Source organism: Vibrio sp. 10N.222.51.C5 (assembly GCF_041474575.1).
GTDB lineage: Bacteria > Pseudomonadota > Gammaproteobacteria > Enterobacterales > Vibrionaceae > Vibrio > Vibrio crassostreae_C.
This window is the reverse complement of record NZ_JBFRUJ010000022.1, coordinates 1-115,343: the sequence shown is the minus strand read 5'-3', so window position 1 is coordinate 115,343 and position 115,343 is coordinate 1. Positions and strand designations below refer to the sequence as shown.

Here is a 115,343-nt window from a genome sequence, read left to right as displayed (position 1 = left end):
AACAAGGGTAACGTCTTATGTCTAAATCACACGAGCATGCGATGACCCACGAAGAGATGGTTACCATTGCAAAACAAGACCTTAAAACTGGCGTCGGTAAAAGCGTTAAACACGACAGTGCAGCCAAGCAAGTCACGGGCGAAGCGGTATACATTGATGACCGCCTAGAGTTCCCAAATCAACTGCATGTCTACGCTCGCCTGAGCACGCAAGCACACGCCAACATCACCAAAATAGACCTGTCACCATGTTACGAATTCGAAGGTGTGGCAATTGCCATTCAAGCCAAAGACGTACCGGGTGAGCTGGATATCGGTGCGATTCTTCCGGGTGACCCACTGCTTGCCGATGGCAAAGTTGAATACTACGGCCAACCCGTGATTGCTGTGGCAGCCAACGATTTAGAAACGGCACGCAAAGCCGCACATGCAGCCATTATTGAATACGAAGAGCTACCTGCGATTCTTGATGTGAAAGAAGCGCTAGACAAAGAGCACTTCGTAACAGAAAGCCACACTCAACAACGTGGCGACTCTAAAGCTGCACTGGCAAAAGCAAAACACGTGATCTCTGGCGACCTAGAGATCGGCGGACAAGAACACTTCTACCTAGAAACTCAAATCAGTAGCGTGATGCCAACCGAAGACGGCGGCATGATCGTTTACACCTCGACACAAAACCCGACCGAAGTTCAAAAACTGGTTGCGGAAGTGATTGGCGTACCGATGCACAAAGTCGTGATTGATATGCGTCGTATGGGTGGTGGTTTCGGTGGTAAAGAGACCCAAGCGGCCTCTCCAGCATGTATGGCTGCGGTTATTGCTCACCTTACAGGTCGACCTACAAAAATGCGTTTGCTGCGCAATGAAGACATGCAGCAAACTGGTAAACGCCACCCGTTCTACAATCAATATACGGTCGGTTTTGACGACAATGGTGTGATTCAAGGTGCCGATATTACCGTTGCAGGTAACTGTGGCTACTCGCCAGACTTATCAAGTTCTATTGTCGACCGCGCGATGTTCCACTCAGACAACGCCTATTATCTAGGTGATGCAACTGTGGTCGGTCATCGATGCAAAACCAATACAGCATCGAACACCGCTTACCGTGGCTTTGGTGGTCCGCAAGGCATGATGACCATTGAACACATTATGGACGAGATTGCGCGTTACCTGAAAAAAGATCCTTTGGAAGTACGTAAGGCGAACTACTACGGCGAAGAAGGCCGTAACGTGACCCATTACTACCAAACCGTTGAAGACAACTTTTTACCTGAGATAACCGAACAGCTTGAGCGCAGCAGTGACTATCACGCACGTCGTAAAGACATCGCTGAGTTCAACAAGCAGAGCCCTATCTTAAAGAAAGGCCTTGCGATCACACCAGTGAAATTCGGCATCTCGTTTACTGCGACTTTCTTGAACCAAGCAGGTGCGCTCATCCATATCTACACCGATGGCAGTATTCATTTGAATCACGGTGGTACGGAAATGGGGCAAGGCTTGAACATCAAAGTGGCACAAATCGTTGCACAGGAGTTCCAAGTCGATGTCGAACGTATCCAGATCACCGCTACAAACACAGACAAAGTTCCGAACACATCACCAACCGCAGCCTCATCGGGCGCCGACCTCAACGGTAAGGCCGCGCAAAACGCAGCAATAACCATTAAGCAGCGCCTGATCGACTTCGCTTCTTCGCACTTCAAAGTGTGGCCTGAAGAAGTGGTGTTTAAGAACGGCATGGTGCAGATCCGCGACGAAATCATGACCTTCAACTCATTTGTTGAACTGGCTTGGTTTAACCAAATCTCGCTATCGAGCACTGGTTTCTACCGCACTCCGAAGATCTACTACGATCACGAGAAAGCACGCGGTCGCCCGTTCTACTACTACGCGTATGGCGCATCTTGTTCAGAGGTTATCGTCGATACTCTAACCGGTGAAAACAAGATTCTACGTGTTGATATTTTGCATGACGTGGGCGCTTCATTGAACCCAGCGATTGATATCGGCCAAGTCGAAGGTGGCTTTGTGCAAGGTGTCGGTTGGTTAACCACAGAAGAGTTGGTATGGAACCAACAAGGTCGCTTAATGACTAATGGCCCTGCGAGTTACAAAATCCCTGCGATTGCTGATATGCCGATTGATTTCAGAACGCACCTTTTGGAAAACCGCAGCAACCCAGAAGACACAGTCTTCAACTCGAAAGCCGTGGGTGAGCCACCTTTCATGTTGGGTATGTCGGTATGGAGCGCACTGAAAGATGCGATTAGCTATGTCGCTGTCGATGGCGCGATTCCAAAGCTCAACACGCCTGCAACGCCAGAGCGCATTCTGATGGCGATTCAGGAAGTCTCTGAAACGGCTCCGACTTCGGTCGATGCTCAATCAGAAACGGCTTAGGGCTCATATCGATCGTTTAGCTTGGGAAGCATAAAAAGGGATTTAGGAGGACATATGTTTAAGGATAATTGGATTCACGAACTGGCAAAACTGGAAGAGAACTACGAGCCATGTGTGATGGTGACAGTGCTTGAAGACAGAGGCTCAGTGCCGCGTGATGCGGGTACCAAGATGCTTGTCACTCGTGACCGAATCATCGCTACGATTGGTGGTGGTCACCTTGAACATGTGGCCACTAAAATGGCTCGAGAGATGCTGATTGCCAGTGAAAAGTCGCTCAAAGTGGAACGTTTTAACCTAGGCGCTCGTTTGGGCCAGTGTTGTGGCGGAATGGCAACATTAAGCTTTGAACCGATTGGCACTCAGCAGAATCACCTTGTGCTGTTTGGCGCTGGGCACGTTGCCAAAGCGCTGCTGCACATTGTCGCGACTCTGCCCTTCCGTGTGACCTGGATTGATGAACGTGAAGAAGTGTTCCCTGAAACGCTGCCACACGGTGTTAAAAAGCTTGTCTCAGACGACCCAGTCGGTGAAGTGAAACACATGCAACCAAACAGTTATTACCTTGTGATGACCCACAACCACCAGCTCGATTTTGACCTAACCAAAGCCATTATTGACCGTGAAGACAGCCGTTACTTTGGCATGATCGGCTCGCTTACCAAGCGTAAGAAATTCGACTTCCGCTTAGAGCAGCGCGGCTACAGCCAAGAACAAATCGAAACCATGCTTTGCCCGATTGGCATTAGCGCCGTGAATGGCAAACATCCTGCCGAAATTGCGGTATCGGTTGCGGGTGAACTGATCGCACACTATCAAGGCCAAGCGCTTGAACAAAAGCGCCCAACCAAACAATATCGAAATCAGGGTTTGACCGATCAACACAGTCAACCAAGCGACGTAGGCGAACCACCATTGGAAGAGAAGATCGCCTAACACAAGTCGCAAAGCTTCAGTGGCCATAACGTCGCTGAAGTCATTAAAAGGAAGTAAACATGACAACGCAACGCAAAGCTTATCGCGCCAGTATTTTACACAGCGTCGCCGACCCAAAAGACGTCGGCATCGATGAGTCTTACGACTATTTTGAAGACGGTGTTTTAGTGGTTGAGAACGGCCATGTCGTCGACTTGGGCCATGTCGACGAGGTATTGGCTCGCCAACCTAAAACACTCGAAGTCAAAGAATACAAAGACAAGCTGATCACCTCTGGCTTTATTGATACGCACATCCACTACCCTCAAACAGGGATGATCGCGTCTTACGGTGAGCAACTTCTTGATTGGTTAGAGAACTACACCTTCCCAGAAGAAAAGCGCTTCAAAAACCCAGTCTACGCACACAAAGTGGCGAAGCTATTCCTAGACGAACTAGCAAGCAACGGCACAACCACGGCACTCGTGTTCGGCACGGTACACAAAGAGTCGGTTAACGTTTTCTTTGAAGAAGCTGAGAAGCGCAACCTACGTATGATTGCGGGTAAGGTTTTGATGGATCGCAATGCGCCTGATTACCTCACCGACACGCCAGAATCTGGCTACGCCGACTCCAAAGAACTGATTGAGAAATGGCACAACCGCAGCCGTTTGCTTTATGCCGTGACACCTCGTTTCGCGCCAACCAGCACATCAGAACAATTGGCTACCGTTGGTAAACTTCTTGAAGAATACCCTGACGTATACATGCACACACACCTTTCTGAAAACGAGAAAGAGATTGAATGGGTAAAAGAACTGTTCCCTGAACGCGACAGCTATTTGGATGTATATGACCACTATGGTCTACTGCACAAACGCTCCGTATTCGCCCATGGTATTCACCTGTCTGACTGCGAATGTAAGCGTCTAGCGGATACCGAATCTGCCATCGCTTTCTGTCCGACCTCTAACCTGTTCTTAGGCTCAGGTTTATTCCGATTACCAGAGATGGAAGAGCACGGCATTCGTGTTGGTATGGGTACCGATGTAGGCGCAGGCACTAGCTTCTCGATTCTGCAAACGATGAGTGAAGCCTACAAGATCATGCAACTACAACATAAGAAGCTTCACCCAGCTAAATCCCTGTTCTTAGCAACACTAGGCGGCGCACGTTCTCTGCATTTAGAAGACAAGATCGGTAACTTGGAAGTAGGAAAAGAAGCGGATTTCGTAGTGCTCGACTTGCACGCCACACAATTGATGCGCTTTAGAATGGAACAAGCGACCAAGCTTGAAGAGAAGCTATTTGTACTAATGAGTTTGGGTGACGACAGAACCGTCAGCGAGACTTACATCTACGGTGAGAAAGCCTACGACGTGAATTTCAAAGACTACAAAAAGCTCGTTAGCTAGACTGAAAACCGAGTAACAATCGCTAGACAGCGGCAGCCGTCGTAATTAAAAATCCGTCCAGATTTATCTAGCCTTGAAAGGCCAGTTGCTGATGCCACTGGTCTTTTTTGTGCTTCATTCAAAGAAATATAAATTAACCGCTCACAGACAACGATCTTCGGTGACGCCAAGTCATTATATTGATAGGTTAATGTTTATACATTTCGACTTCATACTTCACTTTAGCATCTCTCTCAAACATTCGTTTCTCAGCTAAATGGAAGCACCTAATCTAGAAAGGAATTCTATGTTCGAACAGGTCGTCAGCATTCTGTTTCCCGTTTTTGCTCTAGCCAGTGCTGGCTTTGCTGTCGGTCGTTGGCTCAAACCCGATTTCAAACCGATCAATCGCATCAACATGGATGTTTGTATCCCTGCTTTGGTGTTTGCCTCGCTGACCACCATGCCTCTCGACACTGAACAACTGCCACTCATCTCTGCGTCTTTAGTTGCGGTGTTAGTGCCAGCTTTATTAATGATTCCGATCTGTAAGATCTTTAAGCTCAACTTCAAAGCTTGGGCTCCGCCACACATGTTTCGCAATAGCGGCAACCTTGCGATCCCCCTATTCACGTATACCTTTGGCGAAAGTGCATTAGCCCCAGCGGTACTGCTGTTTGTGGTGTCGGCGTGTGTTCATATCAGTGTCGGTTTGGCGCTACTAAGCGAAGGTAACCCGATCAAACAGATCCTCAAGATGCCTATATTCTTAGCCGCCGCATTAGCGATGACGTTGAACCTATCTGGTATTGCAGTGTGGGATCCAATCTATGAAGCCACTTCGCTACTCGGCCAAGCAGCCGTACCTATCATGCTGTTATCGCTAGGTTCGCAAATGGTGAACTTGAAGCTAAGCGGACTCAAAGTTGGCTTGCTGTGTACGGCTCAATCGCTGTTTACTGGTGCCATCGCCTTTGCCATCATCTACTTCTTTATTCCGCTGCCTACGTTGCACCTACAGATGATGGTGCTGTTCACCATGCTGCCACCCGCCGTGATGAACTACCTGTTCGCAGAAAGGTTCAATGTCGAGCCTCCCAAGGTCGCGTCTATGGTGTTGTTCGGTAACTTCCTGAGTGTGGTGACTTTACCTATCTTGCTGTCATTCGCGCTGTCTATGTCGTCTTAAAGAACCACTAACCTTCAGTTTTACGACCTTTAAAATTAAGCCAATCAATAAAAAGGGAGCGCAACTTAGCAAAGTTGACGCTCCCTTTTCAGAATAAATTATCTATTTGTCTCGAACTGTGTCTCTCTCGGCAAGCACTTCTTTAAATGCGAACATGCCATTTAATGCCGAAGGGAATCCCGCATACACCGACATCTGCAGTATCACTTCTTTAATCTCTTCCTCGCTGCATCCAACATTGAGTGCCGCATTCAAATGCACCTTAAGCTGAGGGGCACAATTACCGAGTGCGGTAAGGGCAGCGACGGTCGCGATCTCTCGCGATCTCAAATCCAAGCCGGGGCGTGAATAGATGTCACCAAAGGGATACTCGATAGTATATTTGGCAAGATCAGGGCAGATGTCTTGCAGGCTTTCAATAACCTGTTGCCCTGCTTCTCCGTCGATATGATTCAGTCTTTCTATGCCAGTTTCAAAACGTGATTGATTCATGAGTTTGTTCCTGTATTTATAGTTCACAGGAACACCTTACAAGTTAGAGTCGACTCTAAGTCAACGGACTTTTCCATCTCGATACAAACTAATTTTTTGCTCTAGCGCAGCCAGATGCTTTTGCTGCTCTTCGATATGGGACCTCAAATTCTGTTGATGTTGTTCGAGCAACACTTGGCGCTGCGAAGTCGATTCTGGCCCTAATTCCCTTAGCTTTGCGTATTCTAAAATCTCATCCAGTGGCATTGCGGTGTCTTTTAAGCGCTTCACGAACTCAATCCAGGTAACGTCTTTCGATGTATAGACTCGATGCCCGCTGCTGTTTCGCTGAACATTTTTCAACAAACCGATTTTTTCATAGTAGCGAAGCGTGTGGGCTGACAAACCCACCAACCGAGAAAACTCACTCACATTCATTACTTCACCTTTTCTATCTGGGTATAGGAACTCAAACTATGCGCACTTCTCTAATTTGAGCTCTGCGGTCACTTTCGTCAAACGCAACGCAATAGCGAAACAGACTAAGTAAGGACTCACATACCAGAAGAGGCTTTCTAATGGCTGCTTCACCTGCGCTTCTCTGGTTTTTATGTATTGGTTTTTCTGCTTCTCATACTGACTCAACATACCATCCACCCACACGGCATCGCTTTCAACCAGCGACACGCTCGGCGCAGGAACCGTAAAATCCGATGCGTTGGGTAACAAGGTGAAATCGACATCTTTGAACGTGATCGCCGTATTCAAATACCACAAACACGCTTCATGGTGCTGAGCGTGATTATCTAAAGACGGCTGACCGGTGCAGGTATCACTTCGCAGCTTATCCAAAGAAAACTGCTGAACCGACTCTAAAATCGCCACCGCTCTGGTTTGTTCTGTTTCAACCCAATCACCCGCTACTTTCGCACGAATCTCAGACACAGCGCCCAGCATCCCGATACCCGCTAGAAACGGCCATAAATAATCCATGAGCTTCCACTTGCGTCGGCTCAAATTGAACCCACACCAAATCGGAAGATGAAAAAGGAGCGTTAGCCCAAGCGATAGAAAAACGAAATTCAAAGAGCTAGAGAGCATGAGTTCGCTATCAAAGAAGTTCTTCATAATGAGAGACTTGCCTGTATAACAAAGAGAAATTTGATACTAAATTCGATATTTGAAAAGAGTGTAAGAGGAAAGTAAAAACAGCACAAAAAGTTAGGATTTGGATGAATAATATCCAATCGAAACTTGTTGTTATTTCAAAGCCAACACATGCTCGATAAAAGCCGACTTCTTTTCGCGGTATTCATCTTGTGGCCAACCTTCACAAGACATTTTGAGGGTGTTGTATTGCTCCACTAATGCCGGATTCGCACGTAGCTTGTCACGAAACCTTAGAAAACATTCGAACTCAGAACCATTGGCAACTACTTGCAAGGCCACGTCATGTCCTGATGTAGACTCCAACATGCACAGCTCCGGCGTTCTTAAGGTATCGAGTTTCTCATTGAAGCCGAGTGTTGTGAGTTGTTCAATGGCGTACTCAAGTTCACTCGATTCAATACCGACGAATATATCCAAGTCGCCTTTAGATACTGCAGATGGAATAGAAGATGCACCTACGTGCTCAACTCTCGCGTTAGGGATTAGCTTTTTGATGTCACGTTCGTATCGGATAAACAGCTCGTTGCAAGCTGCTTGGTATTGTTCCGCGGGGTAAAATTTCATATATCCTTACTCCGAATCACAAACTATTGAACACACCAATTGCTAACAGAAGCAACACGATGCTAATAGCTCCGATATAAGAGATTCTGGTTCGCTCTTTTTCAGTTGGAATCAATGGGGGGAAGCGCCCCAATGTGAATACTTTACAAACTATCCAGCCAGCTCCGTAACCAATGAACTCAATCAATATCGACTGAAACAGATACCTAAAGAATGAGCTCAATGCCCTAAAATACGCGACTATCAAGTCTTCCATTTTTTGTCCTAACTAAAGTCAATTTGGACTAAAAGTGCCATGGGTAGGTATTCACATCAAGTGCTAAATATAGAACTAAATTCATATGCTTGAATAACGCAAAAGCAATATTCGCTAGATAATCGAGAAAGAAATTAACTTAAAATGCCTGAGTTGGTCAGTGTCACGAGTCCAAACTCACGGCTTCACCAATAATAGTAAGCATTGCAAAGCAAACTACACATTTAAAATACATCTCAAAAAAGGCTTCTCAAGCTTGTAGCTTAGTTAACACTTTAATCGCAGACTCACCAAACGATCCATCTGGATGCTGCTTAGTATTCAAAAAAAAGTGACGCAATACGACATAATAAGTCTCTCTAACTGCAAAGATTAGATCCTTAATCTCATCCGGACTCAATGAATTATCCCTTAGTACAGATCTGTCATCATACCTCATATCTGTATGAGCAATAATTTTACTCCGAATATCTAGTACTTTCTGTACTGAAGTAGAATACGAGTGGAGACTTTGAGAGATTATATCTACTATTCTAGTGTGCCCATTAGCTGTTAAATTATCTTTTAAGCTTCGAATACTTGAAGATCTACTGTCGTTATCGAAAATTCGTCCCAAAGCCAATAGCATAGCCAAACTATGTGCTTCGTATGACGCATGTAGATAATAATTATACTCCTCTGACTCGAACTCCTTTTTAAATTTTGTCCTATTTTCAGAAACACCTAGTTCCCACCATATTTCTCTGTGCCTCGCAGCTTCATCAATAGACAGTTTCAAATCATTTAGTATTTTTTCAGTTTCTTTGTTCATAATTCCCTAATTACAGCTGGACGTACTCAACAAATGAAGTGTTACACAGAATTCCTAAAGTTTAAAACAACTCTTTTAAATCAAAAATAACAGAAGCTTACAGAGCGTTCTTACTGAAAAATCCATCTATAATCGGACTAAATGATGTACCTACTTTTATCTGTCCAAAAACAAAAAGCCCCGGTTATAGGAACCGGGGAAACAGGGTGGGATGAGTTTGGCGCGTGCCCGAAACCAAACTCTCCCCAAGCCTCACCTAAGACTCATGCTCTTAGGTAAAGGATTCACATCATTATTGAAGCGTAGCGCCTTGCTCTACCCAAGTACCGATCAGTGCGCGTTCTTCGTCGGTCATTTGAGTCATGTTGCCGAGCGGCATCACCTTGGTTGTTACGGTTTGAGCAACAATCCTTGGGACGTTGGCTTTAATCTCTTCTGGGGTATCAAACATCACACCGGCTGGCGCAGCAGCAAAAGCAGCGTGGCTCGGGGTTGATGAGTGACACACCGAACAGCGCTCTTGAATGACTTTGTTGATGGTTTCAAAGCTTACACCTGCGCTAGCCGTTTGCATTGCGTGGTCTGCAGGAACAGCTTGAGAACTGGCCGTCGTTGAAGCGGTGGCGTTCGAAGCAGCCTCTTCTGTCGCTGATTCAGTCGCGCTTACTTGCACTTCTTGAACCACTGGAGCTTGTACAACTGGAGTCATCTGTTTTTTCGCGTAAGGTGAAGTAACAAACGCAAGCGTGATCATACCCAATGCCGCGACTGGCACTGTCCATGCAAACTTCTGACTACCGTGACGGGTATTGAAGTAGTGGCGCACCAAGATACTGAAAATCGCTAGCCCAGCAAGGATCAGCCAGTTGTATTCCGAGCCATAAGTGCTTGGGAAGTGGTTACTGATCATGATGAACAGCACTGGCAGGGTCATGTAGTTGTTGTGACGAGAACGCAGTAGACCTTTCGCTGGCAATGCCGGATCCGGTTCGCGCTTCTCTTCAATCGCTTTCACCAAGTTACGTTGTGCAGGCATGATAACGCGGAATACGTTACCCACCATGATGGTACCAATGATTGCACCCACATGAATGTAAGCACCACGGCCACTGAACACTTGAGTTAGGCCGTACGTCGCAGCGACGAGCAGCAAAAACAGCACAACGCCAAGCAACACGGGGGTTTTACCTAATGGCGAGTCACACAGTAAGTCGTAGATAAACCAACCGGCAACGAATGAACCAATACCAATCGCGATTGCCGTTGTTGAATCAAGGCCAGAGCCTGGTGCAATCAGGTAGATTTCAGCGTTAAGGTAGTAAACCACACCCAGTAAACACACACCGGTGATCCACGTGAAGTAGGCTTCCCATTTGAACCAGTGCAGGTGCTCTGGCATCTCTGGGGGCGCAAGTTTGTACTTCTCTAGGTGATAAATACCACCGCCGTGAATTGCCCATAAGTCGCCTGAAAGGCCCGTTTTAGGGTTAACTCGGTTAAGGTTGTTCTCTAACCAAACAAAGTAAAATGATGCGCCTATCCATGCAACACCAACAATCATGTGAGCCCAGCGTATTGCTAAATTCAACCATTCTGTAATATGCGGATCCATAATAAACTCCTGTATCACAACGCTTTAGCTAAGCGTTGCTCTTCCTTATTGTCGTCCGTTGGCAGATCGTCCAAATGCAACGCCACTCGGTCGCTGTCGAAATAAACTTCGTCACAGTTGTGTCCTTCGCCGCCTCTATCGACGATCAAGAACTGGTCTTGATCGGTGAGGGCGAGAACTGGGTGATGCCACACCCCTTTGTGATAGTTCACTCCTTGACGGCCGTTGCTCAAGAAAGCTCGGCTATTGGCTAATGTTGGATCGTCGCCTTTTGGCGCAACAACAATTAAATAGGGTTGACCAAGTAATGGAATGAATGCCTGAGAGCCAAGTGGATGACGCTCTAACATTTTGATGGTCAGTGGGTAGCTCAGCGGTGTGGCTTGGAAGATGCTGATGATGGCTTCTCCGTCTTGGTCTTGCACATCCGTTGTCGCTAGCTTGTGGTAGCGACGTGTTGATCCACTGTTGATCATGAAGAAATCACTATTATCGGACTCGATAACATCGCCAAACTCTGCAAAAGCCTGCTTGGTTAACGGTTCGATGGATAAACGACGTATTCCATTACTCATACTCATTTCCTTACCTATTTCGCTTTCGTACCAAACAGACGCAAACGGCTGATACCACCATCTGGGAATATGTTTGCACGTACGTGGGTAATCGCACCAAGGTCGTTTACCTCAGAAATGAATTCGTGAATCTCGTGCGCTTGCAGCTTTTGTGCAGGCAACAGTTCACGCCAGAATAGGCTTTGTGTTTCTACTTGGTCGTCGGTACCGCCTTTCACGTAAGCCGCTTGGATTGAGCAGCTGTCTGGGTAGTTACCTTTGAAGTGTGCCGTATCCACAACGATACGTTCGATATTACCTGGGTGGCCTAATGCCACGATAACCCAGTCGTTACCCGGTGTGCGACGACGTGCTGTTTCCCAGCCATCACCCATGTTTTCACCACGGCCTGGGCCTAAGATGTTGGCTTTGTTACCGTAGTGCTCATCGCTACATGCGAGTGCTCGGCCACCGTGTTCAACGGCTGCTAGGTCAACTTGTTGCTGAGAATCTATTGCGTCCCAATCCACGCTTGGTCGGCCATAAACACGTAGACGTGCGACACCGCCGTCTGGGTAGATGTTCAAACGTAGGTGCGTAAATACTTGGTCACTTTCGATTTCTTCAAGATGATGATGATCACCTTGTAGTGCCATTGAAGGCAGAATTTCTTGCCACTCTGTTGAGTCTGTTGGCTCACCTTGTGGTGAATAACACGCGTCAATTGATGCCGAGGGTGGGAAGTTACCTGTGAAGAATGAGGTATCAATATCAACGCCAGCAATGGTGCCAGCTAGACCAAGGCGAACGACACAGTAGTCGTAACCTTCGCCGCGTTTGCGTCTGCTTTCCCAGCCGTCCATCCACTTGCCGTTGTCGTCATATAAGTCGTCTTTCCACTCTGGCGCTGCGTGGCTGAGTAGACGGCTTTTATCTGCGAAAAAATCGTCGGTTGCGAAGATAGCTTCTGCGCCGAGTTTTTCGTCTGCAAGGTTTATGTACTGTTCAAATTTATGGGTCATGTCCGTGTAATCCTATGAAATTAATCAAGTAATAATAAAATGAGAACTTAGTGGCTTATGTTTTTACAAATCAAACCTTTAACGCACTAAGACTGGGCTGAGATAGCTGTTAACTCCGTTAACTTACATATCCCAGAGACGAAACATCGCGATCTTGTTGATCTCTTGAATCGCCGTAGCAAACTCAGTTTCACTATCATTTCCTAATCGCATCTCGAACGACTCAAGAATTTGGTAACGATTGGCTCCCTTCACCGCCATGATAAAAGGGAAATTGAAGCGACTTTTGTAGCTGTTGTTGTAAGAAGTGAATTTTTCAAATTCTTCGGCGTTGCACTGGTCGATGCCCGCCCCCGCTTGTTCTTTGGTCGACGACTCGGTGAGTTCGCCGTTTACTGCTGCTCGACCGGCTAAATCCGGGTGAGCGTTGATCAAAGCCAACTGTTTGCCTTGGTCTGCACCTAACAAGGTCGATGCCATTTTCAGATGAAGATTCTCGATATGGTCGTCTTCGGCATTCAAACCTTGGTCATACACCACTTCTGCAACCCACGGGCTGTGTTCGTAAACATCAGCAAAGTGAGCGACAAAGGTATCGCGTTCCATGGTTGTTGGTTGGCATGATCGAAATTCAGTCACGTATAGCCTCCTTGCTTCTCGCTTCGTTATTTTTTCTGTTGATAATTAGCTTGTTGTTGGTACGGGTGATGTTGGTGCCAGTGGTTGGCGATATCGATTCGACGACATAGCCACACGCTGTCATGCTGTTTTACGTAATCTAAGAAACGTCTTAATGCAGCAATACGACCGGGACGACCAATAAGACGACAATGCAGCCCAACCGACATCATTTTCGGTGCGGTTTCGCCTTCCATATAAAGGGTGTCAAACGTGTCTTTCAGATATTGGAAGAATTGCTCACCAGAGTTAAAACCTTGCGCCGTTGAAAAACGCATGTCGTTTACATCGAGTGTGTAAGGGATCACCAATTGCGGATGACCAGTTTCGGTGTGCCAATAAGGCAGGTCATCATCGTAGGCATCTGAGTCGTAAAGGAAGCCGCCCTCTTCTGCTATCAAGCGACGCGTATTTGGCCCCGTTCGACCGGTATACCAACCTTGTGGTCGTTGACCCGTCACTTGTTGGATAATCTCAATCGCCTTGGTCATATGATCACGCTCTTCTGACTCATCAATGTATTGATAGTCTATCCAGCGATAACCGTGACTACAGATTTCGTGGCCCGCTTCGACCATGGCTTTGGCAACATCTGGGTGACGCTCAATCGCCATTGCGACCGCAAAGACGGTCAGTGGGATTTCATATTCATCGAACAAGCGAAGAACACGCCATACACCCGCACGGCTACCATATTCATAGATGGATTCCATGCTCATGTGACGTTCGCCTTTGATCGGCTGTGCTGACGGGATCTCTGAGAGAAAGGCTTCAGACTCGTCGTCTCCATGTAACAAACAACGCTCACCACCCTCTTCATAGTTCAATACAAAAGAAACCGCGACGCGCGCATTACCTGGCCATTGAGGGTTTGGAGGGTTAGCTCCGTAACCGATCAAATTTCTTGAATAATCCTTATTCATCCAAGTACTCCTAACATAAGTGGTTGGCTTAGCCGCTCTTTCACTGGTTCATCAAAATGAATCAGTGAATGGATTTTCCAAAAACCGAGCAACCTTACCCCTGTACATTTATTGTATACAATTATTTATCTCAATGTAAAGATTTTGTTATTCAAGTTAAATTTTGTTACTTTTGTAATTTAAAAACAATAACTTAACAAACCACAACCTCACCAAAAAACGATAATCAGGATCTATAAAGCCAGAAAAAAAGACACAATAGTTAACATTTTTCCAACAATTCGCTTTACTAATTGTGTACAGTTCGTACATAGTTAGTGATAACAAAGTGACCAGTTGCACTCTTTTGCAAGGTCGAAATGGATACATAAACCACGGAACAGAGGAGCGCCAAAAGCGCTATTAAAGGACTATGGGAAGATTAACAACACACGTATTAGACACAACTCACGGCTTACCGGGTGCAGAGATCAAGGTAGAGCTTTATAAGGTCAATGAAGACTCAACAGAAAAGTTGGCGACGGTAATCACTAACTCCGATGGCCGAACCGATGCGCCGATTCTGGCTGGGAATGAATTCCGACCGGGAAAATATCAATTGGTATTCTATGTAGCCGACTACTACAAAAACAAAGGTGTGGAATTGGATGGCGTGCCTTTCCTAGACGATGTGGTTATTCGCTTCGGCTTGGATGATCCCGATGCGCACTACCACGTTCCGCTTTTAGTCTCACCATACAGTTTCTCGACTTATCGGGGCAGTTAGTCCCGATGCTTAGAATCCCGATCTAGGCTCTATCACCCAATAATAAACAGATTCATGCGTGCATCTAAAAAGATGCGCGCTCAGTAGGGTCTGTTGACCTTTCGAGCTGATTTTTGCAGCGCTTTGTGGAAAATTTCTACAAGGCAGAGGCTTTGATGTGTAGCTAGCCTACATGAGAAGCCGATAACGCAGTAGAAATGAACCACAAAGGCTGCCCGAAGGGTTCGGCTAGAATCGTTTTATGCTTTGTTAAGAAGTATTTACTTAGAGTGACTAGGCTACATACTCCTTGCCGCGCCTAAAACGATTCTATCTCGAACAAAATTTAACCGCGAAAGGTCAACAGACCCTCAACACGCTCACATAAAAATACTAACAACGTTAACAGTTAAAAAATGAGCCACGAAAAGCTTATTCATAACGAGTTAGAGCTAGGAAAAACCTTAAAACTTAATATTGAAATCTCGCTGTATTCAATAAATGGATCACAACATAAAAGGACTTGCAGACATGAGTGAGAGTAAAACAGAAATACTCAACCAAAATGCGAACAACGGAATTTTAGAGAAACTCTTTAAGATTAAGGCACACGGAAGCAGCGTAAAAAATGAGTTAGTCGGCGGTGTCACCACCTTCGCAACCATGGCTTATATCATCTTCGTTAACCCACAAATCATGGCCGCTTCAGGTATGGATGCAGGGGCTGTATTTGTCGCTACCTGTATTGGTGCCGCGATTGGTTGTTTGTTAATGGGCTTATTCGCGAACTGGCCTGTCGGCCTTGCACCGGGCATGGGCTTGAACGCCTTCTTCTCTTTCACGGTTGTGAGCGAAATGGGTTACAGCTGGGAGGTGGCACTGGGTGCGGTGTTTATCTCCGGTATCTTGTTTGTCGGGATGAGTTTTTACAAAGTCCGCCAATGGATCATCGAGAGTATTCCAGAGAGCTTGCGCTATTCAATGACTGCAGGTGTTGGTTTGTTCTTAGGTCTAATTGGCTTAAAAACAGCGGGTATCGTCGTCGAAAACCCAGCAACTTTGGTTTCATTGGGTGACTTCACGAAACCAGAAGCTCTGCTTGCTGCGATTGCATTCTTGATCATTGCGGTTCTGAGTGAGCGTAAAGTGTTTGGCGCGGTGCTTATCGGTATTTTGAGTGTAACGCTAGTCGGCATGATGCTTGGCCTAGTTCACTACGATGGCTTCTTCGCTGCACCACCAAGCTTAGCGCCTACCTTTATGGCAATGGATATCGCCGGTGCACTAAACGTATCGATGATCAGCGTTATCTTGGCTTTCCTTTTTGTAAACATGTTCGATACAGCTGGTACCTTGATGGGCGTAGCTGAGCGTGCAAACCTGACCAACCCTGAAACGGGCAAGATTGAAGGCCTAAGCAAAGCACTGAAAGCCGACAGTATTTCAAGCGTGGCAGGTGCGTGTGTAGGCTGTCCGCCAGTAACCAGTTATGTAGAGAGTGCAGCCGGTGTTGCAGCAGGCGCACGTACAGGCCTATCTGCGATTGTGGTTGGTGTGTTGTTCTTAGCGGCAATTTTCCTATCTCCACTTGCTGGCATGATCCCCGCTTACGCAACCTCTGGCGCGTTAATTTACGTAGCGTTCGTGATGATGAGCAGCATGCAGCACGTTGATTGGAAAGACTTCACCAACGGTGCTCCCGCAGCCATTACAGCGTTAATGATGCCTCTGACCTTCTCTATCGCGAATGGTATCGCACTGGGTTTCATTACCTACACAGTGCTGAAACTGGCGACAGGCAAAACAAAAGACGTCTCGATTTCGATGTACTTCTTAGCGGCTATTTTTGTCGCGAAGCTCGTGTTCATCGGTTAATCACCCAACGTAACTATCGCTTGGCTTGTTCGCAGGCCGAGCTATCAAGTCACATGCTAGAACAACATTTTTAAGAAAAAGCTAATTGTGCTAATCAGCGGAACACACAAATATCCGCTCGGTTAGTGCACCTTTTTTATGACCCTACGCAGTTTGTAGAAGTCATTATTTGACCGCCAATCGCCTGTAAACGGAAACACAGGCAGAGGAATATCAAATGAAACTTCTGTACACCCTAAATGAAAGACCGCCTCACGGCTTAACCTTCCTACTCGCATTACAGCACATGCTCGCCTCAATTGGTGGCATCGTCGCTGTTCCCCTTATTGTCGGCGCGTCAATTGGCTTGCCTAACACCGAGATCGTTTCGCTGATCAATGCTGCGCTGCTGGCGTCAGGTATTGTAACCGTCGCTCAATGTCTCGGTTTTGGCCCTGTTGGCATTCGACTGCCTGTGGTGATGGGTTCGAGCTTTGCCTTTTTGGGCGTCGCCATTTCAATCGGCAACGAAGGCGGTGTCGCCGCGATCATGGGCTCGGCACTTATCGGCTCATTCGTGGTAATTGGTGCCAGCTTCTATATGGACAAGGTTCGAAAACTGTTCCCGACCGTGGTAAGTGGTGTGGTGGTTACCTTAATCGGCTTAACCATTTTACCGGTTGCCATGAACTGGGTTGGCGACTCTCCTGCCAACACGGAACAATTCGCCACTCTACCTAAACTGTTTCTCGCACTGGTCTCTTTGGGGATAGTGATTGGCGTGTCGGTTTACTGTAAAGGCGCGGTTGCTGCTTCCGCTATCGTGATTGGTTTAGCGGGGGGTTACATTGTGGCGCTATCGCTTGGCATGGTCGACCTTGAGCAAATCAGTTCTGCCGCTTGGGTTGGTGGCCCTGAACCTTTCAAATATGGCTTCACCTTTTCTGCGAGTGCCATCATCAGCATGAGCTTGGTGTACATCGTGGTTATCGCTGAAGCAACGGGTGATTTCATGGCACTCGGTAACAACTGTCAAACCCAAGTATCCGGTAAAGATTTAAAACGTGGCCTTCTAGGCGATGGCCTTGGCAGTACCTTATCTTCAATTTTAACGGCAATGCCACTGGCGTCATTCAGCCAAAACGTCGGTATTGTGGGTATCACAGGTGTAGCAAGTCGCTATGTAGTAGCTGCAACCGGTGGTTTGTTAATTTTAGGTGGTTTATTCCCGAAATTAGCCGCTATTGCCGTCACGATTCCGAAACCTGTTTTGGGTGGTGTGGGCTTTGTGATGTTCGGGATGATTGCTTACGCGGGTATCCGCATGTTGATCAAGGCCGCAGACACCAAGCGAAATGCCTTAGTAATCTGTGTAGGTTTAGCGTCTGGCTTAGCCGTCACCTTCGAACCAAGACTGCTACAACACTTGCCACATGATTTGGCGACCTTCCTTCACTCGGGCATTACCACAGGCACCATCATGACGGTTGTTCTTAACCTTGTATTGCCTAAATCTTCACGCGCAGAAGAACAAGAAGCCTTAGCCGAAAGCCAAGCGCAAGTAGAGCTAGAAATGAAAGAACAAGCAGAAGAAGAGCTACACTCAAACGAACAGCTAGAGATTCAACAAGCAACAACAGAAACTGACGTTCAAACGGCATCAGATAACCCTGAGCCAAAAACGAACTAACTGATTCTCGAACTAGCGTAAAACCGATTTCCGTAGAATCACGGGCGTAATGAGAACACTGAATGTTTCATCGCCCTTGATTCGAATTTATCTTTTAACAACAAATACCAAATAAAGACCCTCTTCCCTGAAAAGGCTGAGATGGCTAAGGACTACTATGAATGGAAACCATCTGGATTAAGAATCCTCTCGCAATCTACACTGGCTCACTGGCTGATGCAGAAGGCGGCATTGTCATTAAAGGTAATAAAATCATTGAACTGGTTGGCAAACACAAAGAGCCGACCTCCCCCGTAGATTACAGCGTCGACGCCTCTCGTCATGTTGTGACTCCTGGGCTTATCAATGCGCACCACCACTTCTATCAAACCCTAACGCGAGCCTACCCTGGCGCACTCAATAAAGAACTCTTCCATTGGCTGCAAAGCCTCTACCCGGTTTGGGCCAACCTCGATTCTGAGATGATGAGCCTTGCTACAGAGCTGGCGCTGGTCGAGTTAATGATGTCGGGCTGTACTACAGCGTCGGACCATCATTACTTGCTGCCAAACGGGCTTGAACACGCCATTGATTTACAAGTCGAGGCGGCAGAGAAGTTGGGCGTAAGGGCGATATTCACTCGCGGTTCCATGAGCCTTGGGGAAGATGAAGGTGGACTACCTCCACGACACACCATTCAAACCGAACAAACCATCATTGATGACAGCCAACGCTTGATTCGTGATTACCACCAGCGTGATGAAGGGGCGATGATTCAAATCGCACTCGCGCCTTGTTCGCCATTCTCGGTCACCACAGATCTGATGAAAGAGACCGCCAAGATCAGTGAGCGTGAGAACGTAATGATGCACACCCACCTGTGCGAAACCTTAGACGAAGAAGACTTCTGTATTGAGAAGTTTGGCCTGCGCCCTGTCGATTACCTAGAAGATGCCGGCTGGCTCAATGAACGCACTTGGCTTGCTCATGGTATTCACTTCAACCCAGAAGAGATTAAGCGTTTGGGTAAAGCAGGAATAGGTATCAGCCACTGCCCAACTTCCAACATGATGTTGGCTTCCGGTATTTGTAAGAATAATGACCTCGAGGCCGCGGGTGTAAAGGTCGGGCTGGGTGTGGACGGTTCTGCTTCAAACGACGGCTCCAATATGATTGCCGAAGTTCGCATGGCGATGTATCTACAGCGCCTGCAATATGGCTCTGCAAATGTTTCACACTTTGATGCATTGCGCTGGGCAACATCCGGCTCTGCAGCAGCAATGGGCAGAACCGACATTGGTACGCTAGAGGTCGGCAAACAAGCCGACATCGCGATGTTCAAACTTGATGACATTCGCTTCTCTGGCAGCCACGATCCACTTGCAGCACTACTACTCTGCGGCGCTCAACAAGCAGATAAAGTGATGGTTGCAGGTAAGTGGCGAGTGAACGATGGCGCTGTGATTGGCGTAGACATGGAACAACTAATGCACCGCCACCATGCAGCTGCAATGAAGCTAGGTAAACTGGCGATGAATAACTAGGTACACGCCAACTAGAAAAGCGAAAACAAAAAGGCCGACATGATGTCGGCCTTTCTTGTGTCACTAGAGAAATTGAGTGATAACAACTGGATGCTTTCGACTAGACAAATTTCGACTTAGTTGTACGCTCGAGCAAGTATTCCCTGTCCCTGATATTCATACATTCCAGCATCGTTACTGATGAACACTGACTCACCTGAACTCAGCATTAACTTGTGCTCTTTAGTTGAAACCGTTACCTCACCACCGATACAAAATAAAATCTCTGCGCTCCGTAGATACTGTTGGCAGACCTCTTCGTTCACTGACAAGATGTCGAAGCCGAAATCATCAACAGGTATAGGGAAACTCAACTTGTCTTCTTTCTCGATAGGTTTCAGTTTGATGCCTTCGATATCCGTCGTTTCAAAACACGTATTATCAATCAATTCAGGTACATCGATAAACTTAGGAGTGAGACCTGCACGTAACACATTATCTGAGTTCGCCATAATCTCTAGCCCAGTACCTTCGATATAAGCATGCGGGGTTTCGGCATGCAAAAACATTGCCTCACCCGGTGCAAGCTCGATTGTGTTCAACATGAGTGGCGAAAATAAACCAATATCATCGACATAATGCTGTTCAAAGCCTTTGCTGTACTGTAATGCTTCTCGCCCCATAGCAGTCTTCGCTCTACGTTCATAAGCCGAATACAGCTGCTCTAGCGCTAACTTTTTTCGCTCACCTTCAAGTGTCATCACCGAGGTAAAAAACACTTTCAAGCCTTCGCTGTTGGGACTAATTGCTAGTGCAGAGATCTCAATATCCAGTGCGCTAATTTCGGCTTCTTTAAACAGCTCTATAATTTGCGGAATAGGCCTAAAACCATTCATAGCTTTGTAGAAAGTCAGCGCATAAACCAGTTCAGGTTTATGGTTAGGATCTTTGTAGTTTCGATTCGATGCATCCAAACTAATGCCTAGCTTATTCTCTCGTTCAAAACCAAGCTGGGCCTTTTTCTTACTTGGGTGTACTTGTATCGATAGAGGGGTTTCTGCTGCGAGAACTTTAAACAAATAAGGTAGTTCGCCGAACCTTGCTTCCGTGTATTCCCCAAACATTCCCTTGCTATCTTGGCTTAAAACCTCCGATAGCAGCTGGCCTGTATCAGCAACTCTTGAGCAGCCTCTAGGGTGAGCCCCCATCCAAATTTCAGCTTGAGGTTCGGAATTAGGATTTTGAATATCAAACAGCTCAGAAATAGACTGTTTACTTCCCCACGGATAATGCTGAATAACATTATCTAATTTAAATAAAGACATAGATATTTCTTTGTATCACTTGCAAGTAATCAAACTTAGTCAGCTACTTAACATTAATCATTGACGCACCCAACTTGAGGGTAGCAGCGATATTTCGAGATGTTTGAGTCACGTTCATGCTCGCCTCTTGAAGCACTTGTTCAAGGCTCTGTGGTGAGCGAACAGTGGCAAAAGCACTGTCGATTGTGGCGTATAAATCATCGATTTCAGAACCTAAAGAACCTGCAATTCCAATCACTGGAATCGACTTCGCCTTAGCTCGCTTAGCAATGCCAAATGGCGTTTTACCTTGCAGGGTTTGGTTATCCATTTGGCCTTCGCCCGTAATCACCAGATCAGCCTGTTCTAGAACTTTATCAGCGTCTAACGCATCTAAAATCATCTCAATCCCAGGCTTAATTTGAACATCAAATAACAAGGAGACACCCAAAGGGGTGCCACCCGCAGCTCCAAACCCAGCGCTAGAACAACGGTCGACACCAGTTATTGAGAAAGCAACCTTGGCAAAGTTAGATAAACAACGCTCTAATTCAGCAATCAAACTTGGAGACGCTCCTTTTTGAGGACCAAACACCTCACTAGCTCCATTACCCCCAACAAGTGGGTTCGCAACATCGCATGCCACTATGAATTCCACTTGCTTACAACGGGGGTGAACACCAGACAAATCGATGCGGGCAAGATTAGAAAGCGCAGCACCGCCTTTTGGTAATTCGTTTCCTTCTCGATCCAGTAGCTTTCCACCTAAAGCCTGTACGATACCAGCCCCACCATCGTTGGTTGCACTACCACCGAGGCCAAGCATTATTTTGCTCACACCTAGACCTAATGCTTCACATATGAGCTCGCCAGTACCATAGGTAGTGGTCACTGCAGGGTTACGTTGAGAAACATCGAGCAGATCTAAGCCTGATGCCGCCGCCACTTCAATTAAGGCAGTACTGCCGTTATCAAGTAGCGCCCATTGAGCCGTCACACCACAGTCGAGTGAATCTAACTTTAGCGGCCCGGTCACTGGCGAAAGTCTTATCTCGCCCTCTAAACCTTGCATCAACACATCAACCGTTCCCTCACCACCGTCCGCGAGAGGAAGGTGTACGTATTCAGCTTGTGGAAATACTTGAACAAAACCTTGTTCAATGCATTCACAGACCTGCTTAGCTGTCAGCGACTCTTTAAATGAGTCTGGAGCAATCACTATTTTCATCGAAGATATTCACTCTAGAGCAGTAAGAACAAAAACGCTGAAATGACCAGGCCAATACCTAAAACCACCGGGTAGGCTATTTGACTAATGTCCTTCGCCATTTCAGGCTCTTCTTGCTTCTGAGATTCAGAGTCTGACTTTGCTTCACTGTGAGTATTGCTCGCGTCTTGAGAACAGTCGTCCTCTGAACCGAGCAACTTCATAATCTGTTGAGTCGAATTCGCGGCCAATAACTCATCACGGAATTCATCGTCTACAAGAGAAGACGTCAATGTCGTTAACACTTCCATGTGCGTAGATCCAGCTTCTGCTGGCGGGATCGCAATCAAGAAGATCATATTGACGGGCTCATCACCATCAATACCCTGCCACATCAATTCATCTTTAACGAAAGCACAGGCAAACACAGGCTCAATAACCGCCGGAGATTTACCGTGAGGGACCGCTAAGTACTCACCCAGAGCTGTTGGCCCCTCTTCTTCACGATGCAATACAGCATCTAAAAACTGCTGTTTATTTGTTAATTTTCCAGCTTGGTCGATCTTGTCAGTCAATGCGTTAATAGCTGCAAATCGGTCATCGAACACCGCATCTAACAGAATTAAGCTTTCGGACGTTAGGTTAGATAATTTCATGCGCTATTCCTTATGACTCTTCAGCCAAACAAATTGAAACGGTTTCAATGTAAAGACATTTGCTAACTGCTCACGACTAATCAAGTCATAACCACTTGCATCAAGGCAAATCTCTTGCGGCGCCTCACTTAAGTTCAGAGCAAAGCGAATAGATTCATCTCCTTCGCCGCGCTGCAATGCAAACACCTTTTCACCTAGGTCTAGAACTTTTTGGCTCATAAGTGGAGAAAATGCAGGCTGAGTTTTACGCAGCTTCACCAACTCAACCATCTGGCTATAAACTTGTTGGCGCAATGAGCCTGCTTCGGCTAGCTCCGCCTCTAACTCGTCTAAACCGAACTTCTCACGATTGATTCTGCGGTTAATACCCGATTCAACCATCCCGTTAATATCATTCTCACTGCCCAGTAAACTGTGATAGTAAATCGCAGGCACACCAATAAATGAAAGCAAGATAGATTGAGCCGCCAAGAATTTTCTCGCTTTCTCATCATCACTATCGGAAGCTTCAGTTAATGCACTTAAGTAATTGATATTCAACTCATAAGGAGACTGAGACCCATCACTGTTGTTTTTATAGTTTACGCGACCACCTTTACGCTCAACCTGTTCACACATTAACAAACGATCTTCATTGGTCAGGATCCCTTCCGTTGGACGAACACCGACACCATCATGGCTCGCAAGGAAGTTAAAGTAAGTTGTCTTATTCCCTTGCTGCAGTGAAGCCATTGCTTCTTCGGTTAGGCCTTTCGCCCATTCGGTCAATACAGAACTGTTTTGACTCATGAATGCATGCAGAGTCAAAGGCGGAAGCGGGAACTGATACACCATGTGTGCTTCATTTCCTTGTCCGAAATACGAAATATTTTCCTTGTGTGGCACATTTGTTTCAGTGATTAGTAACGCGCCAGGAACCGTCTCATCAAAGATGATTCGCCATAGCTGGATAATCTGATGTGCTTCCGGCAAGTGAATACACGTTGTATTTAATACTTTCCAGATAAAACCGATGGCATCTAGGCGTATTGAACGGCCGCCGTTTACTGCATACATCAATAAAATATCGATACTTTCTAGCAACACTTTCGAGCTTCGGAAGTTGATATCAATTTGGTCTTCAGAGAAAGTAGTCCACACATGAGATGTCTCCCCCGAAGCCTTACTAAATGGTGTAAGGAGCGGTAAAGCGCGGGGGCGCGTAACACTCGAGTAGTCTAGGCTTGGGTCAGACTCAACAAAGTAATCTTGGTATTGCGTATCACCTGCTAAGTAACCTTGAAACCAATCACTGCTTTTTGAGATGTGATTGATCACACAGTCGTACATCAAATCAAAGTTCTCAGACAAAGCATTGAGGTGTTCCCAGTCACCCAACTTCTCATCGACCTTTCGGTAATCGACCACACTAAAGCCATCATCAGAGGTGTACGGAAACATAGGTAGAATATGGATATTGCTGATTGAGTCTTTTAGGTACTTATCAGCAAAACTTTTCATACTGCTCAATGTTTTTTCGTCGTTACGAGCAAAGCTGTCACCGTAAGTAATCAGGTAAGATGTATTCTCATCAACCCACGGTGTGTATTGTGGAGCACTTGGCTTCCATTTCTCAATTAAGGCTAAGATCTCTTGCGTTACCGAGTGTGCTTCTTCTTCACCATAAATATCGGCGACTTTGTTGAAGAGTATTTTTTCAATCATATCTTTGTCCTTATTGAGCAACGGCAAACGTTACGCGTAAATCGATGCTGTTGTTTGGTTGAACAACGGCTTTAGGAATACTCTCAACGCTTGTTGAGTCTGCGTACGTTTTTGGCTGTTCTCGGTAATCCACCAGCTCAACTTGCTGAAACTGTTCAAACGCATTTAGTTCTAGTTCAACGACTGAAGGCGTAGGGTTAAACAATCGAATGATCACCGCATCTTGTTTATAGAACGAGTGCCCGATACTTGATAGTTCAAGCGGCTGTTTGAGTGAAAGCAGGTTAAATGAAGCCAAACGCTCACGTGAATCAAATCGAACTTGGAAGCGCTCTAATCGATTCTCAAAACTGTTCAACATTTGCTTTTGATAGCTAAATGGTGCGTCAAGGTATTCGCGCTCTAACCGACGAATTGTGTTGTGCTGAGCATCTTTCGTTAATGCCAAAGCAAAACTAAATTGCATGGATTTTTGTAGTTGTGCATCAGGAGTGTGTACTACGGTATTATTGATGCCAGAAGCACGACCTGGTCGCCACGCTAAGTCATCTTTACCAAGTACACCAGTACCCTTGAAGAGGGTGAGTGCGATTTTGTCTGAGCGTTGCCCCTTGATGATTTGAAACTCTTTAAGCCCACTACCATTAATCACAACGGCTTTATTTGGCTCAGCTAACGCCACAGCACCTTCAGTGGTTTCGATATCAATAGGGCATTCTCGGAACTTATCCTTCCAACCTTCAATTGACGGCGCAATTGAACGCTCCATCAATGCAAATGGCTGGGTGCTAATCGAGGTGTTGGATTGAACGTCAGAATTAACTAACACACGCACTCGGTGATCTTTCGCCTGGTTGATCGTTGTGATGTTGACTATTAGCTGCTCGCTGCCATGGCTAAGCGTTAAGCTAATTTCAAACGTCGCCTGATGATCGTTCTGATTCGCAGTTCGGGCGCTAAGATCAAATGGAATATCGAGTGTCGCGCGCACTAACATCACTTGCTCAGTTTCACCTACCCGCGTTTCGATAAGCTCAATAGCGTGGTTATATAACGGTGTATCTCCTCGCAACGGTGAGAAATCATAGGAGTCGCCATCATCAGCTTGTTCTTCAAATGTAAGAAGTCGAGGAATAACGCGATTAGCCTTTTTATCGACTAACTGAAGCTGGCTTCCCTCACACGTCAGCATCATTACTTCATTTTCAATCGATATTTGCTTACGTACTTCCACTTGACGATTGATCACGTCACATGCCTGTACTTCAAATACTTGGTATCCCATCGCTGGTAAGTCATTAACTGAGATATTCAACTCGAAACGATAGTAAGGAGGAACCGCAACTTCTTTTTCACCGTCTTTGGTAACTTCAATAACCTTGCCACCATCTAACGTCTCTCGCTTAATCACTTCGATAGCACATTGTTCGTTGCCATCTGAGATTGCGATGCTTTCATGCGAACTAAATACCACGGCCTTAACAAGCCCTGTGTATGGTTTAATTTGGCCGTTGAACAACATCAACTCATTATCATGGCAGCTACTAGCAATCTCTTTGATAACAAGGTTATACAAACCGTGGCAAATTTCTTGAGCCTGCTTTAAGCGATGCATAATATCGGCATTGGTCGCATCACTATTGCAGCCACCAATACTATCGTGCGCATGACACTCAAGAATCTTCTTCCAAGCGATATCTATCAGCTCTGTATGGACAGTAATACCTTGTGCTTTCGCAATTGCGATGACAACTTCAAGCTTCTTAATCAAAAACTGCTCTATATCGAAATTTAGCTTTTTAATGTCATATCTAACTGAGCCGATCGTCTTATGAATTCGAGCGTAACGCGGGGCTTTAAATTCACCTTTATAAGTCTCAAAGCTATCGCTGTTATCGCGTAAAACATCAACAAATGCTTCCATAGAAGAGATCGCATATACGTCTTGCTCCGGTGAGCGATGCGAGGCAGCTTGTAACGTTTTAGGGAGCTCAGGATCAATATTCACCTGATCGCCACCAGATGGAATAAGCACTTCACTCAAGCCAGAGAGAGATTTGATTTTCTCGACCATTGGGAAGATTTTCTTGTCTAGATGATCAGGGGTCGCCACCATGTTTTTAGCTGCGCCATAACCATGGACAAGGTTATAAGCATAAATCACATCCCCGCCCGCAGAACGCCAATTAAAATTAGAACGCTCTACCTGTTGGTCATAATCAATTCCGCGCCAGAAAATAATATTATCGATTCCCATGCCTTTAAACAAAGTCGGCATTTGTGCGTTATGCCCAAACGTATCAGGTAGGTAACCCACCTTCATGCTATGCCCTAAACTTTCCGCAATATGCATACCGTATTTAAGATTACGAATGATCGACTCACCCGCCACATTATAGGTATCGGTCTGTGTATACCAAGGTCCTATAAATAGCTTCTTATCAGAAACGAGTTGTGCCAAGCGATCACGCATGTGCGGCAGGACTTTAAGATAATCCTCAACGATAGATGATTGACCATCTAAGTGATAACAACTGTACTCAGGCTGAGTTTCCAACGTTTCGATAACTTTAGTGAAGTTATACGTAGCCAAAACGTCACTGTCTTGCTGAGTAAAATACCACTCACGATCCCAGTGCGTATGTGGAATTACATGAATTTTAGCCATTGATTTATCTCGACTTATCTAAATTTTCAATTGAGGGGAAGCGGTCACTTCCCCCATTAAATTTCAAATGATGAGGACGCTTAATTAAGCATTACTCGGCTGAGGTTTGGTGCATAACAGCAATGCGACGGCAATAAACCCTGAACCAACGAACACGGATAAGGTGTAGCTAATTGGGTCTGATGATAGGAACCACCCCCAAACAGCTGGTAGCGGTAAGCTTTGGAAAACATTGAGGACAACCGCAAGTTGAGTACCTATGATTGAGCCAAGGATCATAATTGGGATCATCTTAGGGTTCTTAAGAATGAAGGGAATCGCACCTTCTGAAATACCAATCATGCCAAGCATTAGAGACGTCTTACCGACCGTTTGCTCTTCTGGGGTAAATACACGTTTACGGAATTTACCGTCTAGCATCGCAGCCAAGCCAACGCCAATCGGTGGGATAACAATTCCCAGCTCACGGGCAATTAGGTCGAAGCCTTCGCCCATCCCGTTAAGACCAAGCGCTACTGAACCTGCGGCTTTGTTGATCGGACCGCCTAAATCAAAAGCAGTACCTGCAGCAATCACCATCGAGTAAATACCCCGGCCTGCGTCGCCGGCTTCAGTGAACACGTTAATCATTGCAAGGTTTAGAGCACCAAAGAACGGATTAATCACGTACTCCATGGTTAACACCATCACCACGCCAGTTACCGCAGGTACTAACAGCATGGTTTTTAGAGTCGTAAGATCAGTTCTTACTCGAATAACATCGTTAAGGTAACGGACCAAATAGCCCACAAGGAAACCAATAGCAATGGCGCCGAAGAAGCCTGATGGCGCCCACCCTTCCAGGTCGAAAAATCGTTTGTAAGGCTCATCGGTCATCAAACCGCCAATAAAGGCTGGAATAAGTGCAGGTTTACCCGCAATCGAATAAGCAAGGTATCCGGCAAAGATTGGATACATAAACTTAATTGTCATGAAACCAAGCTTATCGAGCGTTTGAATTGGTGTTCCCGAAATATCAATGAACTCGCCAGTGATTTTCGCCACAGCCATCAATAACCCACCAAGTACAACCACAGGCAACATGTAGCTTATACCTGTCATAATATGACCAATGGCCACCTGGTAAGCGGAACGTTTTTCGTCATGCACTTCGACGTTAGCGTCAGACTTTTCTTTACCACGCAGGAAAACTGTCGGCAGTAAATCGTCAACACGTTTAATCAGCTCTTGGGTACGAACTTGTAGCGGGTTCGCGTTATCAAATCGTTCCATGTCCATAATTGGCACATCAACGGCTAATACCACACCGTCCGCAGTAGCGATATCATGAGCTGTCAGCTTGTTTTTAACACCATCACTACCTTGAGTTTCGACTTTAACTTCATAGCCTTGCTTTTCAGCCCAGCTCTGAATTTTTTTAGCTGCCATGAAGGTGTGCGCTATCCCTGTAGGACAAGCGGTCACTGCAACCAGTTTTTTCTTAGCCATGGTTTAATACCTTGTTCTTATCAACTGCGGCCAGTATATGAAGCGTGAATGTGTACCGACACTGTTTCATCGTACAACCGAAGTATCACGATACATCTGTGATTGAAGTCATGGTAATTTGCCTCATTTTCGCGCGTAATATTGATAGTTTCTTAAATAATAGCTGAGAGCAATGAACACATTTCAAGGTATAGAACGTGCGATTTACGAGTATTTGATCGGCCACGCCAGTGAGCTCCATGAGATTTCGGCTAAGACCATTGCAAATAAGGCTTTAACAACAACTACATCGGTAAATCGAGTTTGCAAAAAGATGGGCTACGCGAGTTACACTGAACTCAGGTATAAACTCTCTAATGAGCTCAAGCAAAATGTGACAACACCTTCAAGTCACATGAATCAGCAACAAATTGCGGGGGTTGCCAATACATTGAAGTTATCCCCTGTGGTGTATCTGTATTCACGCGGTGCATCCATCGTTAGCGTAAATTACCTGTCTCGATTTCTATCCTTAGCTAACGTACCTCACTTGGTAATCACAGATATTCACCAGCTCACCCGTGCCGAACTCGGTACTCTGCTATTGATCAGCAAGTCTGGTGAAACCAACGCTGTAATAGAAATGGCGCAAAATGCTAAGCGTAAGGGATTGAAGGTGGTAGGAATAAGCCATCAAGGCTCAACACTCGACCAGGTTTGCCACCAAAACGTAGCACTAGAAGAGCAAGTGGATGGCATCTCTTTATATGGTAGGGAGTCTCAGATTCATTCATTGCAAATCGTAGACCAAATTGGTAAAGAACTGCTGACCTTTTAATCTCACCCTTTTCCTGTTCTCCAAATACAAAAAGAGCAGCGCTTAAGGCTGCTCTTTGTTTTCTACGATATTATGGACAAGGAATGCTCTGTATATTCATCAAATTACAAGTTCATGACAAACCCTAAACGTACTGCATAATCGTTTTCTCGATTGCCGTTAGAGTCCACATAGGTTTCATCGACAGACACTAGCTCCATGTATGGCGTCCAAGTTTCATTAACCTTATAGTTAACCATAACAGTATGTTCCCAATAATCATCTCGACCAGTGCCTTGGTCAACACCGTCTTGATAACGGTATCTCGGGTTATACATTAGCCCCACATCACCAAAGCTTTTAGATAGCCAGATATCAAACTGATTCGAAGCACCACGAGTTGTGCCACTGCCATCCAAGTAATCTTTCCCGTTTGCATCGTTGGACCAGTTATAACGATAACGACCAGTTAGAGAAACTCCGTTTTCGAAGCTTGTACCCAACTTCAAGTATGGACGGTATTCAGTCCAATTTGGTGCTGTCACTGTGACAAGACCCGGAGCCCAATACCACTGCTCATTGATTTCGAACTTGTATGTCGCCTCAAATTCTTGCGCAGCAGCCTTTAGACCATTAGTGTCTTCATCATTTGAATCGTTACCAGCAAAGTAACCGTCGTTATGAATCTGGGCGGCCTCCGCACTGAAGTAAAAACCAGTATCGAAGGTGTGCATGAATTTTACTCGGCTGTCGCGAATATCAGACGCAGTGTTATGACCAAAACGCACGTCTAACTTAGTTTCACCAGCAAAAGTGGGCATAGAAGAAAGGGCAATAAGAGTAGAACAAAGTAGAACTTGGCTTTTCATTTTTTACCTTTATAGTTTTATTAGGATACGAGCTTTCGCTTTCGCCGCCACTATAAAACTCAGGAATTAAACAAGTACAAAGTATCGTGATACATTCGCTGTATCACCGTTCGACTTGAATATTGGTCACATTGGAAACATGAGCCAAGTCTACTTTTTGGATATTTGGGGAGAGGCTTTTTTAGAAAAAATAAGGCGTTTTACATTAAGGTGGCTAGCTCCATTTCCTTATAATGTCAGAGCTAACCATCGTGTTAAAAATACCTAGTGTAAGCAGTTTAGAGCTTCATTATTTGATCACTAATCCATCAAGCTCTTAGACTTAATCGCTTTCTTAGAAAGCTCTTTCGCGAACTCAGTGATGTCTGCTTCGAACTCATCGACGCTTTGGCGGATGTCATCCAGTTGAACCGTCTGCATCACGCGGTTTTCCATTACGATTTGGCCGTTAACAATCGTGGTGTCGATGTTGCTTGGGTTCGCTTGATAAACCAAAGTCGCGTATGGGTCGTAACTTGGCATCATGTTCGCCGATTGTGTCTCGACAATCACGATATCCGCTTTTTTACCGGCTTCAAGAGAACCGATTTGGTCTTCCATGTGTAGGGCTTTTGCGCCACCTAATGTCGCCATCTCAATCACTTGTTCAGGAATCATAATAGTGCGGTCAGAATGCTTTAAGCGCTGCATGTTAGCTGCGTAACTTAATGTGCGCATGATATCGACTTGGTTTGAGCTCATTGGGCCGTCGGTTCCTAAGCCAATGCGCATGTCGGCACGATACATCTCCCAAGCAGGCGCAATGCCTGTCGCCCCTTTGGCGTTCGCCATTGGGTTGTATGAGATACCTGCATCTGCTTGTTTCAATAGCTTTTGGTCATTTTCTGAAAGGTGGATGCCGTGAGCAATCACTACACGCTCATCAAGCACACCGATTTCATCCATGTATTCAACTGGCGATGTCGCTTTGGTTTCGTCTTTGATGCGCTTTTCTTCATTCGGGAATTCAGCAACGTGAATCAACACGGGTACATCGTATTGAGCCGACAGTTTATTAATTTCTTGCAGCTTATCTTTACTCACGGTGTACACCGCGTGTGGTGCATAAGCAGGTGTGATTAACTCGTCGCTTTTGTATTGCTCAATAAAGCCTTTGGCATACTCAATCCCACCGTAAGGTTCTTTAGCATCGACCACCGGGAACTTAATCACGGTTTCGCCGAGCACGGCGCGTAATCCAACTTCTTTGGTCGCTTTTGCCATTTCATCCATGTGGTAATACATATCGGCATAAGTGGTTACACCGCTCTGTGCCAATTCGATAGAACCAAGCTTGGTTGCGTTGTAAATCAGTTCACGGCTTAGCTTTTCGGCTTCTAGAGGGAAGAAGTAAGCGAACAAGCGGTTCGAGATGCCCTCTTCCCCTAAGCCACGAAACGCGATCATCGGTAAATGGTTGTGTGCATTCACCATACCCGGCATAACAATCCCGTCTTGGGCGTCAATCACCTTTTCAGCGCGATATTGAGTGATCAAATCCTCGGTACCGACTGCGATGATCTGGTCGTTTTTCACTACAACAACACCATCTTCAATCACATCCATTTCTGAATTGATGGTGAGAACCTGTCCGTTGGTGATGATCAGATCAGCGTTGTATGTTTGCGTCGCGACCGTTGAACCGCAACCTGCAAGCAGAACTGCGCTGATGGTGCATGCCAAGCTTTCAAGCGTCATTGCTAAACCTTAATGTTGTGCGTGTAATATTGTTAGCGGCTTCATCTATAAGTTTCCAGCTTTTCGCTTTTCAGAAGAGTAAGTGCCGCCAATTTTCGCGATACTATAACCTGTCATTTAAATAAAATGGCATACCTAATCGAACCGAATTCAAGATAAATGAGTTATTGCACAACAGGTCACAAAAGAGGTTCTGCGCTTATAGTCACTCACACACCTAGATAAACGTTCAAACAACATTAGCTTTTCACACCACAGCCTTTAATCACTAACTGTGTGATGAACTGAGCGGCATCGGCATAGTCTTTATCATCGAGTTGGTCCTTCTGCATCACGCTGCAAATCTGCCAGCCAAAATCGGCGTAGGTTTGAGTTGCCGCCCAGATGGTAAACATCAGGTGATGAGCGGGAACATCGTCCATTAGGCCCTGCGCCGACCATGTCGAGAACTTATCAAGAATCATCTGGGATTGCTTATACAGCTCGTCACCAATCTCTTTCGGCAATACTTTAGCGCCAGACATCACTTCATTGGCAAATACCTTAGAGGCATGTGGATGATCGCGAGAAATGATCAGCTTGGTTTGAATATATTGAGACAAGGCTTCAACAGGATCGCTGAGCTCTTCAATCGGACGAGACGCTTCTAGTAAAGGCTGAGTGACGGTTTCAAGCACAGCGTTGTAGAGCTTATCTTTTGAGCTGAAATAATAGAATACGTTAGGCTTGGGAATGTCGGCCGCTTTCGCGATATCGGCCATTTTTGTTGCAGCATAACCATGAGTGGCGAATTGTTCACACGCGACTTCGATGATTAAATCTTGATTCTTTTGTCTGATCCTAGACATATTGCATCCTTTACAGCTCGTTACTAAAATCATAGTAATCAACGTGCTTCATTAGTCCAGAAGATAATCTCAGAACTCAAGGTCACCGCATTGATAACAATAAAATGGCCGCTCTATTTGTTAAGAAGCGACCATTCCATACCGTGTTTTTGAACTGTTCAAGTTAAAGAATCAATATCGCGCGGAAGTCATTCACATTGGTCAGAGTTGGCCCCGTGGTAAGAAGTACATCGACTTGCTTGAAAAAGTCGTAGCTATTGTTGGCATCGAGGTAGTCTTGCGCCTTAAGCGACAGGCTCGAACCTTGTTGCCATGTTTGTGGGGTAATCCACGCGCCCGCATTGTCTTCCACACCATCAATCCCGTCGGTATCAGCAGCCAATGCAAATATGTTGTCTTGGCCTTTAAGCTCGTTATATAGGCTCAACAAGAACTCACAGTTACGCCCACCGCGACCATTGCCTTTAACGGTTACTGTGGTTTCGCCACCGGAAAGTATCACGCAAGGCGTCTCAAATGGGTGCTTGTGATTGGCCACTTGCTTAGCCAACGCAGCGTGCACCTTCGCAACATCTCGCGCTTCTCCCTCTATGCAATCACTCAACATATAAGCCGGAATGCCTAAGCCTTCAGCTTCTGCTGCAGCGGATTCCAATGCCGACATCGGGGTGGCGATAATATGGTGCTCTGCATTTTTCCAACATACGTCATCTGGCTTAACGGTTTCTGACTCTGGATTATTTAACCATTCAAATGCCGAGCGTGGTGTTTCTATTTGATAACGTTCTAAAATTGCCATCGCATCAAAACGCGTGGTGGTGTCTGGTACGGTTGGGCCAGAGGCAATCACACTAATGTCATCACCCGGTACATCAGAAATCGCCAGTGACACTACCCTTGCAGGATACGCCGCTTTGGCGAGTCGACCGCCTTTTATCGAAGATAGATGTTTACGAACACAATTCATCTCATCAATGGCGGCGCCTGATTTGAGCAGCGCTTTATTGATTTGTTGCTTCTCTGCCAAGCTGATGTCGCCACCGGGCAGACTTAGCAAAGCAGAACCGCCACCCGACAGTAGGCAAATAACCGTGTCGTCGGCACTCAAGCCACTCACTAATTGCAGCATACGTTGGCTCACTTCTAAGCCCATCGCATCTGGCACGGGGTGCGCTGCTTCAATCACCTCAATGTGTTCGCAAGGTGCGGTGTGTTCGTAGCGGGTCACGACTAAGCCTTCAAGATCACGCAGTGCGAGATCTTGTTGTTTCTTTGCCTGCCAAACCGCTTCAAGCTCTGCGGCCATCGACGCGGCTGCTTTTCCTGCTCCTATCACCACAGTACGCCCAGCTTGATTAGCAGAGCGATAAAAAATGTCTTGAGGAAGAAAAGGTTCGATGTGATTTTTAGGTAGCGCCTGATTAACAGCACTTGAGAAAAGGGTTTGCAGAAACTGCTTAGCATCAATGTCCATCAGCCACTCCTTAGTTGACGGAGAAAAAAAGAACCCCGATACAAGGCCAAAGGGTGCCTGCTAAGATCAAGTTGGAAAGGAACAACTTCAACCTCTGCCTCGTATCAGGAACGCGTATAAAAGGAGACGAAACTACGCGATTTATAAACAAACTGTTGGGCTACGAATCGATAGCAGCCCTAATTAATTAACGGATAATCGGTTGATTGATTAACCACTAAACGGACAAACCGTTAACTAGATTAACGAATCGAGTGATCAGAACGTTTCTCAATCGCTTGAATAAGCGCAGAGTGGTCCCAACCTTCACCGCCCATTTCGGCACACTCGCCAAATAGCTCTTGAGCGTTAGCCGTATTCGGTAGTGCGACACCTAATTCTTGTGCGCCCGTTAGCGCCAGATTCAAGTCTTTCTGGTGAAGTGAGATTCTAAAGCCGGGGTCAAAGGTGCCTTCGACCATACGCTCACCGTGCACTTCCAATATCTTAGAGTTAGCAAAGCCACCTAATAGAGCCTGACGTACGCGCGCTGGATCAGCACCAGCTTTCGAAGCAAATACGAGCGCCTCAGACACGGCTTCGATATTCAACGCCACGATGATTTGGTTTGCGACCTTACAGGTTTGGCCTGCACCGTTATCACCCACCAGCGTAATATTCTTACCCATGATTTCGAACAAAGGTCGTGCTTTATCAAAGGCGTCTTGCTCACCGCCCACCATGATAGTCAGCGCCGCATTAATCGCGCCCACTTCACCACCTGATACCGGTGCATCGAGGTATGAAGCACCACCTTCGTTGATTCGAGCTGCAATCGCTTTGGTTGCGATTGGTGAGATTGAACTCATATCGATAACCAGTTTTCCAGCAGCGCCACCGGCGGTAAGGCCTTGCTCGACGCCATTGTCACCAAACAGGACGTCTTCTACTTGAGGGGTATTCGGCACCATTAAGATAATGATATCTGCTGCTTCAGCCGCTTCCGCGGGTGAATGACAGACCGTTGCACCCGCTGCCACAAGATTGGCAGGTGCTGCATTAAAGTGATCCGACAGAATCAAATCGTGACCTGCTTTTTGAAGGTTACTCGCCATAGGTTTACCCATGATGCCAGTTCCGATAAATGCAATTTTAGACATGTTGTTCTCCTTAACGTTTGAGGGTTACCAGACGCAATTAACGGTACTGGTGCAGCCAACCAAGGCCTTCTGTCGTCGTTGTTTTTGGTTTGTATTCGCAGCCAACCCAGCCTTGATAGCCAAGCTCATCAAGATAATTGAGCACGAATGGGTAGTTGATTTCTCCGGTACCCGGTTCGTGTCGGCCTGGATTATCCGCCAGTTGCACGTGTCCGATTTGACCAATGCTCTGTTGCATAGTCGGCGTAAGATCGCCTTCCATAATTTGCATGTGATAAATATCGTATTGGATAGAAAGGTTATCGCTCCCTACCTCTTTGATGATCGCTTTAGCTTGCTCTGTGGTGTTTAAGAAGAAGCCCGGAATATCGCGTGTATTGATCGCTTCTATCACTAAGCTGATGCCTTCTGCTGCTAGCGCGTTCGCCGCGTAATGCAGGTTAATCACAAACGCCGATTGCGCGTCTTGTTGGGTCACACCTTGCGGAACAATCCCCGCCAAGCAATTCACTTGAGTACAACCGAGTGCTTTTGCGTAAGCGATTGCTTTAGGTACACCCGCTTGAAATTCTTCAACTCGTGCTGGGTCGACCGCGATACCACGATCGCCAGCATCCCAATCACCCGCAGGCAGGTTGAATAGCACTTGCTCTAAGTTGTTAGCATCGAGCTTTGCTTTGATTGCCTGAGCATCAAAGGCGTAAGGGAAAAGGTATTCCACACCTTGAAAGCCCGCTTCTGCGGCAGCTTCAAAGCGGTCCATAAAATCAACTTCCGTGAATAACATTGACAAGTTTGCTGCAAATTTTGCCATGACTCTGTCCTTATTCTTTATTTTTGAAAATCTGGTTATTTGTAGTAGAGCCTCGCTCTATTGGAGGCTTTTCCGTAGAGCTAAGCCTCAGCTCTACGGATACACATGACTTAATGATTACTTGTACGCCAGCGCCGTTGGGGCATCGCCGCGGCTTTCGGCAAGTGGCTCAAATTCATTAATAGCATTGATCTCAACGCCCATCGCAATGTTGGTTACTCGCTCAAGAATCAGCTCAACAACAACCGGTACTTTGTGCTTGTTCATCAGCTCTTTTGCTTGCTCAAACGCAGCGGCAATTTGCTCTGGTTCACGAACTCGAATTGCCTTACAACCTAAACCTTCAACAACCGCGACATGGTCAACACCGTAGCCTTCAAGCTCTGGCGCATTCTGGTTATCAAACGCCAGTTGTACACAATAATCGATATCAAATTGGCGCTGCGCTTGGCGAATCAATCCTAGGTATGAGTTGTTCACCAACACATGAATGTATGGCAGGTTGAATTGAGCACCGACCGCCAGTTCTTCGATCATAAATTGGAAATCGTAATCTCCAGAGATAGCAACGATATCGCGATTTGGATCAGCAGCTCGTACGCCTAATGCGGCTGGCGTTGTCCAACCCAATGGGCCAGCTTGACCACAGTTGATCCAGTTACGAGGCTTATAAACATGCAGGAACTGAGCGGCAGCAATTTGCGACAAACCAATGGTGCTCACATAGCAAGTGTCACGGCCAAATGCCTTATTCATCTCTTCATAAACACGCATAGGCTTCATTGGCGCTTCATCGAAATTGGTTTTACGCAGCATGGTCGACTTGCGTTCCTGACACTCGCTTGCCCAAGCATTTCGGTTCGGCAGTTTGCCAGCATCACGCCACTCTTGCGCCACCTCTACCATTAGCTCTAGTGCTGCTTTCGCATCAGAGACAATACCTAAATCTGGACAGAACACGCGACCGATTTGGGTCGGTTCAATATCAACGTGAACAAACTTACGACCTTCGGTGTAAACATCCACAGAGCCAGTGTGACGGTTTGCCCAGCGGTTACCGACACCAAACACAAAATCAGAGTTCAGCATGGTTTCGTTACCGTAACGGTGAGACGTTTGTAGCCCTACCATGCCTGCCATTAATTCATGATCATCTGGGATCGAGCCCCAGCCCATCAAGGTTGGAATCACAGGAACTCCAGTGATCTCGGCAAACTGTTGCAACAATTCAGACGCGCCAGCATTAATCACGCCACCGCCCGATACAATCAGCGGTTTCTCCGATTGAGACATCATGGTTAATGCTTTCTCAACCTGCGCGCGGGTTGCTTGCGGTTTGTAAGGTTCTAGCGGTTCATAGGTATCGATATCAAATTCAATCTCAGCCAGCTGAACATCAATCGGTAGATCAATCAGGATTGGCCCCGGACGACCCGAACGCATTAAATGAAAGGCTTTTTGGAATGCGCGTGGCACTTGTGCAGGTTCCAGCACCGTAGTCGCCCACTTAGTCACTGGTTTAGCGATAGATTCAATGTCGACCGCTTGGAAATCTTCTTTATGAAGACGAGCACGTGGCGCTTGGCCTGTGATGCATAGAATTGGAATCGAATCAGCAGACGCAGAATAAAGACCCGTGATCATGTCCGTTCCCGCAGGACCAGAAGTACCAATACACACACCTATATTGCCTTGATTAGTACGCGTGTACCCTTCAGCCATATGGGATGCACCCTCTACGTGACGAGCTAAGACGTGGTCGATTCCTCCGAGCTTTTTCATAGCCGCATACATAGGGTTTATTGCTGCGCCGGGAACACCAAATGCGATGTCTACACCTTCACGTTTAAGCACCTCTACCGCTGCTTCAATCGCTTTCATAATTGCCATTCGAACCTCCAGTTCAGATTGTATACAATTAAACTAACTTTTGTGTACTATGAACCATCCTCGCTATTTATCAACCCCAGAACGAAACAATTTCGTTACATCAACCCATCGCATTAAGTACGCACTCATCCTGAAAAGCTTACAATTCATTGCTTTACATAAAATATCTTTACGTAAAAATAAATTACAAAAAGATCAAATGATAAATAAATGTTAAATACCGTTTGCTTGTTTACAATTTATACAATATAAATATCCTTAAAAAGAGCATTTTGTATACAAAGTGGCATCGTATTGTTTAAAGGAGACAACAATGATGAATGACGTGAAAGAGAGAAAAGATGTGCTGTGTATGCAGGTACTTGGGAAGATGGACAACTCCGAGTACAAAGAGATCTTGTCTAAAGATGCATTAAAGTTCTTAGAAGCCCTTGTTAATAAGTTTGGAGATCGCCGTCATACCCTGCTAAATGACCGTGACATAAAACAAGCTCAATATGACAACGGTGAGTTACCTAATTTCAGAAAGGACACCATATCCATTCGTCAGAATAAAGAATGGAAAGTGGCAACACCGCCGCCAGAGTTACTGGATCGACGCGTAGAGATCACCGGACCTATCGAAAGAAAAATGGTGATCAACGCGCTAAACTCAGGCGCGAAAGTCTTCATGTGTTGTTTTGAAGATGCGTCTTCCCCGACTTGGGCCAATATGGTCGAAGGGCAAATCAACCTAAGAGACGCCAACCTTGGCACCATTAGCTACTTCGATGAGAAGAAGCAGAAGCGTTACCAATTAAACGACGATCCTGCACTGCTGATCGCACGCCCACGTGGTATTCATTTACCTGAGCAATCCATCCAATTCAACAATCAGCCTATCGGCGGTTGCTTGATGGACTTCGCCTTGTACTTTTTCCATAACTATCAATCACGAGCACAACAAGGTTTAGGGGTTTACTACTACATTCCCAAGCTTGAGAGCATGGAAGAAGCACAGTGGTGGGACGATATTTTCAGCTTCACCGAAAACTATTTCCACGTACCCAAAGGCACCATTCGTGCGACGGTTTTGATTGAGACGCTTCCAGCCGTATTCCAAATGGAAGAGATCTTGTACGCAATGCGTGATCATATCGTGGCAATGAACTGTGGCCGTTGGGATTACATCTTCAGCTACATCAAAACGCTGAAAAACCATAAAGACCGCATCCTGCCTGACCGCCACGGGATCGGCATGGATCAAGAGTTTCTAAATGCCTATAGCCAACTGTTGGTGCGTACTTGTCATGCTCGCGGCGCACTGGCGATGGGTGGTATGTCGGCCTTTATTCCAGCGAAAGATCCGCAAGAAATGGCGCGTGTAACCGCCAAGGTTATCGAAGATAAGCAAAGAGAATCTCAGAACGGACACGACGGCACATGGGTCGCGCACCCTGCACTGGTTGATTTGGCAATGTCGATCTTTGATAAGCACTTAGATGGCAAAGTAAACCAAATGGATTTTCAAAGCCCGGAGCATGTGATCAATGCAGACTCGTTGCTAAAACCTTGTGAAGGCAGCCGCGACGAAGCCGGCGTGCGCAAGAATATCCGTATTGCGCTGTATTACATCGAAGCTTGGATTCAAGGCTACGGCTGTGTACCTATCTACGGCCTTATGGAAGATGCCGCCACCGCAGAGATCTCAAGAGCCAATATTTGGCAATGGATCCACCACGGCGTCACGCTTGATGACGGCCAAACCTTTACCAAATCACTATTCCACTCTTGGCTTTACCAAGAGCTAGACACGATAAAACATGAAGTCGGAGACTCGCGCTATACAGCAGGTCGATTTGAAGAGACAGCTGATCTTTTCTATCAACTTTCTACAGCCAAAGAGTTCGCTGCCTTCCTAACTTTACCCAGCTATGGGCTATTACAAGAGTCCAGTTAGGACTCTTGTACCGAGCTGAATCAGTCGATGATATTCACAACAAGCGTAATGATTGGCTGACTTAGCTTGGTACACGGCCCCTTGAAAAACTAGGAGATAACATGGGAAGTTTGACTCTACAACAAGCGTTAACCATCATTGATGGCACCTTAAAAGCAGGAAACAAGATCCACACAGAACCTTTGACGGTCGCCGTCTTAGACAGCGGTGGCAAGCTGATTTCTCTGCAACGTCAAGACGGCTCTAGCATGATGCGACCAGACATCGCGATTGCTAAAGCGTGGGGAGCACTCGCACTGGGTTGTTCCTCTAGAAAACTCGCCCAAGATGCTGATAATCGACCAGCATTTATCTCCGCCGTAAACGTACTCGCACACGGAAACATGGTGCCAGTGCCAGGGGGCCTACTGATTCGAGATAAGGATAAAACGGTACTTGGTGCGATTGGGGTCAGCGGTGACATCTCAGACATCGACGAAAGTTGCGCCATCAACGGCATTGGTTGTGCAGAACTGTTCAGTGACGAGATGCTGCAAGCTTAACTCGCCAATTCGCTGTACTTGAAATTCTTAAACAAGCACAAAAAAACCGAAGCGATTAAGCTTCGGTTTTTTATTGAATCTAAAGGAAGATCAGAAAAACTACTCGTACGCGCTCAACCATGTTTTCAGAAGTTGGTTGGTGTTCTTCTTCTGACTCGCAGACAATGATTTAACCAGTTTTTTCTGCATTTCGACATGTTCAGTCATCATTTGGTCAATCAGAATAAGACCATCTTTAGTTAACTGGACACTCACGCTGCGTCTGTCTTCTTTGCTGTGTTCACGACTGATCAGCCCTTTGGCTTCTAGCTTATCAAGGCGATTGGTCATCGCGCCAGATGTCAGCATCATGGATCCAATCAGTTCAGATGGCGTCAGTCGGTAAGGCTTCCCAGAACGTCGCAACGTCGCCAGCACATCAAACTCACCCAGCTTCATGTCGTATTTTTTATGAAGCTCGGCAACTTGCGTCTCCATATACTTGGCAATACGCATAATCCGACCCATCATTGCCATAGGCTCAGTTTCTAGTTCGGGCTTTTCCTTTGCCCATTGCTCTACTACGCGGTCGATAGCATCCATTTGCAATCTCGCTCCGTTGTTAGTCTGATTACTTCAAACTAGTTTAACATAAAGATACTTTACAACCACTAGTTCTCAGTATACAGTTCACACAATAGTTATCTTAACGTAAAGATATTTTAAATGAACATATTATTAGCAATGATCCCCGCGTTCTTTTGGGGAACAACCTATGCAGTGACGCAATTTACGCTACAGGAGTGGCCACCATTATTATTGGGTGCTTTGCGTGCGTTACCTGCTGGTTTGTTATTGCTAGCAGTAAAACCAACACTGCCTAAAAAAGGCGAGTGGCAAATCATTTTCACACTGGGCCTTATCAATATCGCGACCTTCTTTGGCTTGATCTTCGTGATGGCGCTAACGCTGCCTTCGGCAATCTCTGGCGTGGGTATGATCTCTGTGCCAGTGTTCGCGATGATCTTCCACTGGGTAGTGAAAAAACAGCGCCCGCATCTGATTCAGGCCCTTTCGGGTATTGGCTTGATCACCTTAGCGTGGATACTGTTTAACCCAAGCCAAATTGCTCTGAACCCAATCGGTTTAGGCGCAATGTTCGCCGCAATAATGTGTATTGTCATCGGCAGCAGCATTACCAAGTCACTGGGTAACCGCATGCACTGGTGGAAGGTATTAACGTGGCAGTTGATTCTGGGTGGTACGATTTTGTCTGTCGCGTCTGGCGTTCATGCATTCATCGACCCGCAGCCTTATGTTAATGCCGTGACTCATTTCGATACTCGTAATGCTATGGGACTCGTGTGGGTGATTGGCCTAAACACAGCGCTGGGTTACGGCATGTATGTGTGGTTGCTACAACGTATGTCGGTGGTTGATTTCACCTTCGGTGGAATCGCAAACCCAGTGGCTGGCATCGTGACAGGCATGGTGTTAATGGGTGAATCATTCACTGCAGTACAATACTCACTAATGACCGGCATGATAGTGATGTCACTGCTACCACAACTTATCCTTGCGGTAAGACAACCCAAACAAGTTAAGCCTGTTACGCAGTAGACGCAGCCTCTTAAACGTATTGCTCAAAAACGCGCCTCATTAAGGGCGCGTTTTTTGTTGCTACGCTAACAGCAATAACCCAACAGCCATACTCGTTGAGTTGACCATTCCTTAAGTTAAATTAAACCTCACAAAGAACAATGACTTTACTTTAACTATCTAAAGCGAATTTATTTTCTATAAAATAATCATACTAGAGATTTAATTTCCACAAAAAACTCAAATTAGAGATAAAAAGACAAAACTTTTCTCCGACTACCTTTCTATACTGTGCCACGTCATTAAGGCGCCACAAGCTTATGATTTAAAATAATTATTAATGAGTAGTCACCATGAATTCGAAGTCTCTAACTATCTTGCTTTTTGTCTCTGTTTGCTTAATTTGGGGAACCACTTGGTTCGCTATGGAAGTAGCATTGCATTCTATCCCACCTATTTTTGCTACTGCGTTACGCTTTTTACTTGCAGCACCTCTGCTTGCGGTATTAGCGAAAGTCTTCAACCAACCACTGCTGTTCCCTAAAGGTAAGCGCCAATGGCTGCTTATTGTTGCGCTGATGTATTTCGCGATTCCGTTTACGTTGATGATCTATGGCGAGCAATACATCTCTTCAGGTTTAGCGTCGATCATCTTCGCCAACATGCCTGTGGTTGTGATGCTGATGTCTGGCTTATTCTTAGGTCTACGACTGGCGAAGCACCAGATATTCGGGTTGATTACTGCTGTTGTGAGCCTATGTCTAATCCTTGGTAATGAAATGCAGATGGGTGGCGATGACTACCTAATTGGCACGGTTTGCTTAGGCCTTGCTGTTGCGATTCACGCAGTGATGTATGTGCTGGTTCAAAAGCACTGCAAAGGCATTGAAGTACTAACCTACAACGCCGTACCGAGCCTAATTGCAGCTCTATTCTTGTTCGCTGTTTCAGCTATAGGTGAAAACGTGAATATTGAATCTTTCACTTGGGATTCAATCTCTGCTGTGGTTTACCTAGGCTTTGTGGCGAGTGTTGGCGGCATTGTTGCTTACTTTAAATTAGGTCAGGTTTCGACACCTTTCCAAGCATCTATCTGCTTCCTAATCTTCCCAGTGGTTGCGCTGCTGATCTCTTGCTACATCAATGGTGAGGTTCTATCTGAACAGTCACTTGTAATGATGATTCCTCTACTTTGCGGCATCTTACTGACCAAAGCACCAAAGGGAATCTTCAAGCTGCGTACCGAATTAAAAACCGTAAGAAACTGATCCGCGTGAAACCTATTTTGCGGATTAGATATACATATCCCACATAAACAAAAAGCTCCAATATCACTATTGGAGCTTTTTGCTTATTTCATAATATCGAGACCAACATTAGCGCCAGCTAAACATTCGCACTTCGTTGCCCTCTTCAGGTTTCTTCGGAATGTTTAAAGATAGCGCTAGAGAAACCACGGCCATCACTGCACCAATATAGAAAACCGTTGCAGGAGAAGACAACCAAATCACACCAAACACCACTGGAATAACGACCGCTGCAATATGATTGATGGTGAAAGAGACACCAGCGGTTGATGCCATGTCAGCCGGATCTGCAATTTTCTGAAAGTAAGTTTTGATCGCTAGTGCCAATGCAAAGAACAAATGATCGACCACGTAAAGTGCTGCCGCCCACTCTGCGTTTTGCACTAAGCCATAACCGACAAATACACCAATCAAACCGACATACTCGAAAATCAGCGCCTTACGCTCACCCACCACACCAATAAATCGACCAATACGTTTTGCGAACAAGAAGTTAAATAGGTAGTTGATTAAGAACAATAGCGTTATGTCAGCTGCCGAGTAACCGAATTTCTCTACCATCAGAAAGCCTGCAAACACGGTGAAGATTTGTCTTCTTGCACCACTCATAAACGTTAGTGCGTAGTAGAGCCAGTAACGCTTTCTCAATACCAGTTTCTTATTTTGTTGGGTCTTAGTCTGAAATTCAGGGAAACCAAAGGTCATCACCAAAACTAAAACAAAACCAATTCCGCCAGTGATGCCATACACCCAAGCAAAGTCGAGTTTGAGTTGCTCTAACATCACCCAAATAGAGCCATAAGTGATTAAAGATGCCAACGCGCCAACGGAGATCATCTTACCTAGCATCTCTGGCGCTTCTTCTTTACTCAACCATTGCAGTGACAAAGACTGCTTCAGCGTTTCAAAATAGTGAAAGCCCGTCGACATTAAAATGGTAGTCAGCAACAATCCAGTGAGTGAGGGGAACAGACCCGTAATCGCGGTGCCTACAGTGAGCATCGCCAGCGATATCAACATGAAGCGTTGCTCACGAATGAATGCCAACACAAACACTACGGTAAACGCTAAGAAACCCGGGATCTCACGCACACTTTGCAGCAAGCCAATATCCGCACCATCAAAGTTCGCCTTCTCAATCACGAAGTTATTAAGTAAAGCCATCCAGCTCGAAAACGCGATCGGTACAACAATCGAAATCAGTAATAAAAAGTTTTGCGGCGTTTTCCAGCTCGCGGTTCTATCGAACATTGACGGACTCCTGTTCGTCTAATTGAGTGAGCACTCGTAAGGTCAACTGCTCAGTATAAGGGTTAATCTTCCAATGCTCTGGGCTCCAGCCTTTTACGAAACGTTGGAAATCGGCCCACGCCACGTAAAACATTGGTCGCCATGCTGCTTCTACCTCATCAAATGAAAGGTGTGGCTGATAGTACGCCAATGCCTCTTTCAAGTAGTGGAAGTAAGCATCTAGTACTTCTGATTCAAGCTCTGCGCAATCTTGTGGCCTAATCGCGCTGCTCATGAACAAGGCGACGTCTTTCATCGCACAGCCGTAACCCACATATTGGAAATCGACCGCAGCTGCTCGCTCGCTTTCAGAATCAAAACAAAAATTGGCGAGCTTGGCATCGCCATGTACCAAGGTTTGATATGGACATTCTTTTAGTAAACGGTCGATGTGCTTGGCTTGGTTCTTCAATGGTAAATCAGCCAAGGCATTGAGCTCATCAGGACGTGTATCTAGATGCCAATAAGTACCGACTTGCCACAATGATGACAACTGCTCTTGATTGATATTGATGTGCTTTACGTGAAAGTTAGCGAGCCATTTAAGGCAAGCATTACGTTGTTTTTTCTCTTCTCGTGTGTAACTAGGTGCCTGATAGTCAGAAGCTGCAAGTACATCAAACTGAGAGGTTAACGGAAAACCTATATCCGCTAAGTCTTGCATCACTATCAGCCACTCATTCTCTTCTAGTTCACATTGCAGCCCAACAGGCACAGGGCAACGCTCATCCCATTGCTGAGTGAACGACTGATACCAAGCCGTCTCAACTTGGTAAGAGTGCACCTTTCGCTGATGAGATAATTTGGTGTTCCAACCTTTGGGGTGTTCGGCTTTATCTGGCAGTGCGACATGTTTAACAATCACACTCTTGAGTTCCGCACTGCTTTCTTGAGAAAAGACTAAGCGAACTAACTCGCCATATCCACCCCATAGGCGTTGAATCACTTGGACATCAAACCCTTCATGACAACCCAGCGAGGTCGCTATTTTTTGATAAAGCTCATTTTGATAAAACTCTTGTTGATAAAGCTCTGGCTGATTTTGACTTGAACCCGCTTCAGGTTGAGCTCGATTATTCGACGATATTGATTGAGACATATTACTCGTTGTTATGCTTTATCGGATAGAAGGTGTGACCACTGTGGCTGCCTATTCATGTAGTGAACCACATAGCTACAAACCGGCACAATTTTGAAGCCCGCTTGTTCAATTTCAGGCAATACCGACTCCATCATCACCTTCCCAAAGCCCTTGCCTTGCAGTTCATCAGGAATGCGTGTCGACGTGATATGTAGTACATCTCCGTCCTTTTGATACTTAACGACCGCGAACTGGTTGGGTTCTAACTCTACCGTGATCTGGTTCACTTCTTGATCCCATTTTACTGCCTGCATTCTCAACTCCTGCAAATAATTGATACGACAAACAATAAAAGTTTGAAGTATGAGTTCCTTGTAATAGACTAGCGCAAGTGCATATAAATAAAACTAAGTACTTACAATCAAAGAAAATATTATTATAGCGTGTGGTTATAAATAAAATTCAAACCAATTAAAAGCACTCTATAAATTGCGTTAGTACACCTACTAAATCTAGCACGTAATAACCCCTTATTAGCAAGTTACCAGTATAACTAACAGACGCATGTTGGCGCATGGAGAACATATAATGAACGCACCCCTGAAGAAGCCTTTGGAGCATAATCAGGCACTTCAAGACCCTCGTAATCGCACCGTTTCCACTATCAATAGCACTGATGCACTGGCCATGATTGAGCACGGCAGTGAGCTGACATTAAATGTCTCGACTCCCGTTGGCACGAAGTTTCTCGCCACCACCAAGTTTATCGGAACGCACAGTGATAACTGTATTGTGGTTGAGGTTCCCGAGGTATCCAATGAAGATCTGAACTTTTTCTTTCAAGAAGGTTTTTGGATGACCGCTCGTGCGTATTCTCTACGAGGTGAAGGCGCGCTTATCCACTTTAGAAGCCAAATTCACCATAAGATTGGTGAACCCTTCCCTATTCTAGTGCTGTCTACACCAAGCACGATGCAAGTGACACAGCTACGTAAAGAAACACGCTATGAAGTGAATCTGGCTTCAAGAATCATCTTCAACGACCAGCGAGCAAACTGTGAGATAAGAGACTTATCGAAAAGTGGTTGTCGTTTCGTTACCTCACCAACCTCTCGTGCGATTCAGATTGCCGATCGCGTGTCTATTGAGATAACCCCTGAGAACTACAACGGACCACTGATTCCGCCATTGCGAGGCATCGTCTGCAATCTGCAAAAATCGACGCACTACGCTCGATACGGTGTCGAATTTGATGATATTGGCCGAGCCAACGCTAAGCACTTGTTGGCAAAATTAAAGTTCGATGGCACCAAGCTCTGCTTACGAAACGGTTAACGCCTTTTAAGACGCTACTTTCTCCGAATACCGTAAGCTAACCAAAAACAAATGGCTCCTAGCGAGCCAAACCTCAACCAATAAAAAAGCCATCGACTCTAAACGATGGCTTTTGCGTTTTGGCTGCTATTTATTTGTTTAGCTATTAAACTTTGTATTTAGCTATTTACGCAGTGCGTTCAGTTTCGCTTGAGCGATACCAAAAATAGTATCAATTGGGTAGCTACCCTCATCACTTGCCTCACCTGCAGCTTTGCCTGTGAACAGCTCAATCGCTTCTGTTACATGGTCAATCGCCCAGATATTAAACTCGCCCTTTTCAACCGCTTTCACGATATCACTGCGTAGCATCAGGTTATGAACATTCGAACGTGGGATTATCACCCCTTGTTCGTTTGAACGTCCTTTGATTTCACACACATCAAAGAAGCCTTCAATTTTCTCGTTCACACCACCTATTGGCTGAGACTCACCGAACTGATTCATCGAGCCGGTAATCGCAATATCTTGGCGGTTTGGCTGCTTAGAAAATGCAGACACCACCGCACAGAACTCAGCCATACTGGCACTGTCACCATCGACGCCACCATAAGATTGTTCGAAGGTAATATTGGTGGTGAGCGGTACTTTCGCTGTCTTACCAAATACCGAAGAAAGATAAGCCGACAAGATCATCACGCCTTTCGAGTGAATACTGCCGCCTAGGTCTACGTTTCTTTCAATATCAATCACTTCACCATCACCGTAAGCGGTGGTTGCCGTGATTCGGTTCGGCGCACCAAACATATGATCCGTCGTGCTAAGTACAGAAAGCGCATTCACTTGCCCAACCGCCTGACCATCGACATGAATCAGCGTTGTGCCATTAGTAAAGGTTTCCATCACACTGTCTTGCAGTCGTCCAACACGCATCTGTTGGTTAGATAACGCTTGGTCGACGTGCGTTGCACGAATCAGGTTCGATTTTGAGCCTCTCGCCACGTAGTTTGACTCACGAAGCAGATTGGCAATGTGTGCCGAGTGCAGAGACAATTTACCTTGGTCACCCGCCTGACGAGAACTGTGCTCAATGATGCGAGCAATCGCTTTGCGGTCACAATGCAACATGTTGTTGTCATGTACGATGCTCGAAATAAAGCGCGCGTAATGCATTTCAGAATCGGGAGTGCGCTTCATCTCATCTTCAAAATCGGCTGTCACACGGAACAGTTCACCAAACTCCGCATCGTAATGTTGCAGCAGTTGGTAAGTTCGGTAATCACCAAACAGAATGATCTTAACGTCCAATGGAATCGGTTCAGGATCAAGCGATACCGCCCCAGTTAAGGTCACCTCTTTTTCTAATGAAGTGAAACTCAATTGACGTGAACGCAGCGCTCGCTTCAAGCCTTCCCAAACGTACGGCTGCTCAAGCACCTTGACCGCATCCATCAACAATACGCCGCCGTTTGCTCTGTGCAAGCTACCTGCGCGAATCAAGGAGAAATCGGTAAATACGGTACCTTTAAAAGTCGCTGTTTCCACATGGCCAAACAGAGAGTGGTAATTTGGGTTTTCCTCTACCACGATCGGCATCGCCTCCTCCTTCTGGCTAACAATCACATTAACCTTGTAGCGACGCGGCATTTTCTTATCCAAAGAGGCCGTTGCAACTTCTGCTTGCTCTGTGCTCTCTTCTAGAAAAATATCTGCGTTATCAACGATATCCTTACGCAATGCTGTGAGGTATTTCTTGATCTCTGGATATTGACTATAATCCTGCTTCAACTGCTTGATAAAGTGAGTAATCACATCTCGTGCTGTGTCATCATTCAGCTTTTGAATTTTCTCAGTGTACGTCTCTTCAAGTTCCGTTAATTCACGAGAAATGGTTCGCAGCCCGACTTCCAACCCATCAATGGTTTTATCAAATTGATCTTGTTCTTCCGGCGAAAGCAGATCAAAGCTCTCTTCGGTATGAAGATCATCGCCATTCATTGCCACAAATTGGTAATCACCCTGAGTGGTGATCGTCAGGTTAATGCCCTTGTCTTTCGCTTCTTGGCTAATGCTTTCTAACGCGGCTTGCTGCTTAGCTGCTAATTGGTTTTTAAGCCTGTCAGCACGGCTAAAGTACATCTCGTTATCAAATGCTAGAGGCATACCTTTCAGCAATTTACGCATCAGCTTTTCAATGTCTTGCTTTAAGCTGCTGCCAACGCCACGAGGCAATTTCAGTACCTTAGGTGTACGAATATCTTCAAAGTTCGCGATATAACACCAATCAAAAAGCTCCTGAACCTCTTGAGGGTGTCGGTTTAGATAGCGCAAGATCATGGTGCGTTTACCCAGACCATTTCGCCCTATCGCATAAATGTTGTAACCCTTTTCCTTGATTGACATCGCGAACTCAACGGCCTTTTGAGCACGTTCTTGCCCGACGATCTCGTCAATTGGAGCCAGTTCTTTGGTCGACTTACATGGTAACTTCTCGAGTTCTGCTACCTGATACAGCTGTTCTGTATTGAGTCTTTGCATCGCCATCGCCGCCTCCTTAGTCCTTCATTACTTAGGTGTAGATAAAATCAGTGTAGATGTAATTTCCTACAAATTTAGTGACTTACGCTACACAGCTGTTCAACTGAACAAATAACACACAATTTAAGCCATTTTTAGGAATAGCCCGTCATTTAATTCATCAACTTAACATGTGAATGATTTTAATTTGCAATTGATAATAAATATCATTAACATTTTCAGATATTATGAATTGAGGATGTGGATATGGAAATTGAACGATGTTGGATGCACTACCTAAAAGCTGAACAGTTAATGGAACAAGGTCACTGGCCTGAAGCACAGCGCCTGTATGGTGATGTTCTAACATCACTTCCTCATCACATACAAGATGCAGCATACCAAAGCGATATCAAGCCTTGCCAATTTGCCTGCCTGCTTGCCGGGTTGAGAGATGCGAGTGTTGCTCAATCTGAGATTCTCAACCGTTTAGGGCAGCACCAACAAGCCTTCGATACCTTGAATCAATCTTACGCTCTGATGCAATTTATCTCTCTGGAGAACACTGAGCTGATTCAACGTACCTTGGGGTTATTGGAAAAGCAGAGCGAAGGTTTGCTCAATCACCTGATCGCTTTTTGCAGCGCTCAGCGCAGTTCGCATTGGATGCTCGAACTAGAACAAATTCAACGTGCTCATCACCATTTTGGGCAACTTAAAACAACGTCAGAAGTTCAATCTTCACCTAATGTCTTAAATTGATAAGGATATATCATGTCGGACCGGGCTCTTCTTAAAGTCAATAACCTCTCCGTTAGCTTCAAAACCAACGATGGAATCGTTGATGCGGTGAAAAAGGTTAACTTTACCCTTAAATCCAGCGAAACCTTGGCCATTGTTGGTGAATCAGGTTCTGGTAAATCTGTCTCTTCCAACGCACTCATGCGTTTGCTCCCTGATAACGCCATCATTGATGCTCAATCTGAAATAGAATTTGAGGGGCAATCAATACTTGGCAAGACTGAACGAGAAATGCAGTCGATTCGTGGCGACAGAATCGGCATGATCTTCCAGGAACCGATGACCTCTCTCAACCCATACCTGCGCGTAGGCACACAAGTGGCTGAAGCCATTATGTGTCACCGCAATGTATCGAAATCAAAAGCAAAACAGCGTGTGCTAGAGCTCTTCAATCTTGTGCATTTACCAATGCCAGAGCAGGCTTACAACAAGTATCCGCATGAGTTTTCAGGTGGTCAATTACAGCGCATCATGATTGCGATGGCTTTGATCAACGAGCCCGATATTTTGATTGCCGACGAACCTACCACCGCATTGGATGTGACCGTACAAGCGGAAGTGCTTTCTCTTATCAAAGAAATCCAAAACAAAATGGGCATGGCAATTTTGTTCATCACCCATGACCTTGGCGTAGTAAAACACTTTGCCGACCGTGTTCTGGTGATGTGCAAAGGTGAGCTAGTTGAAGAAGGGATGACTCAAGCCTTATTCGAGAATCCAAGACACGATTACACACGCATGCTAATTAACTCGATTCCTAAAGGCGCTAAGGTTCCTGTTGAGGCGTCAGCCCCAGAGCTATTGTGTGCTGACGACATCCGAGTTCAGTTCTTGGTGAAATCACACTTTATCAAGAGTAAAAGCCAGTACTTCGAAGCCGTAAAAGGCATTTCGTTGAATCTTAAGCAAGGCGAAACGCTAGGCATTGTTGGTGAATCTGGTTCAGGTAAATCAACCCTTGGACGTGCATTAATCGGCTTGCTGCCGAGTACCGGACGTATTGTTTACAAAGGCCAAGACGTTAGCTTATTAAATGATAAAGAGCGTCACAAGCTCAAGAAAGATGTCCAAATGGTGTTCCAAGATCCTTATGGTTCTTTATCACCACGCATGACAGTTGGGGAAATCATCACCGAAGGCTTAACGGTGCATCAACCTCATCTATCCAAGCAAGAACGTTTAGAAAGAGCGCGCAAAGCATTGATTGAAGTTCGCTTAGAGCCGAATTCAATAAACCGTTATCCACATGAGTTCTCTGGCGGGCAAAGACAACGTATCGCGATTGCTCGCGCACTGATTCTAGAGCCCTCTTTCATTTTGCTGGATGAACCGACTTCAGCACTCGATCGCTCAGTACAACTGACCGTGATTGACCTGCTGAAAGACATTCAAGCCAAGCACAATATCGGCTTCCTGTTCATCAGCCACGATCTCTCGGTAGTGAAAGCACTGTCGGATCGCGTACTGGTGATGCAGAAGGGCGAAGTAATGGAAGAAGGGTCTGCAGAAGAGATTTTCAATGCGCCGAAAAACAACTACACCAAGAAATTAATCGCTGCGTCATTCGACTTAGAAGATAAATCGAAAAAAAATGCCGCATAAAGGGAACTAATCAACATTAACAGCGTCTTATAATTACATTCTGAATAATCTCCTAATGGATTGAAATCTAGAATGGATATAGCAAAACTGGTTTGGCCGCCAAAAGAGAAATGTCGCATGGATGCGACATTTTTCGTTTCTGAAGGGAAATAATGTGTCTTTGACTGTAACTCCCTATGATTCAATCATTTCACAACTAACGATACAGAGACTTGGTCGACTCTCTGACGATTAAATCTATCGGTGGTAGTCGTGCTTCATGCCTCTCACCTGAAAGTAAGTTCAAAATCGACTGAGCACACACCTCTCCAATCTCTTCAATTGGCTGCCTTAATGTTGTTAACGCAGGTGTGAAATACTTAGACGTTGGCAAGTCATCAAACCCAATCACTGACACATCTTCTGGCACTTTGTAGCCGTGATCATGGAGCGCCTTAATCGCGCCGTAAGCCGTTTGATCATTGGCAGCAAACAGGGCTGAGAAGTGAATCTTAGATTCAATTAATTCCACGGTTTTCTCATAGCCAGTTTCACTACTGAAATCCCCTTGCTTGACGAGCTTTGGCATCACCTTAATGCCCGCCTCTTGCAGCGCTTTCTTATAGCCTTCAAAACGATTACCCGCATCTGGTTGACTCGAAAGCCCTTTGATATGGGCGATGTTCACATGCCCTTGTTGTAATAAGTGAAGCGTCGCCATGTAACCGCCTAGCACATTATCGATATTGATTGAACGAACGTTGTCTTCAGCGAAATCATAACCGACCGCGACAATCGGGATGTCTTGCGCGTACTTGGCAATATCCTCTTTGGTGATGCTGCCTGTTACGATGATCATTCCATCGACATTGCTCTTAGCCAGATACTCTAAGGCGTGTATCTCGAGCTTTTTTTGCCAATGCCCGGTTGCTATCACTAACGAATAGCCTTGAGCTATCAGGGTTTTCTCCATGTCGTTGAGGATACGACTGGTATAAGGGCTGTCAGGGTGTTGCACCAACACACCAATGGTGAGTGAACGTCGGTTGGTGTTTTCTTGCATTTGGAAGTTAGGTTTGTAGCCCGTGTCTTTAATGGCTTGCTCAATATTTTGGCTTTTATCGTCAGACACATAAGTGGTTCGATTAAGGAAGCGAGACACGGTGCTGGGAGAAACACCAGCCAGTCTTGCTACATCGTATACTGTTGTTTTTTTTGTTTTAGTGCGCATCTCGAATCCCTAATCAAATGACATTCGGGGAGCTTTAAGCTCCCCATCAGTTTCAACCTGCATACCACTGCTTTAGCTGAAAATCGTGTCATTAAGTTAATACAAGTAGGCGAAGATCATCCCCGGTCTAAAGTAACGACCAGCCGTATATTTCAAGCCAGTACTCAGTAACCATTTGTGTAAGCCTGCCAGCTTTTCTAACGGAATTTCACCGCTCACCATTTTAACAAAGTTATCAGTATCTTTCGTCAATGTTGGATTGATCCGACCGTCAGACAGCACACAGTTTTGACATTTAAGTACACTTAGCCAGTTTTTCGCATCATTTTGCGTCAATTTAAAGGCTTCTATAAGATATTTCTCATTGACAGACACAGAGCAATTGAACCCTTCTGGCGCTGCAAATGGAATTTTTGAATAGTCATAGAGTGCGGTATACACGGTATCCATCAATGTTTCTGCTTGCTGGTTTTTACCTGCCAGACTCAACGCCGTTGCGACACTAAACTGCACACCAATCCACACATCTTGAGCCTGAAATGCCTCATGCGGCGAACCATCGGCCAACGTCATATTCGCAACCCCAAGCTTAGGGCTGTTAATTTCGAAGTTATGCTTATAAACATAGTCTAGTGCGCGTTGGATGTTCTCTTGCGGGAAAATACCTTCTAAACCGATGAGCTTTAGGTAGCTGTCAGCCAATAAAGCATCGCCAAAGCTGTTGTCTGAATCAGGTACTAAATCTAAGTAGTCTTGTGTAAAGGCTTGAGGCGCGGTCTCGCTCAATAAGCGCTTCTTAGATACTCTTTGAGACACCTTGCTGATGCTGATTGAAGTATCTGTTTCATTGAGATAGGTATTGAGCGTGTTCTTATCGGCAATCGCATCGCCCGTCAAAGTTAGGCCTAAGGTTTCCAGAGCTTGGTAGCCTTCACCCGTTAGATGCTTGGCTTGAACTGGCGTCACGAAGAAGTGGTAGTAACCCTCTTTGTCATCCCACAAGCTTTGCTCAACCGTGGCTAACGCCTTTTTAGAACGCGTTAAGTAACCGCTAGCTCGCTCGCTTTCACCCATCAATTGTGCAAGTTCGCTCGCGGCTTGCAGGCCAGCAACCCACAGGCTCGCACAATAAATAGAGATGCCGTGAGAAGCTAGGTTATCAAAGGTATCGTCTGTGCCTCGGGTTAGTGGTAAATCGTCACCCTCAGCGATCAAATTCGATAAGAAATCGATGCATTCAGTTACCGCTTGCCAGCACTCATTAACCACAGAGAGATCTTGGGTGTTTTGATAATGGCGGTACACCATCAGAATGTATTTCGGCGCTAAGTCCTTCCACTCTTTCACATTGTGCCAACTGTAAGCATCGGGCTGAATGTCGAATGGGCTGCCTAAGTCGTGGATTACCGCACCTCGAATAGCACGTACACCTTGGTACTTTTCATCAATCAATTCGGCATTAGGCGTCGCTTCGTATTCCCAGTAGCGGCGCTGAGTGAAGTCTTCCGCCAAAATGGCCTTCGAGAACGCTTTCATCACGCAGCCATCAAGCTCCGGCAACAAATAAAGAAGCGAAAATGAGCCGTAGAAATACACATCCAGAGAGTTAAAGAATGGGTAGTCGACACACTCTTTAACCAAGAATTTATCTTCTTTATCCCATACCGTTGATTCGGCTAGGAAGGACAATGAGTTCATTGCCATCGTCGCATAACGCAATGCCGATTCTGGCTTCGATATCTTGCTTTGAGCTTGCTTTAGGAAAGCCGTTTGTTGCTCGACGATCTGTTGCTCAATCGCTTCTAGCTCTGGTAATACATCTTCTAACATCGGCAGAGCTGGCTTCGCTTGCGGGTAAAACTGCGTGTAAGCCTTATCTGAATGCCAGCCATTAAGCATGACTTTGCTGTGAGCCATCACCTGTGCAAAACGCAGGTCAACAGACTCGCCAGGTTCCAATTCAACCTGAACCACCACCAATGCGCTCAATGCTTCACGCCCCGTGTAAATTCCTGTTTGGAATTCCGCGTTGGTACGGCCTGTTTTCAGTGCGAACTCTGTTTGCTGAGCTGTCTTAGAGGTATAAAGCGTTGGTTTGACAGAAATCGAAACCTTACCAGATTCAGTCAAATGGTTATCTGCTTGAACACCAAACACCACTTCGCCTTCAATATCACTTTGATAAGGCGATTGGCTAGACAATTGAACACCCGTAAAGCTGCCGCTTTCACCCTTTAAGTTAACCACTTCATGCTGCTGAGCAATCGGATTTTGAGACAAGGTACATGCCGAATCCTGAATGCCATCACGGCCTTTTTGGTAGGTAGAGCCAATCAAGTTTTGTAGCGGCTGAGCAAGCGTAATCACGCGTGGTTGCGATGAGTTATTGGTTAATTCGAAGTGATTCCAGTGCATCGGTAAAGAACATAGGCGTTTGTTCTCTTTAACGATCGGAGAGACTACCTTACGCTTTATATTAATATCTTCGAAGCTACTGTATTTATATTCAGCCAGTGGATATAAAGCTTGGTATTCTATATCCCTGCCATTAACACTATCTATATCACTGCCACTGATACTATCCATATCATTATTATAACCTGCAGTGAGTGATAATAATCTCGTTGTATCATTTATTAATAAACCATTAAAGAAATCTAAGGCGACATATAATTGACAAATAGTTGAACCTGAATCTTCTGCAATCAACAATTGAGTCTTATTTGAAAATTCAACGTTCCATTTTGTAAAGTTAGTTTTATTTTCTTGGTAGAATCGACCATTTTTTAATGCTGTTTGAATGAGACTAATCGCATTCGACATTTCTCTACTTTCAATCTTTTTTCCATCAAACAAAGCAGGATAGAAGTTCAGGTGAACACCTAGCTCTTGTTCATTAAGAACTTGCAGCGTGTCGATGGTTGGCACATTCATCACTGACGCATAAAAATCATTAAAATTAACAACTTGCTCTGAACAATCGACAAATATTCCCGGAATAAAGCTGAAGTTCGGCGTGTTGCCGTTTGGTGTGAGTGTAAATGTGTTACCAATTCCGCCGACTGCCATACCGGTATTTTCTGGCGTGGTCGAAATTGGCGTGTACCAAGGTTGAATAAATTCAACTGCATCACCTTTTTTACACAAGTGCTCTGAATTTCCTGAGTAGCTCGTATATGGAATTTTATTATTCATTTTAAAACCGCCATTGAATATTTTTTTCTTCTTGTTAATATCTTTTAAAAATGGAGACATCAACATGTTTAAAATTATAAATGAAAAATTTGGAAATATTGACTCTGTCACATTAATAAACCACCAACATGGTATAGAACTTCAAATAATCAATGGATTTGGTGCTGTTATTAATAAATATATCGTAAATAACAGTCCATTCTCTTTTATTTGTGGTTATCAGAATTATGATGAACTGATCAACCAACATCCGTTCTTTTCCCGCAGTGCTAAATTATTCCCTTTTCCAAACCGTTTAAACTTAGGTCGTTACAGTTTCGATAACCAAAACCATCAACTCCCAGCTAACTTTCCTTGGTCTGATCACGCCGTACACGGCCTGCTCTACAACCAACCTTTTTCAATCACAAACAGCGTAGCCACTGAAGAATCCGCCAGTGTGACGTTGCAGTATCAAACGTCGTCATTGCACCCTGCTTTCCCGTTTGCGTTCAACCTTGAAGTGACCTTCACTATCGACATCACGGGTAGACTCTCTTCCTCAACGACCGTCTATAATCTGGGTGATTCAGCCTTCCCATTCGGTGATGCTTGGCACCCTTACTTTTCACTCGGCACTGAGCTAGCACAATGTGGACTCGCTATGTCGCCTTGCTCTGAGGTCATACACGAAAACGACCTACCCAATGGTGAAAAGCACGCTTTTGACCGTTTGTCTTTGGACGATTCACTCACCAATCAAAGCTTAAATCACTGCTTTGAATTTGATTCCAAGGCAACCAACCAACTTGCGTTTACACGCTCAGATTCGTCTGCCGCTATTCGCTATCAACAAGATGAAAGCTACCCATTCGTTCAGCTGTACACGCCAACTAGCGAGCAAAGTATTGCAATAGAACCAATGACTTGCCCAGCTGATGCGTTCAATAACCAGATCGGCTTATTGACACTTAGCCCGAACCAATCTCAGACCTTTACTTGGCAATGCCAAGCCAACTATCAACCCAACTAAGGCAAGCAAAGTAAGACAGCCGCTGAATGCGAAATCAGCCCCCAGAGAACGCATTGCTAACGAAACAACGCAACGAAAGAACCAAACTAAAGAAGCAATAAAGGGCGCATAAAGCGCCCTTCTCTTTGTTAACCTAAAATCACCTCGATGGTGTGCTCACCAGAGGTAAACACTGGCGCTTTATTACCTGAAATTAGGTCACCGTTGACCTTCATCTCTGCCACTCCCTTACACACGTTATTTGGGTTGGTAACATGGATATTGTAGGTCGCGCCACGGAACTGACGACGCACTTTGAATTCAGGCCACTCAGCAGGAATACATGGGTCCACCAGCAAGCCATCCACTTCAGGACGAACACCCAGAATCCACTGCGTACCCGCAACGTATGTCCAAGATGAAGTACCAGAAAGCCACGCATTTCGGCCTAAACCAAATTGCTTATGTTCATCACCCAAAATGTTTTGTGGGTAGCAGTAAGGCTCAGATTCAAAGGTATCAATGTCGTCGTTCTTAGAAGCAGGATTAATCTGACGGTAGTACTCGTAAGCACGTTCGCCGTTACCCATTTTCGCTTCTGCGATCATCACCCAAGGGTTGGAATGCAGGAATATACCGCCGTTCTCTTTTGCACCTGGTGGGTAAGTTGAAACACCACCTAGCTGCGGATCAAAGCCGTTGTAACCAGGAGTTGAAAGCTTGATGCCATTGGTGGTGTTTAGTTTGTTGTAAACCGAATCTAGCGCTTGCGTTGCACGCTCTTGAGTCGCAAAACCAGAGATTACAGGCCAGCTTTGACCGTTGGTGTAGATCTGACCTTGCTCGTTTTTATGAGAACCGATCGGCAAGCCTTGCTCATCAAAGTAGCGAACAAACCATTCGCCATCCCAGCCGCATTCATTGACTGTGCTCTGCATCTGTTGGTACTGATCTTTAAACTTAGCCGTCAGTTGCGCTTCACCACGCAGCTCACACAAGTCCAACATGTCGAGCAGTGCTTTGCCGTACATGTTCGCCACCATCATCGATTCAGCACCCGTTGGCAGGTTCACCGTGTCATTCCAGTCAGCAAAACCTAGCAGTGGTAGGCCGTGCTCACCAGTATTGCAGTAAGTAAATTCAATCGCGCGGCACAGGTGATTCCACACGGTTCCCGTTTCGACTGGGTTGCCCGCTTTGTCTTTTTGATAGAACGGGATCTCTTTATTCAAGAAGTCTGCATTGCCCGTTTCTTTCACATATTGCGTCACCGCGTAGATGATCCACAGGTGATCATCGCCATAATAGTCAGGGCGATCTTCTTCTTCACGTGAATCACCCGCGTTCGCTTCCATCGTTGAAGGGAAGAACTGATGCATCGCAGAACCGTTGGTGTTTTGCACAGATAACAGACGCTCAATGAACTCACGCGCTTCTTCTGGCATGTGAGTAATTACGCCTAACGTATCTTGCGAAGAATCACGGAAACCAATGCCACGTGCGCCATAGCCAAGCTGGTACAGAGACAGGTAACGAGACCAGTTTTTGGTGGTGTGACACTGACGTGGGTTATGTACGTTCAACATCGAGTTCATTGCCGGATCTGGCGTTTCAACCTGAACCGCTTGCAGGTAACCATCCCAATGTTCAGCCAGTTCAGCGAAAGCCGAATCGACCACTTGATGGTCACGATATTTAGCCAGCAGAGGCAATGCTGCTTCTAGGCTCTGCTCTTGCGCGATTTGTACAATCGTACGTTCGGTCTGCTCTGGAGATAACCAACCTAGACGCAGGTTCAGTGCGCCAATGTTGTCGCCACGCAAACACTCGGTGTTGCCTAATTCATCATTGTTTAGTGCTTCTGGTGCTGCCCATGTGCCGTAGCCAAAATTCCCTAGGAACGATTGGCGATCACCATCAAAAGACGTCGCAGGGCGATCCGCTGTCATCAGGTTCACCGCGTAGTCACGCTTCATGAAGGCATACTGCTCAAGCACGGTATGACCCGACTCTTGCTGGTGTGCTTTTAGCGTCATGGTTTGTGGAACCCAGTCCGCATTGAGTAGCTGTTTAAGTGCATCGAAGTGTGTGAATTCATACACAGGTACCACATCAACGTGCAGTGCTTTACCTGAAATGTTGGTGACTTTGATGTCTTGTAGCAGTACTTGGTCAGCTTTTGGTACGAAGAAAGTCGCTTCACAACGCACACCAAATGCTTCTGCAATGATGGTTGTGTATGATAAACCGGTGTGGTTTTCAAACTTATCTAGCGGCTTCAAGGTTGGCGTGTAGAAAGGTGAGAACACCTCTACGTTGCCAGGTTCGTCACGCACCTTGAGGTATAGGGTCGAGCCTTTGAAATCTGAGTTTGGCAATTGAGCAATGTACTTAGTGATGCGGTTGAGTGCAGGATCGCCCTTACACAACAACACGCCGCCGTTGCTATCGACAATGCCACCGAAATCTAATGTGCCAACATAGTTACACCATTTGATCGGTGTGCACGGTGTGGTTGCTACGTATTCTTTGTTTTTATCGTCAAAATATCCGAATTTCATCATCACTATCCCTAGCCCCTCCCAAATCAGGAGGAGCCAAAACAATTTGTCGTAAGTTGGTTGGTGTCAGCTCAATGACTGATTTAAATTGACTGACTAGCTCGCTAGCGAGTTCTCACTCAGAGCATCGAACAAGTGGAAAGCATCCAAATCCAAGTAAAGCGTCAGATCTTTTACATCCACTTCAGCGGCTTGGGTTTCAACCATCAACGGCTGACCGCCAATTTCTGTTTTCAGAAGAATGCTTGCGCCCAGTAATTCCTTGTCTTTGATTTTCACAGGGAATGGCAGCACGCGGTCGTGGTCAACTTGCTCGGCACGTAGATGAATGTCTGTTGGACGAACACCAAAATGCAGCGCTAGGTTCTTAGACGCCAGAGACTTAAAGCGCTCAGGCAGTGGGATATGAACATCGCCGATTTCAACGAAGTACTCGCCTTCTTTTTCAATCAGTTTTGCTTCCAACATGTTCATTGACGGGTTACCAATGAATTGCGCGACAAACTTGTTTGCCGGACGCTGGAACACCTCGGTTGGTGTACCAACTTGAGCAACATATCCGTCTTTCAGGATCACGATGCGATCCGCCAATGTCATCGCTTCGATCTGATCGTGGGTTACGTAGATCGTGGTGGTTTTTAGTTCACGGTGTAGATGTTTGATCTCTTCACGCATCACGCCACGAAGTTTTGCATCTAGGTTAGACAGCGGCTCATCAAACAAGAAAACCTTAGGCGTACGAACCATCGCACGGCCCATTGCCACACGCTGACGTTGACCACCAGAAAGCTCTTTCGGCTTACGGTTGAGTAGTGGGTCAAGCTCTAGCATTTTCGCCGCTTTTAACACTTCTACGTCGATTTCTGCTTTCGGCATGCCCTTCAGTTTTAGCGCAAACGCGATGTTCTCGTACACCGTCATGTGCGGGTACAGAGCGTAGCTTTGGAATACCATCGCTAAGTCACGGTCTTTAGCGTCGACTTTATTCATCAACTTGCCACCAACCACGATGTCACCAGAACTGATACTTTCAAGGCCAGCAAGCATGCGTAGCGTTGTCGATTTACCACAGCCAGATGGGCCAAGGAAAACCACGAACTCACCGTCTTCAACCGTAAAATCAAACTCTTTGACGACTTCAACATCACCGAATGATTTTTTGATGTTCTTAAATTCTACTTTAGCCATTATCTGTTCTCCTCAGCGCGCTCTAGCAGCATATTTCGGTACGCAATTGCGCTCTGTTTCAATGTTCTTTCTTGGGTGGTGTAGTCAACATGGACAATGCCAAAACGCTGGCAGTAGCCGAATGCCCACTCAAAGTTATCCATCAGACTCCAAGCGAAGTAACCGTCGACTTTCACACCCGCTTCAACCGCGTTGTGAACCGCTTCGATGTGACCTTGGAAATAACGAACGCGTTGGTCGTCCATCACTTGTCCGTTTACACGTTCATCGTTGCCCGCTGCGCCATTTTCTGTGATGTAGATAGGTGGCATATTTTCGTAGCGAGCATCCAGTCTTAGCAATAAGTCGGTTAAACCTTGTGGGTTAATTTCCCAGCCAATGTAAGTGTGTTCAGCATCTTTTTGCTTCACCGATTCAATATCGCCGTTCTCATTGAAGCGAGCGACATTGCGTGTGTAGTAGTTGATACCGATGTAATCGACCGGTGCGCTGATGATGTCTAAATCACCTTCAAGGATCATAGGCATGTTCATCGCTTGGCGTTCAACCACCAATTGTGGGTACTCGCCTTTTAATACTGGGTCGATGAACCAGTGGTAGTTCTCGGCTTCGCAGTAGTCTGCTGCCGCTTGGTCTTGTGGCGTCAGCGGGTAAGCTGGCGTCGCGTTGAATACCACACCATGCTTAGCGTGAGGTGCATTCTTACGAAGGATCGGCATTGCCAAACCGTGTGCCAGCATTAGGTGGTGAGACGCTAGGTAGCCCTCTTTTTCGCCCTTGATACCTGGCGCATGTTCGCCCCAGCGGTAACCTAGGAATGCAGACACAAACGGTTCATTCAGCGTTGTGTACACATCGATGTTGTCACCAAAGTATTTACTCACCACTTCTGCGTATTCTGCGAATTTGTAAGACGTTTCTCGGTTTAGCCACCCGCCCTTGTCTTCAAGGTATTGCGGAAGATCCCAGTGATACAGCGTCACATACACTTTCATACCGCGAGCATGACACTCGTCGATGATCTGACCGTAAAACTCTAGACCTTGCTGGTTGACGACACCGTCTTGTGGCAGGATGCGCGGCCATGCAATAGAGAGACGGTAAGCATCAACGCCTAAGCCTTGAATCATCTCGATATCTTGTTTCCATAAGTGGTAGTGGTCACACGCCACATCACCATTGTCGCCATTATCGACCTTGCCCGGCTTCTTGCAGAAAGTGTCCCAGATAGACGCTGTACGACCGCCTTCTTCAACGCCGCCTTCAATTTGGTATGAAGATGTCGCGACACCGAATACAAATTCCTTACTGCGTAACTTTGAATCACTTGGAAGTTGAAATTTATTCATTGTTATAACCCTTAAACCTAACCTTTAACTGCGCCGGACGTTAAACCACTGATCATCTGTTTCGATGCGAACAGGTAAGTAATCACGAGTGGTAAAATTGAAATTGTGGTACCTAGCATTACCGCGCCCCATGGCGTATTCGGAATACCTTGAACGCTTCGTAGCGCCTGTGTAATCACGTAATTATCTGGGTTATTTAGAACCACGAGAGGCTGCATAAACATGTTCCAGAAGAAGACGAACTGAACAATCGCAAGCGTTGCTAATGCTGGTTTCATCAGTGGCAGTACCACGCTCCAGTACGTTCTGAACTCGCCTGCACCATCTAGCTTCGCCGCTTCTAATAGCTCTTTAGGAATCGATGCAATCACGTGCTGACGCATCAAAAAGATACCAAATGGCGTGGTGGTGAACGGTAGCCATACCGCCATGTGGTTATCCAGCAAGCCTAAGAATTTCACGATCATGAAATAAGGGATCAAGCTAAGCACAGGCGGAATCGCCATCGAGCCAACCAGCATGCCGAACAACACGTTCTTACCGCGAAACTTAAACACAGCAAATGCGTAACCACCCATGCTACAGAACAGCAGCGAGATAGTTGTGCCCAAGAAAGCCACGTAAATCGAGTTAAACATCGCTTTCCAAAACGGCATGATTTCTAGCAGTTTTGCGTAGTTGATTGCCAAGCTATCGCCAATAGCAAAGCTGATGCCCGAACCAAAGATTTCCGAACGATCACGTGTTGAAAGCAGAGCTGACCACACAAACGGGAACACCGTAATGATTGCAGAAACAACCAGTAATATGCCGAGCATGACCATCAAGATCTTAGTCATGATGTACATAGTGCGTTCGCTTGGCATTAGGCCACTTAGTGGTGAAGTATTTGTCTTAATTGATGTCGACATCTTAATGTTCCCCTAAGCCTTTCTTACCGAAGAATAAAAATTGAACCAAGGTACACGTTGCGATGAGTGCAAACAGAAGCCATGAAATCGCTGACGCTGTGCCCATTTCTAGCCATTCCCAACCCACTTTGTAGAGGTACATCGAGATAGTTAAACCAGATTGGCCTGTACCACCTGTGCCACGCGTTAGAACGAACGGTTCTTCAAACATTTGCAGGTTACCGATGATGGTCATGGTGATAGCAAAGAAGATAAATGGACGAATCATTGGTAGTGAGATGTTCCAGAAGCGGCGGAAGGCATTGGCACCATCCATACGAGCAGCTTCTAAAATGTCTTTAGGAATCGTCATTAAACCTGTGGTGTAAAGGACGATGTTAAAACCGGTGTATTTCCAGAAAACCATGATCGCGATAGACGGCTTCACCATAGTGGCATCGTCTAGCCAGCGGATTGGTTGAAAATCGTTAACCCAAGCAAATGCCCAACCAAACAGCGTGCTATCAGCCAGAGCCATCAGCGTTTGGTTAATAATTCCTGAGTTAGGAGAATACATATTGAAGAAAATCAGTGACGCTGCGACCGTTGATGTGATGAACGGTAGAAAGTACGCCGAAGTTAGCCAGTGACGCATACGGTCACCCATTGAAACCAACATGTAAGCCACTGGAATTGCGACTAAGTGCTGAGCCACACCCGATGTGATTGCTAGCCACAATGTGTTCTTTAATGAACGCCATAACCACGGGTCAGTCAATGCAATGTGATAGTTCTCAAAACCAACGAACTGCATTGCGTCCATGCCCTGTACTGGGTTCCATTCGTGGAACGACAGGTAAACAGAGAACAACAGCGGGAAGATCCCAAATACAGAAAAAATGATCAGAAACGGCAGAAGGAATCCATACGGTGTAAGCGCTTTCAAATTCAGACGAGAAAAAAGGCTTTTGTCCGCAGGTTCTATCGTTGTGCTCGCTGTATGATTCATAGTAACGACCTCTTAAAAAAGGAAGCGCGTTATCCACGCTTCCTCACTTACTCAAAATAAAAACAAATTAAAGATTACGCGTACGACGCTTGATTAGGCGCTCTGCCTCTTTCAATGCAGTCTCGATGTCCTTACCTTCATCAAGCACTTCCATCAATGCGTTCTCTAAAATTATAGAACGTGCTACGTGGTCGCCTTGAGCTGGAGATACTGGTTTGATGTTTTGTGCCACTTCAGCAAATAGAAGACGTGCTTTCTGGCCACCTAAGAACTCCATCTCTTCTTGGAACAACTCATCGTCATACGTCGTTACGTTCGCAGGGAAAGCCGCAATCGTTTCGAAGTGCTTAAGTTGAACTTCACGGTCAGTCGTCATGTATTCAATAAGTGCCCAAGCTTCATCTGGGTTGTCTGACTGAGTTGGGATAGATAGGAATGAACCACCCCAGCTGCCGTAGATGCCATCAGGAAGGTTCTCTACTGCCCACTTACCTTTGGTTTCAGGTGCAATCCAGTTGTTTAGGTGACCAAGTAGCCAAGCGCCAGAAAGTTGAGTTGCAAATGTGCCGTTGCGGAAGCCTTCGTACCATTCGTTAGACCAAGCCAGGATGCGACCATCTAAACCTTTGTCACGGATCTCTTTTGCTACTTCAAAAGCGTGAACAAAACGCTCTGATGTCACAACTGGGTTGCCATCTTTATCGAAGTAAAGACCTTCACCTTCAGGAACCGTTGTGAAGATAATTGCCTGTGCAACGTCTGCCGCTGAAGCAATAAGTTGTACGTTTTGCTCTTTCAGTTTTTCACCAGCAGCAATGTATGAATCCCAATCTTTGATTGCTTCTTCTACATCAATGCCCGCTTTTTCGAACACGTCGGTACGGTAGTACATAACACCTGGACCTAGGTCGACAGGGATACCATACATATCGCCGTCAGCGCCTTTGCCTTGTGCCCATGCGTAAGGTGCGAATCGTTCTTCGTATTTATCTGCACCGTAGTTTTCAGACAGGTTAACTAGGCCGCCAGAGCCAACAAATGGACCAATTTTCTCAACGTCGACAACAATCACATCACCGGCACCAGAACCCGTTGCAAGGTTCGTTGTGAGTTTCGTGTGGTGGTCACCGTGGTTGTTCATAAGGTAATCAACTTTGATACCCGTTTCCTTTTCGAAATCAGGCAGTAATACCTTCAGGCTGCTATCGAAATCAGGGAAACCGTCGAAACGAATTTCTTTGTCTGCTGCATTTGCAGCTGTTGTACCTAATCCTAAAGCAACCGCGCATGAAAGCGCTAAGGTCTTAAATTTCATGTTCTATCCTTAATATTTTTATAGGGTAACTGGTAAATCCGATACCGAGTTTCTAGTGACCAACGTCGGCAGCAATTTAAAGTTCACGTCATGTTTTATTTTTTTTAGCTTCTGTAGAGTGAGCTGTACTGCTTCAACGCTCATCTCTTCAATAGGGAAATTAATGGTGGTCAAACTAGGGGTCAGATAGCGCGCGAAGATGGTGTTATCGAAGCCCACCAGTGATACATCTTTAGGAACAGACAGTCCCTCTTGATGCAACACCTCGAAGGCGCCAAATGCCATGTGGTCATTCGAAGCAAATACTGCTGTGAAATGACACTTACGATTAATCAGCTTCTTCATAGCACTGATGCCCGTCTCTTCAGTAAAGCCCGCTTCCGAGACTAATGCTTCATCGTATGGCACACCCGCTTCTTCCAAGGCCTTTCGATACCCCTGCAAACGCCCCCTAGCATCTGCTTTATCTAAAGGCCCGGTAATACACGCGATATCTGTATGTCCCTTTTGCAAAAGATATTGAGTAGCGAGTAGCCCCCCGACTTCGTTATCAATATCAATGCAACTCATCGCCATTTCTGGGATGAAGCGGTTAATTAAAACCACAGGGGTCCCCTGTTCTTCCAATTCAATTAAATAATCATCGCTGAGCAGTTGAGTATGAAGAATCAAAGCATCAACACGACGCCCCAACAGAAACTCCACCGACTCTCGCTGCCCTTGCTCGGTGTTCGAACCCGCTGTAACCACAGCGTGGTAACCAAAGCGGCGTAGGTTTTCTTCTATGCAATGCAAAATGCCTGAATAGAAAGAGCCGCCAAGTTCTGGAACAACAACGCCCACACTACCGGTACGACTTGAAGCCAAGGCTTGAGCGATAGAGTTCGGGCGATAACCCAGCTCCTTGATCGCTTTTTCAACCTTTAATTTCTTGTCATGACTGACTCTGCTAGTGCCATTAATAACCCTAGACACTGTCGCCTGAGACACACCTGCATGTTCTGATACGTGTTTAATTGTTGCCACTCGAACCTCGATACTTCATTAGCTTGTAACCGCTTACAAAACGATTATTAAAGAAAGGCGTCTTGGTTGAAGTGAGTGTCATCACACTAAAGTTGGAGGTAAAAAGGCCAGTTGTGGAAATCATGAAAGCGCTTACAGATTAACTTCACGCCATGAAACTGTTTCATGGGATTATTGTTCATATTATCAAGATGGCGCTCGGTTACTTGTTCGTCAGGTCAAACAAGTCCGCCTAAATCCATTTTTTTAAAACGTCATTTGATGATGAATCCGCAGCTGACGGCAATATACACGGGGAAAGTGACCTTGTTATTTCAATGGCCTTTCGAAATTGTATGAGTACATTTCACGGTAATTTTTAGCTCAAAGCCTTTCCATCAGAAAAAACCAGATACGAAAACGCCCAGCGGAAGGCTGGGCGTGAAATCATGGAAGAAATTAACTGGCTCTAATCTTTGTGATTAGATGATTCCGCTAACTTAAACTCTTGAGTTAATGAAAATTGCTGTTGCGACATAGTTTCAAGCTGTTGACCGTGGGAAAAAAGCACTTGGGAACGTTGCGAGTTATCTTCAGCCAAGATGTGTATCTGGCTGATATTTTGAGTGACTTGAGAGGCAACGACTTGATGCTCTGTCGTCGCCGTTGCGATCTGATGGCTTCTTTGTTCGACTTCATTGAGCAAGCCATACACGGTCGATATGGATTGATTCACTTCACCCGTTTGCTCAACACATTGCGCCATATCTGCAACGCACTGATTGATTTGTTCCACAGCCAATTTAGAACTGTTTTGAAGCCGTTCAATTTTATGGTGAATCTCTTGCGTTGATGCATTGGTTTTTGCGGCTAACACTCTCACTTCGTCGGCGACCACAGAGAACCCTCGACCTTGCTCGCCAGCACGAGCGGCTTCAATGGCTGCGTTCAATGCCAACAAGTTAGTTTGTTCTGAAATACCGGAGATCACATCAAGAATAGAACCAATGCTGGCACTCTCTTTCTCAAGTTTGTCGATTGTGCTTGTTGATTCTGCCAACTTACTTTCCAAAACGCCCATTAGGTCAACATTCTTGCCCATGGTTTGTTGCCCTGCGCTTGAACTGGTGACAGCCGATGTCACCAGTGTCAGGGTTTGGTTGGCCGCTTGAGTTATTTCAGTCACGGAACATTCGATCTGTTCCATAGCCGTAGCCACCATTACGGTTTGATTGGTTTGGTCTAACATCGCCTCACGCAATGAACCACTGGTACTTTGATTCTCTAGAGACGCTTCTTTTAAATGCAGCGATGATTGGCGCATGTTTTCAATCACGTGTGTTAAGTGGCTGATCACCAAATTGACCTTGTCACTCACTAAACCAAATTCATTATTGGCTTGATATTGAACCTGAGAACTTAGGTCTTTTTTGGCGACTTGGTCTAACGCACCTTGTACCAATTTACTTGGCTTACGGATGCCTTTTGCGATGTTAACGCCTATCAAAAGCGCAATCAGAACCGATGCAGTCGAAATAATTACCTGCATCAAAAGCGCTTGATTGGATGATTCCATCGACTCTTGATACAGGTTTGTTGCGGTGTGTTCGGCGTACGTAGAAAGTTCGTCGAAGTACCCTAGCTGCACATCAATCGCCTGTTCAACCTCAACTCTCTGTTCGGTTATCGACTCATGCAACTTAACGGTTTCCATGTGCGTCGACACTGAGCCTTGCGCTGAAAAGGCATGGGAAGCGAGCAGTGACAAAGACTGCTTGCTCCGCCGCACTAAAGCCGGATCCTGCGCCTCCAAATTGGCAACAGCCTCTTTAAATCGCTCGTGACGACTTTGTAGGCGACGCTCTACTCCACGAACTTCCGATGACGTTTGCAGTGAAAACGCCTCATTGGCTTCTGCCGCAATCAAACTCAATTGAACCAGTAATGCTTCTACTGCTTTTTGCGTTGCATCTGAGCTCGCGCTCGCCAGTTGATTCACCAAGGTATTGTTGAGTTGACCCACTACCGATTGAAATTGTGCCTGCTCCATCGAACCTAGGTCTTTAGTATCCAAATAAGAAACGTATAAGTTTAAGGTCTGGTCTATCTTATCGATGGTGGCAACGCCCGTTTCATCGATATTCTGGAGTATAGATTCAAGAGACGACCCTGTTGTGCTCTTGCCTTCAAACCAATTCAATTGCTGCTGATATTGCTCGATGTTGTTTACAACGACTTGTTTGAGTGGCTCTAACTCATCAACATAATCCGCGGATAAATAAGGAATGGAGCTTCGATTAATATCCAAAAAACGAATAGTAAGCGTGGAAGATTGGAGCATTAAAGGGGTGGCTTGTTGAGTGATGGTTTCGATGTGTGAGGTTATGTTCTTGTTACTGCTAATACTCAACCATGCGCTACCAAGCATGATTACGATCAGCGTGAAGAAACCTAAATAAACTCGAGACACGATGGAAGAAAGTCTCATCGTTATTCCTTGATCTAGTGGCGAAAAAAAGGGCACAAAAATGTGCCCAAGAATGGAGTTAATTGAAACGTGCCCTAATCAATCTGCCTTTAGGGCTAAAATGGACAGTATTTACGTACTATTGAAAAGCATGGATATTCGAAAGCATGGCTCTTTGAAAATATGCCGAATTCAAAGAGCCGCTCTTTCTATATCGGTGATTACCACCAAGCTTCAAACATTGCGCCGAACGACAATGTGTCAACATTCGTTGTCTTCACTGTGTTGCCTTTGGTTTCTACATCACCCACGGTTGTGTAGAAACGAAGCATTGGACGGCTCCAAGGTAAGCCACCTAGAGAAACGTTTTGAGAAAGCGTTACTTTCCATGCGTTCTCTTCACCGTCGTCATCGTAATCAACCATGCCGTAGCCCGCTTCTAACCATGTAGAATGAACATCATCCCATTGGTACTGTGGACGAACGATACCAGCGTATTCCGTGTTCTCGCGGTCTAGATCAGAACCAGAGTTGTCTTTGTACGACACTAAGTAATCGATGATGAAGTTATCTGTTGCTGCGTAGCTACCTTCAACACTTGCGTACAAAGTTTGGTAGTCACCTTTTAGGTCAAACACTGATGAATCCGCACCGTCACCATACTTAACAACCAACTTGTTAGACTCACCCAAGCCTAAGGTTGCACCTACCAGGTATGCCGTTTCGTCACTGACTTTTTGTCCTTGAGTCACGACAGGCTGCATTGAATCTGTCACTGGATCGTATACGTACTCAGTCGTCGTAGACGTATCCGCTTCGCTCGATGCAAAACCGTAGTTCGCGTAAAAATCCAGATTACCAATACCTGCGTCTATACTGTGTAGCTTCGCTGTCACGGCGTATCGGCCATTGTCATTTACGAGGCCGCCTTTCACTTGGCCAACAAAGCCCATATCTAGCTTAGCGCCGCCGAAATCTAGGTTGTTAAAGCCAGCGCCTTGACCATCGTGTGTCATCCAGAAGTAATCGTTCAAACCTTGTTGCGGACGTTGATGGAAGTCGCGACCAGCCCACATATAAAGTTCTGGTTGGCTTTCAAATACGTTAGTTACACCTGCGTACATTTTTTTCATACTCAGGCCGCCGTCGTCAGCCCAAGCGTCTGCTTCCCAGTGGTCAGCCATGAATACGATGTCCCAAATCGCACCATTGTCAGCTTGGAAAAGCTTAGCTAGCTGAACCTCACCACCATTAGCTTCGTTACCCAAACGACCGACAGAACGACCTGTTGTACCGATGTCTACGTAACGCTCATCACCGCTCTTGTAGTGAGCGCCGTAACGAGCATAACCAGAGAAGACGATGCCATCTGGCACCTTAGTTTCTGCTGTTAAAACTGCGGGTTGTTGATCATTAACATAATCAATATCCACAACCTTAGATTCTAACTCTTGGATTCGTTTTTCTAATGCTTCGATATTAGTATCAGCAGCAAAAGAAGAGAGTGAAGCAAGCGATGCCGCCACTGCGACCGTTATTGGCAAAAGCTTAAATTTTTGCATTGTATTTCCCTATTATTTTTTTGAGTTTTCATCGAACAGGGAAATATTAAGCAATGAAAGAGTTGAAAAGTTGGTCGCTGTTCACACTGATAAATCAGCTTAAATGCCATGAAACTTTTAGAAAATCCATGACGAAAACTACTGATTTTAGATCAACAGGTTATAGTGAAAAATGCGTAAAATATCAGCTTGAAATCGCTTTCATTTCATCAGTATTGGTGGCGGCTATCACGGAAAACAGTGTGTGAAAGTGAAGGAAATATGACGCAGTTTTGATTGGTTTTCATATATATGAAAAGCCTCAAAATCTAAGGTAGATTTTGAGGCTTCTTGGTCTGAGTAAAATACCCAGTTATCTAGAATCAAGCATTCGTTAAAGTGAATCTAGAGACGCAACCCCCATATTGAACAGAGTAAATGCGTAGATATCGGCGGTGAGATCGATCGCTTTGCTGAGCGGCATTCCGGCGCCATGGCCCGCATTAACATCAATACGAATCATCACGGGCGCACTACCTTCATGCTTATCTTGCAGCTCTGAGATGAACTTATAAGAGTGAGCCGGTACTACGCGGTCATCGTGATCAGCGGTCGTCACCAATGTTGCTGGATAATCCGTGCCACGCACCACATTATGAACCGGAGAATAGCCAAGCAGATATTCGAACATCTCTCTGTTCTGCGCGGATGTGCCATAGTCGTACGCCCACCCTTCGCCAGACGTGAATGTGTGGTAACGCAACATGTCCAACACCCCAACAGCAGGCAGAGCCACTTGGAACAGCTCAGGCTTTTGTGTCATACAAGCTCCTACCAGCAAGCCTCCGTTAGAACCGCCGCGAATCGCCAACTTATCGCTACTGGTGTAGTTTTCTTCAATTAAGAACTCGGCAGCAGCAATGAAGTCGTCAAAGACATTCTGCTTTTTCTGCTGAGTTCCCGCTTTGTGCCACGCCTTACCATACTCACCACCGCCACGCAGGTTCGGCACCGCATATACGCCACCCAGTTCTAGCCAACTGCCAACCGTGCCCGAGAAAGAAGGCGTTAGGCTAACGTTAAAGCCACCATAGGCGTACAACATGGTTGGATTATTGCCATCTAACACTAATCCCTTCTTATAAGAGATAAGCATCGGAACCTTGGTGCCATCCTTCGAGGTATAGAAGACTTGTTTAGACTCAAATTGATCCGACTCAAACGGAGACTCAGAGCGTTGGTAGATTTCAGAATTGCCTGATTCGACATCGAAAGAGAAAATCGTTGGCGGCGTTACATAGTTGGTAAAGGTGTAATAAAGCTGAGTTTGCTCGTTTTTTCCACCTAAGCCACTGGCCGTTCCCAGCCCAGGCAAATGAATTTCACGAACTAGGTTACCTTGGTAATCCAACTGCTCAATCTTAGACACCACATCCACCATGTAGTGAGCAAACAAGTGGCCACCACCCGTGCTGATATCCAATGGCTGTGGCTTTTCAGGGATGATTTCGAGCCATTTCCCATCGCGAGTACCAAAGCTCACCACCTTGCCATTAGGCGCATCAAGATTCGTATATAGAATGAAGGTCTCATCTTGGTTATCGATGAGATAAATGTCGCTATCCACATGTTCAATCAGCGTGTTCAGCTGTTGTTCTGGTGAGTTTAAATCGATATAGAACAGTCTATTACCCGATGTCGACTCTCGCCCTAGAATGATCAAGTAACGGTCGTCTTCGGTGGTATAGCCTGATACATAGCGGTGCTGCTCGGTGTTGTTCTCACCAAAAATCACCGTGTCGCTCGCTTGCTCTGTACCCAACTCATGGAAGTAAAGTTTGTGCTGTTCGGTACGTGCAGAAAGCTGGCTGCCGTCAGGCTTGTCGTAGCTAGAATAATAGAAACCGCGATTGCCTAACCAAGAGATGCCGGTAAATTTGGCGTCAGTGATTTCGGCTTCGAGCTGCTGCTTAGTCTCGGTATCGATAACAAAGATCTTACGCCAGTCGCTTCCGCCCTCTGAAATGCTGTACGCCACCAAGCTGTAATCTTTAGAAAACGACACCGAACCCAGTGATGTCGTGCCATCTTCCGAGAAAGTATTCGGATCTAGGAATACTTCAACCTGCGAGCCTTCTTTCTCACGATAGAGAATGCTGTGATTTTGCAGGCCATCATTCTTATAGAAATAGGTGTAATCCCCTCGCACAAATGGCTGTGAGCTCTTTTTGTAGTCTTGCGCTTTCGCCAATCGATCTCGCAGTTCTGCGCGATACGGGATTTGAGCAAGGTAATCAAACGTGACTTCATTTTGACTTGCCACCCACTGCGCGGTTTCGTCACTTCTATCATCTTCTAACCAGCGATATGGGTCTTCGATTATCTGACCAAAATAGTCATCGCTGACGATCTGTTTATTGGTAGTTGGATATTGATACTCTTTTAAATAGCTCATCGTGATCCTTATTAAAAATAGTGTGAAATCGTCAGATAACGAGTTCTGATGTGTTCAATCAATAACTTAATCTTGTTGGGCGGTTGGCGCGTAAAGGGGTACACCGCATAAATACCGAGCTTTTTACCCACCAAATCTGGAAAGATGTCCACCAGCTGGCCGTTACGAATATCGTGATAAACCAGACAACGTGGTACGTACGCCACACCATGGCCACCCAGCGCCGCTTTTCTTAGTGCCGTCGCGTTGTCGGTAGAAAATGAACCCGATACACGCACGATGTATTTGTCGTTGTCAGTACAGCCATCTTTACTGTGCAGGAACTGCCACTCGCTGGCACCTGTTGTTTGATAAGCGTATTGCAAGCAGTTGTGCTTCACCAAGTCTTTAGGCAGCATCGGCTTACCATTCTTGGCGATATAAGAGGGCGAGGCACACACCACCCATTGAGAATCCAATATGTGTCTCGCAATCAAGCTGGAGTCTTCTAGGTAACCGGTACGAATCACCAAGTCCAAACCATTTTCTACTAAGTCAACAAAGCGATTGTCCAGTGACATATCGACTGTTAAACCTGGATGCATATTACAAAACTCAGCAACGGCGTCTGCCAGAATCAAATCTCCAGAGATAGTAGGCACTGACATTTTGATATGACCGCTGACATTTTCACCAAAGCCTGAAACTGCGTCCATAGCCTCTTGAGTCGCCTGCTTCACATTTTTGGCTCCGTGCAAAATTGCCTTACCCGCCTCAGTCAGGGTCAATTTACGCGTCGTTCGATATAATAATTGCACGCCAATCTCTTCCTCTAGGCGTGCAATTCTTTTACTAACTACCGAATTTGTAAGGTTATTTTGCTCTGCTACCTTACTAAAACTGCCCAGCTCTACTACCTGTGAAAACAGGATCAAATCGTCTGCTCGCATCTGATTATGCCAATTTTGGAATTAATTATTTTCATTATTTCCCTATATCAATAAAAAATAAAGGGGTAAATTCACGCCAAATTAACAAAACAATTACAAAAGAGTCATTCCAATTACAAGATTCGCACCTAAATGGTTCCCGCTTAGAGGCCAATAGCGAATCAAAAATGACAACCCATAACGTGTTATCTACTTCAAACATGAACGTTTGAAAACAGTACGAGGAAGTACCCATGAGTGAAACTCTACTAGCTCTATTGGCCTTTTCACCAATAGTTGTTGCAGCGATTCTGCTGGTCGGCCTGAACTGGCCTGCGAAAAAAGCGATGCCAGTGGCATTTGCATTAACCGTTGCTATTGCCCTATTTGCTTGGGATATGTCTGGCACTCGCGTGCTAGCTTCTGTATTTCAAGGCTTCGGCATTACCGTGTCGGTTCTCTGGATTGTGTTCGGCGCCATCTTCTTATTAAACACTTTGAAACACACCGGAGCTATCACCACCATCCGTAACGGCTTCACGGACATTTCCGCTGACCGTCGTGTTCAGGCGATCATCATCGCTTGGTGTTTCGGCTCCTTCATTGAGGGGGCATCTGGCTTCGGCACACCTGCAGCTATTGCAGCGCCGCTACTGGTTGCTATCGGCTTCCCTGCGCTTGCTGCGGTACTGATGGGCATGATGATCCAATCGACACCAGTATCGTTCGGTGCGGTAGGTACACCTATCATCGTTGGTGTGAACAAAGGTTTGGACACGCACAACATCGGTGAAAGCCTGATTGCTCACGGTTCTACTTGGGACGCTTACCTGCAACAAATCACCTCAAGTGTGGCACTGATTCACGCCTCAGTGGGTGTGATGATGCCAGTACTAATGGCAATGATGCTGACTCGCTTCTTCGGTAAGAACAAAAGTTGGACAGAAGGTTTAGACATTCTACCGTTCGCACTGTTTGCTGGTGCAGCGTTCACCATCCCTTACGCACTAACAGGTGTCTTCCTAGGTGCTGAGTTCCCATCTCTAATTGGTGGTCTAGTCGGCCTAGCAATTGTGGTTACTGCAGCAAAACGTGGCTTCCTCGTTCCAAAATCAAAATGGGATTTCGAGAGTGAAGACAAGTGGCCTGCAGAATGGTTAGGTTCTCTGAAAATCGACCTTGATGACAACAATCAAAACCATAAGAAAATGAGCATGGCGATGGCATGGGCACCTTACGTGCTGCTCGCTGTAACTCTGGTTGCTAGCCGTGTGAGCCCTGAGTTCAAAGGCCTACTGAAGAGCGTTAGCCTTTCATTCAGCAACATCCTTGGTGAGACTGGCGTAAGCACAGCGATTCAACCTCTTTATCTGCCGGGCGGTATCCTAGTATTTGTTGCGCTGGTTGCTGTTCTGATTCAAGGCCGCAGCGCTGCGCCACTAGCGAAAGCATTCGGTGAATCAAGTAAAACACTGATTGGTGCAGGTTTCGTACTGGTGTTCACCATCCCTATGGTTCGTATCTTCATCAACTCTGGTGTGAACGCAGCTGACTTAGCAAGTATGCCTGTAACAACAGCCAACTTCGCCGCGGACTTAGTTGGCAGCGCATTCCCAGCATTGAGTGCCACTGTTGGAGCGTTAGGTGCCTTCATTGCAGGTTCGAACACAGTTTCAAACATGATGTTCAGCCAGTTCCAATTCGAAGTAGCGCAGACCCTGACTATCTCGAGTGCAGTCGTTGTTGCCCTACAAGCCGTTGGTGCAGCAGCCGGTAACATGATTGCGATTCACAACGTGGTAGCCGCTTCGGCAACGGTAGGCCTACTAGGACGTGAAGGTGCAACACTACGTAAAACCGTTATCCCTACGTTCTATTACTTAGTGATGACGGGCATCATCGGCCTAGTGGTTATCTACGGCTTCAATATGACAGACGCACTTATGTAGACCATAAGTCGTTACAAAAGCACTTGGCGTTAATACTCAATTCCCCGACAGCGACACCGTCTAATAAGACAGTTGATGAGTTCCGGGATGGATACTAGAACACATCAACACCCACGGGTATTAACGCCATTTTCCCGAATTAAAACAGCCCAAACCAAGCTCTCAAAGAAGAGCAACATCCCAAGAATTTAGGACTGAAATTATGATCATATCCGCATCGACTGATTACCGCGCCGCAGCAAAAGCGAAATTACCACCGTTTCTTTTCCACTACATTGATGGTGGCTCTTACGGAGAACATACCCTACGCCGCAACACGGCTGACCTTGCTGAGATTGCGCTAAAACAACGCGTACTCAACGACATGTCGGACCTAAATTTAGAAACCGAGTTATTTGGCGAGAAGCTAGCGATGCCAATTGCACTGGCGCCTGTTGGTTTAACGGGTATGTACGCAAGACGCGGTGAAGTACAAGCCGCCAAAGCCGCAGACAACAAAGGCATCCCTTTTACCATGTCGACCGTGTCGGTATGTCCGATTGAAGAAGTTGCACCTAAGATTGAACGCCCAATGTGGTTCCAACTTTACGTGTTAAAAGACCGTGGCTTCATGAAGAACGTTCTTGAACGCGCTAAAGCCGCTGGCGTCACAACACTGGTCTTCACCGTGGATATGCCCGTACCCGGGGCACGCTACCGTGACATGCATTCCGGAATGAGTGGACCAAATGCAGCAGTACGCCGCGTATTCCAATCTATGCGTCATCCTAGTTGGGCAGTTGATGTCGGCTTGCTGGGTAAACCCCATGATCTCGGCAACATCTCTACTTACCGTGGTTCTCCTACCAAGCTGGAAGACTACATCGGTTGGTTAGGTGACAACTTCGATCCGTCGATTTCATGGAAAGACCTAGAGTGGATTCGTGATTTCTGGGACGGCCCAATGGTCATCAAAGGCATTCTCGACGAAGAAGATGCAAAAGACGCGGTGAGATTTGGCGCAGACGGTATCGTGGTTTCAAACCACGGTGGTCGTCAGCTTGACGGCGTTCTATCAAGTGCCAAAGCGCTGCCTTCGATTGCTGATGCAGTGAAAGGCGACACCAAGATTCTGGTCGATTCAGGCATTCGCACGGGCTTAGATGTGGTTCGCATGATGGCACTTGGCGCAGACTGCACCTTGCTTGGCCGCTCTTTCGTATACGCATTAGCAGCTCAAGGACAAGCCGGCGTTGAGAACCTACTCGACCTTTACGACAAAGAGATGCGCGTTGCCATGACATTAACTGGCGCAAAGACAATCAAAGACTTAACTCGTGAATCTTTGGTGGGGTTAGATTAAATCTCCACGATTCAGACTCATGCTTTGGTCTACTTAGGCTGAAGTTCAATCGGTGTCACAGCAATTCCACTACCGTTGTGACACCGTTTAAGCACTGGAAAATAAAATAAAAAGCTAGGGCGTGTTGATCTTTCGAGCTGATTTTTGCAGCGAGTTGCTGGGTATTTATACAAGGCAGAGGCGTCGATGTGTAGCTAGCCTACATGAGAAGCCGATAACGTAGTAGAAATGGTCAGCAAACGCTGCCCGAAGGGTTCGAGCTGGGCGCCCCCGCAAAAAGCGTTTTACTCTTTGTTGAGGGGGATTTGCTTAGAGTGACTAGGCTACTTCCCCTTCGCCGCGATTAAAACGCTTTTGACTCGAACAAAATTTAACCGCGAAAGTTCAACACGCCCTGAACAGTGCCAAATAAGAAGCACAAGGAAGCAAAGATGGAGACAAACACATCCCATGAGCGAGTAATAGACGCACAAGCTTATCAGCAGCTTGAAGCGATACTGGCTCAAAAAATAGAAACAGAACGCATTGTCACGCAAGAGGCAAAGCGATTGGCTTACGGCACCGATGCGAGTTTTTATCGCTTGGTGCCGAAAATGGTTCTAAGGCTCAAGAACTTAGACGAAGTCATATTCACCATTCAAAGCTGTCGCGAACTCGGTATTCATTTTACCTTTCGCGCCGCGGGCACCAGCCTTTCAGGGCAAGCGGTTTCAGACTCGGTACTCATCACACTGACCGACGACTGGCGTGGCCATGAAATTGTCGACAACGGCAATCAAATCATTCTTCAGCCCGGTGTAATTGGCGCGGATGCCAATAAATATCTTGCCCCGTTCCAACGTAAAATCGGCCCAGATCCAGCCTCTATCAACACCTGTAAGATTGGTGGTATTGCCGCGAACAACGCCAGTGGCATGTGTTGTGGTACTGCGCAGAACTCCTATCGCACGGTCGAAAGCATGAAAGTCGTATTGAGCGATGGCACCCTGCTCGATACCGCAGACAGTGCTAGCGTTGAATCATTCAAGCAGTCACACAAAACGCTGTTTGATGGTATTGCTGAATTACACCGTCAAACCAGCTCAAATCAAGAACTCGCCGACAGAATCCGCCACAAGTATCGCCTTAAAAACACCACGGGCTACGCACTCAATGCCTTGGTCGATTACCACGACCCAATCGAAATCATTAAACACCTGATGATCGGTTCAGAGGGCACGCTAGGCTTCATCGCCGAGATCACTTACAACACGGTGATTGAACACCCGAACAAAGCCTCTGCTCTGTTGGTGTTTGCCGACATCGAGCAAGCAAGTAAAGCCGTAACTACATTATCCAAAACTCCGGTTGCAGCCGTTGAGTTGATGGACGGCAGGGCGCTACGTTCTGTCGCGGATAAACCGGGTATGCCTGCGTTTATGCCAAACCTAGATTTAGAAGCGGCGGCTATTTTGGTGGAATCACACGCCAGCTCCCAGCAGGACTTAGATTTACAATGTAAATCAATTTTGGATGCATTGGCTGATTACACGATTGTTGAATCGGTCCCTTTTACGTCCGATCCAAAGACTGTTGCAACCCTGTGGGGCATTCGAAAAGGCATGTTCCCAGCAGTTGGGGCCGTTCGTGAAGTTGGCACAACCGTTATCATCGAAGACGTGGCTTTCCCTGTTGAAAACCTGGCTAACGGTATTCGAGAGCTGCAAGAGTTGTTCGATAAATACGACTACAGCGAAGCGATCATTTTCGGCCATGCACTCGAAGGCAACCTTCATTTTGTGTTTACCCAAGGCTTCGACAGCCAAGAAGAGATCGACCGTTACGGCGGTTTCATGGATGACGTTGCCGAGCTAGTTGCAGTGAAGTATCAAGGTTCACTGAAAGCGGAACACGGCACGGGCCGAAACATGGCACCTTATGTGGAATTGGAATGGGGCAAAGATGGCTATGCCTTGATGCAACAGATCAAAGCGCTGTTTGACCCAGAAAGGCTGCTTAACCCCGGCGTTATCATCAACGACAATCCAAACTCCCACATCACAGACCTGAAGCCAATGCCTGCTGCCGATGACCTTGTCGACCGCTGTATCGAATGTGGATTCTGTGAGCCTGTGTGTCCGTCTCGTACGCTGACTCTATCACCTCGCCAACGTATTGTTTTATATCGCGAGCTACAACGCCGTCGTGCGGCAGGAGAAGAGATAGAAGCAAGCGAGCTAGAGAAGACGTTTGAATACCAAGGTATTGATACCTGCGCCGCAACAGGCCTGTGTGCCGAGCGTTGCCCTGTAGGCATCAACACTGGCGATTTAGTGAAGAAGCTTCGTATCGCTAAATATGAAAAGTTCACTCCAATTGCTAAGTGGACAGCGGATCATTTCTCGACCACCACGAAGCTGACCAAAGCAGGCCTCAAAACCAATCAAGTAGCGAGTAAGGTCTTGGGGGCAAACACGGTCGGTAAGCTTACCAATGGCCTGCGCTCAGTGACCAAAGGCGCAACGCCTGTTTGGATGCCAGAGATGCCGCAGTCCAACAGTCACTCGCTTGCCTCATCACCCGTGACGGCAGAATCTTCAAGCAATCATAAGAAGGTGGTTTACCTCCCTTCCTGTGCAAGTCGAACCATGGGGCAACAAAGCGATGCGGGCGACCAACGTCCTCTTACTGAAGTGACCATGTCTTTGCTCAACAAGGCAGGATTCGAGGTAATTCTACCGAAGAAGCTAGATGACCAATGCTGTGGTATGCCTTACGACAGCAAAGGAATGACCGACTTAGCACAGTCGAAGGCTCAGCAGTTGGAAGAAGTGCTATGGCAAGCCAGTCGTCAGGGTGAATACCCAATATTGATGGATACCAGCCCATGTGCTAAACGCAGTATTGAACAGTTCACCAAGCCATTAGAGGTGTTAGAGCCAACAGGGTTTGTGAATCAATATTTGCTAGAGCACCTGACGCTTGAGCCACTTAAAGAGACCGTGATGCTGCATGTCACTTGTAGCTCTCGCCGAATGGGCTTAGAAGGAGCGATGTTAAACCTTGCTAAAGCCTGTACCGAAGAAGTGATTGTTCCAGAACATATTCAATGTTGTGGCTGGGCGGGTGACAAAGGCTTCACTACACCAGAACTGAATGAAGCAGCAGTCCACCCACTTAAGGAGCAAGTGCCAAGCAACTGCACTCGCGGCTTCAGCAACAGCCGAACTTGTGAAATCGGTTTATCGCATCACAGTGGCATTCCATATCAATCAATCTTGTACTTGGTGGACGAAGTGGCGCAGTAGATCCACTCATACTGCGAGCAACGTGCTCTAGCTTAAAACGAAAAATGGCAGCCCAATCAGGCTGCCATTTGTTTATTCGATTTAAAACGTATTACCGAGCTAGATATTGCTGAGCTAGCGGCTACTGAGCTAAGCGCACCAACTCTTCTGGCGAGTAGTGTTCTGCTTCTGAGCCTTTGGCGATTAAGTCGATCACTTGGAACTCGTTCATGTCACCAAACTCTTTGGTTAAGTAATCACGGAACGCTTTCTCGTTCGGCCATTTGCCTCGCACGATATAGCCATCTTCCTTATCGAAATCTTCCGTCTCAAAGAAAGAAAAGTCGGTCATACCAATATTGTGGCAATACAAAACGAGATACATGTTGAATCCTTTACACTTAACTAGGGCCTGTTTAACTTTCGAGCCGATCAAAAAGCGTCTCTAAAAAGCAGGGCTAAGGTTACAACATAAATGCTAAATCGAATACCCAATCGGATCGTCAATTTAGAAACCTCAGCGACCGGATCTTTACGTTAGTCATCAAACATCAAGTTAATGGCTGCACCCAACAAGATCAGCCCAACAATTGGCCCCATGACTGCTAATGGCGCGCGCTCAATGTATGGAAGGTTCTCTGCGATCATCAAACCCCATTCAGGTGTTGGTGGCTTTGCCCCTAATCCGATGAAGCTCAGCGAGGTCAGACTTAGAGTGATAACCGGTAGCCTCAACATCGCGTGTCTTAACAACGGTGGCAACACATACGGAAGCAAGTAGAAACGGAAGATTCTAAGCTTACTGGTGCCCCATAGTGGCGCGAGGTGTGTATAAGGTTGAGCCTTGGCTTCTACGATCAAGCTTGAGCAGTGTGCAGCTAGCGGCGCCCACGACACCAATACAATCGCGATTAATGCGCTGTTCGGATTCATCCCCGTTAAGCCTGCAACAAGCAAGCCTGCAATGATGTATGGGATACCCTTAGTGATCTCGATAAGGCCTTGGCTAAAGCGGGTGTTGAAACCCATGATGATGCCCGTCACCAAGCTCAAGAACGTTGCCAATATGCCGGCTTGGAAGGTCGCAATCATACCAGAACCAATTCTCGCCAGTAGGTCTCGACCAATGCCATCTGCGCCCAAAGGTGCTTGCCAACTCGGATCCGCTAAGCGAGCAAATTGACTGGTGTATGGGTCACGAAATGCAGCCCAAACCACGATTGAAATCAGGAATGAGAGTATTGAAAAAGCAACAGCACGCTTGGTGCGGCTTTGTGTAAAACGAAACGAAGAGTGGCTACTAATCAGCTTACCGCTTTTCAGGCTGTGACCCAGAATCAACTGCTGAACAAACAAGCTCATGCTGCTCACAGCAATTGAAAACAGCAGCAATACCAATAAGCCGCCCTGCAGAATTGGTAAATCTTGCGCCTTAGCTGCGCCTAAGATCATGCGCCCGATACCCGGAATCGAGAAGATAAGCTCAACCGCGACCGCGCCACCAGTCAAACCAATCACGATCATCGCGATTTGTGGGATCAGGCTGCTCAGCGCTCTTTTCAGCGCAAAGCGAATAATTTGGTTGGAGTGAACATTGGCACTGAGCCAGGTGATCACCCAAGGTTCATTTAAAACGCGTTGTAAACTGTCTCTGAGTAGGCGACTAAACAGACCACTGGCAGGCAATGCAAGCGCTAAGCTCGGTAGCCAGATGTCTTGCCAACCTTGCCAACCATACGGCGGCAGCCAACCTAACCAGATAGAGAACACCAGTATTAATACCGAGGCCACTACGTACTCTGGCAACGATATTAATACCGTACTTAAACTGCTGTAGCTCTGCCCCAGCTTGCCCTTCTTCCAACTGCGTAAGGTGGCAAGCAGGCCTGCACCACACAGTACGAAAGTCATCACCAATGCGCTAGACATCAAAAACAGAGACGTAGATGCTGTTTTTTGAATGCTTAATGCAACCGAGGAACCATCAATCCATGATTCACCTAGATCACCTGAAAAAGCACTTCCTACCCAGTCGAGCAGGCGCTCAATAGCTGAACGGTCAAGCTGAAGATCAGCGCGTACCGCCGCTAAAGCTTCAGGCGTAAGCAGGTGTTGTTGCCCCGCCCTAGCCCGCAGAATAGATTGGCTTGGATCGATGCCTGCAATGTCAGGCATCAAACCAACAAGAATCACCACCACAATCAGTGAGGCGATTCTTGATAGCCAAGGCGTCAAGATAAATAGAGTTCGACGCAGAGTCTCAGCAGATAACATTTATTTAGTTAGCCTGTGTTGCCGGGTTAACTTGTGTCGTTTGATCAACCAAGCGACGTTCACTTGGGTCACGAACGACATTGCTTACACGCTCACTTTCACCTTGAATCACACGTTCGTGAAGCAGCGGGATAGCCGCGAAATCGTTAAGGATTTTTTGTTCAGCTTCGATGATCGCTTGCTGACGCAGCGCACCTAGCGGTTGTAGGTCAGCGTGATTCAGTGCTTTATCTACCTCTTGAGAACAGAACTGGCCAAGGTTGAATGAACCCTTACAACCAAAGTCGCTCATCATGTAAGCCACTGGGTCACCCGAATCTAGAACCGTTGCACGAGAAAGGATAAACGCGTCGAACTTACCAGATAGCGCATCGTTCTCGATCTGAGCGTATTCACGAATATCCAGCTCAACCTTGAAACCAGCCGCTTCAAGTTGTTGCTTCAGTAGCGCTGCCACTTCTGGAAGCTCTGCACGGTCGGTAAAGGTACCGATAACAATGCTTTCGCCGTTCGCTTTTAGCGTTTTGTCAACTGCCTGACCTTCAGGTCGAATTGGTTCAGCCCAAGCAAGTGCAGGACCTAATAGGCCTTGCGCGATATCCGCGTGGTTTTCATAAACAGTATTCACGATCTGCTCACGGTCTACTGCAGCTGCCGCTACCTTACGCAGTTCAATATCGCTAAATACGCCTGACTTGTTGTTCAGGTAAAGCGTATTAGTACGAGGCATTGCCACTTCGTAAAGTAGGTTCGGATCAATGGTCGCGATTTGTGAAACGGGTACCGCTTCAACGACGTCAGCCGTGCCGGTTCTCAGTGCTGCAGCACGAGCAAAACCATTAGGAACGTATTCTGCAATTACAGATTCTACTTGCGCTTTTTCGCCCCAGTAGCCGTCAAAACGTTTCAGTTTCGCGCTGGTTGTGCCGTTGATTTCAGTCAGCTCAAACGGGCCAGTACCTGCGCCAATTGGACTAACACGACCATCTTCTTGATAAGCACTTGCTGCTAGGATCGCTAATTGAGGGCTTGATAAACGGCTTGGTAGAAGAGGGTCATCAAAGCTGGTCTTGATCTCTACGCGGTAGTTGTCCATCGCTTTCACTTCGAGATCGACACCATCTAGAATGCGTGGCTTAGGTGCAGCCTCAAGCGCTTTCTGCAAAGAGTTCACTACGGATTCTGCTGTTAATGTAGAGCCATCGTGGAATTTAACGCCTTGGCGAATCGTGAACTGCCAAGTCAGAGGATCAAGATGTTTCCAATCCGTTGCTAGCATTGGTTCTGCTTCTGAGGTTGGGCTCAAGTTCACTAACGTTTCAGCCGTGCTCCAACGTGATAGTTTGAACGCGTCATCAGAAAGTGGCGATAGGCCCGTTCTTGGTGGTTGCATCATCGCAACTCGGATTTCAGATTTTACTGCGGCATCGCTAGACCCTGGTTGAGAGTCAAAACAGCCCGTCAAAGGCAGAGCCAACGCAAGCGTGCAAGCCAGTTTGATTGAATTAAAACGCATAATTATTTTTTCTCTGTAGCTGTATTTTTTTAATAAATAAGGTTGTGTTTAACAAGTAGATTTCGAAAGAGGCTGAGACTCGATCAGCATCTGAGTCGCAGGATGAGCAGGTTTACTCATCACTTGATCGGTCGGTCCGTGCTCCACCATTTCACCATGGTCGAGTACCAGTATTTCTTCACAAAGGGCTTTTGCGGCACCTAAATCGTGAGTAACCAAAATAAGGCGCATATCGCGCTTCTTTTTTAATGAATTAACCAAGTCCAACAACCTTTGGCGATTCACTGGGTCAAGGCTGGCAGTAGGTTCATCGGCCACCAGCACTGCGGGTCTAACGACAAGAGCCCGAGCAATAGCCACACGTTGAGCTTGACCTGTAGAAAGCTGATTAGGTTTCAGTAAGAGCAAACTGGCAGGCAATCCAACGTCTGAAAGCGCCTCTTCAATGATGGCTTCATGATTACCCGAAACATCTAAGTTACTTAGAGGTTCGGCTAAGATCTGTCGAACGGTATAGTAAGGGTTGAGGCTAGTGTGGGGCTCTTGAGGCACCAATTGAATCAAGCGACACACCGTTGCTTGCGCTTTGCTATCGCGAATTGGGAGCGAATAACCGAACAAGTTTATTTGACCAACGGTTGGCGCTTTAAGGCCAAATAGCAGTTCAATTAACGTTGATTTACCGGCACCAGAACGCCCAACAATTGCTAGGCTTTTGTCTTCAACATTAAGGTCTATGTTCTGTAGCGCTTTGAACGCTTTACCACCCAACCAACTTGGTACGGAGTAGTAGTGAACACTCACATTGTCGAACTTAATCTCTATCGGTGTTTGTGTTTCTGAATCAGTCACTGGCATTAATGGCGAGGCTTCTGAGTTTAGTGATAAGGTCGAGCTCATTCGATTAAGTCTCTCAATGAACAGCAGAAAGCGTGAGAGCTCGACTCAAGTGCATGTTTCGGTGCACCGTAAGCCACCACACCACCATCATCGATGACTAACAGCTTGTCACACGCCAACGCGCTATGCAGGTCATGGGTGATGAGTAAACCACCAATTTGACGCTGTTTAACATTGTGTCGAATCAGCTTAAGTATCTCTTGCTCTGTCACCGGATCTAACGCACTGGTTGGTTCATCGGCGATGATAATATCGGCGTTACTCAGCAAGCCAATCGCAATACACACACGTTGGCGTTGCCCACCCGAAATTTGGCTCGGGTACAACGGCAAGATGGTTTCTGGATTAGGAAAACCAAGTTGATTCAGCAACTCGGTAATTTGAATTTTTTCTTTTGATTTAAGCTTAGTGCGAGTTCCCGTCAAGGCAAGGCAGAGTTGACCTTCTATTGAAACCAGAGGGTTCAAAGCTTGAAGCGCATCTTGGAAGATAACTGCGGGGCGCTGTGTGGCAGTTCTTTGCAACATAGGCAAACCACACACAGCTTCACCAGATAGAGAAATATGACCTTCAACTTCAATCGTCTCTGGCAGAAACCCGGCAATAGCGCGAGAAAGCATCGACTTACCAATGCCTGACGGTCCCATGATCGCCAACAGCTCACCGCGATAAACATCGAAGTGGATATCTTGGAAAAGGGTTCTCGAAGAGGTTTTGATCGTTAGGTGGTCAACAGACAAAAGTGGGGCGTTCACGCAGATACTCACAGATAGATGTTATAACATAACAACATTATCATTTAGCTGAGGCGATGAAAAGCGGACATTGAACTGTATCGCGTTTTACTTACAATTTTATTGACCATTTATAGTGAGTCATTACATACAAAAAAGCGCTCACCAAATTTATCGTATAAAAATAGTAAAGCGCTTTCATAAAATATTAATAATGTATTAAAGATGGCAATTAGACAGCTTAGTTAATGGCACCCTGTACTGCATCTTTGACTGGGTAACACTTCTGCTTAACTTGTGCGATGAACGGATACAGGAACGCAATACGCCCAAGATAGAACAGAGTAAACGCAAGCCACAAACCATGATTGCCCCAAATATCGATGGTGAATGCCTGTACCGCTAAGAATACCAACAAAGCCACGATGCTTGAGTCTCTAACCGGACGCGTGGTTCCCGTTCCGGTAAAGATGCCGTAAACCGTTAAGCCAAAGCCAGCCACTAGCGGGAACACAATCAGCCACGGGGCCATCTCTTGATACAAGGTAACCAGCGCTGGAATATCGGTAAACAAGAAAACAATCATGTCTTTGAATATCAGGGTTAAAAGCGTCAGCGCAGCAATGAAACCTGCCGTCCATTGGAAGTTAAGCCTTAATACTCGATCCAACATTGAAGGATTCTTCTGTCCCACCGCTTTACCCGCAAATACACTTGATGCGTTGGCAATGCCGTCAAACATGTAACTGACTATGAAAGTCACCTGCATCAAGATCGCGTTAGCCGCTAGAACATCGGTACCCAGTTTAGAGCCAGTACGCGCCATCATGTTGAAGAACACCAAGATACAAATGGTGCGAAGCAATAGATCAGTATTCGAAGAGATGATTGTCGATAGGTCTTTCTTGGTCATCTTCGAGCCTTGCAGGAACTCAGAGACCGAGATATTGCTGGTCTTCATCACCAAGGTCACACCAATCGCAAAGGTGGTAACTTGTGCAATCAAACTTGCGTAAGCCACACCTGCGACACCCAAATCGAAATAAAGTACAAACACCGCATCCAAGACAATGTTCAACACATTACCAAACACTTGTGTATAAAGAACGTCTTTGGCTTTCGCCTGTCCCATTAACCAACCAATAATGGTGTAGTTAAGCAACACGAAAGGCGCGCCATAAATCAAAATACTGAAGTAGATATGCGCGTGCTCGGCTACATTGGCTTCAGGCTCTATCACCCACATTGCGCCTTGCCAGATGAGTGGTTGTATCAAGATAAAGATCAAACCCACTAAACCAGACAGCACAAACGGACGCATCAAGCTACCCGCCAAATCAGTGCGGTTTCCCTTACCCAGTGCCATCGCACTTTGGCCCGTGGTACTGACACGGAAAAAACCAAACAACCAATACATGGTGTTCATAATGATGGTGCCGATCGCTACGCCACCAATCAATTCAGCAATACCAAGTTGGCCAATAACAGCGGTATCCACAGCACCTAACAGAGGTTGTGTCACCGTTGAGATGATGAAAGGGAAAGCGATTTTCAGATAATCTTTGTGGGTAATGGTCATATTCTATCGAGTGATATTAAGAACTATTTGCAATTAGAACGAAATGCTATCGTTTAATCCGTACGTTGTCATCATTTACTTAGAGTAGATTATCAACAAAGCATCTTTATCTTAGGCCAACTGCATAAAATCGTTAGCTGCTATTGGTTGTGCTAATTTGTCTCAACAAAAGATCAAAGTCTGGTTCAACAAAACAGCACAACCATCGATTAGTAAAAGCTCACGGGAAGGTAGAAATCGAGTTCGAACACTTCATCGGTGTTGAGAAAATGATTCTGATGATAATGCACATACGCGGGAGTCGAGCGCTGTTTGAAACCAGATGTGGGTAGCCACTTTTCTAACACCATACTGATCTGTGGTAGCAGTTCTCCATAGCGGCCATTTAGTCGAAACACAGCGTGTAAGCCGCCCGGAATCACCATCTGATTAACTACGCTACGATACTTAATCGGCTCATCAATCGCGATACACGCCACATAGCGGCACTGATCCATCTCAACCCAAGCAGGGTTTGAGTGATGCAAACCAAATTGGCTCGAGAAATCACGCTGTTCCGAATTCGCCCACGCTTTCAATATCAACCACGCATTGCGAATGGATCGATTATATCCCGTATGTCGAACATAGGCCGCCATCCGTTCAGGCACTTCAATAATCTTAGGTTCAGGTAACACTCGCTGCGCAACATTCAAATAGCCCGCCGCCACTTCGGGATCTTTTAAATAGGGTTTTTCTGCTACTTGTAAATCATGCTTACGCCATTCTCCGGGCGACATATTAAAGGTCGCTTTAAATGCTCGACTAAACGAAGACACCGAGCTAAAGCCACATTTATGGGCGATCTCGACCACTGACGAGCTGGTATCAAACATCAATTGGTTGGCTGCATACTCCATTCGAGTGCGTCGGATATATTGATGCAACGACTCCCCGACCACGCTTTTAAAGGTGCGATGAAAGTGCTGTTCTGAATAGGCCGCTATCTCAGATAACTCTTTGGCAGACAAAGGCTGACTGATGTCTTGGTGAATATGGAACAGGACATCATTGATTCGCGATATGTGTTGACGTGACATCGTTTAAATAGCATAAATGGACATGTTTAAGAGCATAAACGGACACGCTTGTTTTTACAATTGCCGTGTAATATCAAGCGATAGAATAAAAACGATAAACGACGAGACACAACACATGGAAATCGCACAGTCATTACAACAGATTCAATCTTCATACATTCGAGAGATCCTCGCAGCCGCAAGTGATCCAAATGTCATCTCATTGGCCGGCGGTTTACCGGACGAGAAAACATTCCCAATCGATTTAATGAAGCCAACGCTAGAAAACCTAGCGAACATGTCTGAAGTTTTCCAATACGGCTCTACTGCCGGTTACGGCCCGTTGCTTGACCACCTAACACAAAGCTACCAATTGCCAGAGTCACACACGGTAATGATTTGTACTGGCTCTCAGCAAGGTTTGGATTTGATTGCGCGTGCGTATGTCGATCCAGGTGATGTGGTTGTGATGGAAGCGCCAAGCTACTTAGGTGCGATGCAGGTGTTTGGCCTAGTTCAAGCAAACATTGCGACCGTGTCTCAAACTGAATTTGGCCCGAACCTAGATGAACTGGAAACGTGCTTTGCACAGCAATCACCGAAGATGTTCTATGCCGTGCCTGATTTCCACAACCCAACCGGCGTGTGCTGGGCAACAGAAACTCGTCAAAAAGTCGCTGAGCTGTGTATCAAATACAACGTGGCATTCATTGAAGATGCACCATATCGTGAGCTGCGTTTCACAGGTACAGAACTGCCGTTGGTTTCTTCGTTCTGCCCTGATAACTCTATCGTTCTTCGTTCATTCTCTAAGATTGCATCGCCAGGTCTACGTATTGGCGCGGTAACAGGTAAACGCAGCTACCTTGAACCACTGATCAAAGTGAAGCAAGGCGCTGACTTACACTCAAGTGTACCCATGCAAGCACTGCTTGTTGGTCTTCTAAAACATGAAGACTTTGGCGTACACATGGAGAACATTCGCACCCTGTACAAGTCTCGTTATGAAGTGCTGTTCTCAGAGCTAGAGAAACAACTGCCTGCAGATTGCGTGTTAAAAGCCGTCGATGGCGGGATGTTCATTTGGGTTGAGATCCCAGAGTGCGACACCTTCGAATTGGCTAAAACTCTATTATCGAATGGTGTGGCGGTTGTACCAAGCCCAGTATTTTATCCAAAGGCTGATGAAGCAAAAGCTGCACTGCGCTTAAACTTCACTAACGCTAAACCAGAAGAGCTGACTGAAGCGGTGAAACGCTTAGCGGAAGTACTTAACCAAGCGTAATCGCTGATTAAGTAAGACAGATTCAACACCAAGCCCTGCTGTATTTGTACAGCAGGGCTTTTTCGTTCCTCAAACCATAAATCCACAATAAAAAAGGCGTTATATAGCCCTACGTTTGGTTGGTTTTTGTCCCGCACCGCCTTGGTTATACTGCGCCTGATTTTAATAAGCCAACAAGACAGAACTAAGTTGAAATACTCAGTTCTGATCAAAACAGGCAACCGCTCTGGATTTACGTTCCAGCTCGCAGAAAGGAAAAACCATGTCTCAATATGTTGTATGTGCTCTGTATAAATTCGTAGCACTTGATGATTACCAAGAAATTCGCCAGCCACTAACCGACGTGTTAGAAGCCAACCAAATCCGCGGTACTTTGTTACTTGCGAGTGAAGGCATCAACGGTACCGTTGCAGGTAAGCGCGAATCTATCGACGCCCTTCTTCAATGGTTCAAACAAGATTCTCGCTTGGCTGATGTTGTTTACAAAGAGTCGTTCAACGAAGAACAACCATTCAACCGCACCAAGGTTAAGCTTAAGAAAGAGATCGTAACCATGGGCGTTGAGAGCATCGACCCACGCCACGTTGTCGGCACTTACGTGAAACCAAACGAATGGAACGCATTGATCTCTGATCCTGATGTGATTCTGGTTGATACTCGTAACGACTACGAAGTGGACATCGGCACCTTCAAAAATGCTGTAAACCCAAACACAGAAACCTTCCGTGAATTCCCTCAATACGTTGAAGACAACCTTGATCCTAAGAAGCACAAGAAAGTTGCGATGTTCTGTACTGGCGGTATTCGTTGCGAAAAATCAACAGCCTACATGAAAGAGCAAGGCTTTGATGAGGTTTATCACCTTGAAGGCGGCATTCTTAAGTACCTAGAAGAGGTACCTGAAGAAGAGAGTATGTGGGAAGGCGACTGCTACGTATTTGATGGTCGAGTTGCAGTAAACCACCAGCTAGAAAAGAGCGGTTACGATGTGTGTAACGCGTGTCGCCTGCCAATCACTGACGAAGACAAAGCCTCTAAACACTTCGAGAAAGGCGTAAGCTGCCCTAAGTGTATTGATAAGCACAGCGACGAGCAGAAAGCCCGTTTCCGTGAACGTGAAAAGCAAGTTCAACTGTCGAATGCTCGTGGCGAAACCCACGTAGGCGGCGAAGCTGCTCACCTTATCGAGCAACGCAAAAAAGAGAAGCTTGCACACAAAGAGCAGCAACGCTCTGGTAAGAAAGCAAAGTAAACTTTCTGCTTTAAACTCTTATAGTTCTAAACATATAACTATAAATAGTTAGCTATATACATACAAAAGGGCGCAAGTTCGAGGATAATCCTACGAGTTTACGCCCTTTTTTGATCGCTTTACGGCTTTGTGTTTTGAACCACATTTCTTTCGAAAAATTACTTCTATACTGTTAATAATTCGACTAGAGAGGAAGTGCCAATGCTCAATGAAAACCATGCCTTTATCTTAGATTTCCCAGATCTTAAATTAGACATTGTTCAGCTCAACCACGACGACGAAAAATTCAAAGCAGACATGCAGAAATACCACCAACTCGACTACGACATCCGTCAGCTAGAAATCTCTGGCAGCCCTATCGATGACGACAGCATGCACAACCTCAAAGTAGAACGCATGGAGCTCAAAGACTCGCTACACAAACAGCTCACGCGCCATCACGCGCTTAAGATCGTATAGAAAAATCAATCCAAGACTTTATTCTTAGCCATGCATCACGCATGGCTTTTTGGTTTCATCACTTCGCAAATCTAAGCTAATTCGGCTTCTTCAATTATGTTACTGTTTGCTTATTCAAAGGCGTTTGATAAGGAAGCGGTAAAAGTGGCAATGAAAGAAGAGAACATACAACTCCAACTCGCTTCAAATTCTGAATTCGATGAACTGTTTGCGTGTGTTAAACAAGGTATCTTCATACACGTAGATAGCGTTTTCGGCTGGGATGACGACTTTCAACGTCAACGACTTTTAAACGAATACCATCCATCTTGGTTTCATTGGGTATATCGCGAAAATAAAAGAGTGGGGCTCGCCTGCTTTAAACCTTATGACAACGCATACCATATTCATTTGCTGATCATTTTCCCCCAGTACCAAGGTCGTTCGCTTGGCAAGCAAGTCATGACTCTCATACATAAAAAAGCTATGGCAGAGCAACTTAGTCAAGTCACTCTATCGAGTTTTAAAAGTAATGCTCGTGCTATTAACTTTTATCAATCGCTTGGCTATCACGTTGTTGATGAAGGAGATGATGATTTTGTGGGGATGGGGCTCAATCTATACCACAAACACCATCTCTAATTAAACGCCCTAGCCACTCGCCCATTACTGCTCAGTACATAATGACCAATATAAGCTGGGATAAATACCGATTGCCCTTTGGTGAGTGTTAGGTGTTCACCTTTCTGACTCATTAACGTTAAATCATCATCTATTGCCATCAAAATTTCAGCACCGCTTGTGATCACTTCTTCTTGCTGAGGGCGATGAAAGATATTGAAATCAAAATCACTGACAGGAATATCATAACTATCACATTGACCCAGTTTTGAGGGCGCTAACAACAAGCGTTCAAACGGGATCGGTTTGAACTCTGTACAGGCAACCAACTCGGCGACATCAATGTGCTTTGGCGTTAAACCTGCTCGCAAAACGTTGTCTGAATTTGCCATGATCTCGAGCCCAGTTCCCTTAATGTAAGCATGCGGAGTATTCGCATTCAAATACATCGCTTCACCCGGGTTCAATGTGATCAAGTTAAGAAGCAGAACACAAAATAGACCAATATCGTTTGGATACTGATGACTAAGCTCAATAACCAAAGCAAACTCCGCTTGGTCTTGATGAGCAGCCGCGTAAGTCAGAAGTTGCTCTAATGCTTGATGTTTACGTTGTTCATTCAACGTTAATAGATCGCGGAAAAACGTCTCTAAACCTAGAGAATCAAGGTTATTGCCAAACTGTTCAACCAAACTAGCCAGCTCGCTCGAATCTAACTTTCTGAACAGACCTAATATTTCATCGAACTCTCGAAAGCCATTCATCGCTTGGTATTCAGTGACCGCGTAAACCAATTCAGGCTTGTGGTTTGAGTCTTTATAGTTACGATGCCCTGCGGTTAGAGGGATTCTTGCTTGCTCTTCTCTCGCAAAGCCAATTTCAGCTTGTCGCTTGTTTGGGTGAACCTGAACAGACAACGCTTTTTCTGCTGCCAAGATCTTAAACAAGAACGGCAGCTCACCAAACTCCTGCGCAATATCGCTTGATAGATAGGCCGGTTTATTCTTGTTAATCAGCTCAGAGAGAGGCACCAAGTGCTGGTCAAGCTTAACCATTGAGCAACCTTTTGGATGCGCTCCCATCCAAACTTCCGCTTGCGGCTCTTGTGACTCATTCTGAAAGCCAAACAGTTCACGTATCGAAGAAATGCTCCCCCATGCATAATTTTGGATGGTGTTTTCCATTGGGAAAAATGAGTGTTCTGAGAGGTGGCTGAGTGACATGGCGTTTTCCGTAGTGAGCCCTTTGAACACAATTCAGAGAGCTGATTTCTAATAACGTAAATAATTAGAAAGACTACAGAGCTCGGCTAGAACCCACATGAGATGAGGTCTTAGACGCAATAGGAAAAATTCTTAGAAACAGGTGAGACCGATGGAAAGCGTGAAAATAGTCACATTTGAATATCACGAGTAGAAAGCGCTGAGAATAAGATAGCGGCTTGTATCGCACTGATTACAGCAGCGATACAAGCATCTGAATACAAACACTAGTGACTATCTTGTTATCGTTCCTTAAAAACCAGAGCGAGCTTCTGCACTTTTCTGAGGTGATTGAGCTTGTAGGAAAGGCAGTAACAGCAAGCCAATAACGGCCGCACAAGTAGAGATGGTAATGAAGAACCCACTCCAGCCGTAAGCTTCTAGAACGAGCGCTAATGGGTAACCAGAAAGTGCTGCTCCCATATAAGCAAACAAGCCAACAAAACCTGTCGCCGCCCCGGCAGAGTCTTTATGTGAACATTCCGCCGCCGCCATGCCAATAAGCATTTGAGGGCCAAAAACAAAAAAGCCAACGCAGAATAGCCCAGCCGCTTGAAACACAAAGTTGGTTAAAGGCATAAGCCATAAAGCCGAAACCGAAAGGAAGATGCCAATCGCAAACAAGATGTTCATTGGACCGCGGTTGCCACCAAACAACCTATCCGATCCCCACCCAGCAACAAGTGAACCAACAAAACCTCCTATCTCGAACAGAGACAAGGCAGCGTTGGCGTTGATCAAACTGTAATCGTGTTCTTCGGTGAGGTATAAATTGCCCCAGTCGTTAACTGCCGTTCTTACGATGTAAACCAACACATAACTAAAGGCGAGCAACCAAATGTACTTATTGCTGAACACATAGGTTTTCAGGATCTCTCGATAGCTTAACCCTTGCCCATGGCTCTCTTGCGCTAATTCCAGGTGATCACTGCGCCACTTCCCTACCGTCGGAAGTCCCATGGTGGTGGGCTTGTCACGTAAGCGCCAGCAGACAATAAGACCGATAAAAACACCAATCACACCCGGCCAGATAAACCCAGCTCGCCAACTGAACTGCAGCGTTAGATAACCCACAAGAATAGGGATAAGCGCTCCACCAACGTTGTGCGCTGTATTCCAGATTGCCCAGCGAAAGCCTCTTTCAGAGCGAGAATACCAAGTCGTCAATAACTTGGAACACGATGGCCAGCCCCAACCTTGGAACCATGCATTCAATACCCATAGCGAGATAAAAGCCGCTAACGAACTCGAAAAGCCAAACGCGATGTTTATCAGACCAGTCGCGATTAGGCCAAGCCCCATGAAGTAACGAGGGTTCGACCGATCCGATATCGTGCCTGAGATAAATTTCGATAAGCCATAAGAAAGATAAAAGAGCGTGCCAATTAAGCCGATATCGCCTTTGTCCAAACCTAGATCGGTGATCATTGCAGGCGCGGCGTAATTAAAGGTTTTACGAGTGAAGTAAAAACCCGCATAGCCGACATACATTCCTATCATGATGTGAAGGCGCCAATAGCGATAACTCTGATTGACCTCATCATCAGTTAGAGCATCACTCTCTGACGTTGTTGAGCGCAGAAATCCAAACATATTCGTTCTCACACTTTAGGTAATGTAACGCTGATATTGGTACCCGAAGATGAGCCATTAGCGTTGATTGTCATCTTGCCGCCGAGCGCCTGAACACGCTCTTGCATACCGCGAACACCCATTCCTTTGAGAAGATCTTGCGCTGTAAAACCAATGCCATTATCTGATATCTGAAGATAAGACTGGTCACCTAAAAGCAGTTCAATTCTGATTTCGCTCGCGTTGGCGTATTTAGAGGCATTGTTTAGAGATTCTTGGCACAGCCTGAAGATAGTGACCTTAAGCGTGTCACTCAAACACGAGTAATCACCTTGCCAATTTAACTGAATATCAACGCCGTGATCCGAAAACTCCATCTCTCGAATAAGCTGTTCCACGGAATCTTTTAGGTCCAGATCGTCCAGCATCTTAGGTCTTAATTTTGTAAGTAGACGTTTGGTGGTGTCATAAACATTCAAAGATAATGATTCAATGGTACCCGCACAGCGAACGCTCATCTCAGCCGCGTCGACACGTTTAATAATGCTTGCCTGAGTACGAATTGCCGTGATGTTTTGGCCGATTTCATCATGCAGTTCACGCGCAATATCACGACGAACCGACTCTTCAGCGGTAACTAACTGACGTGAAAGGTTTTGATTTCTGGAGAGTTCACTTCGCAATTTGGAGTTGAGATCTTTCTGCTTTTGAACCGCTAAACCAAGCAGTATACCTGTGATGGTTTGAGCAGATAGAGACAAGAGTAAGTCGGTAATTTCGAGTTTGGATGTTCCGCTGTGGGCTGCAATCAACGCGACACTATTTAACATTGTTGCAAGCAGAGCACCTTGCCATCCATAACGAACGGCGAGCAAGATAATAGGGATCGCCATACAGAACGGGGCAAAGCGCCTTAGCTCATCAGGCAAACTGGTTTGTATCAAAATACTGGCGACCAACAACACGCTATATAAAGCAATATGACGGATTTTGAACTCAACGACATTATTGATTAAGTAAGAGCTCAATGGTGCCCACTTGTTTTGGAATAGATAGTTCCAGACCAGATAACACATCGGCACCAGCATCAGTCCGCCAGTAATACTCACCAACCACACCATGTAAACAGCAGAAACATGAGAACCCACCACGGCAACGTTAATAAATGCTGTGACCATGATTAAGCTCGCCATCACTAACAAGTGACGATTCTGGTCACCAGAATAATAACGCTTGGCAATTAGCGTGGCAGGAATACTCAATCCACTGGCGATGAGTATCGTCAGCCATTGGGGTTCATCAAGCAGCAGAGCTAAAGCGATCGCAAGTCCCCACTCTGCAATATAGATGGCAGGCCAATAGTGGGTACGAGTGTGCAGCGTCATTCCCAGTCGAAGTGAAAACGGGAAAAGCAGAATGGCTAACTCAGGGTCATTAATGAAATAGAAGGCAATAACCCATAAACAGAACCATGCACAGCCAGCCATAAAAACCCCACACAGGGAGGTGGCTAGGTAAGAACGCATTAGTACTGGTCTTGTGTAAACAGTTTCGCTAACTCGACATTATTCTTAACATTGAGTTTGTCCATGGCATTGGCACGGTGTACATGCACCGTTTTATGGCTAACCCCTAGCTCTACGGCAATAGATTTTACATCGAGCCCTGTCGCCAATAACTGACACACTTCGCTTTCTCTGCGGGTGAGCTGATTTAAAGAGGCTTTATTCTTCATGGGCGTCGCAAGCTTTATGGCGATATCGGGCGTGAGATAACAGCCACCATTTGCGCTCGTGTGTACGGCTTGGATTAACTCATCAGGGCTACAGCGCTTGCTGAGATAACCTTTGGCTCCTAACTCTAATGACTTCTCAACCATCGCCGGAGAGTCATGTACGCTCAGCATGATACTGGCAATGCCTGATGGAATCTCTTCCAATAAGCTCAGGCCACTTTCGTCTTGCATTGAGATATCTAAGATCACGACATCAGGGTGACAACTTGGCAATCCTAGGCGCGCTTCTGCCGCAGAGTTGAATTCCCCCACGACCGTAATATCAGCTTCAAGACTGAGTAATTGAGCAAAGCCAGATCGAACAATGACGTGGTCATCAACAAGCGCAACATTAATCATGATATTAACCAAAATTAAGAGTAAGAAAGAAAAATAGCCCCAACAGGAGCTATCTAAAATTAAGTTTATTAATAGAGATGATACTGAATCGAACTAACGATTGGTATGATCTCACGTGCTTTAAACCAATAAAGCACGTGAGACTCGCTACGCGTTTTGAGACGCTAAGTGTATTTTCTTAGCGTGGCGAATCTTCTTCTCTTCCGCAAGCGCAACGAATAGCAGTAACACGATACAAATGGCAGCTGACGTATCAAGCGCTGCGAACGTGCCTTTCCAACCCGTTAAGCCAAAAATAGGTGTGCCGTCTGCAATCATACCTAGGCCAAGTTTGGCAAAGCTGTCACCAATTAAGTAAGCAAATGTACCTTTCACGCCATCCGCAACGCTGATTGCTTTCTTAGGCACGAAACCTACTGCAGCAACACCAATCAGCAACTGAGGACCAAATACTAGGAAACCAAGCACAAACAGTGATGCTAGGTACATGAACTCACTGGTTGCATGCTGGTAGAACTCTAGCGAAACGATAATCAGGCCAAGCGATACACAAGCAACCAAAGCACGGCGTCCGTTCGCAAGGTCTGACAGATAACCCCACATTAACGTACCGACCAGTGCACCAACCTCAAACAGAGTGAAGCCTGAAATCGCGGTTTCTTTTGATAGACCTAGCTCTTGATACGCATAAACGGTAGACCATTGATCGATACCGATACGAACAATGTATAAGAAGATATTCGCGAAGCAGAGCAACCAGATCACTTTGTTTTTCAGGATGTATTCAACAAAGATCTCTTTCTTAGTCATTTGATTTTCTTCAGCAGCCGTATCTTCTTCGCTGACTTCTTCATCAAACAACTCTTCAACCGTACCTAGACCATAGGCTTCTGGAGAGTCATTACCAAAGCGCATACCAATAAAGCCAACCACAATCGCAATGATTGATGGGAACACGAACATACCGATCACGTTGCCATCAAAAAGGTAGTTAGCACCGAACAGAGCAACACCAGCGGCACCTGCGCCACCCACGTTGTGCGACATATTCCAAAGGCCTAAATAAGAACCACGCTTGTTACGAGGCGTCCATTTAGTGATGGTCGAGTAGCTTGAAGGACCGCCGGTACTTTGGAAGAAACCACTCAACGCATAGAAGGCAACCATCAAGAATAAGCTAGCACTGCCACCGCCCATACTGAAGCTGAAGCCCAACATAGCGATACCAGAAAGGACAAGCATGAATGGCAGGAACTGCTTGGTGTTTTTACCATCGGCATAATAGGAAACGACGGTTTTACCGATACCGTAAGTGATAGAGAAACCCAGACCGATAAGACCTAGATCCGTCATCGATAATCCATAAGTAGAAATCATGTCGTTTTGCGCGACATTGAAGTTCTTACGGATCAAATACATGGTTAGATAACCAATGAACACGACGAGGTAAGATTGTAGGAATGGTTTAAACCACATTTTTCTTCTAGTTTCGACCGGAAGATCTAGCGTCGGTTTTCGAACCTGATCTAGGAACTTTAACATTGTGAACTCTCTTATTTTTTGTGAGGTCTGCACGGCATAATTGCGGCCATACATTGTTTGTTAGTTGACCGTGAAATAATAAGGAGTCTAAAAATCGACCGCATGAGAGAGGGTCTTAGAATAACTAGGAAAAATTCTTAGTTCAGAATTGGGAGTCAAGAAAGCGTGAACAGCATCACTTTGTTTACGGTCTGTTATGGATTGATATTACGATAACAAAAGTCACTCATTTCAGGGCTGACGAACCTTGTAAATAAACAGAAACGAGTGGATTACTTCACTAAAAAAACACCAGTATCGGTTCATCACCATAAAACTCCATGGTCATGGTGTGTCCGATACTGGTTCAGCATTCATTCTGATTAAAATAGATTCAATAGGCTTGTTACGTTTCGCGTGAATCGTACTACAGTCGCTTGCCGCTACCGTCTTCCCACATTACTTCACATTCATCTTTGATGGCAGCTTTTAATAATTCAACCAGTGGGAACGCTCGACTACCGATATTAACAGGCGCTTCAACCACCTCTTCTTCATTGTCGTCATCAGTATTTTCATGCTCTACGGACTTGCTCTGCTCTGCTGCAATAGCAGCACGTAGATTATCCAGAGCTTGAGGAACCTCTGAAGCATCCATAGCACCTGGGATGGAGCCGCTATGCCCAAGCATCTTGATGAACTGGAGGCCGACTTCACCAAACATCGTGACACTAGCATGAGCTTTACAACTAAAGGTAATTAACATAATGAGCCTTTCTTAATTTTGGTCGTTTACAAACTATGTGGAGTAACTCTCTGGAAAGCAAGTAGATAAACATCAAACAACGGTTACAAGTTTGATGCTTAAATCTAATCTTCTAGAGATGACCAGCACCATCGGTGATATACATCACTATTTGGAATTGATTGAACAGCCTTTCATATGAAACCTTGATAGTAGTCACACTAAATAGACATCTAAGCCTCTGCATAGCTTGTTATTTAATCTACTATTAACACCATTATCAAAAACTTTGGCACAGATCACATGAAAAGGCTCGTCGGCAGGCACCTAGAAGAAATGGCGGACATACGATCCACCCGCAAGCAAAAAATTGTCCACTCCTTTTCACTGACTGCCGCTGCGTTATTCATTTTCTATACTTGGGCTTACTTCGAAGGCGAGCATTACACGCTGTCAATATTCGAATTGTGCTTCGCCATCATTGCCATTTCTAACGCTTTATATGTAAGAAAAGTCATCAATCCTGAGTATTCCGAATTGATTCTGAGTGGTGTTCTTCTAGTTCAGGGCGTCATCCTATTCTTGTACAGTCACGCCATCCCAGATCGCATCCTCTGGCTCTACCCAATTCTGGCCGCGGTCATTTTCATTAATGATTTCAGAATTGGCATAATCTTCAGCACCTCGTTTTGCCTGTTCATCAGCACCTTGATTACAGCAATGCCCAACAATTTTTCTTTACCATTTAACAGCACACACAGATTTTTCCTTAGCTTATTTACCATGAGCTTGGTGTGCCACACATCCGCCTATTACTACACAAAAGCCGTCAGTTATATTCAACGCCTGTATAAAGAAGGCATTGAAGATCTCGCTTACAGAGATCAGTTAACCGGCTTGGCAAACCGTTGGAGCTTTGAACGCTGGGCGACAGAAAAACTAGCCACCTTGGATAGTGAGCGATCACTTACGGCATTGGTCTTTTTGGATATAGATGACTTTAAAGGCATTAACGACAGCTACGGGCACGATGTGGGAGACAGTGTCTTACAGCATTTTGCCAATCGCTTGAGCAACAACATTCGAACCAGAGACAGAAAAAGCCATGAATACGATTATTCCATCGCGCGCTTTGCTGGAGACGAGTTTGTTCTGATGCTCTACGATGTGCCAACTCGTAAAGATCTAGACGGCATTCTAGATAGGATCTGCGGGCTGTTCGAAAGCGGCTGCCAAACAAACGAGAGAATCAAGGAATTGACGTTAAGTGTTGGGGTTGCTTTGTATCCGCAAGATGCCCAAGAATTACATGAGCTGACGAGATGTGCTGATAAAGCGATGTATGTTGCCAAGCATTCAGGAAAAAACCGATATGCTTATTATCACGACAACCCAGTATCGACCCTGATAGAAGAACTACCAACGAGCCTTGTTAGCTCAGCACCGGATTCATCTGAACTTGAAGATTGCTTTGAAGCGAAGATCGAAGGGAACAATGTTACGCTATTAAAAACGCGCCAACGCTAGCCATTCCTATAACGGAGCGGCGCTGCTAACCTGCAAGGTACATAAGCCAAAGACTCACTAACCCGATCATAATAATCCATATGACTTGACGTGTTCGGTTTGGGTTATTCCCTTTAGGTCGCCTCACCACGGTTTTAAAAGCGGCTTGCTTAGCTGACTGAATAAACGGCGCTTCTATCTCACGTTTTTTCACGCGGCGTTTAACTGCGCTGTTTGCAACCTCTGTAAAGCGCTGGCTTTGCTCCGTTGTAAAGTCGTTATCAAAACCTATCCGACCATGCCTTTCGCCATGTTTTTGCTGAACTGCCATAGCGGCCTCCTTGGCGATATACTCTCTATTGAGTATAGACATAATTTCATATTGTTACCTGTTCAAGATTTTCGAATAAGTCACTCAACGCTGTGCCATCTTCTTTTTAAATCAAATTACATAAACTACAGCTATTCAAGTTTATGAGGGTTTCAAAATGACGAATGTAAGAGCAGTAGATCATGTGATTACAGCACATGCCACCTCAGATGGTGATGGCGTCAAAATCCAACGACTCGCAGGTTTTAATAACGCACGTTTCTCTCCATTTTTAATGATTGATGAACTGAAGTCGGATGAAAGCAAAGACTATGTTGGCGGCTTTCCTCCACATCCTCACCGTGGGATAGAAACGCTCACTTACATGCTCCAAGGTCACTTCCAACACAAAGACCATATGGGGAATGTTGGAGAGCTACGCAGCGGTGGCGCTCAATGGATGGCCGCAGGCCGTGGTGTCATTCACAGCGAAATGCCAATGATGGAAGAAGGTGCGCTGCATGGTTTTCAGATTTGGATAAACCAACCTGCGACACACAAAATGCAACCAGCGCAGTATCACGATTTTCAAAGTGAAAGCATCGCGGAACATCAAAGTGAACAAAGTGGCTTGTTAAGAGTGATTGCTGGAGGGTTTGAACTGCACAACCAAAGTGACGATGATTCAGAGGCTTTACGAGCGCAGGGTCCATTACAGAAAACAGGTGTGCCATTAAGCGTTGCGGATTGGCGCTCTCATTCTGGGCAAAAAGTCACGTTAGGGACTAATGTTAATCACAATGCCATGACTTACGTGTACAAGGGTAGTATTCAGATCGGCGACAAAGTGATCAACCAAGGTCAACTTGCCCTGCTCACCAAAGCTGACTTGCTGTCTTTGGGTAGCTTGGAAGATTCAGGGGTACTGATTTTTTCTGGTGAACCGATTAATGAACCTGTTGTGCACTATGGTCCGTTTGTCATGAACTCGATGGAAGAGATTGAACAGACAATTCAAGACTACAACAACGGTGTGTTTGAGACTTACTGATTTCTTGGCTTTGAGCTTTGAGCTTTGAAGATTGAAGATTGAAGATTGAAGAGATTTTGCAACAAACAACGATTTGGTCATCCATTTGATGACTACAAAAACAAGTGACACTATCCACTGCCGGTTACTATCACTTATTTAACCACGCTCCTAGAGCGTGGTTTTTTTCTATTCAATCAGAGACAAACGATGCCCTGATTGAACAAATTTAGACCTGATTACAAGTACTCACACAGGTAAGCCGTCGCTTCTTTTACCTGTAGGTCGAATGATGAATCACCCGCAACGTCAAAAGACTCACCAGATTGGTATGTCGTCCAGTCATCATCGCCAACACGCTTTACAATCAAAGCACCTTTAACAACGGTCATCTTTTCCGGAGCCGCAGTACCAAAAGTGTACTCACCAGCCGCCATTACACCAACACTCACATCAGCACCAGACTGGTTAAACGCTAACGACTTAACGCCACCTTCAAAGTATGTGTTTTCTTTAATCATTGTACTTCCTTGTTATCTTCAAATTGCAATTATTGAGCTCACCGAGTAAGCCTATGCGTAAATTTAGGTGATAATTGTTTTAACCAATTCGAGACTTTCCTACAAGAAATAAATACGCATAGCTTAAGCATTTCTGGAATTCGCTTTCATTGATAGAGTAAATACTGAGGAGCAAGGCTAAAAACCACTAACGCAACCAAATTTATTAGAACATTCGATCCTGCTTCTAACTCTTAGAACAATTTTTGCAAACTAAGGTTTTAGTTAATAGAATCTAAAACAATATCAGTCGAAAAATGAAGAGATAATGGCAAAAAAGCCGACTAAAAGCAGAGATCTATTTGCCAACTCGTTACTCTACGGCTTCCTATTAGCTGGCTTTATGGTTGCCCTCACCGCTGGCTATTTTGCTTACCAAGCCCACCAGCAATCTGTCAGCCCAAGCAACGTCTATGGCACATGGATAGAGATTGCGGCGCCACCTTACAACACCGATATCCTGACACTTTCAGAGAACGGTGTGATGATGAATCATCGTCTTATCACTACCTCATTCGATTTTGACGGTAAGATCGTCACGATCAACACTGGCTCTGGAACCACCGTTTACACCATCAGTGGTACTTACGATTCGCCTCGCTTAAAGCGATTAGAACCAAGCGTACCATCTCAGCAATTTATTAAAGAAGGCTACGAAGATACTGCAACTGGTGATACCCATAGTGTCATGCAACAACGACGCGCTTCCTTAGCTGAGCAATTCAAAAGATAACCCTCTTATCCATACTGCCATAAGCATTCGTCTTCAAGTTTACCCGTCGATCGACCCCGCTCGCTCAACATACTTCACTTTGTGATTCAGCTTCAATCCACAGTATTTTCTTATAGTTTGTCGCACCTTTTCATAACTTCATGTCGTGAATTTTCACTTGTGAGATTTTCCTACTGAAGGATGTTTTATTTTATAAAACATGGACTCAGCCTCTCATTCATTAAGCAACAGAATTGTAACAAGATACAATTTTTTAGTTGTCCATCGAAAACGGATTTATTTTCAGTTATGAAATTAAAACTCTCTCGAATACTGACTGGGAAGCTCCTTCAAAACTGATTGGAGCCGTTTATGGGGCCATTGGGTTCTCGTAATCTTCAAGGAATGAGAGAAATAGTATGATTCGTATAAATACCTGTGCTGCAAGCATTGCTCTAGCGCTATCTGGTACAGCATTAGCTGCTCCAACAGCACCTAGCATCGACATGTACGGTTCCAACAACCTGCAATTTTCTAAAATTGAACTCGCGATGGAAACCACCTCTGGCTACAACCAGATGGTGAAATATCACGATAAAGCAAAGGTCGACGTTAAGTTCAACCAATGGAGCGGAACGTCAGGAAACACGTACAACATCTACTTTGATGGCGTTAAAGTGGCCACCGGCCCAATCACTGGCAGCCAAACCACAGCTTCTTTCGAATACGGCCAAGGCGGCTTATTTGAGATGGAAATCGAAGCGTGTGATGAAACAGGTTGTAGCAAGAGCGCACCGGCTCAAATCACCATCGCTGATACCGATGGCGCACACTTAGCGCCACTTGCGATGAATGTGGATCCGAACAACAAGTCATACAACACAGATCCAAACACGGTAGTCGGTACTTACTTTGTTGAATGGGGTATTTACGGTCGTGATTACACCGTTGATAACCTACCCGCTGACAACTTGACCCATATCCTTTATGGCTTCATCCCAATTTGTGGTCCGAACGAATCAGTTAAATCAGTAGGCGGTAACAGCTACAACGCACTCATGACAGCTTGTCAGGGTGTTAACGATTACGAAGTGGTGATTCATGACCCTTGGGCGGCTTTCCAGAAAAGCTTCCCTCAAGCAGGACACGAATACAGCTCACCGATCAAGGGTAACTACGCAATGATGATGGCGCTCAAACAGCGTAACCCTGATTTGAAGATCATCCCATCGATTGGTGGCTGGACGCTGTCTGACCCGTTCTTTGATTTCACAACCAAAGCCAACCGTGACACCTTCGTTGCGTCTGTTAAGAAATTCCTTAACACATGGAAATTCTACGACGGTGTTGATATCGATTGGGAGTTCCCTGGTGGAGGCGGTGCGGCGCCAGACCTTGGTGACCCAGTAAATGATGGCCCAGCTTACATAGCCCTGATGGCAGAACTTCGCGTGATGCTGGATGAGCTAGAAGCGGAAAACGGCCGTACTTACGAGCTCACTTCTGCGATTGGTGTTGGTCACGATAAAATTGAAGACGTGGACTACGGCGATGCTATCCAATACATGGATTACATCTTCGCAATGACTTACGACTTCTACGGCGGTTGGAACAACGTGTTAGGTCATCAAACAGCGCTCAACTGCGGTAACTTCATGCGTCCTGGTCAATGTGATGGCACAGGCCTTGATGAAAATGGCGAACAATACACAGGCCCTGCTTACACCACAGACAACGGCATCCAATTGCTGCTTGAGCAAGGTGTTCCAGCGAACAAACTTGTGGTTGGTACAGCAATGTACGGTCGTGGTTGGGAAGGCGTATTGCCATCATCACTCACCGATCCTAGCGACCCAATGACAGGTGTGGGTAACGGCAAGCTGAAAGGTAGCTCAGCGCAAGGCGTATGGGAAGATGGCGTTATTGATTACAAAGGCATTAAAGCGAACATGCTTGGCGCGAATAACCAAGGCATCAACGGCTTCGAATATGGCTACGACGAAATAGCAGAAGCGCCTTACGTTTGGAACCGCACTTCAGGCCAGCTAATCACATTTGATGATGACCGCTCAGTTAAAGCAAAAGGCGCGTACGTTCGTAGCCTTGGTCTTGCGGGTCTATTCTCTTGGGAAATTGATGCAGACAACGGCGACATTCTGAATGCGATGCATGAAGGCCTTGCTGGCGGTACAACAGATCCTGTCAACCGCAAACCAACGGCAGCTGCAGGCGCAGACCAATCGGTTGAAGGCCCAGCTTCTGTTTCTCTAGATGGCAGCGCTTCAAAAGACAGCGACGGTACAATCGCGAGCTACGCTTGGTCACAAGTAAGTGGTTCGGCAGTAACGCTGGCGAACGCTAATGCCGCTGTTGCAAGCTTCGATGTGATTGAAGTCGCTCAACAAGAAGTACTCACGTTCAGCCTAACGGTAACTGATAACGAAGGTGCTACTGCAACTGACACCGTTGTTGTAACCGTAACTCCTAAGGACACGGGCCCAGTCAATACAGCACCAGTTGCTGTGGTTACGGCTCCGGCTGAAGTTAATGCGGGTGATGTAGTCGTGGTTGATGCTTCGGCTTCGAGCGATGCTGACCAAGACACATTGACCTTCACATGGGATGTACCTGCTGGTATCGATGCAACGGTTCAAGGTTCTTCAGTGAGCTTTGTCGCGGCGGAATACACGCAAGATACAACGCTGAACTTCTCTGTAACAGTCAGCGATGGCACAGAGACATCAGTAGCGGCTACTTCAGTGAAAGTTCTTAAGAAAACTACAGTCGGCGGTACGTGTACTAACGCTTGGGATTCAAGTGCAGTCTACACTGGCGGCGACCAAGTGACTCAAGGCGGTAAGGTTTGGGAAGCGAAATGGTGGACAACCGGTGAAGATCCAACAACAACAGGCCAATGGGGCGTGTGGAAAGAGATCGCTCCTGCAAGCTGCTAACTAAAAATAGGGTTTAGCTAAACGCGAACTAAGCATCAACTAAATCCCTAAAACAAAGGCCAACCAGATAATGTCTGGTTGGCCTTTTTATTATTTTTTTTCTTAGCTTTGAGCTTACGATCTTTTTACTGGCGTCCTACTGACTTGCGCTCGTTATACCAATCACAGTAAGCAAGTGTTCAAAAATAGCGCAGGAAAAAAGCTTGAGAACAAGGCAGATTTTTTCGATGAGTAGTTATTCTACAATCAAAAAATCTAACGACGTTATCGAGATGTTTAACAAGCTAGGGTGAACAGTTATTTACTACGATTGGTATTAGACTTAGCCAATTAAGTTATCAAAGCTCTCGAACACTTGTGGGCACTTCATTACTCGCCCGTGGCCCTGTCCTTGAGTCGCAATTAAAGTAACGCGACCCATTTCATTAGCAGCACGCTGAGACACATCAAACTTAGTAAACTTGTCTTGCTCATCATGGACGATGATCGTCTGAGACTCACGAAGCGCTAGCTTTCCATAGGGATCAACAGACTGAATTGGGTAGTTAAACTGCTCTTCTACTTCTCCGACTACCGCTTCAAACAGTTTCATTGAGTAACCTGAACGCGCGACGCTGCCAAATAGGTTTTCTAGATAATCCAACACAGGTGCAATCAGCAATAATGGCTTGTTTTCCAATTTAACGTGCTTACACTCCAACGCAGAAGCCGTACCCATGCTGTGACCGACCAAACCAGCTACCTCACCTACCGAATCGAGAATCGCTTCCAAACCATTTACAAACGCAGGAATATGACCATGTACACCATCGCTGCCACCATGAGCAGGATGATCGTAAGCCAGAGCCGTAAAACCTTTGGCGGCGATGTGTTCCATCAAAGGGAAGAACTGACTCGCGGTGCCAGACCAACCATGAGTCAGCACCCAAACAGGCCCCGTACCTAAAGAATAGGTTTTTAAAACGCCATCACGACCTTCAATTTCACTCTTGATAAGCCCTTGGGGATCAGCATTTTTTTGCTCGGTACGCATTGGAGTGAGCAGCAGCTTACGTGCCGTTTTCTTCGCATGGCTCGGCGCTAAGATGTAATGCAGATTGGTTGTTGCGCCAATTAAGCTGCGCTTGAAGCTGAATTTGTTCGATGTATTAAAGTAGATTTTGTCACTCATGACCGTTCCTTGTATCGCCATCATCATTGGCGGATCGAGCTCGGCCCTGAAAATCGAACGACCGTGCTATTTGTTAGTATAAAAAATGACGATAGCGCTGTTTATGATTGCTTGCCGCCACTTCTGTTAAAATCTTTTGCAAACCTTAGTTAAGCAAAGTCACATGATTTGCGAGTTAACCTGCCGTATGTATTAAACCGCTCTCCAACTGGCTACCAAGCGCTCGACACCACTCCAAAAATGGGTGTGGCTCGCTTGTTGGCCTCGTAACGAGTAGAACAAGTTCGCACTCAAATAAAGACCGTATAACTCGAAGGTTGCCTGTTTCGGGTCTAAATCGGCTCTGAACTGTTTGCTCTCAACCGCTTTTGCTACCTGAATCGTCAAGTAATCAATCCACACTGAAATGGTTTTCTGCAGTGCTTTCTGAATCACAGACCTTTCACTGCCCGCATCTTTCCATGCATCAATAAACATGCAACTGCCTTGGAATGAATGGTTCCAGCCCAACCAATTGTCGAGCAGCTGTTTCAATTTCGCTTCAATATCACCATCTCCCAGCTCTCTTGCGGGAATGATGACTCTTTCGGTGAATATGGCGTTGGAATACTCGAGTACAGAGAGTTGCAGGTTTTCTTTAGAGTTGAAGTGTGCAAACAAGCCACTCTTAGACATGCCACACTGCTTGGCTAACTCGCCAATCGTCAAACTCTCAAGCCCATTCTCACTTGCAAGCGCGAATGCATGGCTCAAAATATACTCTTTGGTTATCTTTCCCTTACTCATTATTCACCAATAATAAATCTGACACATTATTTTTAGCACGTTCGTTCTTTTTTTCAAGATTTTTTACTTAACCCTAGGTATTCATTTTGTCTTATCAAAGAACTGTGGAAAAATGCGACAGTATTCAAAGGAAATTGAAATCGACTAACAAAGGAAAAACAATGAACACACTTTGGGAACAGTTTGCGTTTTCGGCGTCAGTAACAGGCCCTATCTGTTTAATGCTGTTTCTTGGTGTGATGCTCAAACGAATCGGCTTAATCAATGACAATTTCATTGATGTCGCATCTAAGGTGGTATTTCAAGTCACCCTGCCCGCGATGCTATTTCTGAGTATTGTTCAATCGAATCACAACTTTTCAGCCAGTAGCGCGTTAGTTGCGTTTGGCGTCATCGCTAACTTTGTCTTTTTCTTGTTCACGATTTTCTCAACCAAATTAGTATTTAAAGGTTCGAAAGATCAAGGTGTGATTGTCCAAGGTGGATTCCGCGCCAATACCGCGATCATCGGCCTCGCCTATGTAGCTAATATTTATGGTAACCAAGGCGTGGCATTGGCGGCTATCTATGTCGCATCCCTAACCGTGCTGTATAACATTCAAGCCGTAATTGCACTGACACCCAAAGGCGAAGACACAGGCGCGAAAGCGATTAAAGTGATCGCTAAGTCGATTACCAAAAACCCATTGATCATCGCTATTTTCTTAGCGGTCGTCTTCTATGCACTTTCGATTCCTATCCCAAAAATGGTCACTGATGCTGGTCAATATTTTGCCAACATGACGTTGCCTTTAGCACTGCTGTGTACCGGTGGGTCGCTGGACATCAGCTCGCTCAAACAAGAAAAGTTATCGACGTGGTTCGCCTCTAGCTACAAGTTAATTGCCTCACCGTTACTGATTACACTGGCGGCTGGGTACTTAGGATTTGAAGGGCTCGATCTCGGGCTTATCTTCTTGATGAGCGCAGCACCAACAGCAGCGGCAAGCTACGTTATGGCTCGTGCGATGGGAGGAAACTCAACACTGGCGGCTAACATCATCGCGCTTACTACTGTTGTTTCTCTTATCACTTGTACTCTCGGTATTTTTGTACTTACTGCAATGGATTTAATATAGCTGCGACAGGCTTCAAATAATCAATACAAGCCTTAAAACAAAGGTCGCAACCCTTGATTTAGCGCTAACTGATTCAATAAAAAGGCTGTTAGATTCTACGAAAATTTTCTTAGAGATCTGATATGTCTTCCGTTCAACATACGCCTTCACAACACATCGCCAGTATTGAGTTGGGTCGAGTGATTGCTATCTTGGCGATCATTGGCTTACATGGCCAAGTGGCACTTACTTATTGGCAAATCGATGAAGTGCCTTGGATTGGCTATGTGCTTAACCAAGCCGCTCGCTTCGCTGTGCCTCTTTTCTTCCTTATCTCAGGTTATCTGATTCAACCTAAGCTCACTGCCTTACCTTGGACAACCGTGGTCAACTACTCCAAGCCACTACTCAAGGTTTGGTTAGTTTGGAGCATCATTTGCCTAGTCATGCCATTCAACCTCGCGAAGGTGGAAGAGTTCGGTTACTTAGGCGAACGCCAAGGCTATTGGGGCTTTTTAATGAACACCCCGCTCAACTCTTTCTTAGAGGGTGGGTTGGTGCACTTGTGGTTTATTCCTGCACTTGTGTGTGCCGTTTTGATCATCGCTCTAATGGTCGAAATGAAACTCGACAAACTACTATTACCAACGGCTATTCTGCTTTACCTCTATGGTGTTTTAGCGGGCAGCTACGCGAACTTAACCGACCTGAGCGCACCTTTCTTTACTCGTAACGGCCCGTTCTTTAGCACGTTAATGGTGACCTTAGGCTTCCTCATTCGTCAGAATCAATGGAAGGTGTCGTCAGCCAAAGCGTTGGTGTTATTAGTGTTAGGCATGTTGATTCACTTTGCTGAGGCGGCATGGCTCACCACGTTCGACGTCGGGTTCAACATGAATGATTTCTTGTTTGGTACGGCACTATGGGGAATGGGCGTGTTTATGTGGCTTTTAGCAAATCCAAACATGGGTAACTACGCTTGGGTTCGCGCCATTTCAAATCGCATGCTAGGTATCTACGTCAGCCATTTGCTGATCATTATCGTGTTGTTCAATGTCTGTGGAGTTTTAGGCATTACGGAATTGGCAAAAGACGTTACGGTATTTTTTGGCACCGTATTGTTGAGCTTCGGGTTGGTTGTTGGAATCGAAAAAACACCACTGCGACGTGTGCTGCTTCGTTAGTGTTTGTGCCTAACATCATCAGCTAAATCAGTTTTAAAGAGTCACAAAAAATAAAGGCAAGATAACGGATTATCTTGCCTTTATTTCATCATGTCAGTAATGAGACTGTGTCACTCGCTGGAGTGTTATCGGAACGCCATTGCGCCCTTGCCAACACCTTCATAAGCGACGATTTGTAGTGATTGGTTCTCTGCTAGGCTCGGTTCAACTTGATCCGCGATATAGCCAGCAAGTAATTCCACCGTGGTATCTGTCGGTAAAATTTCCGTCTCACTCTTAGCAATCGCTAGCTCAAATTCGCCTTGTGGCGCGGTGTAGCGGAAGCCATAGTGACTTTCATCATTAACACTGTTCGCGTTTTCACTCAGGTTAAGTGATGAAACTGGAACTTGGTCTTCTTTAGAACCTAAATAAATGTCTTCCCAACGCTGAGCAAATGCTTGTTCACGTTGCCCGTCACGCTGACCATCGACCACGATTTCTACTGGAGAACGGTGACCATGCGCGATGCGTTGGCAGTTGCCATCATGCTTTTTTAAACCATGGGTGTAGTGGTAGAACGCGCCATTAATGTTCTCATGACGTAGGGTGATCTCTAACCCTGTGACGTTACTTGGTAGGTTATCGCGAAGAATATTGTAAACGTGTGCGGTCACACTCTCGATGGTGATCGCTTCTGCATCAATGAGGCAATATGCTTCATCAGGGCAATGTAGATGAAGACTCTTGTCACCACGCAACACATCAACCTTAGAGTAGCCCGCTTTGCTCGCTTGAAGAACAATTGCAGCGCTCTGCATTGGCAGCAGCAAACGATGATCAACATGCTCATCGACAAGCTGTTTGATCTGCTTTTTGACCTTGCTAAAATCCAGCACCATGCTCATTTCATTAAGTTCACCAGACATGGTGACATCTAAAATCCAACTATCTCCTACGACCCCTCTGTGTTCACAGATGTATGAAGAATCGATAACGGTAAGGTCTCTTACAAATAGGTTCAAGTTGAACTCCTTAATACTTTAATGAGATACGGGAGGCTGAATAATGTTCAGCAGGCACTTCGTCTCATTGGTGTCTAGATAAAATAGGACGGGCAGGATGTTACAACGAGCTTATAAAGTCCACCTTTTTACACCCTCTTCCGATAAAAGAACAAACTACATACAATTTCCGCTAAAACATAGACCAGCCAGATACGAATAGCCATAAATCGGGTGGGGATTGCCTGCCATTTCACGACGCATTTTGCTTTAGCCAAAGGCGCGGCGACACTCCGGCAACATGTTGAAAAGCACGTGAGAATCCTGAATAGCTATTGTAACCCACTTCATCAGCGACCCAATTGATCGGCTTATTTTGCAATAACAGAGATTGAGCAACAGAGACTCGCCACTTTTGCACATAATCTCCCGGCGTTTCACCCACTTCCCGTTTGAACGCTTCAATAAACTGAGTACGAGACATCGCGGCCAGTGACGCCATTTCGGCAAATAAACAATGCAAGGCTGCGACAAATGCCTGTGTTCCGTGTGAGCGCTAGACAAGCTCAACTCCCCCGCGCTCAATACATGAAGGTGGCCCTCTTTACCTTGTTGCGCGTTAAATGACGATACTCCACACAGGTTTCCAGAATAGAAAACGCCAGTGCGTATCGAGAAGTGTTCCATTAGTTGTGAAAGCAGATCCATGCATCCTCCGAACGATTCGCTTAGTTTTTAGTTCTTTTGTCCCTCTATAGACCGGACGAGTGGGCTAAATTATTTCAAACAAGATAACCAACACTGACAAGGAACTTGATATGTCACACATGAAATCGACCAGTCAAAAAATCACTCTAATGGCCGCGTTACTAGGCACCAGCTTTTCGTTAATGGCAGCAGACCTTGATATGAGTGTCGACAGCAATAACCTCGCAATTAAAGGCTATGATCCTGTCGCTTACTTTGCCAATGAAGGTCCAGTAAAAGGCACATCTGAGTTCACAGCGACCTATAAGAATGCGATCTATAACTTTGCGAGCAGTGAAAACAGAGATGAATTTCGAGCCAATCCAGAAGCCTATGCCCCTCAATATGGCGGTTACTGCGCGTTTGGAGTAGCCATGGGTAAGAAGTTTGAAACCGACCCTCTCGCTTGGAAGGTGGAAAGTTGTATCTGAACTTAGACAAATCGGTTCAGAAACGCTGGCTGGAGAATACACAAGAGTTCATCCAAGACGCCAACAGCAACTGGACAACCATCAAAACCGTAGAAGCCTATAAGCTCTAGCCTACAGCGCTTATCCATTGCCCAAGAATAAAACGGAAGCGACCGAACGCTTCCGTTTTCATTGGGATTTTCCCCAAAGAGGCCAACCCAAAGCGATTGGCAACACCTACTAAGTCCATTTCTATTCTATACTCCTAGCAGATAAGCTTTTCTTTTTATGGAAGAATAATGACATTACCTAAGATTTTGGTACTCGGCCTCTGCGCCCTATCGACACTGACTTATGCCAACCCATGGCAGTTCGTCAAAAGTGAAGATGGCATCATGATTGATAAAAGGCCACACAGCGAAGGCTTGGTCGAAATACGAGCACAGATGCAAACGCCCACCACTTACTCCGGTTTTTTACTGTTATTGGAAGACAGTGAGAACGTGCCAAACTGGATAGATAATGTATCGCAAAGCCGTGTGTTGATGCAGATATCTGAAGATGAAAACATCGTCTATACCCAATTCAAAGCACCGTGGCCTGCCAGAGATCGAGACATGGTGACCTACTCAAAATACAGCATCGAGGGTGGGCAGTTTGTTTTGTCGATAAAGGATGCGTCGAACTATTTGGCGAAAGAGTCGGGGTACATTCGAATCTACGATGTGGACGCACTTTGGACACTGCAACCGCTGACTAATGGCAATACCTACATCACCTACACCGCGTATGCGAACGCAGGGGGCATCTTGCCAAATTGGTTGATGAACAAGTTATCGATAGGCAGTGCACTGAGCACGTTTAAGGGGCTAAAAGAACAGTTACCAAAGTACCAAGGCCAACAGCACCCTAACCTGCCAAATGAGTCTCGCTAACGATACAAGTCGATAAGTAAATGGAGGTATTAAGGTTAAAGATTAAGGTCTTCTAGCGAGGTCGCGAGCTAAGATAAGCGCCAAGCCAAATACTTGAAGAAACAGGGCGATGTTCTTATAGAAAGCCATTTTCTCATCAAGCCTTTGGATTAACTCAACCAAGGTCAGGTTATCCAAATAGTAATCATCGATTCGAGTTCGTTGCGCTTCTTGTGCACTGTTTATCAGCATCATAAGCTTAGGTAAATTAGCCAACGAGATGGCCGGCACCTCGTCACTCACCCAACTCCGAAGTTGTCCGCGAAGCGCTTCATCAAGAACTGTGGCAGGTTGAGCGATTTCTGGGGATAGCTTATCAAGGTGAATCAAAATCGCTTCACGCTTGCGCTCTAGGGTTTCAATCGTATTCCAAGCAAGCTGTATTGAGTACACATTGCCGTATTTGCGATCGTTGTACTCCGCTTTCTCAGCTTCAATTTTATCGAGCACCAAGCTCGACATGACAATCGCCATGATGTTGAGTATCAAGCCTGCGAGGACAATCGCCCAAGCAGGAGGAAGACGCAACGCCATAATGCTCCCTAGAACATTTTATCAAAAGGTAGGTAAGCTAAGTTTAGGACAATCAAAGAGATCATGCAGATAAGCGTTAACACCATACCCACTTTTCGACCTTTGAAGTTCTTCGCTAAGATCCCTTTCGCATGAATCACACGCCCCAGAATAAACGCCACACCAATGACATGAATCAGCCACACACCGGCGCCATTCATCTCTAACAATCCCATCAAAATAACGGTGATTGGGATGTAATCCATAGCATTACTTTGTGCCGAACGTGCTATCTGTAACGACTCGACACCGCCATCAGCATGAGCAACAAGATTGATTCGCCTTTGCTTGATCACCTCTATTGCTAACCAAATCATTACGATCGTCAGCAAGGCTGCGTAAAGTGCTGTAACCATCATATTTCCCTATTATTTTGTGTTTACTCAGTGTTCTTTGTTATCTGTTCGACAACACCCGGCTTTGTTTCCTAATTGGATCTCAGATAGAAACGGCCAGTATGGGTGATTATTAGGCTATTTCTATCGTTTTAG

Annotated in this window: 96 protein-coding genes and 2 pseudogenes (1 of these 98 running past the window's edge); 34 read left to right on the top strand and 64 right to left on the bottom strand. The window is 45.8% G+C overall.

From position 1 onward, the window contains the following. The 5 genes from xdhA to AB4558_RS08405 all read left to right on the top strand — a co-directional run. Window positions 1-25, top strand: the final stretch of a protein-coding gene (gene xdhA, locus AB4558_RS08425) for a xanthine dehydrogenase small subunit (RefSeq protein ID WP_372158592.1). The gene continues 1,421 nt to the left of window position 1, outside the view; the window shows 25 of its 1,446 coding nt (coding positions 1,422-1,446); its start codon lies beyond the left edge, outside the window; it ends in the stop codon at window positions 23-25. Further along, window positions 18-2,408: a xanthine dehydrogenase molybdopterin binding subunit gene (xdhB, locus tag AB4558_RS08420; RefSeq protein ID WP_372158589.1), complete on the top strand. Its 2,391-nt coding sequence runs from the start codon at window positions 18-20 to the stop codon at window positions 2,406-2,408. The genes xdhA and xdhB overlap by 8 nt, the downstream gene beginning before the upstream one ends. A gap of 54 nt (window positions 2,409-2,462) precedes the next feature. Then, window positions 2,463-3,344 (top strand): xanthine dehydrogenase accessory protein XdhC, encoded by an 882-nt coding sequence (xdhC, locus tag AB4558_RS08415; RefSeq protein WP_136982330.1) that lies wholly within the window; start codon window positions 2,463-2,465, stop codon window positions 3,342-3,344. A gap of 59 nt (window positions 3,345-3,403) precedes the next feature. Next, entirely contained in the window at window positions 3,404-4,738 is a 1,335-nt protein-coding gene (gene guaD, locus AB4558_RS08410) for a guanine deaminase (RefSeq protein ID WP_372158586.1), read from the top strand. Window positions 4,739-5,024: 286 nt separating this feature from the next. Continuing rightward, window positions 5,025-5,906, top strand: a complete 882-nt coding sequence (locus AB4558_RS08405; protein ID WP_372158583.1) for an AEC family transporter — start codon at window positions 5,025-5,027, stop codon at window positions 5,904-5,906. A gap of 102 nt (window positions 5,907-6,008) precedes the next feature. Here the strand turns inward: AB4558_RS08405 and AB4558_RS08400 are convergent, their stop codons facing one another. The 11 genes from AB4558_RS08400 to puuE all read right to left on the bottom strand — a co-directional run bounded on the left by AB4558_RS08400 (window position 6,009) and on the right by puuE (window position 13,967). Next, window positions 6,009-6,398, bottom strand: a complete 390-nt coding sequence (locus tag AB4558_RS08400) for a carboxymuconolactone decarboxylase family protein (protein ID WP_372158580.1) — start codon at window positions 6,396-6,398, stop codon at window positions 6,009-6,011. A gap of 60 nt (window positions 6,399-6,458) precedes the next feature. Then, window positions 6,459-6,815, bottom strand: a complete 357-nt coding sequence (locus AB4558_RS08395) for a MerR family transcriptional regulator (protein ID WP_017061603.1) — start codon at window positions 6,813-6,815, stop codon at window positions 6,459-6,461. Window positions 6,816-6,851: 36 nt separating this feature from the next. Next, window positions 6,852-7,370, bottom strand: coding sequence for a hypothetical protein (locus AB4558_RS08390; RefSeq protein ID WP_372158577.1), 519 nt, complete (start codon window positions 7,368-7,370; stop codon window positions 6,852-6,854). 267 nt (window positions 7,371-7,637) lie between these two features. Next, window positions 7,638-8,111 (bottom strand): GrpB family protein, encoded by a 474-nt coding sequence (locus AB4558_RS08385; protein WP_137002188.1) that lies wholly within the window; start codon window positions 8,109-8,111, stop codon window positions 7,638-7,640. 16 nt (window positions 8,112-8,127) lie between these two features. Beyond that, complete coding sequence (locus AB4558_RS08380; protein WP_017086627.1) at window positions 8,128-8,367, bottom strand: hypothetical protein; 240 nt, start codon at window positions 8,365-8,367, stop codon at window positions 8,128-8,130. Window positions 8,368-8,617: 250 nt separating this feature from the next. Continuing rightward, window positions 8,618-9,178 carry a hypothetical protein gene (locus tag AB4558_RS08375; RefSeq protein WP_017071670.1) on the bottom strand — a complete coding sequence of 187 codons (561 nt, stop codon included), beginning with the start codon at window positions 9,176-9,178 and terminating at the stop codon, window positions 8,618-8,620. A gap of 292 nt (window positions 9,179-9,470) precedes the next feature. Beyond that, window positions 9,471-10,790 carry a urate hydroxylase PuuD gene (locus tag AB4558_RS08370; RefSeq protein ID WP_372158573.1) on the bottom strand — a complete coding sequence of 440 codons (1,320 nt, stop codon included), beginning with the start codon at window positions 10,788-10,790 and terminating at the stop codon, window positions 9,471-9,473. A 14-nt stretch (window positions 10,791-10,804) separates the two neighbouring features. Next, complete coding sequence (locus AB4558_RS08365) at window positions 10,805-11,365, bottom strand: ureidoglycolate lyase (protein ID WP_004732859.1); 561 nt, start codon at window positions 11,363-11,365, stop codon at window positions 10,805-10,807. 14 nt (window positions 11,366-11,379) lie between these two features. Next, window positions 11,380-12,366: an allantoicase gene (alc, locus tag AB4558_RS08360; protein WP_146490273.1), complete on the bottom strand. Its 987-nt coding sequence runs from the start codon at window positions 12,364-12,366 to the stop codon at window positions 11,380-11,382. A gap of 123 nt (window positions 12,367-12,489) precedes the next feature. Next, the gene (uraD, locus tag AB4558_RS08355; RefSeq protein ID WP_102393991.1) at window positions 12,490-13,005 is read right to left on the bottom strand and encodes a 2-oxo-4-hydroxy-4-carboxy-5-ureidoimidazoline decarboxylase; all 516 of its coding nucleotides are present in this window, start codon (window positions 13,003-13,005) and stop codon (window positions 12,490-12,492) included. A gap of 26 nt (window positions 13,006-13,031) precedes the next feature. Further along, the gene (puuE, locus tag AB4558_RS08350; protein ID WP_372154482.1) at window positions 13,032-13,967 is read right to left on the bottom strand and encodes an allantoinase PuuE; all 936 of its coding nucleotides are present in this window, start codon (window positions 13,965-13,967) and stop codon (window positions 13,032-13,034) included. Window positions 13,968-14,379: 412 nt separating this feature from the next. Between puuE and uraH the strand changes: the two genes are divergently transcribed. The 4 genes from uraH to AB4558_RS08330 all read left to right on the top strand — a co-directional run bounded on the left by uraH (window position 14,380) and on the right by AB4558_RS08330 (window position 19,779). Further along, window positions 14,380-14,733: a hydroxyisourate hydrolase gene (uraH, locus tag AB4558_RS08345; RefSeq protein WP_102393993.1), complete on the top strand. Its 354-nt coding sequence runs from the start codon at window positions 14,380-14,382 to the stop codon at window positions 14,731-14,733. A gap of 510 nt (window positions 14,734-15,243) precedes the next feature. After that, complete coding sequence (locus tag AB4558_RS08340) at window positions 15,244-16,587, top strand: NCS2 family permease (RefSeq protein WP_102393994.1); 1,344 nt, start codon at window positions 15,244-15,246, stop codon at window positions 16,585-16,587. Window positions 16,588-16,804: 217 nt separating this feature from the next. Beyond that, a complete protein-coding gene (locus AB4558_RS08335; protein WP_102393995.1) occupies window positions 16,805-18,256 on the top strand; it encodes a nucleobase:cation symporter-2 family protein in 1,452 nt (483 codons plus the stop codon). A 161-nt stretch (window positions 18,257-18,417) separates the two neighbouring features. Further along, window positions 18,418-19,779 carry an 8-oxoguanine deaminase gene (locus AB4558_RS08330; protein ID WP_102393996.1) on the top strand — a complete coding sequence of 454 codons (1,362 nt, stop codon included), beginning with the start codon at window positions 18,418-18,420 and terminating at the stop codon, window positions 19,777-19,779. A gap of 116 nt (window positions 19,780-19,895) precedes the next feature. Here the strand turns inward: AB4558_RS08330 and manA (AB4558_RS08325) are convergent, their stop codons facing one another. The 6 genes from manA (AB4558_RS08325) to AB4558_RS08300 all read right to left on the bottom strand — a co-directional run bounded on the left by manA (AB4558_RS08325) (window position 19,896) and on the right by AB4558_RS08300 (window position 28,785). Continuing rightward, window positions 19,896-21,083: a mannose-6-phosphate isomerase, class I gene (manA, locus tag AB4558_RS08325; RefSeq protein WP_102393997.1), complete on the bottom strand. Its 1,188-nt coding sequence runs from the start codon at window positions 21,081-21,083 to the stop codon at window positions 19,896-19,898. Window positions 21,084-21,126: 43 nt separating this feature from the next. Next, complete coding sequence (locus tag AB4558_RS08320) at window positions 21,127-22,290, bottom strand: glycerate kinase (protein WP_102393998.1); 1,164 nt, start codon at window positions 22,288-22,290, stop codon at window positions 21,127-21,129. 14 nt (window positions 22,291-22,304) lie between these two features. Further along, entirely contained in the window at window positions 22,305-22,925 is a 621-nt protein-coding gene (locus AB4558_RS08315; protein WP_102393999.1) for a fructose PTS transporter subunit IIA, read from the bottom strand. Window positions 22,926-22,928: 3 nt separating this feature from the next. After that, entirely contained in the window at window positions 22,929-24,629 is a 1,701-nt protein-coding gene (locus AB4558_RS08310; RefSeq protein WP_102394000.1) for a sugar phosphorylase, read from the bottom strand. A 10-nt stretch (window positions 24,630-24,639) separates the two neighbouring features. Continuing rightward, the gene (locus AB4558_RS08305) at window positions 24,640-27,297 is read right to left on the bottom strand and encodes a glycoside hydrolase family 38 C-terminal domain-containing protein (protein ID WP_102394001.1); all 2,658 of its coding nucleotides are present in this window, start codon (window positions 27,295-27,297) and stop codon (window positions 24,640-24,642) included. An 84-nt stretch (window positions 27,298-27,381) separates the two neighbouring features. Beyond that, window positions 27,382-28,785: a PTS fructose transporter subunit IIC gene (locus AB4558_RS08300; protein WP_048611837.1), complete on the bottom strand. Its 1,404-nt coding sequence runs from the start codon at window positions 28,783-28,785 to the stop codon at window positions 27,382-27,384. Between the two features lie 172 nt (window positions 28,786-28,957). Here AB4558_RS08300 and AB4558_RS08295 point away from each other — a divergent pair, with 172 nt between their 5' ends. Continuing rightward, window positions 28,958-29,602, top strand: a complete 645-nt coding sequence (locus tag AB4558_RS08295) for a MurR/RpiR family transcriptional regulator (RefSeq protein WP_050647491.1) — start codon at window positions 28,958-28,960, stop codon at window positions 29,600-29,602. A gap of 104 nt (window positions 29,603-29,706) precedes the next feature. Here AB4558_RS08295 and AB4558_RS08290 read toward each other — a convergent pair whose 3' ends face one another. The 7 genes from AB4558_RS08290 to gcl form a co-directional block, all read right to left on the bottom strand. Next, window positions 29,707-30,450 (bottom strand): oligogalacturonate-specific porin KdgM family protein, encoded by a 744-nt coding sequence (locus AB4558_RS08290; protein ID WP_052880455.1) that lies wholly within the window; start codon window positions 30,448-30,450, stop codon window positions 29,707-29,709. 300 nt (window positions 30,451-30,750) lie between these two features. After that, window positions 30,751-32,187, bottom strand: coding sequence for an amidohydrolase (locus AB4558_RS08285; protein WP_372158570.1), 1,437 nt, complete (start codon window positions 32,185-32,187; stop codon window positions 30,751-30,753). Window positions 32,188-32,426: 239 nt separating this feature from the next. Next, window positions 32,427-33,035: a TetR/AcrR family transcriptional regulator gene (locus AB4558_RS08280; RefSeq protein WP_102332259.1), complete on the bottom strand. Its 609-nt coding sequence runs from the start codon at window positions 33,033-33,035 to the stop codon at window positions 32,427-32,429. A 163-nt stretch (window positions 33,036-33,198) separates the two neighbouring features. Further along, the gene (locus AB4558_RS08275) at window positions 33,199-34,509 is read right to left on the bottom strand and encodes a glycerate kinase (RefSeq protein WP_372158567.1); all 1,311 of its coding nucleotides are present in this window, start codon (window positions 34,507-34,509) and stop codon (window positions 33,199-33,201) included. A 242-nt stretch (window positions 34,510-34,751) separates the two neighbouring features. Beyond that, window positions 34,752-35,648: a 2-hydroxy-3-oxopropionate reductase gene (locus AB4558_RS08270; protein WP_102332261.1), complete on the bottom strand. Its 897-nt coding sequence runs from the start codon at window positions 35,646-35,648 to the stop codon at window positions 34,752-34,754. A 37-nt stretch (window positions 35,649-35,685) separates the two neighbouring features. Beyond that, entirely contained in the window at window positions 35,686-36,462 is a 777-nt protein-coding gene (gene hyi / locus AB4558_RS08265) for a hydroxypyruvate isomerase (protein ID WP_108122727.1), read from the bottom strand. A 117-nt stretch (window positions 36,463-36,579) separates the two neighbouring features. Beyond that, window positions 36,580-38,352, bottom strand: coding sequence for a glyoxylate carboligase (gcl, locus tag AB4558_RS08260; RefSeq protein WP_017111422.1), 1,773 nt, complete (start codon window positions 38,350-38,352; stop codon window positions 36,580-36,582). A gap of 313 nt (window positions 38,353-38,665) precedes the next feature. Between gcl and aceB the strand changes: the two genes are divergently transcribed. Both aceB and AB4558_RS08250 read left to right on the top strand, forming a co-directional pair. After that, a complete protein-coding gene (aceB, locus tag AB4558_RS08255; protein WP_372158563.1) occupies window positions 38,666-40,291 on the top strand; it encodes a malate synthase A in 1,626 nt (541 codons plus the stop codon). Window positions 40,292-40,392: 101 nt separating this feature from the next. Continuing rightward, a complete protein-coding gene (locus tag AB4558_RS08250) occupies window positions 40,393-40,833 on the top strand; it encodes a heme-binding protein (RefSeq protein ID WP_008220964.1) in 441 nt (146 codons plus the stop codon). A 99-nt stretch (window positions 40,834-40,932) separates the two neighbouring features. On the opposite strand, the gene AB4558_RS08245 is transcribed toward AB4558_RS08250, so the two are convergent. Beyond that, window positions 40,933-41,415 (bottom strand): MarR family winged helix-turn-helix transcriptional regulator, encoded by a 483-nt coding sequence (locus AB4558_RS08245; RefSeq protein WP_017054932.1) that lies wholly within the window; start codon window positions 41,413-41,415, stop codon window positions 40,933-40,935. Between the two features lie 123 nt (window positions 41,416-41,538). Between AB4558_RS08245 and AB4558_RS08240 the strand changes: the two genes are divergently transcribed. Both AB4558_RS08240 and AB4558_RS08235 read left to right on the top strand, forming a co-directional pair. Further along, window positions 41,539-42,432, top strand: coding sequence for a DMT family transporter (locus AB4558_RS08240; protein WP_017065021.1), 894 nt, complete (start codon window positions 41,539-41,541; stop codon window positions 42,430-42,432). A gap of 332 nt (window positions 42,433-42,764) precedes the next feature. After that, window positions 42,765-43,679 (top strand): DMT family transporter, encoded by a 915-nt coding sequence (locus AB4558_RS08235; RefSeq protein WP_372158560.1) that lies wholly within the window; start codon window positions 42,765-42,767, stop codon window positions 43,677-43,679. 108 nt (window positions 43,680-43,787) lie between these two features. Here the strand turns inward: AB4558_RS08235 and AB4558_RS08230 are convergent, their stop codons facing one another. The 3 genes from AB4558_RS08230 to AB4558_RS08220 are packed head-to-tail and all read right to left on the bottom strand — an operon-like array spanning window position 43,788 to window position 46,403. After that, a complete protein-coding gene (locus AB4558_RS08230) occupies window positions 43,788-44,969 on the bottom strand; it encodes an MFS transporter (RefSeq protein WP_010432674.1) in 1,182 nt (393 codons plus the stop codon). Further along, on the bottom strand, window positions 44,959-46,107 hold the full coding sequence (locus tag AB4558_RS08225; protein WP_372158557.1) for a phosphotransferase: 1,149 nt from the start codon (window positions 46,105-46,107) through the stop codon (window positions 44,959-44,961). The genes AB4558_RS08230 and AB4558_RS08225 overlap by 11 nt, the downstream gene beginning before the upstream one ends. 11 nt (window positions 46,108-46,118) lie before the next feature. Next, window positions 46,119-46,403, bottom strand: a complete 285-nt coding sequence (locus tag AB4558_RS08220) for a GNAT family N-acetyltransferase (protein ID WP_004732803.1) — start codon at window positions 46,401-46,403, stop codon at window positions 46,119-46,121. A gap of 274 nt (window positions 46,404-46,677) precedes the next feature. Between AB4558_RS08220 and AB4558_RS08215 the strand changes: the two genes are divergently transcribed. Continuing rightward, complete coding sequence (locus tag AB4558_RS08215) at window positions 46,678-47,424, top strand: flagellar brake protein (RefSeq protein ID WP_017065025.1); 747 nt, start codon at window positions 46,678-46,680, stop codon at window positions 47,422-47,424. 162 nt (window positions 47,425-47,586) lie between these two features. Here AB4558_RS08215 and AB4558_RS08210 read toward each other — a convergent pair whose 3' ends face one another. Further along, complete coding sequence (locus AB4558_RS08210; RefSeq protein ID WP_102433284.1) at window positions 47,587-49,947, bottom strand: Lon protease family protein; 2,361 nt, start codon at window positions 49,945-49,947, stop codon at window positions 47,587-47,589. Window positions 49,948-50,187: 240 nt separating this feature from the next. Between AB4558_RS08210 and AB4558_RS08205 the strand changes: the two genes are divergently transcribed. Together AB4558_RS08205 and AB4558_RS08200 are read left to right on the top strand one after the other, a co-directional pair. Then, window positions 50,188-50,682: a hypothetical protein gene (locus AB4558_RS08205; protein WP_372158554.1), complete on the top strand. Its 495-nt coding sequence runs from the start codon at window positions 50,188-50,190 to the stop codon at window positions 50,680-50,682. 12 nt (window positions 50,683-50,694) lie between these two features. Continuing rightward, window positions 50,695-52,323, top strand: coding sequence for an ABC transporter ATP-binding protein (locus AB4558_RS08200; protein ID WP_372158551.1), 1,629 nt, complete (start codon window positions 50,695-50,697; stop codon window positions 52,321-52,323). Between the two features lie 196 nt (window positions 52,324-52,519). Here the strand turns inward: AB4558_RS08200 and AB4558_RS08195 are convergent, their stop codons facing one another. Together AB4558_RS08195 and AB4558_RS08190 are read right to left on the bottom strand one after the other, a co-directional pair. Continuing rightward, window positions 52,520-53,533 (bottom strand): LacI family DNA-binding transcriptional regulator, encoded by a 1,014-nt coding sequence (locus AB4558_RS08195; protein ID WP_137001361.1) that lies wholly within the window; start codon window positions 53,531-53,533, stop codon window positions 52,520-52,522. A gap of 96 nt (window positions 53,534-53,629) precedes the next feature. Continuing rightward, the gene (locus AB4558_RS08190) at window positions 53,630-56,728 is read right to left on the bottom strand and encodes a GH116 family glycosyl hydrolase (RefSeq protein WP_372074819.1); all 3,099 of its coding nucleotides are present in this window, start codon (window positions 56,726-56,728) and stop codon (window positions 53,630-53,632) included. Window positions 56,729-56,792: 64 nt separating this feature from the next. On the opposite strand from AB4558_RS08190, the gene AB4558_RS08185 reads away from it, so the two are divergent. Next, a complete protein-coding gene (locus AB4558_RS08185) occupies window positions 56,793-57,740 on the top strand; it encodes an aldose 1-epimerase (protein WP_372074820.1) in 948 nt (315 codons plus the stop codon). 128 nt (window positions 57,741-57,868) lie between these two features. On the opposite strand, the gene AB4558_RS08180 is transcribed toward AB4558_RS08185, so the two are convergent. The 9 genes from AB4558_RS08180 to AB4558_RS08140 all read right to left on the bottom strand — a co-directional run bounded on the left by AB4558_RS08180 (window position 57,869) and on the right by AB4558_RS08140 (window position 71,065). Then, window positions 57,869-60,283, bottom strand: coding sequence for a GH36-type glycosyl hydrolase domain-containing protein (locus AB4558_RS08180; protein WP_372158546.1), 2,415 nt, complete (start codon window positions 60,281-60,283; stop codon window positions 57,869-57,871). Between the two features lie 93 nt (window positions 60,284-60,376). Beyond that, window positions 60,377-61,468 carry an ABC transporter ATP-binding protein gene (locus tag AB4558_RS08175; RefSeq protein ID WP_009846155.1) on the bottom strand — a complete coding sequence of 364 codons (1,092 nt, stop codon included), beginning with the start codon at window positions 61,466-61,468 and terminating at the stop codon, window positions 60,377-60,379. Continuing rightward, the gene (locus tag AB4558_RS08170; RefSeq protein WP_372158543.1) at window positions 61,468-62,817 is read right to left on the bottom strand and encodes a GH1 family beta-glucosidase; all 1,350 of its coding nucleotides are present in this window, start codon (window positions 62,815-62,817) and stop codon (window positions 61,468-61,470) included. The genes AB4558_RS08175 and AB4558_RS08170 overlap by 1 nt, the downstream gene beginning before the upstream one ends. Window positions 62,818-62,834: 17 nt before the next feature. Then, on the bottom strand, window positions 62,835-63,683 hold the full coding sequence (locus tag AB4558_RS08165) for a carbohydrate ABC transporter permease (protein ID WP_170930191.1): 849 nt from the start codon (window positions 63,681-63,683) through the stop codon (window positions 62,835-62,837). Between the two features lie 46 nt (window positions 63,684-63,729). Then, on the bottom strand, window positions 63,730-64,716 hold the full coding sequence (locus AB4558_RS08160; RefSeq protein ID WP_017068577.1) for a carbohydrate ABC transporter permease: 987 nt from the start codon (window positions 64,714-64,716) through the stop codon (window positions 63,730-63,732). A 67-nt stretch (window positions 64,717-64,783) separates the two neighbouring features. Beyond that, the gene (locus AB4558_RS08155; RefSeq protein WP_372158540.1) at window positions 64,784-66,031 is read right to left on the bottom strand and encodes an ABC transporter substrate-binding protein; all 1,248 of its coding nucleotides are present in this window, start codon (window positions 66,029-66,031) and stop codon (window positions 64,784-64,786) included. An 18-nt stretch (window positions 66,032-66,049) separates the two neighbouring features. Beyond that, on the bottom strand, window positions 66,050-67,057 hold the full coding sequence (locus AB4558_RS08150) for a LacI family DNA-binding transcriptional regulator (protein WP_009846150.1): 1,008 nt from the start codon (window positions 67,055-67,057) through the stop codon (window positions 66,050-66,052). A gap of 448 nt (window positions 67,058-67,505) precedes the next feature. Next, entirely contained in the window at window positions 67,506-69,524 is a 2,019-nt protein-coding gene (locus AB4558_RS08145) for a methyl-accepting chemotaxis protein (protein WP_372158537.1), read from the bottom strand. Between the two features lie 200 nt (window positions 69,525-69,724). Further along, a complete protein-coding gene (locus AB4558_RS08140) occupies window positions 69,725-71,065 on the bottom strand; it encodes a carbohydrate porin (RefSeq protein WP_372158534.1) in 1,341 nt (446 codons plus the stop codon). A 53-nt stretch (window positions 71,066-71,118) separates the two neighbouring features. Here AB4558_RS08140 and AB4558_RS08135 point away from each other — a divergent pair, with 53 nt between their 5' ends. Beyond that, window positions 71,119-71,313: a hypothetical protein gene (locus AB4558_RS08135; RefSeq protein WP_372158531.1), complete on the top strand. Its 195-nt coding sequence runs from the start codon at window positions 71,119-71,121 to the stop codon at window positions 71,311-71,313. A gap of 125 nt (window positions 71,314-71,438) precedes the next feature. Here the strand turns inward: AB4558_RS08135 and AB4558_RS08130 are convergent, their stop codons facing one another. Both AB4558_RS08130 and AB4558_RS08125 read right to left on the bottom strand, forming a co-directional pair. Next, a complete protein-coding gene (locus AB4558_RS08130; protein WP_372158528.1) occupies window positions 71,439-73,499 on the bottom strand; it encodes a prolyl oligopeptidase family protein in 2,061 nt (686 codons plus the stop codon). Between the two features lie 11 nt (window positions 73,500-73,510). Further along, entirely contained in the window at window positions 73,511-74,428 is a 918-nt protein-coding gene (locus tag AB4558_RS08125) for a LysR family transcriptional regulator (protein WP_136977850.1), read from the bottom strand. A 233-nt stretch (window positions 74,429-74,661) separates the two neighbouring features. Between AB4558_RS08125 and AB4558_RS08120 the strand changes: the two genes are divergently transcribed. The 3 genes from AB4558_RS08120 (at window position 74,662) to AB4558_RS08110 (ending at window position 80,985) form a co-directional block, all read left to right on the top strand. Beyond that, complete coding sequence (locus tag AB4558_RS08120; RefSeq protein ID WP_372158525.1) at window positions 74,662-76,356, top strand: L-lactate permease; 1,695 nt, start codon at window positions 74,662-74,664, stop codon at window positions 76,354-76,356. A 202-nt stretch (window positions 76,357-76,558) separates the two neighbouring features. Beyond that, on the top strand, window positions 76,559-77,698 hold the full coding sequence (lldD, locus tag AB4558_RS08115; RefSeq protein WP_017065044.1) for an FMN-dependent L-lactate dehydrogenase LldD: 1,140 nt from the start codon (window positions 76,559-76,561) through the stop codon (window positions 77,696-77,698). A gap of 431 nt (window positions 77,699-78,129) precedes the next feature. Next, window positions 78,130-80,985, top strand: a complete 2,856-nt coding sequence (locus AB4558_RS08110) for an FAD-binding and (Fe-S)-binding domain-containing protein (protein ID WP_372158521.1) — start codon at window positions 78,130-78,132, stop codon at window positions 80,983-80,985. A gap of 121 nt (window positions 80,986-81,106) precedes the next feature. Here AB4558_RS08110 and AB4558_RS08105 read toward each other — a convergent pair whose 3' ends face one another. The 7 genes from AB4558_RS08105 to AB4558_RS08075 all read right to left on the bottom strand — a co-directional run bounded on the left by AB4558_RS08105 (window position 81,107) and on the right by AB4558_RS08075 (window position 89,046). Continuing rightward, window positions 81,107-81,349 (bottom strand): hypothetical protein, encoded by a 243-nt coding sequence (locus tag AB4558_RS08105; protein ID WP_372158519.1) that lies wholly within the window; start codon window positions 81,347-81,349, stop codon window positions 81,107-81,109. Between the two features lie 152 nt (window positions 81,350-81,501). Further along, window positions 81,502-83,238 (bottom strand): ABC transporter permease subunit, encoded by a 1,737-nt coding sequence (locus AB4558_RS08100; RefSeq protein WP_372158516.1) that lies wholly within the window; start codon window positions 83,236-83,238, stop codon window positions 81,502-81,504. A gap of 4 nt (window positions 83,239-83,242) precedes the next feature. Continuing rightward, a complete protein-coding gene (locus AB4558_RS08095; RefSeq protein WP_372158513.1) occupies window positions 83,243-84,754 on the bottom strand; it encodes an ABC transporter substrate-binding protein in 1,512 nt (503 codons plus the stop codon). Window positions 84,755-84,802: 48 nt separating this feature from the next. Then, on the bottom strand, window positions 84,803-85,654 hold the full coding sequence (locus AB4558_RS08090) for an ABC transporter ATP-binding protein (RefSeq protein ID WP_017065049.1): 852 nt from the start codon (window positions 85,652-85,654) through the stop codon (window positions 84,803-84,805). Continuing rightward, a complete protein-coding gene (locus AB4558_RS08085) occupies window positions 85,651-86,409 on the bottom strand; it encodes an ATP-binding cassette domain-containing protein (RefSeq protein WP_017061554.1) in 759 nt (252 codons plus the stop codon). The genes AB4558_RS08090 and AB4558_RS08085 overlap by 4 nt, the downstream gene beginning before the upstream one ends. Window positions 86,410-86,629: 220 nt before the next feature. Then, window positions 86,630-87,967 carry an MATE family efflux transporter gene (locus AB4558_RS08080; protein ID WP_372074830.1) on the bottom strand — a complete coding sequence of 446 codons (1,338 nt, stop codon included), beginning with the start codon at window positions 87,965-87,967 and terminating at the stop codon, window positions 86,630-86,632. Between the two features lie 209 nt (window positions 87,968-88,176). Further along, on the bottom strand, window positions 88,177-89,046 hold the full coding sequence (locus AB4558_RS08075) for a GyrI-like domain-containing protein (protein ID WP_017077027.1): 870 nt from the start codon (window positions 89,044-89,046) through the stop codon (window positions 88,177-88,179). Between the two features lie 115 nt (window positions 89,047-89,161). Here AB4558_RS08075 and AB4558_RS08070 point away from each other — a divergent pair, with 115 nt between their 5' ends. The 4 genes from AB4558_RS08070 to AB4558_RS08055 all read left to right on the top strand — a co-directional run bounded on the left by AB4558_RS08070 (window position 89,162) and on the right by AB4558_RS08055 (window position 92,642). After that, window positions 89,162-90,310 carry a PLP-dependent aminotransferase family protein gene (locus tag AB4558_RS08070; RefSeq protein WP_372074831.1) on the top strand — a complete coding sequence of 383 codons (1,149 nt, stop codon included), beginning with the start codon at window positions 89,162-89,164 and terminating at the stop codon, window positions 90,308-90,310. A 262-nt stretch (window positions 90,311-90,572) separates the two neighbouring features. Then, the gene (locus AB4558_RS08065) at window positions 90,573-91,562 is read left to right on the top strand and encodes a rhodanese-related sulfurtransferase (RefSeq protein WP_372074832.1); all 990 of its coding nucleotides are present in this window, start codon (window positions 90,573-90,575) and stop codon (window positions 91,560-91,562) included. Between the two features lie 201 nt (window positions 91,563-91,763). After that, window positions 91,764-92,021 carry a YdcH family protein gene (locus AB4558_RS08060; RefSeq protein WP_009846137.1) on the top strand — a complete coding sequence of 86 codons (258 nt, stop codon included), beginning with the start codon at window positions 91,764-91,766 and terminating at the stop codon, window positions 92,019-92,021. 96 nt (window positions 92,022-92,117) lie between these two features. Beyond that, the gene (locus AB4558_RS08055) at window positions 92,118-92,642 is read left to right on the top strand and encodes a GNAT family N-acetyltransferase (protein WP_372074833.1); all 525 of its coding nucleotides are present in this window, start codon (window positions 92,118-92,120) and stop codon (window positions 92,640-92,642) included. Here AB4558_RS08055 and manA (AB4558_RS08050) read toward each other — a convergent pair. From manA (AB4558_RS08050) to AB4558_RS08025, 6 genes are all read right to left on the bottom strand, one after another. After that, complete coding sequence (gene manA / locus AB4558_RS08050) at window positions 92,639-93,844, bottom strand: mannose-6-phosphate isomerase, class I (RefSeq protein ID WP_372074834.1); 1,206 nt, start codon at window positions 93,842-93,844, stop codon at window positions 92,639-92,641. The genes AB4558_RS08055 and manA (AB4558_RS08050) overlap by 4 nt on opposite strands. A 291-nt stretch (window positions 93,845-94,135) precedes the next feature. Further along, entirely contained in the window at window positions 94,136-95,476 is a 1,341-nt protein-coding gene (locus tag AB4558_RS08045) for an MFS transporter (protein WP_065583566.1), read from the bottom strand. An 8-nt stretch (window positions 95,477-95,484) separates the two neighbouring features. After that, on the bottom strand, window positions 95,485-96,981 hold the full coding sequence (gene uhpB, locus AB4558_RS08040; RefSeq protein ID WP_372074835.1) for a signal transduction histidine-protein kinase/phosphatase UhpB: 1,497 nt from the start codon (window positions 96,979-96,981) through the stop codon (window positions 95,485-95,487). Continuing rightward, window positions 96,981-97,589: a transcriptional regulator UhpA gene (gene uhpA / locus AB4558_RS08035; protein ID WP_017061545.1), complete on the bottom strand. Its 609-nt coding sequence runs from the start codon at window positions 97,587-97,589 to the stop codon at window positions 96,981-96,983. The genes uhpB and uhpA overlap by 1 nt, the downstream gene beginning before the upstream one ends. A 147-nt stretch (window positions 97,590-97,736) precedes the next feature. After that, window positions 97,737-99,131 (bottom strand): hexose-6-phosphate:phosphate antiporter, encoded by a 1,395-nt coding sequence (gene uhpT, locus AB4558_RS08030; protein ID WP_372074836.1) that lies wholly within the window; start codon window positions 99,129-99,131, stop codon window positions 97,737-97,739. A 406-nt stretch (window positions 99,132-99,537) separates the two neighbouring features. Next, window positions 99,538-99,876, bottom strand: coding sequence for a DUF1840 domain-containing protein (locus AB4558_RS08025; protein ID WP_017061543.1), 339 nt, complete (start codon window positions 99,874-99,876; stop codon window positions 99,538-99,540). A 315-nt stretch (window positions 99,877-100,191) separates the two neighbouring features. On the opposite strand from AB4558_RS08025, the gene AB4558_RS08020 reads away from it, so the two are divergent. Then, window positions 100,192-101,382, top strand: coding sequence for a GGDEF domain-containing protein (locus AB4558_RS08020; RefSeq protein ID WP_372074842.1), 1,191 nt, complete (start codon window positions 100,192-100,194; stop codon window positions 101,380-101,382). Window positions 101,383-101,407: 25 nt separating this feature from the next. Here AB4558_RS08020 and AB4558_RS08015 read toward each other — a convergent pair whose 3' ends face one another. After that, window positions 101,408-101,692, bottom strand: a complete 285-nt coding sequence (locus AB4558_RS08015) for a hypothetical protein (RefSeq protein ID WP_017061541.1) — start codon at window positions 101,690-101,692, stop codon at window positions 101,408-101,410. A gap of 157 nt (window positions 101,693-101,849) precedes the next feature. Here AB4558_RS08015 and AB4558_RS08010 point away from each other — a divergent pair, with 157 nt between their 5' ends. After that, window positions 101,850-102,722: a pirin family protein gene (locus AB4558_RS08010; RefSeq protein WP_372074837.1), complete on the top strand. Its 873-nt coding sequence runs from the start codon at window positions 101,850-101,852 to the stop codon at window positions 102,720-102,722. A gap of 218 nt (window positions 102,723-102,940) precedes the next feature. Here AB4558_RS08010 and AB4558_RS08005 read toward each other — a convergent pair whose 3' ends face one another. Beyond that, the gene (locus AB4558_RS08005) at window positions 102,941-103,222 is read right to left on the bottom strand and encodes a pyrimidine/purine nucleoside phosphorylase (protein ID WP_017057600.1); all 282 of its coding nucleotides are present in this window, start codon (window positions 103,220-103,222) and stop codon (window positions 102,941-102,943) included. Between the two features lie 307 nt (window positions 103,223-103,529). On the opposite strand from AB4558_RS08005, the gene AB4558_RS08000 reads away from it, so the two are divergent. After that, complete coding sequence (locus AB4558_RS08000; protein ID WP_017065063.1) at window positions 103,530-103,994, top strand: DUF2850 domain-containing protein; 465 nt, start codon at window positions 103,530-103,532, stop codon at window positions 103,992-103,994. Between the two features lie 398 nt (window positions 103,995-104,392). Next, complete coding sequence (locus AB4558_RS07995; protein WP_372074838.1) at window positions 104,393-106,927, top strand: glycosyl hydrolase family 18 protein; 2,535 nt, start codon at window positions 104,393-104,395, stop codon at window positions 106,925-106,927. A 322-nt stretch (window positions 106,928-107,249) separates the two neighbouring features. On the opposite strand, the gene AB4558_RS07990 is transcribed toward AB4558_RS07995, so the two are convergent. Both AB4558_RS07990 and AB4558_RS07985 read right to left on the bottom strand, forming a co-directional pair. After that, window positions 107,250-108,098, bottom strand: a complete 849-nt coding sequence (locus tag AB4558_RS07990; protein WP_048610017.1) for an alpha/beta hydrolase — start codon at window positions 108,096-108,098, stop codon at window positions 107,250-107,252. Between the two features lie 192 nt (window positions 108,099-108,290). Then, window positions 108,291-108,884 carry a TetR/AcrR family transcriptional regulator gene (locus AB4558_RS07985; protein WP_029235279.1) on the bottom strand — a complete coding sequence of 198 codons (594 nt, stop codon included), beginning with the start codon at window positions 108,882-108,884 and terminating at the stop codon, window positions 108,291-108,293. 161 nt (window positions 108,885-109,045) lie between these two features. Between AB4558_RS07985 and AB4558_RS07980 the strand changes: the two genes are divergently transcribed. Both AB4558_RS07980 and AB4558_RS07975 read left to right on the top strand, forming a co-directional pair. Then, on the top strand, window positions 109,046-110,002 hold the full coding sequence (locus tag AB4558_RS07980; RefSeq protein ID WP_048610304.1) for an AEC family transporter: 957 nt from the start codon (window positions 109,046-109,048) through the stop codon (window positions 110,000-110,002). Window positions 110,003-110,124: 122 nt separating this feature from the next. After that, entirely contained in the window at window positions 110,125-111,165 is a 1,041-nt protein-coding gene (locus tag AB4558_RS07975) for an acyltransferase (protein ID WP_372074839.1), read from the top strand. A gap of 125 nt (window positions 111,166-111,290) precedes the next feature. On the opposite strand, the gene AB4558_RS07970 is transcribed toward AB4558_RS07975, so the two are convergent. Further along, entirely contained in the window at window positions 111,291-112,169 is an 879-nt protein-coding gene (locus AB4558_RS07970) for a 6-pyruvoyl tetrahydropterin synthase family protein (RefSeq protein WP_372074840.1), read from the bottom strand. 232 nt (window positions 112,170-112,401) lie between these two features. After that, window positions 112,402-112,856, bottom strand: a pseudogene (locus AB4558_RS07965) (helix-turn-helix domain-containing protein). A gap of 110 nt (window positions 112,857-112,966) precedes the next feature. Between AB4558_RS07965 and AB4558_RS07960 the strand changes: the two are divergent. Further along, a pseudogene (locus tag AB4558_RS07960) lies at window positions 112,967-113,436 on the top strand (YHS domain-containing (seleno)protein). Here the strand turns inward: AB4558_RS07960 and AB4558_RS07955 are convergent. Beyond that, window positions 113,433-113,555, bottom strand: coding sequence for a hypothetical protein (locus tag AB4558_RS07955; RefSeq protein WP_017061529.1), 123 nt, complete (start codon window positions 113,553-113,555; stop codon window positions 113,433-113,435). The pseudogene AB4558_RS07960 and the gene AB4558_RS07955 sit on opposite strands and share 4 nt — an antisense overlap. A 49-nt stretch (window positions 113,556-113,604) precedes the next feature. Between AB4558_RS07955 and AB4558_RS07950 the strand changes: the two genes are divergently transcribed. Next, on the top strand, window positions 113,605-114,240 hold the full coding sequence (locus AB4558_RS07950) for an START domain-containing protein (RefSeq protein WP_017061528.1): 636 nt from the start codon (window positions 113,605-113,607) through the stop codon (window positions 114,238-114,240). 42 nt (window positions 114,241-114,282) lie between these two features. On the opposite strand, the gene AB4558_RS07945 is transcribed toward AB4558_RS07950, so the two are convergent. Both AB4558_RS07945 and AB4558_RS07940 read right to left on the bottom strand, forming a co-directional pair. After that, window positions 114,283-114,813 carry a DNA mismatch repair protein gene (locus tag AB4558_RS07945; RefSeq protein ID WP_372074841.1) on the bottom strand — a complete coding sequence of 177 codons (531 nt, stop codon included), beginning with the start codon at window positions 114,811-114,813 and terminating at the stop codon, window positions 114,283-114,285. 8 nt (window positions 114,814-114,821) lie between these two features. Then, entirely contained in the window at window positions 114,822-115,208 is a 387-nt protein-coding gene (locus AB4558_RS07940; RefSeq protein WP_017061526.1) for an MAPEG family protein, read from the bottom strand. Window positions 115,209-115,343: the final 135 nt, after the last annotated feature.

Coding starts and splice junctions, on each gene's coding strand:
- AB4558_RS07990 (WP_048610017.1), bottom strand. CDS start 108,098: ATGAGTGACAAAATCTACTTTAATACATCGAACAAATTCAGCTTCAAG.
- AB4558_RS08145 (WP_372158537.1), bottom strand. CDS start 69,524: ATGAGACTTTCTTCCATCGTGTCTCGAGTTTATTTAGGTTTCTTCACG.
- AB4558_RS08080 (WP_372074830.1), bottom strand. CDS start 87,967: ATGACCATTACCCACAAAGATTATCTGAAAATCGCTTTCCCTTTCATC.
- AB4558_RS08280 (WP_102332259.1), bottom strand. CDS start 33,035: ATGTCTAGGATCAGACAAAAGAATCAAGATTTAATCATCGAAGTCGCG.
- AB4558_RS08100 (WP_372158516.1), bottom strand. CDS start 83,238: ATGTTATCTGCTGAGACTCTGCGTCGAACTCTATTTATCTTGACGCCT.
- uhpT (WP_372074836.1), bottom strand. CDS start 99,131: ATGTTAAAGTTCCTAGATCAGGTTCGAAAACCGACGCTAGATCTTCCG.
- AB4558_RS08055 (WP_372074833.1), top strand. CDS start 92,118: ATGTTACTGTTTGCTTATTCAAAGGCGTTTGATAAGGAAGCGGTAAAA.
- AB4558_RS08095 (WP_372158513.1), bottom strand. CDS start 84,754: ATGCGTTTTAATTCAATCAAACTGGCTTGCACGCTTGCGTTGGCTCTG.
- AB4558_RS08185 (WP_372074820.1), top strand. CDS start 56,793: ATGTTTAAAATTATAAATGAAAAATTTGGAAATATTGACTCTGTCACA.
- AB4558_RS08230 (WP_010432674.1), bottom strand. CDS start 44,969: ATGTTCGATAGAACCGCGAGCTGGAAAACGCCGCAAAACTTTTTATTA.
- AB4558_RS08130 (WP_372158528.1), bottom strand. CDS start 73,499: ATGAGCTATTTAAAAGAGTATCAATATCCAACTACCAATAAACAGATC.
- guaD (WP_372158586.1), top strand. CDS start 3,404: ATGACAACGCAACGCAAAGCTTATCGCGCCAGTATTTTACACAGCGTC.
- AB4558_RS08010 (WP_372074837.1), top strand. CDS start 101,850: ATGACGAATGTAAGAGCAGTAGATCATGTGATTACAGCACATGCCACC.
- manA (WP_372074834.1), bottom strand. CDS start 93,844: ATGTCACTCAGCCACCTCTCAGAACACTCATTTTTCCCAATGGAAAAC.
- AB4558_RS08000 (WP_017065063.1), top strand. CDS start 103,530: ATGGCAAAAAAGCCGACTAAAAGCAGAGATCTATTTGCCAACTCGTTA.
- AB4558_RS07955 (WP_017061529.1), bottom strand. CDS start 113,555: ATGGACTTAGTAGGTGTTGCCAATCGCTTTGGGTTGGCCTCTTTGGGG.
- AB4558_RS07940 (WP_017061526.1), bottom strand. CDS start 115,208: ATGGTTACAGCACTTTACGCAGCCTTGCTGACGATCGTAATGATTTGG.
- AB4558_RS08235 (WP_372158560.1), top strand. CDS start 42,765: ATGAATTCGAAGTCTCTAACTATCTTGCTTTTTGTCTCTGTTTGCTTA.
- AB4558_RS08225 (WP_372158557.1), bottom strand. CDS start 46,107: ATGTCTCAATCAATATCGTCGAATAATCGAGCTCAACCTGAAGCGGGT.
- AB4558_RS08060 (WP_009846137.1), top strand. CDS start 91,764: ATGCTCAATGAAAACCATGCCTTTATCTTAGATTTCCCAGATCTTAAA.
- AB4558_RS08270 (WP_102332261.1), bottom strand. CDS start 35,648: ATGTCTAAAATTGCATTTATCGGAACTGGCATCATGGGTAAACCTATG.
- manA (WP_102393997.1), bottom strand. CDS start 21,083: ATGTCTTTATTTAAATTAGATAATGTTATTCAGCATTATCCGTGGGGA.
- AB4558_RS07945 (WP_372074841.1), bottom strand. CDS start 114,813: ATGGCGTTGCGTCTTCCTCCTGCTTGGGCGATTGTCCTCGCAGGCTTG.
- AB4558_RS08220 (WP_004732803.1), bottom strand. CDS start 46,403: ATGCAGGCAGTAAAATGGGATCAAGAAGTGAACCAGATCACGGTAGAG.
- AB4558_RS07985 (WP_029235279.1), bottom strand. CDS start 108,884: ATGAGTAAGGGAAAGATAACCAAAGAGTATATTTTGAGCCATGCATTC.
- AB4558_RS08075 (WP_017077027.1), bottom strand. CDS start 89,046: ATGTCACGTCAACACATATCGCGAATCAATGATGTCCTGTTCCATATT.
- AB4558_RS08275 (WP_372158567.1), bottom strand. CDS start 34,509: ATGGACATTGATGCTAAGCAGTTTCTGCAAACCCTTTTCTCAAGTGCT.
- alc (WP_146490273.1), bottom strand. CDS start 12,366: ATGACCCATAAATTTGAACAGTACATAAACCTTGCAGACGAAAAACTC.
- AB4558_RS08015 (WP_017061541.1), bottom strand. CDS start 101,692: ATGGCAGTTCAGCAAAAACATGGCGAAAGGCATGGTCGGATAGGTTTT.
- AB4558_RS08385 (WP_137002188.1), bottom strand. CDS start 8,111: ATGAAATTTTACCCCGCGGAACAATACCAAGCAGCTTGCAACGAGCTG.
- AB4558_RS08125 (WP_136977850.1), bottom strand. CDS start 74,428: ATGCGAGCAGACGATTTGATCCTGTTTTCACAGGTAGTAGAGCTGGGC.
- AB4558_RS08110 (WP_372158521.1), top strand. CDS start 78,130: ATGGAGACAAACACATCCCATGAGCGAGTAATAGACGCACAAGCTTAT.
- AB4558_RS08400 (WP_372158580.1), bottom strand. CDS start 6,398: ATGAATCAATCACGTTTTGAAACTGGCATAGAAAGACTGAATCATATC.
- AB4558_RS08160 (WP_017068577.1), bottom strand. CDS start 64,716: ATGAATCATACAGCGAGCACAACGATAGAACCTGCGGACAAAAGCCTT.
- AB4558_RS08105 (WP_372158519.1), bottom strand. CDS start 81,349: ATGTATCTCGTTTTGTATTGCCACAATATTGGTATGACCGACTTTTCT.
- AB4558_RS07980 (WP_048610304.1), top strand. CDS start 109,046: ATGAACACACTTTGGGAACAGTTTGCGTTTTCGGCGTCAGTAACAGGC.
- AB4558_RS08155 (WP_372158540.1), bottom strand. CDS start 66,031: ATGAAATTTAAGACCTTAGCGCTTTCATGCGCGGTTGCTTTAGGATTA.
- xdhC (WP_136982330.1), top strand. CDS start 2,463: ATGTTTAAGGATAATTGGATTCACGAACTGGCAAAACTGGAAGAGAAC.
- AB4558_RS08045 (WP_065583566.1), bottom strand. CDS start 95,476: ATGTTTGGATTTCTGCGCTCAACAACGTCAGAGAGTGATGCTCTAACT.
- AB4558_RS07975 (WP_372074839.1), top strand. CDS start 110,125: ATGTCTTCCGTTCAACATACGCCTTCACAACACATCGCCAGTATTGAG.
- AB4558_RS08170 (WP_372158543.1), bottom strand. CDS start 62,817: ATGAATAAATTTCAACTTCCAAGTGATTCAAAGTTACGCAGTAAGGAA.
- AB4558_RS08140 (WP_372158534.1), bottom strand. CDS start 71,065: ATGCAAAAATTTAAGCTTTTGCCAATAACGGTCGCAGTGGCGGCATCG.
- AB4558_RS08065 (WP_372074832.1), top strand. CDS start 90,573: ATGTCTCAATATGTTGTATGTGCTCTGTATAAATTCGTAGCACTTGAT.
- AB4558_RS08310 (WP_102394000.1), bottom strand. CDS start 24,629: ATGATTGAAAAAATACTCTTCAACAAAGTCGCCGATATTTATGGTGAA.
- puuE (WP_372154482.1), bottom strand. CDS start 13,967: ATGAATAAGGATTATTCAAGAAATTTGATCGGTTACGGAGCTAACCCT.
- AB4558_RS08135 (WP_372158531.1), top strand. CDS start 71,119: ATGAAAGAGTTGAAAAGTTGGTCGCTGTTCACACTGATAAATCAGCTT.
- uhpA (WP_017061545.1), bottom strand. CDS start 97,589: ATGATTAATGTTGCGCTTGTTGATGACCACGTCATTGTTCGATCTGGC.
- AB4558_RS08250 (WP_008220964.1), top strand. CDS start 40,393: ATGGGAAGTTTGACTCTACAACAAGCGTTAACCATCATTGATGGCACC.
- AB4558_RS08405 (WP_372158583.1), top strand. CDS start 5,025: ATGTTCGAACAGGTCGTCAGCATTCTGTTTCCCGTTTTTGCTCTAGCC.
- AB4558_RS08200 (WP_372158551.1), top strand. CDS start 50,695: ATGTCGGACCGGGCTCTTCTTAAAGTCAATAACCTCTCCGTTAGCTTC.
- AB4558_RS08245 (WP_017054932.1), bottom strand. CDS start 41,415: ATGGATGCTATCGACCGCGTAGTAGAGCAATGGGCAAAGGAAAAGCCC.
- AB4558_RS08320 (WP_102393998.1), bottom strand. CDS start 22,290: ATGAAAATAGTGATTGCTCCAGACTCATTTAAAGAGTCGCTGACAGCT.
- AB4558_RS07995 (WP_372074838.1), top strand. CDS start 104,393: ATGATTCGTATAAATACCTGTGCTGCAAGCATTGCTCTAGCGCTATCT.
- AB4558_RS08300 (WP_048611837.1), bottom strand. CDS start 28,785: ATGGCTAAGAAAAAACTGGTTGCAGTGACCGCTTGTCCTACAGGGATA.
- AB4558_RS08195 (WP_137001361.1), bottom strand. CDS start 53,533: ATGCGCACTAAAACAAAAAAAACAACAGTATACGATGTAGCAAGACTG.
- AB4558_RS08390 (WP_372158577.1), bottom strand. CDS start 7,370: ATGGATTATTTATGGCCGTTTCTAGCGGGTATCGGGATGCTGGGCGCT.
- AB4558_RS08020 (WP_372074842.1), top strand. CDS start 100,192: ATGGCGGACATACGATCCACCCGCAAGCAAAAAATTGTCCACTCCTTT.
- AB4558_RS08380 (WP_017086627.1), bottom strand. CDS start 8,367: ATGGAAGACTTGATAGTCGCGTATTTTAGGGCATTGAGCTCATTCTTT.
- AB4558_RS08365 (WP_004732859.1), bottom strand. CDS start 11,365: ATGAGTAATGGAATACGTCGTTTATCCATCGAACCGTTAACCAAGCAG.
- AB4558_RS08375 (WP_017071670.1), bottom strand. CDS start 9,178: ATGAACAAAGAAACTGAAAAAATACTAAATGATTTGAAACTGTCTATT.
- AB4558_RS08005 (WP_017057600.1), bottom strand. CDS start 103,222: ATGATTAAAGAAAACACATACTTTGAAGGTGGCGTTAAGTCGTTAGCG.
- lldD (WP_017065044.1), top strand. CDS start 76,559: ATGATCATATCCGCATCGACTGATTACCGCGCCGCAGCAAAAGCGAAA.
- AB4558_RS08120 (WP_372158525.1), top strand. CDS start 74,662: ATGAGTGAAACTCTACTAGCTCTATTGGCCTTTTCACCAATAGTTGTT.
- AB4558_RS08290 (WP_052880455.1), bottom strand. CDS start 30,450: ATGAAAAGCCAAGTTCTACTTTGTTCTACTCTTATTGCCCTTTCTTCT.
- AB4558_RS08315 (WP_102393999.1), bottom strand. CDS start 22,925: ATGAAATTATCTAACCTAACGTCCGAAAGCTTAATTCTGTTAGATGCG.
- uraH (WP_102393993.1), top strand. CDS start 14,380: ATGGGAAGATTAACAACACACGTATTAGACACAACTCACGGCTTACCG.
- AB4558_RS08175 (WP_009846155.1), bottom strand. CDS start 61,468: ATGGCTAAAGTAGAATTTAAGAACATCAAAAAATCATTCGGTGATGTT.
- AB4558_RS08180 (WP_372158546.1), bottom strand. CDS start 60,283: ATGATGAAATTCGGATATTTTGACGATAAAAACAAAGAATACGTAGCA.
- AB4558_RS08210 (WP_102433284.1), bottom strand. CDS start 49,947: ATGGCGATGCAAAGACTCAATACAGAACAGCTGTATCAGGTAGCAGAA.
- hyi (WP_108122727.1), bottom strand. CDS start 36,462: ATGGCAAAATTTGCAGCAAACTTGTCAATGTTATTCACGGAAGTTGAT.
- AB4558_RS08340 (WP_102393994.1), top strand. CDS start 15,244: ATGAGTGAGAGTAAAACAGAAATACTCAACCAAAATGCGAACAACGGA.
- uhpB (WP_372074835.1), bottom strand. CDS start 96,981: ATGCGTTCTTACCTAGCCACCTCCCTGTGTGGGGTTTTTATGGCTGGC.
- AB4558_RS08285 (WP_372158570.1), bottom strand. CDS start 32,187: ATGACGCTTGAAAGCTTGGCATGCACCATCAGCGCAGTTCTGCTTGCA.
- AB4558_RS08295 (WP_050647491.1), top strand. CDS start 28,958: ATGAACACATTTCAAGGTATAGAACGTGCGATTTACGAGTATTTGATC.
- AB4558_RS08190 (WP_372074819.1), bottom strand. CDS start 56,728: ATGAATAATAAAATTCCATATACGAGCTACTCAGGAAATTCAGAGCAC.
- aceB (WP_372158563.1), top strand. CDS start 38,666: ATGATGAATGACGTGAAAGAGAGAAAAGATGTGCTGTGTATGCAGGTA.
- AB4558_RS08330 (WP_102393996.1), top strand. CDS start 18,418: ATGGAAACCATCTGGATTAAGAATCCTCTCGCAATCTACACTGGCTCA.
- AB4558_RS08205 (WP_372158554.1), top strand. CDS start 50,188: ATGGAAATTGAACGATGTTGGATGCACTACCTAAAAGCTGAACAGTTA.
- AB4558_RS08025 (WP_017061543.1), bottom strand. CDS start 99,876: ATGTTAATTACCTTTAGTTGTAAAGCTCATGCTAGTGTCACGATGTTT.
- gcl (WP_017111422.1), bottom strand. CDS start 38,352: ATGGCAATTATGAAAGCGATTGAAGCAGCGGTAGAGGTGCTTAAACGT.
- xdhB (WP_372158589.1), top strand. CDS start 18: ATGTCTAAATCACACGAGCATGCGATGACCCACGAAGAGATGGTTACC.
- AB4558_RS08215 (WP_017065025.1), top strand. CDS start 46,678: ATGAACGCACCCCTGAAGAAGCCTTTGGAGCATAATCAGGCACTTCAA.
- AB4558_RS08395 (WP_017061603.1), bottom strand. CDS start 6,815: ATGAATGTGAGTGAGTTTTCTCGGTTGGTGGGTTTGTCAGCCCACACG.
- AB4558_RS08370 (WP_372158573.1), bottom strand. CDS start 10,790: ATGGATCCGCATATTACAGAATGGTTGAATTTAGCAATACGCTGGGCT.
- AB4558_RS08090 (WP_017065049.1), bottom strand. CDS start 85,654: ATGAGCTCGACCTTATCACTAAACTCAGAAGCCTCGCCATTAATGCCA.
- AB4558_RS08240 (WP_017065021.1), top strand. CDS start 41,539: ATGAACATATTATTAGCAATGATCCCCGCGTTCTTTTGGGGAACAACC.
- AB4558_RS08070 (WP_372074831.1), top strand. CDS start 89,162: ATGGAAATCGCACAGTCATTACAACAGATTCAATCTTCATACATTCGA.
- AB4558_RS08335 (WP_102393995.1), top strand. CDS start 16,805: ATGAAACTTCTGTACACCCTAAATGAAAGACCGCCTCACGGCTTAACC.
- AB4558_RS08165 (WP_170930191.1), bottom strand. CDS start 63,683: ATGCCAAGCGAACGCACTATGTACATCATGACTAAGATCTTGATGGTC.
- AB4558_RS07950 (WP_017061528.1), top strand. CDS start 113,605: ATGACATTACCTAAGATTTTGGTACTCGGCCTCTGCGCCCTATCGACA.
- AB4558_RS08305 (WP_102394001.1), bottom strand. CDS start 27,297: ATGGCTAAAATTCATGTAATTCCACATACGCACTGGGATCGTGAGTGG.